Raw genomic sequence first — 115,343 nt, 5'->3', positions numbered from 1 at the left:
TTCATCTGCCGGCCACAAGCTGCCAATCCAGATGAGCGCGATAGCCAACACCGCCAGCAACCGCCAGAGTGTTCTCCAGTGCGTCCTCGTCATCAGGCGGCATCCCCGCGCAGAGCCTGAACCCGCCGACGCAGATCTGCCGCGCTGACTTGATCAGCAGGCACCGGAGCACCGACCACCAGGGATACCCGCGACCAGAATCGTCGGGGCGGCTTGCTCAACGCCTTGCCATCCTTATGGCTGAATACGCTACCCCACAATCCCCGCAGTGCCATCGGGATTACCGGTACCGGGTTACTGGCAATGATTTTCTCAATACCGTTTTTGAACTCATCAATCTCTCCATCGCCGGTCAGTTTGCCCTCAGGAAAGATACAGACGATTTCTCCAGCATCAAGTTCCTCTTTCACCCGCTCGAAGGCACGCGCGTAGATCTCAGGATTCCTGCTTTTCGAATCAATCGGAATGGTCTTGCCAGTGCGAAAGATATAGTTCAGCACCGGCAGATCATAGATCGGCTTGAACATAACAAAGCGCACCGGCCGGCGGATGGCACCGGCCAGCAGCAAGGCATCGACATAACTAACATGGTTGCAAACCAGCACACTGGGGCCATCATCAGGGATCTGCTCAAGACCTTGCAACTTCACCCGGTACAAAGTTCGAGTCAGAAGCCAGATAATCAGGCGGATAACAAACTCCGGCACCAGCGTGTAGATAAAGCAGGCAACCACCACATTGGCCAGCGCCAGAATCAGGAAGAACTGGGGAATGGTCACATCGAGCACGCCAACCAACAGGATGGCGGTCGCGGCGGAGAGAACCATCAGCAGAGCATTAAGAATGTTGTTAGCGGCAATAATTCTCGACAGATGCTGAGGGTTGGAGCGGGACTGGACAATGGCAAACAGCGGCACGATATAAAAGCCACCAAACACGCCGATACCAAGCAGGTCGATCATTACCCGTATGCCGGCCGGCTCGGCTAGCAAGGCAGCAATGTCTACCTGGTCCATCCCCACCATTCCCTGATAGGAGAAGAACAGATCTATTCCGAAAAGTGACAACCCGATTGAACCGATCGGCACCAGCCCCAGCTCGACCCGGCGGCCAGAAAATTTTTCACACAGGAATGAGCCAAGACCAATGCCAATGGAAAAGGTCGCCAAGAGCAGGGCATAGAGGCCCTCTGTGCCATTCAGGTAGTCATCAACATAAACTTTGAGCTGGGTGGTATAGGCCGCGCCGAGAAACCAGAACCACGAAATACCAAGCACGCTCATCCATACCGAACGCACCTCCTTGGCGGAACGCAGAATATCCACAGTTTCCGAAAACAGATTCCAGTTCATTTTCAAGGACGGGTCGGCTGCCGGCGCTGATGGAATCCGTCGGGCCGCAAAGTAGCCCAACATGGCAAGTGCAATGACCGCCACTGGCGCCAGCCACTCTGGTGTGCCGTCCATTTTCAGGATAACCCCGGAAATCGAACCAAGCAGAATGGCCAGAAAGGTGCCCATTTCCACCAGCGCGTTGCCGGATACCAGCTCTTCCTGTTTCAGGTGTTGGGGAATGATCGAATACTTGATCGGCCCGAAAAATGTGGACTGCAACCCCATGCAGAACAGCACCGCAAGAAGAAAATACACGGCATCGAAAAAGAACCCCGCCGCACCAACGGCCATGATCAAAATCTCGGCAAGCTTGATCCGTCGCACCAGCATGGATTTTTCATACTTGTCGGCAAGTTGGCCGGCCACTGCCGAGAACAAAAAGAACGGTACGATAAACAGCGCTAGACCAATATTATTCAGCGTATTGACACTGGCGCCGGCCACCACTCCTGAAGCAATCAGAAGAATCAGTGCCTGACGGAAAACGTTGTCATTGAAGGCACCGAGAAACTGGGTGGCGAAGAAAGGGCCAAAACGACGGGAGGCCAGCAATTGCGACAGACTTCGTTTCATAACAGCATCCTCATGCGGCCAGCCAGCCAGTGAGATAATGGTTAACGAGAGACTCTACCAGAGCTTTTTCACGAACACTGCTGACCACATCGAGTTTGCCCGTGACCGCCAACAGGCAGACACCATGCACACCACTCCAGATAGCCCTTGCCGCCAGTTGCCGAGCAGACGGTGCCCGGGTTGGAGCAAGCAACAGCAGCTGCTGTTCAAGCAGGGAAAACAGTCGCTCACTGTAAGCCTGATACCAGGCCGGCACTTCTGCGCCATCTGCCATGACATGCTCGAATAGTAACTTCCAGCGTGGCGACTCACGCTGAGCCAGTTGCAGATAGGCCAGCGCCATAGCCAACAGAGCCTTTTCCGGGGCTTTCTTTGCCGAGGCGTTTTCCATCGCCGCCGCCAGCGTGTCCAGTGTGCAGGCATTGGCCCGCAGGATCAGGTCATCCCGGTTTTCGAAAAGGTGGTAGAGCATGCCCGGGGCATAGCCGATCTGCCTGGCAACACTGCGAGCGGAAACGGCGTGCACACCATCTCGCTCGGCTATTTTCAGAACCGCAGCCACGGCCAGATCCTGCAGCTCTTCCCGCGAATGCTGATTACGCCTTGCCATAAGCTGGATCCAACTTGCCTGGTCTGGGCCGACAGACGGAAAAGCCACCAGTGGCGGTTACATCATTCACAGGTTATGTGTCTCGTTATTGAACGACGTTCAAATATTGGCAATTTCCTAAACATCGTTCAATAACGAGGTTGTAACAGGTCATGTGTGGGTGGGACAAAGAGGGACAGAGAAGTCAGCCACGCGGCCGCAATACTCTGGCCGGGTTGCCGGCCACCACCATACCTGCCGGGACATCCCGGGTAACAACCGATCCCATGCCGATCACTGCGCCATCACCTATAGTCACGCCATCGACAATACCGACATTGGCACCGACCCAGACATCGCGACCAATACGAATACCTGTCGATGATACGGCCTGCTCACGAATCAGCCGGTCCACGGCTAGACCATGGTTAAAGGCATAAACGGTACAGCGTGCGGCGATACGGGTGTGATCACCGATCTCAATACCGGCGCGGCCACCGTCGAGAGTGACACCGTGGTTAATGCTGACGTGATCGCCTATCCGGATTGGCCCATGCAGAAAGCAGCCCGCCGCAATTTGGCTGCCATTCCCAATGATGATGTCACGGCCCGGCTCGGCAAACAGGTTTGCCTCCGGGGCAACAAAACAGCCCTCGCCAAAACGAATGGTCTCCATGGCCATCAAACTACGTTGCAGTTGCTGCTGCCAGGCTTCGGCCCACTCACGCTGGACCGGTTTCAGAGAATGATATAGCCACGGCATGTAGCTGAGGCGCTGCTTGTGTTGCTGGCGATATTGATCAGTCATCTTGGGCCGTGCGGTTTCATGGGGGAGTCGGATACCTTAGCATCCCCGTCACATTCACATAAAAAGAAACAGGAGGTCATATGACCCGGCTCGCTCTTCTCCCCTTTTTCGCTCTAATCGCCGTTTTAACCGGTTGCGCAACCGGCGGCGATAATCCTTGGTATGGCGCCGGCAAACAAATGGCTAAAGAATTCGGCCTTAGCGAATCAGCTCAGGCATCCGATGCCCTCAAGCAGGTTCTTAAACTTAGCAGCCAGCGCGCCGGCACCTCCCTGTCCGCCACTGACGGTTACCGTAACAGCGGCTACCCATTGACCTTGCCCGCATCCCTGAAGCCGGTGGCCGATACGCTTCGCAAGGTCGGTATGGGGGGCTATCTTGACAAGGTGGACGCCGCCATGAACCGCGGAGCTGAGCAGGCCGCAGCAGAAGCCTTACCCGTATTTCAGCAGGCCATCACCAATATGACCATTCAGGATGCGGTGGATGTAGCTACCGGAGGGGAGACCGCAGCGACGGATTATTTCCGTGGCCAAACCGAAGCTCAGCTGCGCCAACGCTTCCAGCCAATCATCCGCAGCAACCTTGAAAACACCGGCTTCTATAGCCAGTACAAATCCATGCTGGATACCTACAACGCGTTGCCGCTGACCAGTAAACCCAATTTGGATATTGAGTCAGAAGTGATGAACCAGAGCCTGAACGCCCTGTTTGGTCGCATGGCCGCTGAGGAGAAGATGATTCGTCAGGCACCACTGTCCCGTGGTTCCGCCATGATCAATGCCGTACTCGGCATACAGAACTGATCTACATGCCCAACCCATGCAGCGGCAAACCGCTGCATGGGCTCAGTTCAGGCAACAGCTCAAACAGCTGCCTTTTGCCGGGCGCGCATGAAATACCACAGGAACACCAACGCACAGGCACCATCCCAGATGCCGTACCCGGAATAAAACAATGCCACCATCAGATCCTGCTCATATAAGGCTGGTAGAGCTTCTTTATTGTGGATAATCCAGTGCACCCAGCGCAGATCAAACAGCAGCTTCTCAAGAGCAAACACCAGTAACAGCCACGGCACCTTGTCCCACACCGGTGCCACGGCAATATAGGCCAGGCCCCACAGGGCAATGATCACCACTCCAGGCCAACTAAAAAATAGCGGATCCTGGGCAGCCAGTAGATCGCCGTCTAACAGGGGCGTCAGAAAACCCAGCAAGGTCAAGTTGACCAAGCCAATAAGAATAATCACGTTTCGTTCAGTCATGACAGCTCCGCATGTCGTTGGCAGGTCAGCAGGTGGTCATTCACTATGCCGATAGCCTGCATCATCGCATAAACAATGGTCGGGCCAACAAAGCGAAATCCTCGCTTTTTCAGATCCTTGCTAATAGCCACTGCCATCGGGGTCTGCGCCGGCACGTCATTCATGCTGGCAAACCGGTTAACCACTGGTCTACCACCAACAAAGCCCCAGATATAGCGATCGAAACTACCAAACTCGTTTTGCACCGCCAGAAATGCCTGCGCATTGCTCACTGCCGAATTCACTTTAAGACGATTACGCACGATCCCCGGGTTGCGTAACAACTTCTCGATGCGGGCCGGGGTAAAGCGCGCCACCTTGGCCGGATCAAACCCGGCAAAGGCTTCCCGGTAATTGTCCCGCTTTTTCAAAATAGTGATCCAGCTAAGCCCGGCCTGCGCGCCTTCCAGAGTGAGAAACTCAAACAGGGTGTGCTCATCATGCACCGGCACACCCCACTCATGGTCATGATAATGCTGATAGAGCGGGTCTTCTCCGCACCAGGGACAACGGGCCATACAGAACTCCCAGAACACAATGCAGGAAGAATGCGCCGCAACCGCAGTTGGCACAATGCAGCAAAACCAAGCTATCCCCGCTATACTGCGCGACTGATTTTTCAGCCGTTTCCGGGACACCTCGCATGTCGGACACACCGAAGACTGATACCAGCACTTTCCAGGGCCTGATTCTGGCCCTGCAGCAATATTGGGCCGAGCAGGGCTGCGTCATTATTCAGCCACTGGATATGGAAGTGGGCGCTGGCACCTTCCATCCGGCGACCTTCCTGCGCGCCATCGGCCCGGAAATCTGGAACAGTGCCTATGTGCAGCCATCTCGCCGCCCCACTGATGGTCGCTATGGAGAAAACCCGAACCGGCTGCAGCACTACTACCAGTTTCAAGTGGTACTGAAACCGTCCCCGGACAACATTCAGGAGCTATACCTCGGCTCCCTGCGCCGCCTAGGCGTCGACACCAGCGTGCATGATATCCGCTTCGTCGAGGACAACTGGGAATCGCCAACCCTCGGCGCCTGGGGTCTGGGCTGGGAGGTCTGGCTGAATGGTATGGAGGTTACCCAGTTCACCTACTTCCAACAGGTGGGCGGCATCAACTGCTATCCGGTGACCGGCGAGATCACTTACGGTCTGGAGCGGATCGCCATGTACCTGCAGGGCGTTGATTCCGTTTATGACCTGATCTGGTCCGACGGTCCATTCGGCAAGGTCACCTATGGTGACGTGTTCCACCAGAACGAAGTGGAGATGTCGACCTTCAATTTTGAGCATGCCAACACGGCCATGCTGTTCGGTCATTTCGACGATTTCGAGCGCGAGAGCAAGGCGTTGATTGCCGCCGGCCTGCCGTTGCCAGCCTATGAGTATGTGCTGAAAGCATCGCACACCTTCAACCTGCTGGACGCTCGCAAGGCGATCTCGGTGACCGAGCGTCAACGCTTCATTTTGCGGGTACGCGAACTGGCCCGTGCCGTGGCCGAAGCCTATCTGGCCAGCCGTCGCGCCGCAGGCTTCCCGCTGGCTGATGCCACAATTCGTGATGAAGTGCTTGCCGACTTGGCAAAGCAAGATGCCAAGCAAGACAAGAAAGGAGCCAAGTGATGCAACGCGCAGATTTGTTGATTGAGCTTGGCACCGAAGAGCTGCCACCGAAGGCCCTGAAAGCACTGTCTGAAGCTTTCGCCACCGAAACGCTGAAACAAATGGATGACGCTGGCCTTGAGCATGGCGCCATGAAAGTTTTTGCGGCGCCGCGTCGTCTGGCGTTTCGCATTGAACAGGTTGCCGTGGGACAAGCAGATCGCGATATCGAGCGCCGTGGTCCGGCGGTAAAAGCTGCATTTGACGAAGAAGGACATGCAACCAAAGCCGCCCTCGGTTTTGCCCAGTCCGTTGGACTGACCATGGATCAGCTGGAAACTTTAGAGACTGACAAAGGCGCCTGGCTGGTGGCGAAGGTACGCGAACCGGGTAAGCCTCTGGCGGAGCTACTGCCGGCCATGCTGGAACAATCCCTACAGCGCCTGCCGATTCCAAAGCGAATGCGTTGGGGCAATCGAAAGGTGCAGTTTGTCCGTCCTAGTCAATGGCTGGTGGCACTGTTGGGTGATCAGGTCCTGGATATCACTTTGCTGGACCAGAATGCAGGTCGCGAATCCCGCGGCCACCGTTTCCATGCTCCTGCCTCTATTCGCCTGGCTTCGCCAGCCGAGTACGAAACTCGTCTGGAAAATGAAGGGTTTGTGATAGCCGACTTCGACCGTCGTCGGGAAATGATCCGTGAGAACGCCGTCGCTGCCGGTAAAAAGGAAGGCGGTGTTACTTCTATTGATGCCGACCTGCTTGACGAAGTAACCGCACTGGTGGAGTGGCCGGTGGCCATGGTCGGTCATTTCGAAGAGGACTTCCTGCGCGTACCCCAGGAGGCGCTGATTACCACCATGGAGTCGAACCAGAAATATTTCCCGGTACTGGACGGCCAGGGGAAGCTGAAGAACGCATTCGTGTTTATCAGCAACCTTGATTCGAAGGAACCTGCGGTTGTGATTTCTGGTAATGAGAAGGTAGTTCGTCCACGGTTGTCCGATGCTGCTTTCTTCTACGATCTCGATCGCAAAAAAACACTCAGGGAGCACGCTGAGCCGCTGGAGAAAGTAGTATTTCAACAGCAGCTGGGCAGTGTCGCAGACAAGTGCCGCCGAATTTCCAAACTGGCGGGCTTTATTGCAGAACAGATCGGCGGTAATAAAGCACTGGCGGAGCAGGCCGGCATTTTATGTAAAGCGGATTTGGCTTCTGCCATGGTGTATGAGTTTGACACCATGCAAGGGATAATGGGTTATTACCTGGCCCTGAATGACGGCCTGAATGCTGAGGTCGCCGAAGCTATGCGAGAGCAGTATCTGCCGCGTTTTTCTGGCGATGTGCTACCGCAGACCAGGACCGGAATGGCGGTGGCCATTGCTGACAAACTTGACACGTTGGTGGGTATTTTTGGCATTGGTCAGAAGCCTACCGGTGACAAAGACCCCTATGCGTTGCGCCGCGCCACACTTGGCATTCTACGCATCATCATTGCTAACAAACTCGACCTCGACATGCGTACTCTGATTGATCAGGCTGCGCAGGCATATTCAGGTTGTGAGCTCAAGGCAAAAGACAGCCTGCAAACTGATGTTCTTGAGTTTGTGCAGGGTCGTTACCGTGCCATGTATCAGGAGCAGGGCATCGATACACCGGTAATCCTGTCCGTATTGGCGATTAACCCGACCAAGCCACAGGATGTGGAGCAGCGCATTCAGGCCGTAGCAGCATTTCGTACACGCCCGGAAGCCGCTGCTCTGGCCGCGGCGAACAAAAGGGTTGGCAATATCCTCAGCAAGCTCAGTGGTCCGGCACCGGAGTTCATCAAACAGGATTTGCTGCAGCAAGATGAAGAGAAAGTATTGTTCGCTGCCTTGCAGAAGGCCATAACGGATAGCGCCAATGTCAGCGACTATGCGGCGGTACTGGCAAGCCTCGCGGCACTACGCCATCCGGTTGATGAGTTCTTCGAAAAAGTCATGGTCATGGCCGATGATGTAGCGCTGCGAGACAACCGTCTGGCGATGCTGGCCCAGTTGCGCGGGTTGTTTCTCAAGGTAGCCGATATTTCCGAATTGGGGTGATATTCAAGCTCCCAGCGCTCCTCGCCTCAGGGGAAGGGCGCTGCAAATGGGTACAGTAATGGACCAGAAACACCATCAAAATGCGTTGCCCGGCCGAAAGGTCGATGCCCAGATTGCTGTCCGCAGTATTACCTTTTTCTTGCTGTATAACCTGATGGGTATCATTCACAGCATGGTTTGTTTGCTGGTGGCGCCGTTTCAGACTTTTGAACAGCGCTACCGCTTCGTTAATCTCTGGACCTACGGCACCATGTGGCTGCTACGTCATCTCAGCGGCGTCAGGATTGAGGTTCAAGGCCTGGAGAATATTCCAAAGGATCGCGCTGTCGTGATCATGGCCAACCATCAAAGCCAATGGGAAACCTTTTACCTGCAAATACTCAGTTCACCACAAGCAACCATTCTAAAGAAGGAGCTGTTATGGGTTCCTTTTTTTGGCTGGGCGCTGGCACTTCTCAAACCTATTGCTATCGACCGCAAGAAAGCCTCGCAAGCATTGAAGACGATTTTACGCGTGGGCAAGCAACGTCTGGAAAGCGGCATTAGTGTAGTCATCTATCCGGAAGGTACGCGGCAACAGCCGGGCAGTCTGGGTCGCTTTAACGGCGGTGGCGCATCGCTGGCGGTGTCTGCGCAAACTCCGATTGTTCCGGTGGTACATAATTCCGGCGACTGCTGGCCGGCGCGATCTGTTTGGCGATTTCCTGGAACCATCACCGTGGTAATCGGAACGCCCATTTCGGTAACTGACAAGACCGTAGCTCAGGTCAAACAGGAATACGTCGACTGGATCAGCGCCAACTATCCGGGGGAGTTACGCATCAATAAGGCAGGGCAATAAAAAACCGGCTTATGCCGGTTTTTTATTGCTTCAATCTGATCAAATATCCAGATTCGACACGTACAGCGCATTGGTCTCGATAAAGTCCCGACGGGGTTCAACGTCGTCGCCCATCAGACAAGAGAAGATCTGGTCAGCGGCGATGGCATCTTCAATAGTGACCCTGAGCATCCGGCGTACTTCCGGATCCATGGTGGTCTCCCACAGCTGGGAAGGATTCATCTCGCCCAGACCTTTATAGCGCTGAATGCCAGTCCCCTTGCGTGCCTGTGCCATCAGCCATTCCAGTACATCGTCAAACGCACTGACAGGGCGCTTGGTCTCGTTACGCTGGACAGTGGCATCAGCAGCGAGCAGACCCTCAAGCTTTTCCCCAAGGGTCTTGATCTGCTGATAGTCACGGGAACTGATAAAGTCGGCGCTGATCACGTAGTCACGGTGTACGCCGTGAGCAAGTGCTCGCACACCCGGAAGATACCATTCTCTCTCGGGGTCCTTAACCGCTTCCACTTCATAGCGATGGATATCGTCAGCTGCTTCATTGGCCTTGGCGCCAAGCTTGGCACACCATTCCTGCATAAAGGTTTGGTCACCCAGTTTGTCCGAGCTGAGCGTAGGCAGGTAGATCAACTGCTCCAGAACGGTAGCCGGGAATACTCGAGACTGACGATCAACAATCTTCATCACGTTGCGGTATTCTTTAATCAGGGCCTCAAGGCGTTCGCCAGTAATCGGCGGAGCGCCATCCCCTGGGTTAAGAGCGCCGTTCTCCAGTGCGATAGAGGTCAAATACTCCTCCATGGCCTGATCATCCTTGATATAGGTCTCTTGTTTACCCTTCTTGACCTTGTATAGCGGCGGCTGGGCAATGTAGATATAGCCGCGCTCAATCAGCTCTGGTAGCTGACGGAAGAAGAAGGTCAGCAGCAGGGTGCGGATGTGAGAACCATCCACATCAGCGTCAGTCATGATAATAATGCGGTGGTAACGCAGCTTATCGACGTTGTATTCATCTCTGCCAATACCGCAGCCTAGCGCGGTAATCAGGGTGCCAACTTCGGCAGAGGAAAGCATCTTGTCAAAGCGAGCCTTCTCCACATTAAGGATTTTGCCCTTCAGGGGCAGGATTGCCTGGTTCTTGCGGTTGCGGCCCTGCTTGGCAGAACCACCCGCAGAATCACCCTCGACAATATAGAGTTCAGACAGGGCAGGGTCTTTTTCCTGACAATCAGCCAGCTTACCCGGCAGACCGGCGATATCCAGAGCACCTTTGCGACGGGTCATCTCCCGGGCGCGGCGAGCGGCGTCACGGGCTCGAGCGGCATCAATAATTTTCTGGACAATCTGCTTGGCTTCCGCCGGACTCTCCAGCAAATAGTCGCTAAACAAGTCTGCCATGGTGGATTCCACCGCGGACTTCACTTCCGAGGACACCAGCTTATCCTTGGTCTGGCTGGAGAACTTGGGATCCGGGACCTTCACCGAAATTACAGCAGTCAGACCTTCGCGGGCATCATCGCCTGTGGTCGACACCTTTTCCTTCTTCAGGAAGCCCTCATTTTCCATGTAGCTGTTCAATGTCCTGGTCAGGGCCGCGCGAAAGCCTGCCAAGTGGGTGCCACCATCTCGCTGGGGAATATTGTTGGTGAAGCAAAGGATGTTTTCGTTATAGGAATCATTCCACTGCAAGGCCACTTCCACACCAATGCCGTCTTCGCGATCAAACTGGAAGTGAAAGACCTTGTTGAGAGGGGTCTTTGTGCCATTCAGGTAGGTAACAAACGCCGACAGGCCACCTTCAAACTCAAACAGGTCCTCCTGGCCACTACGCTCATCCTTCAAATGAATGCGAACGCCAGAGTTCAGGAAGGACAGCTCGCGCAGGCGTTTGGCGAGAATATCGTAGTGAAACTCAATATTTGTAAAGGTTTCCGGAGAAGGGCGGAATCGTATTGCCGTTCCAGTTCCCTGAGTTTCACCAACCACTGCCAGCGGAGCATCTGGCACACCGTGGCGATAGATCTGCTCATGAACCTTACCTGCTCGTCGAATGGTAAGTTTCAACTCTTCTGACAGAGCATTAACCACAGACACGCCGACGCCATGAAGCCCGCCGGAAACCTTGTAGGTGTTGTCATCGAACTTACCGCCGGCATGAAGTACCGTCATAATTACCTGAGCAGCGGAAACACCTTCTTCGTCATGCATTCCAGTAGGAATGCCACGGCCATTGTCGGTAACAGTGACGCTTTCATCCGGGTGGATAATAACGTTGATCTCTGAGCAGAACCCCGCCAAAGCTTCATCAATAGAGTTATCCACCACTTCAAACACCATATGGTGTAAGCCAGTACCATCATCGGTATCACCGATATACATACCCGGGCGCTTGCGCACGGCATCCAGTCCCTTAAGGACCTTGATACTGGAGGAGTCGTAGCTAGTCTGCTCTGTCATGGAGTTTCCCTTGCCTGAGTATCAAATGGCTCCAGATCTTTTACTTGCCTGGAGTCTCTTATCCCTTCTGCACCTGTTTTAGGGTGCCGTGTTCCACGTGGAACACTGTGTAATCAATCTCATTCCCCAAGGGTGCCAAAGCAGGATCCAAAGAGGTCACAATGACCTGCTTGCTAACCCTGATAACCGCACCCATCACCCTGTCTGCATTATCCCGGTCCAACTCTGATGTCAGGTCATCAACCAGCATCAGACAGTCCCGGCCAGCCAATTCACGGATCAACCGGACTTGGGCCATCACTAACGCATAGGCGACTATCTTTTGCTGCCCCCTGCTAAATACCTCGCGAACAGGCCCCCCGTCAGCGCTCAACAGCAGGTCCGCCCGATGAGCCCCCTTGCCGGTAAAGCCGCGACGGACATCCTGCTCCAGCGACGATGCCAGAACCTGAGCAATATCATCTCCAGAGGCCCAACCTGAATTCAGGTTAAGGCCAACCGCTGGTACTGACGCAGAGAACGCCGCCAACTCATCCTCAAACAGAGCTGTGAGTTGGGGCAGATGGCGCCTTCGCATGGCGTCGATTCTAACAGAACTCTCAGCAACCTGCCGGTCCCAAACAGCCAGTTCCCGCAGCTTCAAACCGGGCTGCTTGAGAAGCCGATTACGCTGCTCAACAGCACTCCGTAGTCTACGCCACTCACTGATGAAATCCTGTTCCACGTGGAACATTACCCAATCAAGATAGCGGCGCCTGGCTGAGGATCCTCCTTCCACCAGCTCTACCGTGCCCGGGTGCAGCACCTGAACCGGAAACAACCTTGCTATGTCACTAAGCCCGGAGACCCGCTGGCCATCAAGTCTGGCGTCCATTAATGACTGACGATCCCTTTGGATGCCGATACGACGACTACCCTGATCCCCACTGATTTCAGCAAAAAGCGTGCAATCACTGGTATCAGCCATAATCAAACTAGCCATTCTTGATGTGCGGAAGCTGCGCCCTGCACCGAGAAGATAGATGGCTTCGAGAAGGCTTGTCTTCCCAGATCCATTCTCCCCGGTTACCACGCTGACAGCGCTGTCCGGCACGAATACTTGATCGCGATAATTACGGAACTGGTGGAGATGGAAGCGTTGCAGCATCAAGGGGAGGGGAGTCGTCGGGTATGAGATCCAGGATGGGCGGACCAATACTGGTCCGCCCGACAGGATCATAAACGCATCGGCATAACGACATAGGTCGCTTGGCGAGCAGCCGGGTCGGCCACCAGTGCTGAGCTATTGCTGTCTCCAAGCTGCAGCTCAACGGCATCGCCGTGCATTGCGTTCAAGACTTCGAGCAAATAGCTGACATTGAAACCTATCTCCAATGCAGCCCCGGTGTAATCCACAGAAACCTCTTCTTCCGCCTCTTCTTGCTCCGGGTTATTCGCCTGAATGCGCAGACTGCCCTCAGCTAGCTGTACTCGGATGCCGCGATACTTTTCGTTAGAAAGAATGGCCACTCGGCTAAGCGCCTGTTTCAAAGTCTCCCGATCCGCATTAACCAGACGATCACACTTCTTCGGGATGACCCGGTCATACTCCGGAAACTTGCCATCCACCAGCTTGGAGGTAAAGGTGATATCGCCCGCAACAACCCGAACATGGTTCTTGCCAACGATAACTTCCACCTCACCGCCGGCATCGCCCAGCAAACGGGAAAGCTCCATAACCCCTTTGCGCGGCAAAATAACCTGGGCCTGATCCTTGATGGCTTCCAACTCAGCATCGCACATAGCTAACCGATGACCATCGGTAGCCACAGTGCGCAAACGCCCGGGACGCAACTCAAACAGCATGCCGTTGAGATAATAACGAACATCCTGCTGAGCCATGGAGAAAGCAGTACGATCGATCAGCTGGCGCAAGGCTCCTGGGGCAATAGCAAATACGGAACCCTCAGTCTTCTCCTCGAGATTAGGGAATTCGCTTGCTGGCAGGGTGGCCAGGGTGAAACGACTACGCCCTGATCTTATAAGTAAGCGCTCACCATCAATCTCGAAGCGAATATCGGCCTCTGCCGGCAAGCTCTTGCAAATATCCACTAACTTTCGTGCGGGCACAGTGGTTTCGCCTTCGCGAACCTCCCCGCCAATTGCCAGATGAGCGACCAACTCCAATTCCAGATCTGTACCAGTCATAGACAACCGGTCACCGGAGACCTCGAGCAGGACGTTCGACAAAACTGGCAGAGTCTGCCTGCGTTCAACCACCGAGGCTACCTGCTGCAGCGGCTTGAGCAACTGTTCACGATTGATGCTGAATTTCATGATCCCTTCCCGACTCCGGTTTTTGTTGGTCTGACCTGACTTGTTACCACTAGGCATCAGGACGTCAGTGTGCGCAACAGATTCTGATAGTCACGCTCCATATCCGCATCTGATTCCCTCAGTTTGCCGATATTCTTGCAGCCATGCATGATTGTGGTGTGATCCCGACCACCGAAGGCGTCGGCAATCTCTGGGTAGCTATGGCTGGTCAACTCCTTGGCCAAAGCCATGGCAACCTGGCGTGGGCGGCTAATCGAACGACTACGTCGTGACGACAACATGTCATTAAGCTTGATGTTGTAGTACTCCGCCACCACTCGCTGAATATTATCAATACTGATCTGTCTGGCATGGCTTGCCAAAAGGTCCTTCAAGGCATCCCTTACCAGATTGATATCCACCACCGCGCCACTTAGCCGAACGTGCGCAATAACCCTTTTTAATGCCCCTTCCAATTCCCGAACATTGGAACGAATTCTCTGGGCAATAAAAAAAGCTGCCTCACTAGGTAAATCGATCTTCGCCTCTTCCGCCTTCTTTTTAAGAATCGCCACTCTGGTTTCCAGCTCCGGCGGCTCTAACGGCTGAGACAAGCCCCAACCAAAACGGGACTTTAGACGATCTTCCAGACCAACGATTTCTTTCGGATATTTATCGCAGGTCATAATCACCTGCTGGCCATTCTCGATCAGAGAATTAAAGGTATGAAAAAACTCTTCCTGGGACTGCTCTTTTCCGGCAAAAAACTGAATGTCATCAATCAGCAAAGCATCAAGGGAGCGATAAAAGCGTTTGAACTGGTCTATGGTCTTGTTACGCAGAGCACTGACCATATCCTGAACAAACCGCTCGCTATGAAGGTAGACCACTCTTGCCCCTGGCTTACGCTGCAAGATGGCATTACCAACAGCATGCATTAGGTGGGTTTTACCCAAACCGACTCCACCATAAAACAGCAATGGGTTATAGCCTTGGGTACCGGGGTTCTCGGCCGCTTGCTGAGCCGCAGCAAATGCCATTCGATTTGACTTGCCCTCAACGAAGGTATCGAAGTTATAACTGGTGATCAGATTGGACCGATGCTGGTGGGTCGGTGCTTCTGATGATACGGAGGAAGCAGAGACCTGCACCGGAACTGCCACTGTGGGCTCCCTGGCGGCCTCCTGAGGCCTGCCAAGCACGACCTCGGTAACGGTGCGCGATGAACCGACTTCGAGCTCAATACTGGGTGCCCCGTCGCTTCCCAGATCTCCCATTAATTCCCTTATTAACTCGAGATACTTATCTCGCACCCAATCGACTACGAACCGGTTCGGAGCGAACAGGGTCAGGCTGCGGCCATCCGACCCCGCAACAACTTGTAGGGGGCGAATCCACATATTGAATTGCTGGGATGGCAGCTCGTCTTCAAGACGCGACAAACAGCGATGCCAGAGTTCTTCAGACACGTCTCAGAAGCCTTACGGGGAAATCGAATGAAGAAAGCATTCTATACTCTGTTCAGACCCCCCGGCCAGCAAACAGAACAGGCTATTTCCCCCTGTGGATAAGATTGTGAATAAGGTCGCCTGAGCGCTGGGTAACAACAGGGGAGAAAACACCCTTGCGGGGAACATAGTGATTTGATCCCCGGTTCCACGACCCTTATCAGACCTTTCTCCCGCCTTCATCCGCAGGGTTCATTTGTCTTTAATTTATTGATTTATATAAACAAATAACGGTTATACACAGATATAAGCCTGCCTTATAAGTAATAAAAACAAGAAAAGAATTTAAATATCTTTTAATAATTAAGGACCCGGGAAAACACCTGAAACCCTTGCATTGACAATCCTCCGGGGTCTGCCTAGAATTGCCGCCCTTCGCACTACCCGAATCTGTGAGACTGACGATGAAACGTACTTTTCAACCCAGCAATATTCGCCGCAAGCGTACCCATGGCTTCCGTGCTCGCATGGCAACCGCCAATGGCCGTGCTGTGCTGAACCGTCGTCGTGCCAAAGGTCGCAAGCGCCTTGCTGTCTGACCTGTTTTGCTTCCGCCGCCCCTAACGGGGCGGTAGATATACTCGCAACACCAGCCTGCCGGCAGTATTTGCCATGAATTCTCCCGGTTCCAGGCAGTTCCCTCGCAGTCACCGACTGCTCAGTCCGTCTGAATTCAAGCCACTTTTTGATAATCCTCAATGGCGAGCCAGCAGCCAGCATTTTCTTTTACTGGTTTCAGAAAATGGCCTCGCCGCTGCGCGGCTCGGTATCGTGATTGGCAAACGTCGGGTCAAACGAGCCGTAGATCGTAATCTCCTTCGTCGTCTGATGCGGGAGTCATTCCGACATCTGGGGCCTGAACTGGCTGGTCTGGACATCGTCATACTGGTCCGTGCAAACATCGACCATCCCGAAAAAGCAGTGTTCACGGCCCAACTTGCCAAAGTCTGGAGCAAGCTGCTTGCCAAGCGTGCTGCGGACTGAGAAACTGCCCGCCGCTTTTCTCGCCGATATGTTGAACCCGCTATGGAAATCAAGCGCGCCCTTGTTTTGACCGCAATCGCCGTGGTCGCCTACATGATGATCCTCGCCTGGCAGCGTGATTATGGTCACGCTACTACGGTGGCTAATACTCCGTCGACGGAACAGGTATCTTCGCTACCTGAGCTTCCAGAAGGCGGTCAAGAGGCTGTTCCAGAGGCCTCTGACATCCCGGTAGCTACGACAACTGATATGGGCATGACGCCAGCCCAGATTCCCGCTACGGCACCGGTGGAGGACGACAGACTGATACGCGTCAGCACAGACGTGTTTCAGCTAGAGATCGACCGGCTGGGTGGTGACATCGTCCGTCTGGCATTACCTAAATATCCCCTGCATGCTGAAACACCAGATCAGCCTTTCTTGCTAATGCAGCGTGACAGCACGCATAAATACATAGCCCAAAGTGGCCTGATCGGGCCGAACGGCACTGACACCTCTGAGGGTAGGCCGGTATGGCAAGCTAACCAGTCGAGCTATCGTCTGGATGAACGTGATAATGAGCTCAATGTTGATCTGACCCTGCAGCAGGCCGGCGGTGTGACCCTGGTCAAGCGCTACACCCTCGAACGGGGCAGCTATCTGGTGCGCATATCACACATTGTTCGCAACAGTGGTGATGAAACCTGGCAGGGTGCTTTATATGGCCAGATTCGTCGTGATGGCGGCGCTGATCCAAGTGGTTCCAAAGCGGGCTTTGTACCGATGCCGACCTACTTGGGTGCTGCTTACTGGTCCAGCGAAAAGCCTTACAACAAATTGCCCTTCAAAGACATTAAAGAAGAATCTTTGAAAATAGCTGAGGACGCTGGCTGGATTGCCATGCTTCAGCACTACTTCCTCAGCGCCTGGGTGCCGGATCGCCTGCAAAAACACACCTACAGTGCCACCTGGCTATCAGCTACTGACGAATACCTGTTGCGCTTTGTATCACCTGTGGTGAACGTGGCTCCAGGTACCGAGCAGGTACTGTATTCAGAGTTTTATGCTGGACCGAAACAACAAGATGTACTGGAAAGCATCAGCCCCGGTTTAAATATGACGGTGGACTATGGCTGGTTGTGGTTTATTTCCCAGCCCATATTTGCCGTGCTGATCTTCCTGCAAAGTGGTCAGATCACCCTGTTTGGCAACAGCTTCGACCTTGGTGCCGGAGTAGGAAACTGGGGCGTGGCGATTATTCTGCTGACCATGTTGCTTAAAGGCCTTTTCTTCAAGCTATCTGCGTCGAGCTATCGTTCCATGGCGAAAATGCGAAAGGCGGCTCCGGAGATGACCCGCATTCGTGAGCAGTACAAGAACGATCGCCAGAAGCAGCAAATGGAAACCATGAAGCTGTTTCAGGAGCAGAAGATCAATCCACTGGGTGGCTGCTTGCCAGTTCTTGTGCAGATGCCTGTTTTTATCTCGCTGTACTACGTTCTTCTAGAGTCAGTGGAACTTCGTCAGGCTACCTTCCTTTATTTGAATGATCTGTCGATCATGGACCCCTGGTTTATTCTGCCTTTGTTGATGGGCGCATCGATGTGGTTCCAGATGCGTCTGAACCCGGCGCCGGCGGATCCCACTCAGGCTCAGGTGATGAAATGGATGCCAGTGATCTTCAGTGTCTTCATGCTGTGGATGCCCTCCGGTCTGGTACTTTACTGGTTGACCAATAACCTGCTGTCGATCGCTCAGCAATGGGTTATCACTCGAAAAATCGAAAACGAATAGAATGTGTCGACCCTCCCCGCCAGGGGAGGGGAAACCATTAACTCATGACTGATTCTCAGGACACCATTGTTGCTGTCGCCACCGCCCCCGGAAAGGGAGGCATCGGCATTGTCCGTCTATCCGGTAATAAGGCGTCAGTAATCGCCACTAAACTTCTTCCTTCCGGCACCAACCTACACCCCCGGCATGCACATTTTTCTGCCTTTATAGATTCCCATGGTGAGCAGATTGATGAAGGCATCGTATTATTTTTTCCTGGCCCGAACTCTTTTACCGGTGAAGATGTCGTTGAGTTTCAGGGCCACGGTGGTCCGGTTATCCTTGATCAGATTGTTCGTCATTGTGTTGCTTATGGAGCCAGACAAGCCCGCGCTGGAGAATTCTCCATGCGTGCATACCTTAACGACAGAATCGATTTGACTCAGGCGGAAGCCATCGCAGATTTAATCGATGCGGGTAGTGAAGCAGCCGCGAAAGCAGCCATGCATTCCTTACAGGGTGACTTTTCAAAGGAAGTAAACGGACTGATTGATGCCCTGATTCAACTGCGCATGTATGTCGAGGCAGCCATTGATTTCCCTGAGGAGGAAATCGACTTTCTCAGTGATGGCAAGGTCAGTGTTGATCTTGAAAACCTGGTTGTGAAAACCGAGAAGATCCTTGTTACAGCAAGACATGGCCGGCTACTAAGAGAAGGCATGACGGCGGTAATTGCCGGGCGCCCAAATGCCGGCAAGTCCTCATTGCTTAATGCCCTGGCTGGACATGATGCGGCTATCGTCACTGATATTGCCGGTACCACCCGCGATGTATTGCGAGAGACCATCCAAATTGATGGTCTGCAGATTAATATTATTGATACCGCTGGATTGCGGGAATCACCGGATGTGGTGGAGCGAGAAGGTATTCGCCGTGCATGGGCGGAAATTGAAAGAGCGGATATTCTACTGGTACTTGCTGACGTTAATCAGACCGGGCCTGTCATTACCTCCTTGGCTGATGTGCTCCCTGATGAAGACCAGCGCCTATCTGGTCTAACTATGCCGACGCTTCTGATACTTAATAAAACGGACCTTTTACAGGAACAAGGCTTACCGAAAACCGAGATGGAGAGTATCGCCATTTCAGCAAAGAGCGGCTTTGGGTTAAATGATCTCAGAGAAAACCTAAAGAGAAGAGTGGGCTATCAAGCTACAAGTGAAAGCAGATTTTCTGCGCGCCGCCGTCACCTTACTGCTCTTGAGTTAGCACTTGACTCCTTACGTCGCGGTGCCAGCCAGCTTACAGAGCATCAAGCTGGAGAGTTGCTTGCGGAAGATCTTCGTACAGCACAGCATGCCATGGAAGAAATAACCGGGGCATTCAGCGCTGACGATCTTCTGGGAAAAATATTTTCCAGCTTTTGTATAGGAAAATAGAATTTAAAAAGCCCGGTGCTGCGTGGGGGAGGAGGGTGCAGCACCGGGTAAGTCAAACAATAGACTCAACGCTTAGCCAACTCTCTACTATCACTACATTCCGCCCGAGCAGAATCCATTCGGCAGCGAACATTGCGTAGCAGAGACATCATGTCCTTGCTATATACACCTTGATCGGTTAACTCAATTCGCGCATCACGCATCATCTCGTCATAGCGAAGTCGATCATCATCAGAGATATCGATCCACCATTTTTCATCAACCTCGTTTTGCGCGGTCTCAATAACGCGCATGGCTTGTTCAAAAACCGTATTGGCGAAGTACTTGCGAGACCATATGGCAAAGTCATCGCTGAACTTGTTCTGTCGAGCAATAACTTGCATGGTCAGTTGCCCCAGGGTGTAGTCAATAATTCCACCATCAGGTTGCATGCCTTTGTAGAGCTCTAGAGCGCTATAGGCGAGCACTGGAGCAAAGCAGATATCAACACTATTATTGTTGAAACGCCCGGCAAAATTAGTGATATCAGACATCACTGGGGACATACCCACTCGAGATGCCATTTTACCCTGAGCTTCATCGTAGGACATGACAGCAATGGATTTTCCTGCCAGTGCATTGACATTATTGATGGTCTGGTCCTTAACAAAAAGATAAGCCGCCCCCATGGGGCCGACGCCAAGAACTTCGAAGGCGCCCTGCTTGAGATTGGCGGTGATCTTTTCGTTACCACTGGCAATAACCTGAATAACCGTACGCAGTGCCTCGTAATCAGGAACCGCGCCAATGGAGTCCAGGCTGCCGGTAAAACTATTAAATTGCCGGCCGCGAATGCCGGTGAGAACTGCAGCGTCACACTGCGACGCTTTCAGATCCTCCGCGGCGATGCTCTCGTCCGTGTATACCTTAAGGTCTAGTTTATAGCCTTGGCCCGAAGCGGCAGTGGCATAATCGCGCATGATATTGTACTGATCGCCAGCAGTTCCAATAATGTCAAAAACGCAAATAGTACGCTCTACTGAATTTGCGTGTAGAGCGGCGGAAACGGGCAACAGAAGTGCTGATAACAAAGGGAATATTTTTCTTGATAACATATGCTATCTCCTTACGTGAAAAACGTTTTAGTGCTCTATCAGAGCAGTTCATCTATATCGATTACCGGCGAGGTTTTTGCCGCGTCATCCCAGAAGGTTCCCAATGACTTGAAAGGAGTGCGTTTTCCCGTAGCGTCCGCCCACATGCGGTGAGACACACCTAGAATCAGCTCACCCGCAATAGCATCCAGCAAGGCGTACTCTTCGTTAAGATTTCTGTTGTTAGCAGAAAACTCTCGAATTCCTTTTCTAAGCTGAGGTTGATTGTCAACGCTGTAGGCGGAGATAACATACAATGCACTTGCCAATCGTATGCCGCTCTGGAATCCAATCTGAGTTGCTTTTTCCAGTTCCTGCCATGCATCAGCACCTTGTGGTGCAAGCATAGGCAGAATATTCCACAGAGCAGCACGTGTGCCCTGCGGTACGCCCCACCACTTCTCGTTATCCAGACAGGCCGCACCACGCTCCACTTTGGCGGCGACATCTCTGGGAACACCCACGGCAGTTTCTGCAGTGGCATCGTTGAGTAGAGATTGAACGCCGGCGATCAGCCCGACCATCCAGACTAGCTCATCAAAATCACTACGCAGGCGTGGGCAGCTAGCCTCAGCAGGCTCACCGTAGACCGATACGGTGCGGCGATAAGCCTCATACAGACGTCTTGCAGCTTGCTCGGCGTGGGCTTTCTGCTCTGAGCGAGCGTCTTGTGCTTCGATTACGTCGCCACGCTTCATGGCGCGCATATAACGTAACTCGGCATCAAGAGCTTTTGATTCAGAGCAGGTGGCGGCTGCCACGAATACTAAAGGGGCAATCTTGTCGGGCTTTGACCCAACCTCACTGAATGACATTAGCAATGGCGTGAGTGACTCACCGGTAGCACAAGCCATGCCGACATCCCGATAAGTCATCAAGTGGGGTACTAATTCGCTCTTGCCATAGCTAACCAAAACGTCGCCGGTACCTTTGTAAACAACCGTGCAGCCTGATATGAAAGTCGCGGACAAAAAAATCAGACTGGTCATTCTGATACGTTTAGAAAACTTCATTGTTGTTTCCCTTAATTGTTAAGAGTAGTGGTGAAATCAGCGTTTCACCGACCCGGAGAGTACGTTTAGCACTACCTCGCCCATGGGCAGCGTTAACTCTACGTCAGCGTTCAGAACACCAGCGGCGGATAAACTCACCAGAACGACGATGGGTGTCTCGTTAGCCAGTGCGATACTCATTCGCCCGTCATCAATAAATTCAACGTCGCCGCGAACATCGGTGGTAAACCCATAACTACGTTGGTTATGAGAGAGAGGTATCGGCACGCCAAGAACCCGCGCGATGGCATTAAGACGCGGACCATCGATATAGCCGTTTAGAGTTGCCAGAAACCGAGGCCCTTCTACGCCTTCTACAATCCACCCTTCACCAAACCCTGATTCACCCGGCTCGCAGCGACGAAGGGGCGTCGACTCTGCAGGCGATGGTGCCGCAGCGCCTGTTCGAGCGTCGCACTGATAACGAAGGCGCATAATCAACTCGCCACTATCGGTTGGGTCCGCTGTGGTAAGTGGCTCGAGGGTTGTCCTCGCATAGGCGACAAAGTTACTGGTAAGCAAGGCTGTAGGGTGGAGATAGACTAGAATCCCGCCCCCATTGGCAACCTCTGCCGGTAGCGGACTGCGGGCAATAGCGGCCGCTTCATCCGCGTTGAGAAAACCGACGACCTCAGCACCCAGAGTCCCGGTGGCGTACACATAGGAATCCTTCAGGCAGCTATCGCCGATGGGGCAGCCAATGTTTGCTTCGGCAACCTGACCGCCCACACCGGTTACTGTAATTCGGGCACTATTCTTCAGGTACTCAGGTTCATCGATCGCATTTTTCTCGCCCGGATCACGACGACTGTTGCTGTTTACATCCGCGGTAGGAAGATTGGATAGCTTTGTTAGTACAGAGGAGCTAGCAGGTGCGCCGCGGAAAAAGATCTCCAGATCCTGACCACCGCCATTCAGGGCGGGTGTATTGCCCAGGGAGGTAGACAGAACTCTGGTCTTAAGTGGCAAACCCGCAGCGGAGCAGATGGCTGTGCCTGGATTGCAGGCCGAGGATGACGGGCTACCATTGGAGCGTAACGTATACCGATATAACGCCCCATCGCTCCACGGCTGATGTGGAGTGAACACGATCTCTCTGTCGCGGACCTCAAGACGACCATCTACGGTTGCAATGCTTGTTTCAGTCGCATTGATCTCTTCAACCAGGAAAGTGCTACCGGCGACAATGCTTGTCGGATCCATAACCTGGGAAAAACTCACCTGAATGCTGCGATCTGCGGGCATTAAGGGTAATGGAAGACGGTCATCTGTGGTTTGGCCACCATTGCAACGCCCGGCATTGCTGTTGGCAAGGTCACGCGCCACGGTGGCGCAAGGAAAGCCGGGATAGGCTTGTAATGCAACCGGCGAGGCGGGCTGACTCGCCGCGTAGAATGGCATGCTAAACGACAACGTTTGTTGCGCTAGCGTGTTACCGCTTAGATCCGTAATGCCGTCAAGTAAATTGACATCGTAATCAGAACCGTATTCGAGCGGTAATGTGATGATAACGGAGACGCCGTCCTGACGAATCAGTTCCGGTGTAACTGGAACACCGTCCTGACTAATAGTGATCCGATCAGTCAGTGAAACCGGATCAACGGCCTCATTAAAATTAATGACAATCGGCTCACCGGGCCGATGGCTGGCAGCCAACTGATCCGGCATCCATGACTGAATGAATGGTGGAGCCATATCCTCCACTGGCTCCGGCGCAATTAATTGGTCGGCATAGGCTTCCATACGAAAGCTGAGTACACCGAATGCGGTTTCCAGGCCAAGTACTTCTGATTCCACTACCGTCAGTGCATCGGAAACCAGCACCCCATTCTCAACTATTGCCTGACCTACTAGCTCCAGATGCAATACATCCTGATTGAAAGATGAGTTTGCAACGGGATTGCCTGTGGTAATTGCCACGTCCATAAACACTCGTATCTGTCGAGGCGCGCGGGGGGAGGTGCTATACGGATTAGGCAACAGGTAACCAGTGGCGTCAGAGATAAACTGAACTACTACATCGCCAGAGTTGAATCCGGCCGGAATCTGTCCACCAATACGCACTACAAGCTCGTCACCGGTGAGCATGCTGCCGCGAGCAATGCGAAGTGGTGTGGTAACGGGGTAGTTCGGAACGAATGCCAGCTCAGCAAATACATCACCTTGTTGTTGTGACTGTGTTTCCTCGCCCAGCAATGTGGCAATAACTGGCACCAGGTTTACTGGTTGTCCAGTCAATTGAGATTGGATGCCGCTTGCCGGCGCTTTAAGTGCCATCACTTCAGTCGGGCCGCTGGGTAATGGGGAGAAGCTGAAAACGTTACTGCCACTAAATGGCAATTCAAGGGTTGCCCCATAAAGACTGGCCAGCTGGTCGGACAAGGTCAGGGTATAGCTGTCGCCTGGCTGAAGGTCCTGCACGGGATCAATAGTGAGATAGTGGCCCTTGGCGAGTACCACAGCAGGAACCAACTGATCCTCATCATCCTTCAGCGCCAGAGTGTCGCCATAGCGGACACTGGCTACATCAATGGGCTGACTAAACTGAAAACGAAGGGAAGTGAAGTCAAGAATTGGGAATTCATTGTCGTCCGGGAACATGCGGGTGACCGCGAAAAGATCTCCACTCACCTGGTGGGCGCGGGGGCCTTTAGAAGCTAGCGCAGTGGCAAATGAAAATCCGTCATTCGGAAGAGTTATTTGGCCTTTAGTGGTAGTCAGGTTGAGCAGCTCGACCGTGTAGGTGGTCCCCGTAGCCAACGGCTCAATAGGACGCATAACAATGCTACGATCGTCACTGCCTGGGGCAACACTTACGTCGGTTGGTATTGGAGTACCCTCCTGCATAAGTCGAATCACGGAGTCATCCAATTGCAGCGGGTCTGTTACTGGATCAGAAAGGCGCACAATGATTGGCGTCCGTGTCGATACACCACCCTGCCCGGCGTCAGGGTAGGTGTAGAACACATCGCCGCCTCTACCGGGGAATACAACGCTCTGCTTATCGCCGCCACAGCTAATCAAGGTCAGCGATGCTACCAAGATCCAGGCAAATTGGACTTTCATAAATTTATTATTCATGGCCGCTCTCCTCAGAATTTCACCGTGAAGGAACCACTGAAGACATGGGCGTCGCCGCCAGCAGTAACGTCTTCCTGGTAAGGTTGGTTGTCCGGTGTGGTGCCGGTGAGGCTGAAATCGCGATCTTTCAGATAGTGATACTGGTAACCGAAGTCGAGCTGTACTGGCCAGGCCAGTACGGGTGGATTCTTCACCAGTAACGAGCCGCCAAGACCAAGGATGTACTTGTCGTTGTCCAGATAGTTGACCTCATCAGAATTACTGCTCTCTAGCGGTGACTCTTCAAAGGCGATACCGGAAGTAAGCGCTAGAGATTCGTTCAGTTGGTAGTGAATGCCAATACGGGGAATGACAATGTCCTTGAAGCGCAGATTAGACTGGTCCTTGATGGTGTCTCTTTGTAGTTGATCTTCCAGACGTGACCAATGCTGGAGTTCGGCGGTAGCACCGATGCGCAATTTGCCAAACTGATATTGGGCGCCCGCGGTGATAATTTCAGGAGTAAAGCCGGAGATAGTGCTGATAACCAAATCCAGACCTGGATCCGGAATGGTACCTGGAATTACGGCGTTTGCTGAGACATTGGTTTCGCCTTTGGCGTAACTCTTATAAACGATGGCGGTTTCCAGCTTGTCCATCCAGCAAGGTGAGCGAGAGCATAGGGTCTCACCAGCATTCATATTGATGGCGATGATGGGAACCATGACGGGTTCAGCTGCCACTTCAATATTCTCCCGTTCCGTATTGCCGGCGAGATCGCTTTGCGTGGTCATGGTTGCATCAGCATGCAGAGTGATGCGCAACGATGCGCCCACATCAATACCTCGCCAGACATTTGTGCCAACACCCAGATTGAGGAAAAGCGGTTGTCGACCGTAGTTGAAGAACTGTCCTTCGTTAGCAGTCGCAGATTGAAACGCCATCATTTCTTTGCCGAACTTTTCAACTCCGGCCATAAATCCGAACATGATTGAGTGGTCGTACTTGGTCAGAAAGGACAGGTCCTTTTTCATGCCAATCAGGACCTGCTGTGACGGCGTGTCATCAAGCACCTCCCCGCTACGGGTTGGCGCGTTCACACCGCCAGAGCTGTCCACCTGCAAAGATGGCGCTGCGTGAAAAAGACCGCCTGTAAGCTCACCCCGGGTATCGCGGGCCAGATACGCCGGATTGTAATAGGTCGCTGATACCTGATTGCTGAAAAGAGATAGTGACTGGGCGGACGCGATATCGGATGGCAGGATGCCAAATGTTGTCGCGGTACTGCTCATTCCCGCGTGGGCAATGTTACTAACTGACGTTATGGTTGCGATAAGCGTGACAAGCGGAATCCGGGCTATTTTTTTCATCATGACTACTCCGTTTCTTTTGGTTGTTCTTATCTGCCCGAAACTCCTTGCTACCTCGGACAGCGATCACCGACCCCCGGTGAAGTTCTTCTAGCGCCAGACCAGTAGCCTGTGTGCGCTGAAAAAAAGGGCCGTACACAGGGCGTGCACGGCTCCAGAAAACAACGCAATAAACGCGCTGTGTGTGTGCTCTTATGACCGCCCGCCTGATGCGGCGGTGTGACTATGCGGTTTGCCCCTGCTCTTCAAAGTAATAGATACCTACACCAGCGCGAGCACGGCCATCACCAGACACCGATGGATTGAGGTGTCGGTCGTGTCGGCGTAGCCAGCAATCAAATTCAGCCAGGATTTCATGGCCGCGCTCGGAAACCAGTTGTTGCAGTGTTTGCAAGCAGTCATGTGGCAAGTTGTCGTAGCTGACCTTTAGCTGGAATCGACTTTGGTCGGTCGGCGCATACAGGTTGTGAGAAATGGTTTCAGCGAGATCGCCAACATCGGTACCCAGGATCTTCATAATCGCGGTCGCATCACGACTGGGTATGTATGCGGAGCGCATCAGGAAGATACGGCGTCCTGCATCCATTTTTACGATCCCGGCCTGACGTAGTTCATTGAGTATCAAGCGTGGCGCTAGATCACTGTTGATCTGCTTGACTAGAGAAGTGAACGAGCCTGGGCCGTCGAATTTCAGCGGCTTTGGTTCGTTCCTTTCAGTCAGGTAGTCGCTTTTGCTGCACCAGCTGGAGATCACCCGGGCAGCCCGATGGAAGGACTGACCAAGATCATGGTCCGCCAGGGGCGGGGCCTGCTTGATGCGGCGCACTTCTGTGCGGGGCAGGCCGGTAACCAGAGCTATGCGGCTGATGCTTTGCTTGCGGCCACGAATGGCGAAGTGGCGGTCTGCCTCCTCGGTAAAGACCTGCCGGGCGATGCCGTCGAAGGTCGCATAGGTGATCTTGTTGGCCAGCAGTACGCGAACGATGGGTCGCAGTATTCGAGCTAGCGCAAGAAGTATGGTTTGGTTGATGGCGTCATTCATAGATTGGGAAAATAATCCCATTATTTGAGGTGGTCAATCATGTACTAACGTCCAACTGACGAGCGGTATCAGAAAACAGGCTGAGTTCAAGTCTGAGAATTTTTTAACAGATGTGACATAAGATTATGTTTTTACAGGGATTATTATTCTTGCGCGGCAAAGTCCGGCCGTTCGGATAGGGAGTTTTTTTAGCGCGGGATTGAATACCGCACTCCTGAAGCGGAGTGCGGTTGGGGAGATGACAAGAAAGAAGGGCTTAGATATCGCCTAACAACTGCTCCAGCTCTTCCAGGGCCTCACCGGTGTAAACCGCCAGACGCTGCATGCTGGGTAGGGTTTCACGGCACCCTGTGTAGCCGAAGTTAAGCGAGTCTGCGTAGCTCAGACAGGTGATATTCAGAGCTCCACCATGGGCGATAAGCGACACCGGATACATAGCTTCCAGGCGTGCACCTTGAAAGTACAAGGGCTCGCGTGGCCCGGGCACGTTGGAAATGGTGACGTTGAACACCGGCTTGGTGCGACCGCCGAGACCGGTGGCCAACTGCAGCATGTAGGGCGCCATTAGCAGCATGGTGTACTGAGTCAGAGTGCTGCGCGGCAGGGTCTGCAGGTGTTCCTTGGCGCTACGGGTGGAGGCCTTGATTGCTGCCAGCCGGCGCAGGGGATCGGCCACGTCAGTAGCCAGGCTGGCAATCATAAAGCTGATTGAGGTGCCTGTGCCCTGGTCATCGGCGGCCCTGATATTTACCGGGATACCGGCGGTGAGCGGCTCCGTTGGCAGGGCATTTTGCTCTTTAAGAAAGCGGCGCAGGGCCGTGCTACACAAGTACAGGACAATGTCGTTAAGCGATGCATCGGCCTGAATGGCCAGCTCTCGCAGTGCTGACATACTGTACTGCTGGGTGGCGAAACGGCGTTGTGGCGTGACCCGCTTGTTAAGTACCGACGGTGGTCCGACAAAGGGACCAACCAGCGGGCTACCTTCCTGATGACGGACCAGCTTGCCGAGAGCGCCTATTAGTGCCGGGACAGTCTTAAGCTGGCCACGCAGTGCTTCCATGGCCGCTTCAAGGCCATGGGCTTCATGGGCCGGAGCCCCTCCAATCAGCTTGACGCGCTCTGGTCGTACCGTCCACGGTGGCGGCATGTGGAGGGCATTGGCGTCTGTTGATAGCACCCGCTGAAGCAGGCGCATACCGCTGATACCGTCAATCAGGGAGTGGTGCATCTTGGTGTAAAGAGCGAAGCGGTTGTTCTCCAGCCCTTCGATGATGTGGCTTTCCCACAGGGGCCGATTGAAATCCAGAGGGTGACTGTGCAGGCGGGAGATCAGTACGCCGAGCTCCCGCTCTCCGCCGGGCTTGGGTAGGGCGGAGTGCCGCACGTGGTAGTCCAGATCCAGATCGTTGTCGATCTTCCAGGCAGGGGTCAGGGTACGGCCAATCTTGCCCGGGTTTAGCAGTTTGTGGTTCCAAGGCGGGGCGAAATCCCGGCCCTCCTTCATGCGTATCACCAGGTCACGTAGGAAAGTGTCCGGCGCGCCTTCCGGCAGGGAGAAAATCTGCAGGTTGCCGACATGCATCGGGGTGTCATCGGATTCCACCGCCAGCCAGGCGGCGTCGAGGGTCTTCATGCGCTTCATGTGTGGTCCCGGTTGATTGGTCCTGCAGCGGGCATCCCTGATGCCGGCTCGACGTAAGCAGCTTAGCGGCTGAGCACCCAAATGAAAATTTTTCTACACAGGCAAACGGTAACAGATTCCGCTGGTATCCTTGTCGGCACATTGACCACGGATACCATTATGTTCAGACGTACCAAGATAGTCGCCACCATTGGTCCCGCCAGCGCCCCCGAGGCCATGCTTGGCCGCCTGATTGCTGCTGGAGTGAATGTATTCCGGCTTAACTTCTCCCACGGCAGCGCTGAGGACCATCGGGCCGTGGCGGAGCGTATTCGTTCTGCGGCAGATCAGCAGAAGCGGACAGTGGCTATTCTGGTTGACCTGCAGGGGCCGAAAATTCGTATTGGCAAGTTTCGTGATGGCCCCATTCAGCTACATGCCGGTGATCATTTCATCCTTGATGCTGCCATGGATGAAAACGCCGGTGACTCTGGCCGGGTTGGCATCACTTATAAGGCTCTGGTCAGCGATTGTCGCGAGGGTGACAGCCTGTTGCTTGACGATGGTCTGGTGGAAATGGCCATTAATGAAATCCGTGGCAATCAGCTGCACTGTATCGTCACTGTCGGTGGCAAGCTCTCCAATGGCAAAGGGGTTAATCGTAAGGGTGGTGGTCTGACAGCCCCGGCGCTTACGGAGAAGGATCTTGCGGACATCGTAACTGCGGCAGATATGGGCGTTGATTACCTGGCCCTGTCATTCCCACGTGATGCGGGAGATGTTGAGGAGACCCGCCGGCGCTACCGCGCCGCCGGAGGCCAAGGTGGAATTATCGCCAAAATTGAGCGTGCCGAGGCGGTCAGTACGGCGGAGATTCTGGACGGAATTATCTGTGCATCTGATGGTGTTATGGTTGCCCGCGGAGACCTTGCCGTGGAAATTGGCGACGCGGAACTGGTTGGCGTGCAAAAGCATATTATCCAGCGCGCTCGAGAGTTAGATCGCTTTGTTATCACCGCAACACAGATGATGGAGTCGATGATTCACAGCCCGCAGCCTACCCGTGCGGAAGTCTCCGATGTTGCCAATGCTGTGCTGGACGGCACAGACGCGGTGATGCTCTCCGCCGAAACCGCGGTGGGCGATCATCCGGAAGCTACGGTGCGTGCCATGGACCGGATTATTCTTGGGGCGGAACGTACTTTCCAGATTCGTATGCTGCAGGCACGGGCAATGGAAGGCCTGGAAAAAATTGATGAAGCCATTGCGGTGGCGGCCATGTCTGTAGCCAATCAACTTGAGCGAGTTAAAGCAATTATCAGTATGACGGAAACTGGCAACACGCCGCGCATGATGTCGCGGGTCAGATCCGGTTTGCCTATTTTCGCCTTCACGCCCCATGCCCAAACCCGAAGACGACTGGCTATTTACCGGGGGGTTGAAACAGTCCATTTTGACAGCGCGGCAATCGATCCGGATGAAATTAATGCTCGTGCTGTCGACCAGCTTATCAGTATGGGCGTTGTGGAAAATGGTGATCGGGTGATCCTTACCAAGGGCGACTATCTGGCGGTTCATGGTGGCACCAACACACTTAAAATTATCGAAATTAATAGGGAATCCTGATGTCTGATGCAGAGCTTCGTTATGACCAGTTTATTGAGCGTATTTCCGGCAAAGAAGAGCTATGGGTGCTCAGCGATGGGGAATCTTTTGCCCTGTTGAATAGTGATGGTGAGGACTGCCTGCCACTGTGGGCTGATGCCGAGTCTGCCCGGCTATGGAGCAATGATCCAGCTCTGGTGCCTCGCGAGGTTCCTTTGGCGGCATGGTTTGAGCGCTGGGTGCCAGGGTTGACCGCGGACAATATTATGGTGGCGGTTAACCCGGGAGAATCTGGCGATGCCGTAGTATTAAGCGCGGAGGAGCTGGTTGACGCAATGTTGCCCGCCAATGGGTGATGTTCTGCCTTTTCGCAAGCCCGCTGTAAAAAAGAAGGGCTTGTGTCAGCACGGCTTCCATAAGTGGCAGGTATGCAAGGAGCAGCGCTTTGACGTAAAGCAGGGCCGTCTGATGACGGTTTTGCGTTGCCAGCGTTGCGGTTTGGAGAAGGTCGAGGCGCGATAAACCGGAGCATAATTAATGAGCCATTACCGAACGGAAAAAGATTCACTCGGTGAGGTACAAGTTCCGACAGAGGCATTATGGGGGGCACAAACACAGCGAGCAGTGAATAACTTCACCGTTTCCAGGCCGTTACCGAACCCCTTTATCCGAGCTATTGCGTTGATTAAGGATTGTGCAGCAGAGGTGAATCTCGGTCTCGGTTTGCTTGCCGCCGAGAAAGCTTCGGCAATTAGTCGGGCAGCAACCAGAATTGTAGCAGGTGAGTTCGCAGACCAGTTTCCGGTAGATGTGTTTCAAACTGGTTCAGGTACGTCCAGTAATATGAACGTCAACGAAGTGATTGCGCATATCTGTCAGCGTGATGGCGTGGCAATTCATGCTAACGATGACGTTAATCTGGGACAGAGCAGTAACGATACCATTCCTACGGCAATTCACCTTTCTTCTATCCTGGCAGTCACAGAACGACTGCTGCCGGCACTGATTACCTTGCGTGACACTGTGCGCCATCGTGCCCTGAAACTTGAAAATGAAGTAAAACCCGGTCGCACCCATTTGATGGATGCCATGCCGATAACGTTTGCCCAACAACTGAATGGTTGGGCAGTGCAGCTCGATTATGTCGAAGAAAAGCTGCGTGGCGCGGTACATGGTTTGCTGAGTATTCCCCAGGGCGGTACAGCGGTAGGTACGGGGGTAAACTGCCACCGTGAATTTGCGCCGCGCTTTTGCCTGCTCCTGAGCCAAAGAACGGGCCAGCATTTTCAACCATTGGATTCTTTCTTTGCCGGTCAGGGCGCAATTGATCGACCACTGGCATTGTCGTCGGCGTTGCGTGGCCTTGCTGTGGTGCTGATGAAAATCTGTAATGACCTGCGCTGGATGAATTCCGGCCCGCAGCATGGTTTGGCGGAAATCGTCTTGCCAGTGGTGCAGCCCGGTTCGTCTATTATGCCGGGCAAGGTTAATCCGGTAATTTGTGAGTCGGTGTGCATGGTGGCCGCTCAGGTGATGGGACTGGATCAGGCCAATGCCATTGCTGCTCAGAGCGGCAATTTCGAGCTTAACGTGATGTTGCCGCTGGTAGCAGATAACCTGCTTGGTATGACGGCCATATTGGCGAACGCCATGGGCATGCTTGACCAATCAGTCATGTCCGGCTTTCAGATAAACAGTGACCATCTGGCCGAATCCATCAAAAAAAACCCGATACTGGTGACGGCGCTGAATCCGTTGGTCGGTTACAACCTGGCGGCGGAGATCGCCAAAGAAGCCTATAGCAGTGGCCGGCCGGTGATCGATGTGGCCTGTGAGAAGACCGATCTGTCCCGTGAGCAACTTGAAAAGCTGCTTGATCCGGTCAAACTCACTCGCGGTGGCACCGACTTCTAGCTAACTAACAATTCAAACAGAGGACGCGATCATGGACCTGAGCATCACCCGTACCCCGTCAGCCTATTCTTCCCCGTTGCTGGTCAATAGCATCCTTGAAGCTGGGGTGAAAAATGCGCCGGATCAGGAGATCGTTTACGCCGACAAACTGCGCATGACCTACCGTGACTTGGGTGAGCGGGTTAGCCGTCTGGCCTCTATGTTGACCGATCTCGGAGTCAAGCCGGGTGACACCGTGGCGGTAATGGATTGGGATAGTCACCGATACCTGGAGTGCTTTTTCGCCATTCCGATGATGGGGGCGGTGCTGCATACAGTGAATGTGCGGTTGTCCCCGGAACAGGTCCTTTACACCATCAACCACGCTAAAGATGACGTAATTCTGGTGAATCGTGAATTCTTGCCCATCCTTGATGCCATCAAGGATCGTATTGAGCCGGTAAAGAAATATGTGCTGCTGGATGATGATGACGGTCCGCAGGACAGCCAGATTGACTTGGCTGGTGAATACGAAGCTCTGCTGAAGGCGGCGAGCAGTGAGTTCACCTTCCCGGATCTAGATGAAAACACCCGCGCTACGACTTTCTATACTACCGGCACCACCGGACTGCCTAAGGGTGTCTACTTTAGCCATCGTCAACTGGTACTGCATACCTATGCTGGCCGTGCAGCGCTGGGCGGCAGCGGCCATGGCAGGTTCAACGCCAATGACATCTATATGCCGATCACGCCTATGTTCCACGTGCACGCCTGGGGTATCCCGTATATGGCAACCATGATGGGTGTGAAGCAGGTTTATCCGGGCCGCTATGAGCCGGCCTCATTGTTAAAGCTGTTGGTTACTGAAAAGGTTACCTTCTCCCATTGTGTGCCAACTATTATCCAGATGTTGCTTGGCGCCGAAGCAGCCAAGAGCGTCGATCTGAATGGCTGGAAGGTAATCATTGGCGGCTCCGCATTGCCCCCCGCCTTGGCCCGCGGAGCGCTTGAGCGCGGCATCGACATCTACACCGGTTACGGCATGAGTGAGACTTGCCCGCTGATGACCCTGGCGCTGTTGCCGCCGGAGCTGGAGAAGGCGGATATCGATACCCAGGTGACTTACCGCACCATGACAGGCCGCCCGGTACCAATGGTGCAGATCCGCATTGTTGATGAGAACATGAACGACGTACCTCATGATGGAAAAGCCCAAGGCGAAGTGGTGGCTCGGGCACCCTGGCTCACTCAGGGTTATCTGAATGACAAGGAAAACTCCGAACATCTGTGGCACGGCGGTTGGTTGCATACGGGTGACATTGCCACCATGAGCGCCGACGGTTGGTTGAAAATCGCTGATCGCATCAAGGACGTGATCAAAACCGGTGGTGAGTGGGTGTCTTCGATTGATCTGGAAGGTCTGGTATTGCATCACCCGGCGGTGGCTGAATGTGCGGTGATTGGTGTACCGGATGAAAAGTGGGGTGAGCGTCCTCTGGCTTTGGTGGTGAAGAAGCCGGGGGCCGAGGTGGAAGCCCAGGGCATTAAGGATCTGGTCATGGATTACGCCAATAAGGGCGTCATTTCAAAGTATGGCGTACCGGATCGAATCAAGTTTGTTGACGCCCTGCCGCGCACCAGCGTGGGCAAGCTGGACAAGAAGCTGATGCGTGCCGAAATGGCAGACTGATACCTTGCCAGACCGCCACACCGATCTGGTGTGGCGGGCCTTCTCTCCCTCCTCACATTTTTTGCACAAACCGCGGTGCATAATAAAGCGGCGTCATTTAGCAAGATTGTTAATTTGGCCATAGCATTTCTGGAGATCAAGCTATGAGACAGGGCGCCTTTGTTGCCGTGGTTGCGTTGATTTCACTGGCGCTTCTTGCGGTTTGGCAGTTCGGTGGCGAGAAAGCTGGTCAGCGTCAGCGACCGCCACAGGCGGTCAATGTTGAGGCCCCACGCCTGACCACCTTGCAGCGCCGGGTGGAAGCGGTAGGCACAGCGCGTGCGCTGCAGTCTGTTAGCGTAACCAGCGAAGTAGATGGGCGGGTTGTGCGGGTAGCCATGAAAGAAGGCTCACGCGTGATGACCGGTGAACTTCTGGTGTCACTGGATGATAGAACCGCTCAGGCGGAATTGGCCCAGGCCGAGGCCAGCTTGGCTGACGCCCGTGCTGCCTCGCAGCGCGCCGAGCGTTTGCAAAATACTCGAGCCATCTCGGAAGCAGAGGTCGATCAGCTTAAGGCGGCCTTGCAGGGAGCCCAGGCACAGCAGCAAGCAGCGGAGGCCAGATTATCCTATCACCAGATTCGGGCGCCTTTCCCTGGTGTTATCGGTCTCGGCAATATTGATCCGGGCAGCTATCTGCGCGCCGGGGATCTGATAACCACTCTGGATAATACTGAACAGCTTGAAGTGCAGTTCACAGTGCCCGAGCGCTATCTGGCAACACTGGCCCCCGGCCAGTCATTAACCGTAACCAGTGATGCCTGGCCGGAGAAGGTATTCTCCGGTCAGCTTACCTATCTTGATAGTCGGATTGATCCAACCAATCGAGCTATTACGGTTAAAGCTCTGTTGGATAACAACGAGCAGCTAATGCTCCCAGGGCAGTTCTTACAAGTCTCTCTGGCGGTGGATGAGCATCAAGCACTAATGATCCCGGAGCAGGCCATATTGACTCAGGGCGTGGTCAGCTTTGCATTTGTTGTAAAGGATGGTCAGGCAGAGCGACGGCAGCTGTCGCTTGGCACCCGGCAGCAAGGCTGGGTTGAAGTGACTAGCGGCATTGCCGAAAACGATCAGGTGATTATTACCGGCCACACCCGCCTGGGTAGTGGCTCCCCTGTAACAGTCGTTGATGATCCCGGGGCTTTATTGCCCGAGTCTGCCGGTGCCTTCATCGATCAGGAGGGCTGAGTCGTGGTGATTTCCGACGTCTCAATAAAACGTCCGGTATTTGCCACGGTTATTTCTCTATTGATCGTGGTTTTTGGCCTTAGTGGTCTGTTGAAGCTACCGGTACGAGAATATCCGGACATCGATCCTCCGGAGGTATCCGTGTCGGTAGAGTATCGCGGTGCCGCCCCGGAGGTTATCGATACCCAGATCGTTCAGATTATTGAGGCTGCGATCAGCGGCGTAGAGGGGGTTGAGCGAATTGAGTCGCGCAGCCGTATCGGTTCAGCACGTACCTCCATTGAGTTTAATCTTGACCGTGACGTGGATGCGGCGGCCAACGATGTTCGTGATGCCATTTCCAGAGTTCTAGGGCGCCTGCCAGAAGACGCGGAATCCCCGGTAATTGCCAAAACGGATGCTGATGCGCGTCCCATTATCTGGGTTACCTTGACTAGCACCACATTAGCGCCGGAGGAGCTCAGCGACTTCGCCGAACGTAATCTGGTTGATCGTTTTTCGGTGCTTGATGGTGTCGCAGACGTATTCATTGGTGGGCAACGTCGTTACGCCATGCGTGTCTGGCTGGACCGACGCCGGATGGCGGCTCACGGAGTGGTGGTAACAGATATTCAGCAAACTCTGCAGGCCAATAATGTGGAGCTGCCTGCAGGCAAGGTGGAGTCTGCCAGTCGGGATTTTACCGTCCGTGCGGATAGCCGCTTATCTGACGTGGATGAGTTCAAGCGACTGGTAGTGCGTCGTGATGGTGACCACCTTATTCGCCTGGGTGATGTTGCCAAGGTGGAGTTGGGGGTAGAGAACCGTGACACGGTGCTTCGTGCAAATGGCGACGTGGCGATTGGCCTCGGAATCATTCGGCAATCGAAAGCCAATACGGTTGCGGTGTCCGATTTGGTTCAGGAAGAGATTGCCCGAGTTCAGGAAACACTGCCCTCGGATATTAGTCTTGGCATAAATTATGATGAGTCGATTTTTATTCGTGCCTCAATCAAGGAAGTATTAATTACCCTGGCCATTTCCGTGGTCCTGGTAATTCTGGTGATATGGGTTTTCCTTGGCAGTCTGCGTGCAACGCTAATTCCGGCGGTAACCATTCCGGTATCTATTATTGGCGCCTTTGCCGGGCTGGCTTTGTTGGGCTTCTCTTTGAATGTGCTTACTCTGCTTGCTCTGATTTTGGCTATCGGCCTGGTGGTCGATGATGCGATTGTAATGCTGGAGAATATTCAGCGGCGCATGGATGAGGGCGAGAAGCCGTTAGTTGCGGCATTTCTTGGGGCCCGACAGGTGGCTTTCGCCATTGTCGCTACCACCCTGACCTTGATTGCAGTGTTTGTACCAATCTCATTTATGGGTGGTGATGTTGGTCGCCTGTTTGCCGAATTTGGATTCACTCTGGCGGCCGCCGTAGTGGTGTCCAGTGTGGTGGCACTATCATTAGCGCCTATGCTGTGTTCCCGTTGGCTCAGGCCACACAGAAATCAAAATGAAGCAAACTGGTTGGATCGTCGACTGGCAAATATGGCCGGTCTATACCAGCGCTCGTTGAATTACACCTTGAGCCACCCAGCGCCGGTGCTCTCCATAGCTCTGGCCGGCTGTCTGTTGGCGATATTCGCCTGGGCACAGATACCCCGTGAACTGGCACCGACAGAAGACCGGGGTGTGTTTATTGTCCCCGCCACGGCGCCGCAAGGTGCGACGGCGAATTACACCCAGCACCATGCCGCAAAAATTGAAAAAATTATTCTGCCGTTGGTTGATGAAGGTGAAGTGCTTAGAGTGCTATCGATTGTTGGTTTTCGTGGCCAGGTGACCAATGCCTTTACCATTGTCCGTTTGAAGCATTGGGACGAGCGACAGCGCAAACAGCAGGATATCGTTAGAGAAGTTCTGCAGAAATTACCTCAGGTTCCCGGACTACGGGCCGTGGCAATCAATCCCCCGGGCCTGGGACAGAGCGCGTTCAGCCAAGCCCTGGAGGTAGTGGTATCCGGTCCGGACTATGCCTCTGCCGTTGCCTGGAGTGAATCCATGCTGGCCAGAATGGAAGACAACCCCGGCTTGTTTGGCGCCACCACGGACTATGATGAAACCCAGCCACAATTGGATGTCAGGCTGTTGCGCGATCGTGCCGCTGATTTGGGTATCAGCGCCGAAGACGTGGGCCAGACCTTACAAGCCATGCTGGCCTCGTCGGTGGCAACAACCTATCTGGACCGTGGCCGGGAATACGATGTGATGCTGGAAGCGATTCCCGCTGATCGGGCTTCGCCAGAAGATCTGAACAATATCTATTTGCGCGCTGACGGCGGAGGGTTGGTGGCTTTGTCCAGTATCATTGATCTTCACCAGCAGGGCGCTTCACCTGAACTGCGCCGAGTAGGGCGACTGCCGTCGGTTACCCTGTCCGCATCAATGATGCCTGGCTATGATTTGGGCTCAGCAATTCGTTTTATCGAAGATACTGCTCGGCAGACTCTGCCAGCAGAAGCGAGGGTCAGTTACAAAGGTATGGCGGAGGAATTTCAATCTGCCTCGGCGGCCATCTATATTACTTTCCTGTTGGCAGTCGTTATTGTATTTCTGGTTCTCGCCGCACAGTTTGAAAGCTGGATTCATCCTTTGATTATCATGCTCACCGTACCCCTCGCCATTGCTGGCGCCGTAATCGCTATCCGGCTTAGTGGCAACTCAATAAACGTGTACAGTCAAATTGGCATGATTATGCTGGTGGGCCTTATGGCGAAGAACGGTATTCTCATTGTCGAGTTCGCCAATCAGTTGCGCGATCAGGGCCGTACCGTCAGCCAGGCAATTGTTGAAGGGGCCACGGTGCGCTTCCGGCCAGTTTTAATGACCGGCATATCGACCATTTTTGGCGCCTTGCCACTGGTTATGGCCGTGGGAGCTGGTGCAGAAAGCCGTATATCCATCGGCATTGTGATTATAGGCGGCTTGCTGTTTGCCACTGTGCTGACTTTGTTCATCATCCCGCTGCTGTACAACTGGCTAGCTGGTTATGCATCATCGGCCAATGCCATTGCCGAGCGACTGCATCGGGAGCTGCCCACAGGTGAAGACCACTGATTACACAGTAATACGCAGCCGACGTCGCTCGCTTGAGCTGCGCTTGTATCCCGATAGCCGCATAGAAGTTCGAGTGCCGCTACGGGCCAGTGCACGCGAGGTTGAGGATTTTATCGCCAGTAAGTCCGCTTGGCTGCAAGCCCGTCTGAGGGGGCAGCAGCTACGTCCGCCGCGAATCCCTTTGCAGTACCGTCATGGTGAGGAGCATCTGTTTCTCGGCCAACACTATCCGCTGTCTCTGGCCCGCGCGGCCCGGCCGGCGACTGCGCTGCAGCAGGGCAGCCTCTGCCTGCTGGCGCCAGAGCCGGATAACCCGGAGCGGATTGCCAGGCAGCTGGAACGCTGGTATCGCCAGCAGGCCGATGGCGTCTTCAATCGGTTAATTGATCACCACTTCCCTTTCTTTGCGGTTCGCGGCCATATCCGGCCACAGTTGAGGATCCGCTCAATGAAGAGCCGCTGGGGTAGCCTCTCCAGCCTTGGCTATATCAACCTTAATCTGGAACTGATAAAGACGCCGCTGCACAGTATTGAGTACGTGGTCATCCATGAACTGTGTCATCTTGAGCACATGAACCATGGGCCCGCGTTCCAGGCCCTGATGTCGCAATGTCTGCCCGACTGGCGGCGCAGAAAGCGGGAGCTGAACGAGATGCCATTACGCTGAGGCGGTCAGTGCTTTCAGGTATGGATTCAAGTTAATGTAAGGGCACTATGACCGAGAACCTGATCGAAATTCGTAATGTGAGCCTGCGCCGCGGCGAGCGCACGTTGTTTAGCGATATTAACCTGGATATTCCGCGCGGCAGTGTTACCGCCATTATGGGCCCTAGCGGTTGCGGCAAGACCACCTTGCTACGTCTGATCGGCGGCCAGTTGAAAGCCACCTCGGGCCAAGTGCTGGTGGATGGCAAGGAAGTTAGCGAGTTAGGGCGTGGCGACTTGTTTCGCCTGCGTCGCCGTATGGGCATGCTGTTTCAAGCGGGTGCTCTGTTTACCGATCTATCCGTCTACGACAACGTCGCCTTCCCATTACGCATGCATACCCGGTTGCCGGAAAGCATGATTCGCGATCTGGTGTTAATGAAACTTGATGCTGTAGGCCTGCGTGGAGCCAGAGACCTGATGCCCGCGGAATTGTCTGGCGGCATGGCCCGTCGCGCAGCTTTGGCACGGGCCATCATTCTTGATCCCGACCTGATTATCTATGACGAACCATTCGCCGGTCAGGACCCGATCTCTATGGGCATGCTGGCTACATTAATTGCCCGATTGAATAGGGCTCTGGGAGTCACCACGATTATTGTCTCCCATGATGTTACGGAAACCGCCGCCATCGCTGATTACATGCACGTGATTGCGGACGGCAAGATCCGCGGTCAGGGGCCAACAGAAGCGGTAATGAACAGTGATGACGAAAGGGTTCGGCAGTTTATTCAGGGCCTGCCGGATGGTCCGGTACCTTTTCAGTATCCGGCCGTGGATTATTATCAGGATCTCGGTTTGGAGCCTCGCCAATGATGACCTGGCTGCAGCGTCTTGGTGCCACCGGGCTTGAATTGCTGCGAGTGCTTGGCAGGGCAACCTTGCTCTGGTGGCAGGCCCTTTCAGGGGTGCCGGACTGGCGTCATGGCCCTGGCCTGTTGATGCGTCAGATCTATTTTGTTGGTGTTTATTCCCTGGTAATCATTGTTGTATCCGGTGCGTTCATTGGCATGGTGCTGGCCTTACAGGGCTACACCGTACTGGTGAAATTCGGTGCCTCCCAGGCACTGGGACAACTGGTGGCACTATCCCTGCTGCGTGAGCTGGGCCCGGTGGTAGCGGCGTTACTATTTGCTGGCAGGGCGGGATCAGCAATGACTGCCGAGATTGGCCTGATGAAAGCCACCGAGCAACTTGCCGCCATGGAAATGATCGGCGTTGATCCGCTACGAAGAGTAGTTCGGCCGCGTTTGTTGGCCGGTATGTTGGCGATGCCCGTGCTGGCGCAGATTTTTAATGTGGTAGCCATCTGGGGTGCAGTCATGGTTGGCGTGCACTGGCTTGGAGTGGATGCCGGGTCGTTCTGGTCGAATATGCAAAATGTGGTGGAATTTCGCGAAGATGTACTCAATGGTGTAATCAAGTCAGCTGTTTTTGGTGCAGTGATTAGCTGGATCGCGGTCTACCAGGGTTATGAAGTAACGCCAACCTCGGCCGGCATTGCCACCGCAACAACCCGTACCGTGGTGTATTCATCTTTGGCGGTGCTGGCGCTGGATTTTCTGCTGACTGCCGTCATGTTTGGAGTGGACTGATGCAAAACCGCAACATCGAAATCATGGTTGGCGCATTTATGCTTGCGGGCATTCTTGCCCTGATTTACCTGTCCTTCCAGGTTAGTGGGCTTTCTTTGCGTGGTAATAGCGCAGAGAGCTATCAGCTGGTGGCCCACTTCAACAATGTGTCCGGGCTCACGGAGCGCGGCAAGGTGACTATTGGTGGTGTATTGGTGGGCCGCGTTACCAGCATCGAGCTGGACCCAGTCAGCGTTCGTGCTCGCGTTGAAATGGAGATAGATAAAGGGGTCAATTACATTACTGACGATAGCATCGCGTCGATTAAAACCGCGGGGGTGTTGGGGGAAAAATATATAAGCATTGCCGTGGGAGGAAGTGAAGAAATACTTGCTGATGGTGGGGAGATCTTTGATACCCAGTCTGCCTTTGTCCTAGAGGATATTATCGGCACGGTGTTAAGCAATTTATTTGATAAAAAGGCAGAAGGGAAATGAGTACGGCGAGCTGCAATTATTTCTACGCTATTTTATTTTCCATAATGGCACTTCTACTGCCCTCCCTGACTCGGGCAGATAGCAGCATTGCCCTGAAGACCGCGGAGTCAGCCACCAATCGTATTCTCGAGCTATCTACACAGGCGCGCAGCTATATTGATAAAGAACCGGATCGCTATTACAGCCAAGTCAGTGATGTACTAAATGAAGTGATGGACTTTGAAGGCTTCGCCCGAGGTGTGATGGCAACTTATGCCAGTGCTCGGCAATATAATGCCTTGAAAACTGATGCTGAGCGCAACCAGTTTAATCAGCGCATTGAACGCTTTGGAGACAAGCTTGAACGTATTTTGATTATCACCTATTCGGATGCGGTGCTGTCATTTAAAGGAGAGAAGATCACCCTGTCCATAGCGCCGGGCAGTGATGCCGCCCCACATCGCGCCATCATTAATCAAGAAATCTACAGCAATACCGGTAAGGTCTACCTGGTTCAGTACACCATGCGAGAAATGCGGCCGGATCTTTGGAAGGTCACCAATCTTACTGTTGATGGCGCCAACCTTGGCCAGATATATCGCACTCAGTTCGCCAGCGAAGTAGAAAAGGCTGGCGGTGATCTGGATAAGACCATTGATGACTGGGGCCAATAATAATGTCGGCAAACGCATCTATAGAGTCATTGCCGTCAGCAGCGGCGCGCTACCAGGACGATACGATTTATCTTTCTGGTTCGTTGAACTTTGATTCGGTAATTGCCCTGAATAATCAGGTATCCGACTGGCTTAATAGCAATATGCCGGTGGACTGCATGGTCGATCTTGCAGAGGTTGAGTACAGTAGCAGCGTTGGCATTGCTTTAATGCTGGGGTGGATGCGAATTGCCAATCATGCGGGTGGCACACTCAGTTTATGCAATGTTCCGGCTGACATGTTGGCAATGGCTGAAGTGGGTGGGCTGTCGGGATTGTTTAGTCAGCAGGATCAGAAGTAGCCGGTTTCAAAGCGTTGCCTGCAAAGCGTATCCCTTTCCAGCCATCACGCATAAAACGGCGGATGTTGCCGTGGTCGGTGCCGTCAGGAAAGCGCAGCACATCATCACGATAGTAGCTACCGAAGCAAGCCAGCGTGCTGTCCTCATCCAGCTGATGTAGCTGAGCGAACGCAAAGATCCTGCAGGACCCAGCGTTGGTGCCGGCCTCATTCCATAGCGCATCGTCACCAAGGCCATTATGAAAACCCGTAGGGGTGTAATCGTAATGCTCGCTGATCGCCGCAATGACCTCGTCAAAAGCGATGGTCGCCGGTGACTGTTGGATGCGTTGCAGCAGGGTTTCCAGTGAGTTCACAAGTGCCTCCGGATGGCGGGTTCGGTGGGAAAGTAGAGGCCATAAGGCCGGCACCGTCAACCAGTCTGGTAGCATTGACCGGGCCTGACGGGCTAGCAATATGGTCTTGCCCTAATCCACCGGGAGGAAAGTGAATGTCGAGCCTGTTTGACCCTAGAGTGTTCTTTGCTGCGGAGCGTACTCTGCTGGCGTGGAATCGTACCGGCCTGGCATTGATCGCCTTCGGTTTTGTTATCGAACGGGCCGGTATGCTGGTGGCGCTTTTGTTGCCGAACAGTCCCGGCGGTCTGAGTCCAGCCTTCACGCTATGGCTCGGGGTGCTGTTTATCCTGCTCGGATCACTGGTATCGGTGTTATCGACGTTGCAGCACCGGGTGGTGTTGCGCACCCTGAATGCTGAAGAGATTCCGCGGGGCTATCGAACTGACTGGGCCATGCTGGTGAATCTGGTAGTAGCACTGCTCGGCACCCTGTTAGCTGGCTGGCTGCTGCTTACCGCTCTCTAAACTCACTCAGGCAGGGCAATGGATTCTGTATCACAGATGGCGCTTGGTGCCGCCGTATCGGTGGCGGTGGTTGGCCGACGGATGCCGGTGTGGAAGGCTGCTGTGATTGGTGCTGCCTTCGGCACTTTGCCGGATCTCGACGTGGTCATTGATTATGGTGACCCGATTCGCAACATGACTTTTCATCGCGCCGAAAGCCACGCCCTGTTCTGGTTGACCCTGTTTTCGCCGCTGGCTGCCTGGTTCTGTACCAAATGGAGCGGCATGGCCGACAGCTTCCGGATTTGGTGGCTGAACATCTGGCTGATCCTGATCAGCCACACTTTGCTCGATGCCATGACCGTTTATGGTACCCAGCTGCTGTTACCGTTTAGTGATACTCCGCTGGGTGTGGCTAGCATCTTTATCATCGACCCGCTGTACACCGTGCCATTGCTGTGCGGCCTGTTCTGGGCAATCAGGTGGCGTGGCCGGCGCGGTCTGAATGCGAACAGGAATGGCCTGATTATCAGCACCCTCTACCTGTGCTGGACCGTGCTAGCTCAACAGCATGTGACCGCGATGGCCGAGAAGTCCATCGCAGCCAGTGATGTTGAAGTGCGGCAGAAGCTCGTTACACCGACACCGTTCAATACTTTGATATGGCGAGTACTAGTGATTACCCCGGAGGGTTATGGGGAAGGTTTCTACTCGCTGCTGGATGGCGACAGGCCAATACAGTTTGAGTACTTCTCCCGCCGCATATATTGGTTTGAGGCGTTGCAAGGAAGCTGGGAGACCGCCCGAATAGGCTGGTTTAGCAAAGGGTTCTTTGCCATGAGTGAGCATGACGGCGAAGTGCGTATTACTGATCTGCGCATGGGCCAGCAACCGGACTATGTATTTAGTTTTGCCGTGGCCAGGCATGACTCAACAGGCGTGCAGCCAATGGCGCCCGTTTCCCGTCCTTCGCGGGTGGATATCGGCGAGGGCTTTCGGTGGTTGGGCTTGCGGCTATTTGATGCCAATACACCGCCACTGCATCGCGCGATGATGCCTGCTACCGAACCATTCGACTGAGCCCTGACTCAGGAATTTCAGCAAAAAAAGCCCCGCCGAGGCGGGGCCTTTTTGTCAGCCAAAGTTGATCAGACCTTGTTGACGTTTGCGGCTTGCGGGCCTTTCGGGCCCTGCTGGATGTCGTATGACACCTGCTGCCCTTCTGCCAGAGTCTTGAAGCCGTTGCCCTGAATGGCGCTGAAATGTACGAATACGTCCGCACCGCCCTCGTCCTGGGTGATGAAGCCAAACCCTTTGGATTCGTTAAACCATTTCACAGTACCAGTTGCCATTGTTACTTACCTCGAGTGTTCCGATATCGATATCGATGACGTTTAGTGCTGACAGGACGGGAGGACTGCGCGGGGGGAAACTACCTGAACCACCGCTGCTCAAGCCGCAGCATCTTTGACTCTACGGCAGTTTTTTTTCCTGCGCCACTTTTTTTGCCGGCTCCGTGAAGGTCCCGTCAACCCCGGCAAAGTCAGTGGCAGTCAGCGTATCCCGGCAGCGACCTCGAGCTCATGAATGCCATTCTCCAGATAATCCAGCAGTCGCTGCATGGATGGCAATGTGCGGCGGCAGCCAATCAATCCGAACTCAAGCTGGTCCACATAACTGGTCAGGGTAATATTCAGCGCAATCCGATCCAGCGCGATGGAGACCGGGTACATGCCTTCAAGTTTTGCACCATTCCAGTACAGTGGTTCTTTCGGCCCGGGCACGTTGGAAATAATCACGTTAAATGCTTGCAGCTTTGGCGCCATACCCGTCAGCAGGTTGATGCCCGTCGGAGCCAGCATCAGGGCGGTAAAGTTGAGGATTTCTGCCGGGCTCATTTGCCGATAGCGACACTTTGCCTCTTCCACGGACGCCTTGATGACTCGCAGACGATTGGCCGGGTCAGCGATATGGGTGCCCAGATTGGCGAGAATAGTGGCAATCTGATTTCCTTCGGCGCTGTCATCCTGACGCAGTGATACGGGCACCATGGCAATCAAGGGTTGGTTCGGCAGGGCATTTTGTGAAATCAGATAGTCGCGCAGGGCGCTACCGCAGATTGCCAGTACGATGTCATTAAGTGTGCAGCCAAATGCGTTGCCGATTTTCTTGATCCGAGCCATGGAGTAGGACTGGGCAGCAAAACGGCGGCTGCCGGTAATCCGCTCATTGAGCATGCACTGGGGCGCCTGAAAGATAGATACATAGTCGGGATCGTTCTTGGCCTTCTGGCTTACCTTGTACACCTCCCGAGCCAGCGCCGGAACGGTGGCCACCTGCTTGGATAATCCGGCGGTCAGTTGGGCCAGGCCGCTGACCGCTTCGACCGGATTGCTGGGCATGCCTGGCCGACGCTTGCGCGGCGGCGTAGCCCAGACCGGCGCCAGATCACGAACCTCCGGGTCTGGCGACAGCGCGCGCATACCAAGACGCATGGCCGAGATGCCATCCACCAGCGAGTGATGAATCTTGGTATACATGGCAAACCGGCGACCGCGGATACCCTCGATCAGATGCGCCTCCCATAGCGGCCGCTCGCGATCGAGCAGGTTGGAATGCTCGGCTGATACCAGTGCAAGCAGCTCGCGAATACGACCTGGCTTGGGTAGTGCTTCGTGACGGAAGTGAGCGTCGATATCGAACTGTTTGTCCTCGGTCCACATGGGCTGGCCAAAGCGGCTTGCCAGACGCTGGTTAAATGGCGCCACCGGACAGCAATAATCGCGCATCTGTGCGGCCAGCTCACTGACGTATTTGGGGCCTGCATCCTCCGGGTAGGAGAACAATTGCAGGCCGGCCACATGCATAGGCTGTTGGCGCCGTTCGAGAAAAAGGAATAACTGATCAACCGGGCCAAGAGCCTTCACTACACTTTCTCCTGTTATATCTGTCTTCCGTAGCCAACCGCTGCTGGAGTGGGAAACTTAATGTTTACCGCGCCACTTTTTCATTGATGTGGACATGCCGGTAGCCTTGGCAAGGAAATCCCAAACCGGCATCGGCAGAGTGCCCTTCATCAGGTCAATATGCTTGACGATCATGGGTGCCTGCACCAGAGGCTCCCGTTGGCGCATGCCATCAAGAATGGCACGGACGACCTTTTCTGGCGATAGCATCGGCGATAGCAGCGGTGACTTCACGCCGTCAAACATGCCGGTATCAATATAGCTCGGGCACACCGTGGTGACGCTGACATTGTCTAGTCCGCGCTCTTTCAGCTCCAGTCTGAGGGACTCGGAGAAGCCCAGCACCGCCCACTTGCTCGCCGCGTAGGTGCTGCCATAGGGCAGGCCAACATAGGAGCTGGCACTGGCGATATTGACCAGATGGCCGCGTGGACTCTGGATAAGGTCATCGAAAAAGGCGTGGGTCAGGGCCATCAGGCCGGTGGCATTGATCTGGAAGGTGTTCAGGTGGTCCTTCAGGTCGACCTTCTCGAACTCACCGCCGAACACGACCCCGGCATTGTTGATCAGCACATCTACCGGCCCGTGGGCCTTGTGCAGGCGCTCGCGGAAGGCATTGAAGGTGCCGAGCTTGCTGACATCCAGCACCATGGGGTGTGCTGTACCACCGTGACGGCGGATTCTTTCACAAACCTCGCTGGCGGCTTCTTTACGGCGTGCGGTGACGATCACTTCGGCGCCTTCGTGGGCAAGCTTTTCAGCCATCAGTGCGCCGATGCCAGAGCCGGCGCCAGTGATAAGTATTCTCAGTCCGGAAAAATAGGGCATGCTGGGGCTCAGTATTTGTTTGTGGGAAAAATGGAGCTTAGCCGGAATGGCGCGTGATGGCGACGTCCTGCATGGGCCAATTGGCGTCTGCCCATGCTAGGGGTATTCTGCCAGCAGGGGATACTGCTGAGAACAACAAGAGATCATGATGGAATCAGGGATGAAGTATCGACCCATGTCTGTATACCGCTACTGGCTATTGCTGCTGTGTGGTTGGTCGTTGTTCGCTTCTGCGGCCATAGAGGTAGGTCCATCGCTGGACCGTGAGATATTGGCCCCTCATGTGCTGTATTGGTGCGACAAGACTGGCGACAGCACCCTGGCCGATGCGCAAGTTGCACAGTTCCTCCCTTTGCATAAAGCCCAGATTACTTTTGGCTACCGCAGCGATGCGTGCTGGTTCCGCTTTCAATTGCGTAACAGCTCGGCCATCGTTCAGGAAGCACTGCTGCTTATTGATTACGCACTACTCGACTATCTTGATCTTTACGGACCGGATATGGGTGAGGCGCGCCACTGGGTACTGGGTGATTTGTCACCGGACCGTCAACTGCCGCTCAACTTGCGTAATCCCGCTGTATCTATACGTCTGCTACCGGGCAGTGATAACGAATACTGGATTCGGGTAAAGACCACCAGCTCCATGTCGTTACCTATGACTGTGTCCAGTCACTATGCTTTCCTTGAACACCACGTCAACAATGATTGGCTGGTTGGTGTGTTTTACGGCATCGGCTTTGGCTTGTTTTGTTACCATCTGGTGCTATGGATTTTTGCCCGAGAGCGTATCTATCGATTTTACGTGGTACACGTTGGTGCAAGCCTTGCCTATGTTTCTACGTTGCAAGGCATTAGTCAGAAGTATTGGCCCTTTGCCGAGCGTCAGCCAGACAGCTTTCCTTATGTAATTGGTTATATATCGCTGATTTCGGGCATTCTATTTGCCCGGGATTTTCTGGAAACAGCAAAGTGGACCGGGCTTGATCGACTACTGAAAATCACTGTTGTGGCTTCATCAGCATTGCTCGCGTTACAAATCTTGCTGCCCCCAGGCACCGTTACCCGCTACATGGGGGTGATGGCTCTCTCTGTCGTGCTGATTTTAATTAGCACGGGCATATACAGTTGGTACCAAGGCCGAGGACAGGCGCGCATCTTCGTGCTTGCCTGGGGCACATTTCTGGCCATGATGGCGCTATTGGCGTTTAACGTATACGGGCTGGTAGCGGATCTGCCGATTGTGTTGACTTTGCATGGTTTGCATATCGGTATCGTATTGCAGCAGGTGATGCTGTCGTTCGGCTTGGCCGCACGACTTAACGAGCTCAAGCGCGAGTCGTTAGAGCATGAACAGCAGATTGTTCGCGCCAAAACGGAAAGTGCTGCAAAGGGTGAATTTCTTGCTCGTATGAGCCATGAAATACGCACACCAATGAATGCGGTGCTGGCTTTGACAGAGCTGCTTGCCGACACTGACCTGGATAGTCGCCAGAAAAATTACGTCAGCACCATTAGCAGTGCTGGTGAAAGCCTGCTGGGCATAATTAACGACGTACTTGATTACTCGAAAATTGCCGCCGGAAAGCTTCAACTGGAACGGCGTAGCATGAGCCTGTCGCGGGTACTGCAGGACTGTATGACCATTATGTCCGCCAGCGCAGAGCAGAAGGGCCTGCAAATGAGTAAGGAGTTCGATCCTGAACTGCCGGAAAGTGTTAATGGTGACCCGGTGCGCCTCAAGCAGGTGCTGCTGAATTTGCTTAGCAATGCGATAAAATTTACCCATCAGGGCAGCGTCACACTTGCGGTAAACTGTGAGCTTAAAAGTGAGCGGCAGGTGCGTATCCGCGTTGAGGTTATTGATACGGGCATAGGCATGACGGCGGAGCAGGTAAGCGAGCTGTTCAGCTCTTTCCAGCAGGCCGATAGTTCAACTTCACGACGTTACGGTGGTACCGGGCTTGGACTGGCGATTTCCAAGCAGCTGGTGGAGCTTATGGGGGGAGTGATTGAAGTAAATAGCAAGCCGGGCGCGGGCACGCGGTTCAGCTTTGCTATCTGGTTGCCGTTAAGTGACGTAGCCGCAGACGCACATCAGCAACAGCAGGTTGACCTGAGTGGCTTACGTGTTCTGGTGGTGGAGGACAATACGGTTAACCAGATGGTGGTGGGGGCCATGCTTGCCAAGCTGGAGGTATCGTCTCACATTGTCGGCTCTGGGGAAGAGGCGTTGTCTGCTTTACAGAAAAATCCTGATTGTTGTGATTTGATTTTGATGGATTGCGAAATGCCCGGCATGGATGGTTACCAGACAACGGCACATATCCGGCGCATGAAAAATGGCGCACAGTCATTACCGATTATTGCTATGACTGCCCATGCGCTGGCGGAGCACCGGGAGAAATGTCTGGCGTCAGGGATGGACGATCATCTGGCCAAGCCATTGACCATGGCGCTGATGGGGGAGACGCTCAGCCGCTGGCGGAGCGCCTCCAGAATAAACTGATCAGCCGGACAGGCCGACGTACACATTCTGCACGTCATCGTCGGCATCAATGGCCTCAAGAAATGCCTCCACTTCTGCCAACGCTTCACCTTCCAGTGGCACCGGGTTTTTCGGTAGGTAGCCTAGCTTGGCAGACTGTACGCTGAAGCCAAGATCCGGTAATGCCCGGCTAACAGAGTCGAGATCGGTTGGCTCGGTGTAAAACGTCACCCCTTCGTCACCGACCTCGAGGTCCTGAGCGCCTGCTTCAATAGCCGCTTCATCCGGGTCAACGCCCTCAGTAGTGGCGCTGGCTTCAATAATACCGAGATACTGGAAGTCCCAGGCTACCGAGCCGGAGGTGCCAAGCTGGCCTTTGCGAAACAGTACGCGGATGCTTTGGGCGGTGCGGTTCTTATTATCCGTCAAGCATTCGACGATTACCGGTACTTGATGCGGGGCAAAGCCCTCATAGGTCACCAATTCGTATTGGCTAGCATCATCCAGCAGGCCGGCACCTTTCTTGATAGCGCGCTCCAGCGTGTCGCGGGGCATGGAGGCCTTCTTTGCCTGCTCCACGGCCATTCGCAAGCGGGCGTTCATCTCAGGGTCAGCGCCACTTCGGGCCGCCACCATGATCTCCTTCGCCAGCTTGGTGAACAGTCTGCCTTTGGCTGCGGCGGCCTCGGTTTTGCCTTTGACTTTCCATTGGGCGCCCATCGGTGCCTCCTGAGCTTGAATCGGGTGATAGAGATAATTCCGGCCCGGGAGTATAGCGCGATGGGCTGCCGGCAAGAATATCTGCGCGGTAAGCGGTGGGCACAACGAAAAAGCGGCCCGAAGGCCGCTTTGCATTACTGGTCGAAAAGGAACAGGTCCTTGTCCAGCTGCATGGTCGATTTGGCTGGCTTGAGACAGCCCTCGGCATGCCCCTTGGCTCGTGGCAGCAGGCGTTCGAAGTAGAACTCCGCAGTGGCCAGTTTGCTCTGGTAGAACTCCTTCGGTTCCGCGCCGCCATTATCCAGCTTGTCCTGCGCAGTAGCTGCCTGCAGGGCCCAGAAGTACGCCATCATGGCGTAGCCGGAGTACATCAGGAAATCGTTGCTGGAGGTGCTGACGATGTCGCGATCCTTGGCGGCCATCAGCATGATGCGGGTGGTCAGGTAGTTCCATTGAGCGGCGATCTTCAACAGTTTCCAGGCATAGGGACGCATTGCACTGTTCGACATATTGCTGGTACCAAAGGCCACCAGTTTCTGGGTGAACTCGCGTACGCACTTGCCACGGCTAGACAGCAACACTTTACGGCCGAGAAGATCCAGCGCCTGAATGCCGGTGGTGCCTTCGTACAGTGTGGCGATGCGCGCATCACGGGCAATCTGTTCCATGCCGTGCTCGCGAATATAACCATGACCGCCAAATACCTGCATACCCAGGTTGGATGCTTCCAGACCCATCTCGGTAAGGAAGCCTTTCAGGATTGGTGTCAGGAAGCCGAGCTTGTCATCCCATTGCTCGTACTTCTTCATATCGTTTTCGAGAATGCCACTGATCATGTTGTCGGCGTACTGGGCGGTGTAATACAGCATGGCCCGGCCACCTTCAGCGATGGCTTTCTGGGTCAGCAGCATGCGCCGCACGTCACCATGATGGACGATCGCATCAGCGACGTAGTCCGGATCTTTCTTGCCGGACAGGGCGCGCATGGAACGACGATCCAGGGCGTAAGGGACGGCCCCCTGGAAGGAAAGCTCGGCGTGACATACGCCCTGCATGGCGGTGCCGATACGAGCGGAGTTCATAAAGGTAAACATGGCCTCCAGGCCCTTATTCGGTTCGGCGATCATAAAGCCAGTGGCGCCATCGAAGTTCATCACGCAAGTGGCCGAGGATTTGATCCCCATCTTGTGCTCAATGGAGCCACAGGCAACGCCATTATCCTCGCCGATCTTGCCCGGCAGGAATTTAGGCACGATAAACAGGGAGATACCGCGAGTGCCAGCGGGAGCGTCCGGCAGGCGTGCCAGTACGATATGGACAATGTTTTCGGTCAGATCATGTTCACCGGAAGAAATGAAAATCTTGGTGCCCGTGATCTTGTAGCTACCGTCAGCCTGGGGCTCAGCTTTTGATTTCATCTGGCCCAGATCGGTGCCGCAGTGTGGCTCGGTCAGACACATGGTGCCGCCCCAGCGACCTTCGGTCAGCGGAGTCAGGTATTCCTGCTTTTGCTCTTCGGTACCGTGCATCATGATGGTGTTCATGGCGCCCAGAGACAGGCCCGGATACATGGCGAATGGCCAGTTGGCGGTGCCCATCAGTTCCTGCTTGATCAGGCCCAGCGACATCGGCAGCCCCTGACCACCGTATTCCACCGGATGGGAAAGCCCCTGCCAGCCACCGGCAACGTAATCGTTGTAGGCCTCTTTGAATCCTTTTGGCGTGGTGACCTTGCCATTATCAAACTTACAGCCCTCTTCATCGCCGGACTGATACAGCGGGCCGATGGTGTTTTCGCACAGTTTGGCCATTTCCGTAATGATGGCTTCAACCATGTCCGGGGTGGCTTCGCCACCGTTCGGCAGGGTCTTGTAGTGACTTTCAAAGTCGAATACTTCGTTCATCAGGAAGCGCATATCGCGCAGGGGGGCCTTGTACTGTGGCATAGGTCACCTCAAAAAGTGTGTGTCTGGGCAAACTGGCGAACGCCTGTCTCCCGATGGCGGCGATTTATAACGGAACGGCTGCGGCGAAGCTTTGACCGGAAAAACCGATTGCTCCGGCGCTAGTGGGAATGCCGCTAAGATAAGATGGCCCCATATGTGAACAGGAATTATTCCCATTTGCATTGGTTGGGCGTAGAGTGGCCGCCCCCAATGGCCAATTTCTCCTCTGGCGAGAGCGATATGATTCTGAAACGTTGTTTGATCATGCTGATCATGTTGGCCGGCGCAGGTCCTGCCGCCGCCACGGAAGGCCGTTTATTGCTCCAGCTTGTTGATTACGTCGGTGTGGATTATGCCGGCGCGGTACAGGCAGGCGAGGCCATTAATCCCAGCGAGTATCAGGAGATGCTGGACTTCAGCCATCGCATCGAGGACGAGGTCCGGGCTTTGAAAGCACCGCCAGGTGTGCAGCCGGTGCTGGACCAGCTGGCCGCTGAACTGAGTGAGGGCGTCCGTGATTACGCCGACCCCGCTTTTGTCGCGGATGTCAGTCAGCGTCTCGGGCAGCAGCTGATGACACACCTGCAGCTGGATCTGCTGCCACGCAAGGTGCCATCACTGCAGCAAGGCGCCGCCATCTATCAGCAACAATGCGCCGGCTGCCATGGCGTGCAGGGGCAGGGCGATGGTGTGCTGGCGGCGGGCATATCGCCGGCGCCAACGGATTTCCATGACCCGGAGCGGGCCCGGGTGCGTAGCCTTTATGCGCTCTACAACACCATTACCCTCGGTGTCGCTGGAACTGCCATGCAGGGCTTTGTCGATTTGCCAGATGAAGATCGCTGGGCGCTGGCGTTCTATGTTGGTGGTTTCTATGCCTCCCCGCAGCCACTTGATTGGGCAGCGCAGTCCATTTCCCTGCATCAGGCGGTAACCGAAACACCGGCAGAGCTGGCCGCACATTTAGACAATGGCGAGGCGCTGGCGCTGCATGCTCGCCACCAGCCGGAGGACCTGTTCGCCAGTCGACAGAGCCCATGGGCAGTGGCAAAGCAGGAGTTGCGAAGCAGTGTGCAGAGCTATCAGCAAGGTGACTTTCTGGCTGCGCGCCGCCACGCAATCACCGCATACCTTGAGGGGTTCGAGTTAACCGAGGCATCTCTTGGCAATGTTGCGCCGGACGCGGTGCGTACCATTGAAGGTGAGATGATGGCTTACCGAGCGCTGCTTGATAACAAGCCGGACTCCGCCGAAGTACAAAGCCATGCAGAAAACATTATTGCCCAACTTGAACAAGCCCAGCTGCGAGCCGAGTCGAATTCATTGTCACCGGGGGTGGCATTCCTGAGCGCCTTCATCATTTTACTTCGGGAGGGGCTTGAGGCCATTCTGGTGCTGGCCGCCATGGCGGCCTTTTTGATAAAGACTGGCCAGCGTGAGGGCCTTCGCTGGCTCTACGGTGGGGCGTTGCTGGCAACGGTTGCCGGGGTATCTACCTGGGCCGTGTCCACATGGATGTTCGCTATCAGCGGTGCTACTCGGGAAGTCACCGAAGGGGTTACTGCGCTGGTGGCCGCCGCCATTCTTTTCTACGTCGGCTTCTGGATGCATTCGCGAGCCAACGCCCGTAAGTGGAGTGAGTACATCGCCAGCCAGATGAACACCGCACTCAGCCGCGGCGCGCTTTGGTCATTTGCTCTGGTCTCTTTTCTGGCAGTTTATCGAGAGATATTCGAAACCATCCTGTTCTATCAGGCGCTATGGGTGCAGACCAACGCGGGCGCACAGCATTCCGTGGTCACCGGTGGGTTGATGGCGCTGGCGGTATTGGCCGGGATCACACTGATGATTCAGCGAGTAGGCCTGCGTATCCCGCTAACAAAGTTCTTTATGGTCAGCGCCTGGATGATGATTGCGTTGGCGTTTGTGTTTGTTGGCAAAGGTGTTGCTGCGCTGCAGGAGGCGGGCAGGCTGCCGCTGGATCATGTGGCGATTCCACGGATCGAATGGCTGGGCATCTACCCGAGTATGGAGGGGTTGGGATTACAGCTGCTGGTACTGGTTGTTGCAGTGTGGATGTTTTGGCGCCAACGACAGGCAGCCGGCTGATTAATCCCGTGGCAGGCGAATGCCTACCTGGTCGACTCGCTCCCCGTCCATGCTGCGCACCCGCAGGCGCAGGCCGCCGATGCGCAGAGCGTCACCGACCACAGGCTGGCCGATGCGCCGGCGGAACAGGGCATCCAGAGTGAGTCTGCCGATGCCGTTATCGTCGAATTGAATGCCATAGGCGCTGGCAAGGTCAGCAACATGAACGTCGCCGCGCATGGTGAAGTCGCCGTAGAAGCGTTTGATCGACGGTGTCACGGTCTGGCATAGCGCTGCCAGTGAGGGTTCTTCATCCAGTGGTGCCAGCCAGGCGACGTGATCGCCAGCGTTGACCAGGCTGGCGCTATCCTGCAGCTGCTCCTCGCCGCGCAAAATCAATAAAGGCCGGGCCTCCCCTACGGCCAGTGACGCCAGTGTCTTGCCATCCGCCCGGGCGCCCGGCTCGACCACAAACTGGACCAGATGCAGATGACCGCCGCCCTGCCATGCCGATACCTGTAACGGTTTCGGTAGCAGCGGTAACGACACTCGCAAGGTTCTTGCCAGCAGTCCCATGGTGCTACCTTGCAACAGCAGCGATGCCAGCACCACGATCAGGGTAACGTCGAACAGCAGTCTGGTCTCGCTGATCCCGGCCAGCAGTGGAAACATGGCCAGCACGATGGGCACCGCACCACGCAGGCCGGTCCAGGAGACGAACAGTTTCTCCCGCCAGTCGAAATGGAATGGCAACAGGCACAGCCACACTGCCAATGGCCGGGCGATAAACATCAGGAACAGGGCAATGATGATCGCTTCCTGACCATGCACTCCGAGGGTGGACGGAGTCACCAGCAAACCGAGCAACAGGAACATGCCGGACTGTGCCAGCCAAGCCATCGAGTCCATGGACTGCAGCAGATCATCACCGGCGCCGCCACGACGATTGCCGGCAATCAGTCCGGCCAGATAGACCGCCAGAAAGCCTGATCCGCCCAAGGTATTGGTGACCGCAAACACGCAAGCACCGCCGGCGCATAGCAGCAGTGCATGCAGGCCCTCCTTGCTGCGCACGCGGAGCAGTAGCTCCGCCAGCAGGGTGCCCAGACCGGCGCCAAGCAGGGCGCCAACGCCAAACTGCTGAACCAGTGCCAGCAGGCTTTCCCGGCCTAGCCCGAACGCCGGAGTGGTAATTACCTCGATCAGCAGCACGGTGATAAAAATTGCCATTGGATCGTTCAGGCCGGATTCCACTTCCAGCGTGCTGGCCACCCGCTCGTTCAGGGTGACACCGGTGCCCTTGATAAGATTAAACACCGCCGCCGCATCGGTGGAGCCGATGATGCCGCCAAGCAGCAGGCCGATACGCCAGTCCAGATCCATCAACCAGGTGGCAAAGGCGCCAACCAGTCCGGCGCTCAGTGCCACCCCAAGCGTCGCCAGCGTCAGCGCCGGTTTCAGGCCAACGCGAAAGGTGGATAGTCGGGTGCGTAAGCCACCATCAAGCAGGATGATGGCCAGAGCGATATTTGATACCAGATAGGCGAGCTCAAAATCGTCAAACTGAATGCCGCCGATGCCATCCTCTCCGGCCGCCATGCCGACCAGCAAAAATACCAGCAGCGATGGCACCCCAAAGCGCAGGCTCAGGGAGCCAAGTAACAAGCCCACGAACAGCAGGCTGGCTCCGATCAACAGTGTCAGATTGAGAGCGTCCAAAAGTTGGCTTCCCGGTTAAAGTCGCAGTATACGCGGAAACCTCTGGATAGAGGTCGGGGTGGATAGCCGTGCTAGCCAAAATTGTCAGGTGGGTACGACACGCGCTGATTGTTTGATATCAAAAGGCCATGTTTGGCTGGCCATCCTGAAATGGCTATGATGCCGGCCCTCTTAAATGGATGCCATGGATCGGGAATTACGATGCACTCAGGAACCGGCTTTCTCGCCTTCTGCTTTACCGTTATGTTGAGCCTCGCCTCGGCGGCGCAAGCTGCCACCTATAACGTCACCCTCACAGATGGGCCGGACCAACCGGGCACCGGTGACTACACACTTGCAGGTGCTATCGCAGCGGCCAACCTGGACGATGAGCCGGCTGAAGTGCTTATTCATATTCCCATCAGTGTTTTGTACGCACCGTTAGAGTTGACTAACACTGTCACCATAGCCGCTGCCAGTGCAGACGTAACGGCTGTGGTCTATGCGCTAGAGGGTGTGGAGACCGCCATTGTTGTCGGTGCTGAGGCTAGCGGTAGCAGACTGGAAGATGTTTATCTGGTCTACGACGGGCCTGTCGCCGAGGGTGCGGGCATTGAGTTATGCGACACCGAGCTCACCATTGAGGGCGGCTTGATCCAAGGATTCGGCAAGGCGCTGGACTTGCAATGCGGAGCCGTGGATTTAACCGTCGAGGGCGCCTTGTTTCTTATCAATGAGATAGTTCTCTCGGGCCAGCTTGGCTCCACCGCCATCCTGAATTTCACTAATATCGATGTGCGTGGCGCGTTTGCCGAGCTGCAGGCTGCAGAGTGTGGTGGCCGGCTGGAGCTGGATGGCATCCGGTCCAATTTGTATGGGCAAGTAAATGATATCCCGGCGAATAGTGTGATCACCTTGGCTGGATGTATCGACATGCAAGTCCGTAATGGCGTGTTCCGCATGGCTTCGGCATTCCTGCAGGCCAACCCGCTGCCCTCGGTAGACGACTCTTTGGCGCCCGTGGTGCTGCTTGAGCAGGTAATGGTGTATGACTACGCAGCCGGCGATCAGCCTCTGATTCAATTTGATGGCGACCTGCTTGCGCTTCGCCACAGTACTGTCACGCGCAACGAAAGCAGTGCCGGTAACTGTGCGACGGTGGCTGGCGAAATCCGTTTGTACCATTCGGTGATCGCAGACAACAGTTGCCAATCCATTGCACTCACCGGTAGCGCTGACCTGCAGTACTCGCTTGTCGATATTGAGTGGCTTGGTGGCAGTGTTGGACGTGATGTAACCAGTCTGGCATTACTGGGTGAGGCAGCTCGCCTTGAAGGCCAGCCTCCCGCCCCCGCGCCTGACAGCCCTCTGCGTGATGCGGGCGATCTGGCGCTGGTGCCGGGAGTGGGTGATACACCGCTGACCGACCTGCGCGGCAGCGCTCGCCTGACTGGTAACGCGCTGGATATCGGCGCCATCGAGTTTAACCGGCTGCCAGCGTTTGACGATAAGGCGTTTCTGGCCCATCGGCGGCAGACGCTGCGAGGCCTGGATGATGATGAATTCGTAGCCCTAAACCTTCGCGATTACATTATTGATCCGGACGGACATACGTTCGAAATGGGTTTGGCTTCGGCTTGCGGCTATGCCAAATTTGCTGGTGAGTTGGCCTGCTTCGAGCTCAGGGGTTCCCTTTTCTACAACTCCGATACCGGCCAGATCTTGTCCACCGCAGGCATATTGCGCCGCCGCATTGAGCTGGGTGTCCTGGTGGAGGACGAGCTTGGTTTGTATGGGGGAATATTTGTTGAGATACCCCGGGAAGGAGGTGGTGACGGTGGCGGGAGCGCTGCAGGGTTGCTGACATTACTTCTCTTGCTTGGCCGCCGTCGCCACGCCCTTTAATTTCCCCTCCGGGCGCGTATACTACGCGCCCTTTGCTCAAAATCTGAGCAGAATTAGTGTCGTTGGGCGTCTCTGCCCACTATATATAGTGTCCTTTCAGGTCGAGAGCCGATGGATTTCGCGCAACGTTTCGATGTCATTGTTATTGGTGGTGGCCACGCCGGTACCGAAGCGGCGCTGGCGGCTGCGCGTATGGGTGCGGCCACCTTGTTGTTGACCCACAACATCGAAACCCTCGGCCAGATGAGCTGCAACCCGGCCATCGGCGGCATTGGCAAGAGTCACCTGGTTAAAGAGATTGATGCACTGGGTGGCGTCATGGCCCGCGCCACGGATCGTGCCGGCATCCAGTTTCGCGTGCTAAATGCCCGCAAGGGGCCTGCGGTTCGTGCTACCCGTGCCCAGGCAGACCGCATTCTTTACAAGGCGGCGATTCGTTCCATGCTGGAAGATCAGCCGAACCTGACTATCTTTCAGCAGGCGGTGGACGACCTGATTATGCAGGGCGAGCGCTGCGTCGGCGCTGTCACCAATATGGGCCTGCGTTTCCATGCGCGCGCAGTGGTGCTGACCGCAGGTACTTTTCTTGGCGGTCGCATCCATGTTGGCCTCGACAACCATAGTGGTGGTCGCGCTGGTGATCCGCCGTCTATTGCTCTGGCCTCGCGTCTGCGCGAACTGCCGCTGCGCGTTGAGCGTTTAAAAACAGGCACGCCGCCGCGCATTGATGGCAAGACCGTCGACTTCTCTGTTATGCAACAGCAGTGGGGCGATACACCGATTCCGGTGATGAGTTACGTGGGCAGTGCGCAAGAGCACCCGCAGCAAATCTGTTGCTATATCACCCACACCAACGAGCGTACCCACGAGATCATCCGTTCCGGGTTTGATCGCTCGCCCATGTTTACCGGCGTTATCGAAGGTACCGGGCCGCGCTATTGCCCGAGCATCGAGGACAAAGTCAATCGCTACGCTGACAAGACCAGCCACCAGATTTTTGTCGAACCGGAAGGTCTGACCACCCACGAGCTATATCCGAACGGCATTTCTACCTCACTGCCGTTTGATATCCAGTTGGCCGCCGTGCGTTCCATTCGCGGTTTTGAAAACGCCCATATCACGCGGCCCGGCTACGCTATTGAATACGACTACTTCAATCCGCAGGATCTCAAACACTCGCTGGAAACCAAACATGTGCCGGGTCTGTTTTTCGCCGGCCAGATTAACGGCACCACCGGTTATGAGGAAGCTGCCGCGCAGGGTTTGCTGGCGGGCATTAATGCGGCGCTGTTGGCGAGTGATCGCCAACCCTGGAGTCCTCGCCGGGAAGAGGCCTACATCGGTGTGCTGGTGGATGATTTGATTACGTTGGGCACCCGCGAACCCTACCGCATGTTCACCAGTCGTGCTGAATACCGTTTGCTGCTGCGCGAGGATAACGCCGACCTGCGGCTGACAGAAAAAGGCCGCGAGCTGGGCCTGGTTGATGATCAGCGCTGGGATGTTTTCTGCGCCAAGCGCGAAGGTATGGAGCGCGAACAGACGCGCCTTAAAACCAATTGGATTCAGCCAGGTACTGACAAGGCGGAAAAGGTCAACGCCCTGCTCGACAAACCGATCAGCCACGAATACAGCTTGCTTGATCTGCTGCGTCGCCCAGAGGTGGAATATCTGCCGTTGATGCAGGCCGCCGGGTTTGAAGCGGAAGCTCCGGCAGTGGCGGAGCAGGTGGAAATTCTGGCCAAGTATGCCGGCTACATTGATCGCCAGGCGGATGAAGTGGAAAAACTTCGTGCCAGCGAAAATACTGCATTGCCGGAAGACTTTGATTACGCCGTGGTCAGCGGTCTGTCCAACGAGCTGCGCCAGAAGTTGGAGCAAGTGCGACCGACCACCCTGGGCCAAGCCAGCCGTATTCAGGGCATGACCCCGGCAGCTATTTCTCTACTGCGTATCTATCTGAAAAAAAGCAGCGCCGGGCGTAAGGTTCAGGCATGAATCTGGATACCACTCTTGCCGACGGCATTACCGCCCTCGGTATCGATTTGTCGCCGCTCCAGCAGCAGCAACTACTCGACTACGTGGGCCTGCTGAGTAAGTGGAACAAGGCCTACAATTTGACCGCTGTGCGTGACCCGGTCGATATGGTGGTACGCCATTTGCTAGATTCGCTCAGTGTGCTGCCCCATGTGCAAGCCACTGAAATAATTGATGTTGGTACTGGGGCCGGTATTCCGGGTATTCCTTTGGCCATTGCTTTGCCTTCCTTGAGGGTGACGTTGCTGGACAGCAACGGCAAGAAAACCCGTTTCGCCAGACAGGCGGCCCTGGAGCTGGGCCTGACCAATGTCGAGGTTGTGCAGGCCCGGGCAGAGCAGTACCGTAATGCCTCACCGCAGGTTATTAGCAGGGCCTTTGCCTCGCTGCCAGACATGCTTGATGTGGCCGGCCATCTGCTTGCCCCCGGTGGTCGCATGCTGGCAATGAAAGCTGCGCTCAGCGATGTGGAAATGGCAGGCGTGCAGGCACCCTGGCAAGCGGAACGCATTACTTTGAAAGTGCCGGGGCTGGATGAGCGTCGGCAGCTGATGATTCTTACCAGCGACGTTGCATGACATTGCATAAGGAGACGAGTTCGTGACCACGGTGTTTGCAGTCGCCAATCAGAAAGGGGGTGTGGGTAAAACCACATCCAGCGTCAATCTGGCTGCCTCTTTGGCAGCTACCCGTAAGCGGGTGTTGCTGATTGACAGTGACCCACAGGGTAACGCCACCTCTGGCTCCGGTGTTGACAAGCATGGTGTCGAGCACACTATTTACGACGTCCTGATAGACGAGGTGGAAATCGAGGATGCCATTGTCAAAACTCCAGAAGCCAGTGGTTTTGACCTGATTGCTGCCAACGAAGACCTGACTGCAGCTGAAGTTCAGATGCTCGATATGAAGCTGAAGGAATTTCGCTTGCGTAATGCGTTGGCACGGGTCAAAAACCGTTACGACTACATTCTGATTGATTGTCCGCCGTCGCTAAACATGTTGACGGTGAATGCGCTTACCGCAGCAGACTCGGTGATCGTGCCTCTGCAGTGCGAGTACTACGCCTTGGAAGGTCTGACAGCGCTGATCAATACCATTGAAAAAATTCGTGCCGTTTTGAACCCGAAACTGCACATCGGTGGCATCCTGCGCACCATGTATGACCCGCGCGTTAGTCTGTCCAATGATGTGTCCAATCAGTTGATTCAGCATTTTGGTGACAAGGTTTACCGCACCATTATTCCGCGCAATGTGCGATTGGCGGAGGCGCCCAGTCACGGCGCTCCGGTAATTACTTATGATGCCAAGTCCCGCGGAGCGATCAGCTATCTTGCGCTTGCCGGTGAAATTCTGCGTCGTGAACAAACTTTGACAAAGCAGGAAGTTAAAGCCGAATCGTAGCAGCAGCGGCTTGATGAATTATTGTAGGTGCGGCTTATGGCCGCGAAAAGCGTCCGAGGAATACAAAACATGGCAGTAAAAAAGAAGCGGGGATTGAGCAAGGGACTAGATGCATTGCTAGGTAGTGCGATGCCGCCCCGTGAAGAAGTCAGTCTGCATGATAACGACGGCGAAGTGACCATTCCAGCAAGCGCAAGCCACCCGGCCCGTGATGGTGAGCTGCGCCGCTTGCCGGTGGAGCTGCTGCAGCGAGGCCGCTATCAGCCACGCCGCGACATGTCGCCGGAAGCGCTTGAAGAGCTGGCCGAGTCTATTAAGGCCCAGGGCGTCATGCAGCCTATTGTGGTGCGCCCGATCAGCGACACCCGTTTTGAAATCATCGCCGGTGAGCGTCGCTGGCGTGCCGCCCAGATGGCCGGCCTGCCGACCATCCCGGCGGTCATTCGAGAAGTCACGGACGAAGCTGCCATCGCCATGGCGCTGATTGAAAACATTCAGCGTGAAGACCTGAATCCAATGGAAGAGGCGTTTGCACTGGCGCGACTGAAAGATGAGTTCGAACTAACCCACCAGCAGGTAGCCGATGCGGTTGGTAAGTCCCGCGCTATGGTGACCAACCTGCTGCGCCTGATCTCTCTGGAAGAAGAAGTTAAAAAGTTGCTTGAGCACGGTGATCTGGAAATGGGTCATGCCCGCGCTCTGCTCGCTTTGGCCACAGATAACCAGATTGCTGCGGCACGAACTGTTGTCGCCAAAGGCCTGTCGGTCCGCCAAACGGAAGCGCTGGTGCGCGACTACGAGAAAGAAAAGCCGGTGAAGGAAATCGTCCGGGAAGACCCGAACGTGCGCCAGTTGGTCAGTGATCTGTCCGACCGCCTTGGCGCTCCGGTTCAGCTGCGTCAGGAGAAAGGCGGCAAGGGTAAGCTGGTTATTGCCTACGGAAGCCTTGACGAACTTGACGGCATTCTTGCCCATATCAAATAGAAGCGCAGTATTAAATTCATAACAAAAAGGCCCATACTTCTCGGTCGATTGCCGGTCTGGCTGAGCCGAGAGTCTCAGGAGAATATACCGTGTTGTTTTGCGATAGAGCCTTTGGCGTAAATGGTTTTCTGGGGCGAGCGTCCATGCTCTTCTTTATATGTCTTATTGTGGGGTGTGCGTCTAATCCATACACAGCATTCTATACCCAGATTGCCGATGCCGCTGATATAGATGATGTTTTTGTTCCAGCGCAAGAAGTTGAGCCGAAGGTAATCAAAACTAGCGACATAGACTCCAATCTAAGAACGGCAAGATCAATGCAATATGATCTAATCGGATATTCTTCATTTAATGGCGAATATCAAAAAAACTGGGAAAGAAAGGTTGCTGAGCATGCGAAAAAGATAGGCGCCATTATGGCGCTTGTGCAAATCTCCTATTCTGATACGGGCATTGCTACAGATGATAGCGGAAAGACATATTCTTATCGTCGCTATAACCAAAAGGCGTACTTCTTTGTTAAAACGATTAAGAAGTATAGAGTTGGTGTGCTCTGGAAGGGCCTGTCAGCAGATGACCGTATTCGCTACAAGAGAAATACTGGCGCTCTGATTGACGTTGTGTATCACGGTAGCCCAGCTTTTAAGGCGAATATTGTTGAGAATGATATTGTTATTCAGATAGACCTGAATCCTATTGCATCGGTAGCGGATGCACAAAAGGCCCTTCGTAGTGTTCCTGATGATCAAGCGTCAGTTATTTTCAAAATTGTGAGGGATGGCAAGATTCGGGATATCGAAGTGCATCTTGATTGATCGTAGCGGCGCATGGCTGCGTGCTGGATCGGCGACATTTGGACGAAAAACGTCTTCCGTTGATGCCTGCTTGAGGAATGGAGTGTTCTTTAGAGTCTAAGGGAGGGGCTTAAATGGGGGGGGTCTGTGGATCTTTCGGCACTTGTTCCCGAGCTTGAAAAGAGGCTTGGCTTAGATAGCGGATTTTTCGATAAGCTGATCGAAGGAGAAAGTGATTGGGCGTTAATCATAAAAACACATGCCCTTATTGAGGCGGCAGTCTCGGATTTGCTGGCAACTTCATTAGATCGTAAAGATTTGAATGCTATTTTCTCGTCTTTGGAGCTTAGTAACAAGCGAACCGGAAAAATGGCATTTGTTTCCGCCCTGGGTCTTTTGGATGAGGATTGCCGGCGATTTATTAGCGCCTTATCTGAGCTGCGAAATCGGTTGGTCCATAATGTTAAAAATGTACATTTTGATTTTCATGAGTACGTGAAGCAACTAGATGCTCAGCAGTTCAGGCAGTTCGTGAAGAATTTCAACACACTTTCTTATGAAGTGGATGAGGGATTGTTGAATCTATTTCGCCATGATCCTATTCAGGGCGTTTGGTATGGCGCAATGTCTGTTCTTGGAAGAATATACTTGCGGTTAGAAGAGTGTTCCTGAGGGTCCGCCATCTCGCGCATAATGTAGTTCCGATCTGGGGTTTTAGCGAAGTTGAAGAGAAGGTCTTCTTGAGGTCGTCACCAGATGGGTTGTATTGATTGTAGAATCGGGAAAGCCAGGAGGCTCCAGTGGTAACCAACAATAAATCCAGCGCCCTGATCCTCGGCTTGCTGATATTCCTCGGTCTGACCTCACTGGGCTATCTGCTGGGTAGCTCGGCCCTCAAGTTCAAGGAATACGAAAGAACAGTAACGGTTAAGGGCCTGTCAGAAAGAGAGTTCGATGCCGATATCGTCATCTGGCCGATACAGTTCAGTGCTGCGCAGAACGATCTCGAAGCCCTTTATGTGTTGATTGACGACAGCACCAGCAAAATAATCGACTTCCTTTCCGCCAAAGGCATAGGCCGAGAAGATATCTCCTTTGGTGCGCCAGCTATTACGGATAAGTCTGCCCAGCAGTACGGTGATGGCAATCGGGCCCAGTTTCGCTATACGGCCACCCAGACGGTCACCGTATATTCCAAAGATATTGATGCGGTAAGAGCGGTGATGCGCGAGCTGTCGAGCCTTGGCAAGCAGGGCATCGTATTCATTGGCGAGGGCTACCAGTCTCAGACTGAGTATATATTTACCCGAATCAACGATATCAAACCGGAGATGATTGAAGAGTCCACCCGCAAGGCGCGGGAGGTTGCCGAGAAGTTTGCTTCAGACTCAAAAAGCTCTCTTGGGAAAATACGCCGGGCCAGTCAGGGGCAGTTCAGCATTGAGCCGCGTGACAGAAACAACCCTCATATCAAGAAGGTTCGAGTGGTTTCTACGGTGGAATACTACCTTTCCGACTAATTGCCCTGCCAGCCGGGTGGCAGCCAATGTGCCGCCAACGACAGGCTGACCGACCGGTCTGCCTCGGCTGAGAGTGAAGGCAGCGTCGCCGGTCTGACAATTGTGTGAAATTCGCCCGGTTTCGGTTGCGACCCAAAACCCATATCCCTATACTCTGCGGCCCAAAGCACAGGGTCCTCCCAAGACCCCCGCCGGCCCGGTTTTTCAGCGGTTGGCCGGAGGCAAAAACGTGGCGGAATCAGAGATTCATGGCCCCGGTTTATTCCGGGGTCTTTTATGCGCGCAGGGCTTGGCAACGTTAGTGGTTGCGGCTTTGGCGGCATGGCCGGGCGGGCGCGACGTTGCTCTGGCGGCATTGATAGGCGGTGGCATAGCCACCGTGGCGAGTGGCTGGGCAGGGTTCCAGCTGTGGCTTCATCCGGGGAACCGGCAGGCGGATCGCGCTGCAACTGCAGCTATCCGCGCCGAGATCGGACGGGTGGCCATCGTGCTTTTATTGCTTTGGCTAACGCTTAAGCACTGGCCGGAGGCGCGACAGGGCGCAACGGCAATGATGTTGTTTGCAGGGTTCTTCGTAGTGCAGTTGGCCGGTTGGATATGGCTGGCGCGGGCTACGGGCGAAACAAACGTTGATTCCAACCGGAACGGTTAACACGGGCAGGCAAGAATGGCAGCGGATACCCCGACTGGATACATCAAGCACCACCTGACCAACCTCACCTACGGCAAAGTGCCTGAAGGTACCCCTGTCTGTGACGCCCATGGCGACCTGACTGGCGAGACCATTCAGCAGGCTTCCTGGATCCTGGCGCGTTGCGATGAGCAGGTGGATGCCATGGGCTTTATGGCGTTTCATGTCGACTCTCTGGCCTGGTCTGGCCTGATGGGCACTATTTTTGTTCTGGTCGCTGCCATGGTTGCCCGTCGTGCCCACGCGGGTGTGCCGGCAGGCATGCTGAACTCTGTTGAGATGGTTGTTGAGTTTGTTGATACCTCGGTGCGTGATAGCTTCCACGGCAAGAGCAAGCTGATTGCCCCGCTGGCCATGACCATCTTCTGCTGGATCTTCATCATGAGCAGCATCAAATTGCTGCCGGTGGATACCGCTTCGGCTATCGCCGCTGCACTGGGTCTGGGCTACATGAAGATCGTTCCCACCGTTGATCCGAACATCACTTTGGCCATGTCGTTCTCCGTACTCGGCCTGGTGATTGCCTTCTCCATCATGAGCAAGGGTGTTGGCGGATTTTTTGGTGAGCTGGCCTTCCATCCGTTTGAAGCGCAAGGCATTACCAAGTTTTTGCTGGTGCCAGTGAACCTGATTCTTGAAGTGGTAGCGCTGCTGGCCAAACCGGTATCGCTCGGACTTCGACTGTTCGGCAACATGTTTGCCGGCGAGTTTGTCTTCATCCTGTTGGCCGCCATGATGGGTTACTGGCAGTTTGTCGGCTCGGTGCCGTGGGCGATTTTCCACTTGCTGGTGATCCCGCTGCAGTCGTTTATTTTTATGATCCTGACCATCGTCTATCTGAGCATGGCCAGCGAGCAACACTGAGTAACATGCAGTACTGAGTAATACGGTAAGTCCTGAAGGTTTTAGCTTTAGTCATTCAACGAAACGGGAGTTAGAAATGGAACTGAACCTGCTTGCAGCTGCTATCGTTGCTGGTCTCGCAGCAATTGGCGCCGGCCTCGGCTTCGGTCTGATGGGTGGTCGTTTTCTGGAGAGCGTTGCTCGCCAGCCGGAACTGGCTCCGATGCTTCAGACCCGTATGTTCATCATCGCTGGTCTGCTCGACGCTGTGCCGATCATGTGTATCGCTATCGCGTTCCTGATGATTTTCCAATAATCGATTTGCCCCGATCCGGGCAGTCGTTGTTCGGGAAATTGAAGCAACAACGCGGTTGTGAGGTGTTCGTATGAACATGAATGCAACATTTATCGGCCAGATTATCTGGTTTGCGATTTTTGTCTGGTTCTGCATGAAGTTTGTCTGGCCGCCGATTTCGGCTGCGCTGGACGAGCGCAAGCAGAAGATCTCCGATGGCCTGAGCGCAGCTGATCGTGCTAATCGGGATCTTGAGCTGGCTCAAGAGAAGGCAGGCGAAGATCTTCGCGAAGCGAAGGCCAAGGCTGCCGAGATTATCGAGCAGGCTAATCGTCGCGCAAACCAGGTTATTGAAGATGCCAAAGGTCAGGCGCGCACCGAGGGTGAGCGACTGATTGCACAGGCCCAGTCTGAAATCGAGCGTGAAATAAATAGCGCCCGTGAACAGCTGCGCAGTGAAGTGGCAGCGCTGGCCCTGGCCGGTGCCGAGAAAGTCCTGGCCACTGAAGTGAACCCGGCGGCCCACAAGCAAATGCTGGACCAGCTGGCCGCTGAACTTTGACAGACGGATAAACCATGGCTGAACTGACCACCATTGCACGACCCTACGCGAAGGCGGCGTTTCTGTTTGCAAAAGAGCAGAACGCATTGGCCCAGTGGGAATCGATGCTCGCAACGGCTGCTGCCGTGATGGCTGACCCAAGGGTGGGCCAGGCGCTGGACAATCCGGCATTGAGTGCTTCTAGTAAAGCAGCAATGTTGGCGGAAATTTGCGGAGACACCATTGATAGCTCGTTCCGCAATTACCTTGACCAGTTGGCGCAGAACAAGCGCCTGAGCCTGCTTTCAATCATTGGTGGTCTTTTCCATCAGTTTCTCTCCGTAGAGAGCAGTTTTGCGGATGTTGAACTGGTGTCCGCATTTCCCATGGAAGATGCCGATGTGTCAGGTCTGGTGGCAGCGCTGAAGAAGCGTCTGGGAGTGGAAGTCCGTGTCAGCAAACAGGTTGATCCGTCCTTGATTGGCGGCGTCCTGATTCGCGCTGGCGATACCGTGATCGATGGCAGTGTGCGTGGCCGGCTGAATAAGCTGGTGGAGCAACTGAACTCTAGAGTTTGAGGGATTGGAGCATGCAGCAACTCAACCCGTCCGAAATTAGCGAGATTATCAAGCAGCGCATTAGCAAGCTTGATACCGCAACCGAAGCCCGCACCGAAGGTACTGTCGTATCCGTTTCCGATGGTATTGTTCGCATCCACGGTCTTGCCGACGTGATGTACGGTGAGATGATCGAGTTTGAAGGCGGCATCTACGGGATGGCCCTCAACCTTGAGCAGGACTCTGTCGGTGCGGTAGTTCTCGGTGACTACCTGAATATTGTCGAAGGCGCCAAGGCCAAGTGTACTGGTCGCATTCTTGAGGTTCCGGTTGGACCGGAGCTGCTTGGCCGCGTTGTAGACGCGCTGGGTAATGCGATCGATGGCAAGGGCCCGATCAATACCAAGCTGACCGATGCCGTGGAGAAAGTTGCTCCCGGCGTTATCTGGCGTCAGTCCGTTGACCAGCCGGTACAGACCGGTCTGAAGTCGATTGATGCCATGACTCCGGTTGGCCGCGGCCAGCGTGAGCTGATCATTGGTGACCGCCAGATCGGTAAAACCGCCATCGCCATCGATACCATCATCAACCAGAAGAAATCTGGCATTAAGTGTATCTACGTGGCCATCGGCCAGAAGCAGTCCTCGATTGCTAACGTAGTGCGCAAGCTGGAAGAGCATGGCGCGATGGATAACACCATCGTGGTAGCGGCTTCTGCCTCTGAGCCGGCATCCATGCAGTTCCTTGCCCCGTTTGTTGGCTGCACCATGGGCGAGTACTTCCGTGACCGTGGTGAAGACGCGCTAATCGTATATGACGATCTGTCCAAGCAGGCTGTGGCTTATCGCCAGATCTCCCTGCTGCTGCGTCGTCCGCCGGGCCGTGAAGCTTACCCGGGTGATGTGTTCTATCTGCACTCCCGTCTGCTGGAGCGCGCCGCACGAGTTTCTGCCGATTACGTTGAAAAGTTCACCAACGGTGAAGTTAAAGGCAAAACTGGTTCGCTAACTGCTTTGCCGATCATTGAAACGCAAGCTGGTGACGTATCTGCATTCGTACCCACCAACGTGATCTCGATCACCGACGGTCAGATCTTCGTTGAAACGAGCCTGTTCAACTCCGGTATCCGTCCAGCTATGAACGCTGGTATTTCGGTATCGCGGGTAGGTGGTGCAGCGCAGACCAAGATCGTCAAGAAGCTTGGCGGTGGTATTCGTCTGGCACTGGCCCAGTACCGCGAGCTGGCTGCTTTTGCCCAGTTTGCTTCGGACCTGGATGAAGCGACTCGTTCGCAGCTTGAGCATGGTCAGCGTGTAACCGAACTGATGAAGCAGAACCAGTACGCTCCGCAGTCTGTCGCACAGATGGGCGTGGTGCTGTATGCCGCTAATGAAGGTCACCTGAAAGATGTGGCGCTGGACAAGATCGGTAGCTTCGAAGCGGCGCTGCTGTCTTATATGGACAGCGAAGAGAAAGCGTTGATGGACAAGATCAACGAGAAGGGTGACTACAACGGCGACATCGAAGCCGGTATCAAGGCTGCCATTGAGAAGTTCAAGGCAACCCAGACCTGGTAATCGACACGTTCGCTTAAGGGAGTTCCCTGATGGCTGTTGGTAAAGAGATCAAAACCAAGATCGCCAGTGTCCAAAGCACGAAGAAAATTACTCGTGCGATGGAGATGGTGGCGGCCAGCAAAATGCGCAAGGCGCAGGAGCGTATGGCAGCATCAAAGCCATACGCTACTCGCATGCGTCAGGTAGTTGCGCATTTGGCCAATGCCAATCCGGAATATCGGCATGTTTACATGCAGGATCGCCCGGTCAAAAAAGTCGGCTACATCGTAGTCAGCTCGGACCGCGGTCTGTGTGGCGGCCTGAACGTCAACCTGCTTAAGCAGGTGGTGCGCGAGTCACGCGAGTGGAGCGAGCAGGACGTTAGAGTGGAGTACTGCCTGGTCGGTACCAAGGCGTTGAGCTTCTTCCGTTCTGTTGGCGGTGAGGTTCGGGCTTCGGTAAATAATCAGGGCGATAATCCGCATCTGGCTGGCATGATCGGATCCATCCGGGTGATGCTGGATGCTTTCGAAAAGGGTGAGATCGATCGCCTGTTCGTGGTGTACAACGAATTCGTCAACACCATGACGCAGAAGCCGACCAGCCTGCAGTTATTGCCACTGAAGCCTGATGAAGAGATGAACACCAAGTACGCTTGGGATTATCTCTACGAGCCTAACGCTCAGGCCTTGATTGATGTCCTGTTGGTTCGCTTTATCGAGTCGCAGGTATATCAGGGCGTGGTTGAAAATTTTGCCTGTGAACAGGCGGCACGGATGGTAGCCATGAAGGCTGCTACTGATAATGCCGGCAACCTGATCAAGGACCTGCAGTTGATTTACAACAAGGCCCGTCAGGCAGCTATTACCCAGGAAATTTCCGAAATCGTTGGTGGCGCTGCAGCGGTCTAACCGCGGCGCTCGGGAAACAAAGAGGAAGCAAGCATGAGTAGCGGTCGTATTGTTCAGATCATCGGCGCCGTCATCGACGTGGCTTTTGAGCGTGACAGCGTTCCCAAGGTTTATGACGCCCTGAACGTGGACGGCACCGAGACCGTTCTCGAAGTGCAGCAGCAGCTGGGCGACGGCATTGTTCGTACCATCGCCATGGGTTCCACCGAAGGCCTCAAGCGTGGCCTGGCGGTGGACAACACCAGCAACCCGATCATGGTGCCGGTAGGTGTTGAAACCCTCGGTCGTATCATGGACGTACTTGGTCGCCCAATTGATGAGTGCGGTCCTATCGGCGAAAAAGAGCGTGCCTCCATTCACCGTAAGGCACCTAGCTATGCTGATCAGGCATCCGCCACCGAGCTGCTGGAAACTGGCATCAAGGTTATCGATCTGATCTGTCCGTTCGCCAAGGGTGGTAAGGTTGGTCTGTTCGGTGGTGCCGGTGTGGGCAAAACCGTAAACATGATGGAATTGATCAACAACATCGCTACCGAGCACTCCGGTCTGTCCGTATTCGCTGGTGTTGGTGAGCGTACTCGTGAAGGTAACGACTTCTATCATGAGATGCAGGAAGCTGGCGTTGTAAACGTCAAGGAATTCCAGAAATCCAAAGTGGCGATGGTCTACGGCCAGATGAACGAGCCGCCGGGCAACCGTCTGCGTGTTGCGCTGACTGGCCTGACCATGGCTGAGAAGTTCCGTGACGAAGGCCGTGACGTTCTGTTGTTCGTCGACAACATCTACCGTTACACCCTGGCGGGTACGGAAGTATCTGCACTTCTGGGTCGTATGCCTTCTGCGGTAGGTTATCAGCCGACTCTGGCGGAGGAGATGGGCGTTCTGCAGGAGCGTATTACCTCCACCAAGACCGGCTCTATTACTTCCATCCAGGCTGTATACGTACCAGCGGATGACTTGACTGACCCGTCGCCGGCAACCACCTTTGCTCACCTTGATGCGACTGTAGTATTGAGCCGTGACATCGCTGCCAAGGGTATTTACCCGGCTGTTGATCCGCTGGACTCCACCAGCCGTCAGCTGGACCCGCTGGTTATTGGTGTGGAGCACTACGAAGCCGCCCGTGGCGTGCAAACCGTACTGCAGCGCTACAAGGAATTGAAAGACATCATCGCCATCCTCGGTATGGATGAACTGTCTGAAGAAGATAAGCAGGTGGTGTCGCGCGCTCGTAAAATTGAGCGTTTCCTGTCGCAGCCGTTCCACGTTGCAGAAGTATTTACCGGCTCACCGGGTAAGTATGTATCGCTGAAAGAAACCATTCGTGGCTTCCAGGGCATCCTCAGCGGCGACTACGATCATATCCCGGAGCAGGACTTCTACATGAAGGGCTCCATCGACGAAGTGCTTGAGTCTTACAACAAGCGCTCGGCCAAGTAATACGACTCCGGGAGCAGCGGAATGGCTATGACCATGCATTGTGACATCGTGAGTGCCGAGCAGCAGATCTACTCTGGACGCGTCGAGATGATCGTCGCGGCTGGCGTGGAAGGCGACCTCGGCATCCTGCCGGGGCATGCGCCGCTGCTGACGCGGCTCAAGCCGGGTCCGGTGCGGATCATCAAGAAGCAGCAGGAAGACGAAGAGCTTTATTACGTCACCGGCGGTTTTCTTGAAGTGCAGCCGGATATCATCACCATTCTGGCCGATACCGCCATGCGGGCGGAGGATATGGATGCAGTTGCGGCAGAAAGCGCCAAGCAGCAGGCTAAGGAAGCACTGGAAGGCCAGCATTCAGAGATGGATTACTCGCGGGCTGCGGCTCAGTTGGTGGAAGCGTTGGGCCAGCTACGTACCATTGAGCAGCTCAAGAAGAAATATGGCGGCACAGGTAGCCGCGGCTGATTTGGCCCGGATTGCGTGTCGGCAAACAAGGGGTAGCTGCGAAGCTGCCCCTTTTTGCTTTACGCTCAGGGTTCATTGTCAGGGATTGAAAACATGACTCTCGCAACTGTCATTCTCGCCGCCGGTAAGGGCACTCGAATGAAATCAGCCCTGCCCAAGGTGCTGCATCCCATTGCCGGTAAGGCAATGGTGTCTCACGTGTTGGATGCCGCCCGTTCATTGGCGCCCCAGTCGATCACACTGGTGTATGGCCATGGTGGCGAGCACGTCCGTGAAGTACTGGGGGGCGAGTCGCTCAATTGGGCACTGCAAGCCGAGCAGCTCGGCACCGGACACGCGGTCGCTCAGGCCATGCCGTTTGTTAGCGAAGACATTGTCCTGATTCTGTACGGTGATGTGCCGTTGATCCAGCCCGCTACCTTGCGTGATTTCGTTGCACGTGCCGATACCAACACCATAGCGCTAATGACGCTGACCATGGAAAACCCGACAGGTTACGGCCGTATCATCCGTGATGCGAATGGCCGGGTATCGCGTATTGTGGAGCAGAAGGATGCCAATGATGCCGAGCTGGCGGTGGAAGAAGTCAACACGGGCATCCTTGCCTGCCCGCGAGCATTTCTTGCGGATGTTTTGCCAGAACTAAAGAGCAACAATGCACAGGGCGAGTATTACCTTACCGATGTGATCAGCATGGCGGTACAGGCCGGTTTGCTCATCGACACCATGCAGCCGGCCCATGGCTGGGAAGTAGACGGGGTCAACGATCGCGTGCAACTGGCCAGACTGGAAAGAATCTATCAAGGCGTGCAGGCAGAAAATTTGATGCGTGCCGGTGTAACCGTGGTTGACCCGGCACGTCTGGATGTTCGCGGTGCAGTGCAGTGCGGCACGGACATTACTCTGGATATCAATACGGTGCTGATCGGCCAGGTTCATCTTGGTGATCGTGTCAGCATTGCCCCTAACTGTGTGATTCGTAACGCCAGCATTGCCGCGGACTCGGTGATTGAAGCGAACTCGGTAATCGATGGCGCGACGATTGGAGCTGGTTGTCATGTGGGGCCCTTCGCCCGGCTGCGTCCTGGCACCCAGCTGGCAGATCACGCCCGGGTGGGCAACTTCGTAGAAACCAAGAATGCACACATAGGGGAGGGCAGTAAGGCTAATCACCTGACGTACCTTGGCGACGCTGAGATTGGAGCGCATAGTAATATCGGTGCCGGCACCATTACCTGTAATTATGATGGTGTAAATAAGTCCAAGACGCTGATCGGCGATCATGCCTTTATTGGTTCCAACTCTTCCCTGGTTGCCCCCGTTAGCGTCGGCAGCGGTGCCACCGTGGGAGCCGGCAGTGTGGTCACAACGGATGTTCCCGATGACCAGCTGGCGGTATCACGTGCCAAGCAACGCAATATTGCCGGCTGGAAGCGGCCGCAGAAAAAGGATTGATTCATGTGTGGGATTGTTGGCGCGATTGCTGAGCGTAACGTTACCAATATTCTGATCGCAGGCCTTAAGCGGCTTGAGTACCGCGGTTACGACTCCGCCGGGCTGGCCTTGAATAGCAACGGCAAAATCGTCCGTTTGCGCCGTGAAGGCAAAGTTCAGGGGTTGGAGGACGCGGCCCACGCCGGTGCCATAAGTGGTCAGGCAGGTATTGCACACACTCGTTGGGCTACTCATGGCAAGCCGCTGGAGCGTAACGCTCACCCGCACATGTCGGGAGATGATATTGCTCTGGTTCACAACGGCATTATTGAGAACTTTCAGGAACTGCGGATCGAGCTCGAAGCTGACGGTTATGAGCTCTCTTCCGACACTGATACCGAAGTTATCGTCCATCTTATTCATCGTGCATTGCGTGGCGGTAATGATATGGCCGGCGCCCTACGAGCTGCAGTAGATCGACTGCAGGGTGCCTATGCTCTGGCGGTAATGACCCTGACTGAGCCAGATAGCCTGCTTGTTGTTCGTTCCGGTAGCCCGCTGGTTATAGGTCTTGGCATTGGTGAAAACTTTATCGCCTCTGACCAGTTGGCCCTTCTGCCCGTAACCACCCGTTTTATCTTTCTTGAAGAAGGCGATGTTGCCCAGGTTTCTCGAGAGTCGGTATCGATCACCGACCACGCCGGCTTGCCGGTTGAGCGTGCGGTCCACGAGTTTGATGGTAATCACGAGGATGCGGAGAAGGGCGAGTATCGTCATTACATGCTCAAGGAAATATTTGAGCAGCCGATCGCAGTACAAAAAACTCTGGAAGGCCGTATTGATAGTGAAGCAGAACTGCTGGCCAGTTTTGGCGCCAACGCTCGTGAGTTGCTCAGCAAGGTGGAGCAGGTGCAGATAGTTGCCTGTGGCACTTCTTCTCACGCCGGTATGGTGGCGCGTTACTGGATGGAAGCCATTGCCGGAGTGGCCTGTCAGGTTGAAGTGGCCAGTGAGTTCCGCTATCGCAAGCATGTTGTGCCGGCCAATACTCTGCTGCTGACTATTTCCCAGTCTGGTGAAACCGCCGATACCCTGGCTGCGTTACGTGCATCCCACCAAGAAGATTATCTTGCTCGTTTCGCCGTTTGTAATGTTGACTCATCATCATTGGTACGCGAGTCAGAACTATCCTTTTTGACGCGCGCCGGCCCGGAAATCGGGGTCGCCTCTACCAAGGCGTTCACTACCCAGCTGGTTGGCCTGCTTTTGCTCGTTTTGGCCACTGCCCGGGTAAAGGGTCGCCTGAGTGACCAGCAGATGGAAGCACATATAAGTTCGTTGCGTCAGTTACCCAGTTTGATTGAGCAAGTGTTGCAGCTTGATGGTCGCATCCATGAGCTGTCCAGCCACTTTGTTGAGAAACACCACACGCTGTTTCTAGGCCGTGGCCCGCAGTATCCGGTGGCTCTGGAAGGTGCTCTCAAGCTCAAGGAAGTTTCCTATATTCATGCTGAAGCGTATCCGGCTGGAGAGTTAAAGCATGGTCCGTTGGCGCTGGTGGATGCCGACATGCCGGTGGTGGCCGTGGCACCGAATGACGAGTTACTCGAAAAACTAAAGTCAAACCTGCAGGAAGTCAGAGCGCGTGGCGGTGAACTGTTTGTATTTGCCGACCGTCAGGCTGGAGTAAGTGACGAACCGGGAATGATTGTATTGGCTATGCCGCCGATGCCAGAAATCCTTATACCGATGGTATATACGGTGCCGCTGCAGTTGCTCAGTTACCATGTTGCAGTTATGCGCGGCACCGACGTAGATCAGCCGCGAAACCTCGCCAAGTCCGTGACAGTAGAGTAACGTCTATCCATCTAACGCTTGGCATACTGGAAAGGGGGCTCCATGGTCAGTGATGTACTGATGGCCGGTTTGCCGGTGGCCCTGCGCGAAGGCGATCAGGACTCCGTACAGCGCTTGATAGCTGAACTAAACCCGGCGGATATTGCTGACCTGATCGAAGCCCTTACTGAACAGGCGCTGGATATTCCCCTATTGATGTCGCTTGATCTTCAGCGACGTGCCGACACCTTCGGCTACCTGCCAATTACTGCTCAGACTGATATTGCTGCGCGTCTATCCACCGGTGCGCTCGCCGAGCTGGTCACAGAGATGCCTTCGGATGAGCGTGCTGATCTGGTCAAGCAGCTTGATGAGAGCGTGCGTCATACGCTGTTCAAACGCCTGGCTCGGGAAGAGCGGGAAGATTTGCGCCGTCTGGCCAGTTATCAGGAAGGCAGCGCCGGCGCGGTGATGACTTCCGACTATGCCAGCATTCCCTCCGGCACCCGCATCGCCGATGCGCTGGATATTCTGCGCAACACGGCACCTGATAAGGAAACTATCTATCAGTGTTATGTGGTCGATGCCAGCCACCGCCTGCTTGGCACTGTTTCACTAAAGCAGTTGATTCTTGCGCCGGCGCATCAGTTGATTGATGAGTTGATGTTGCGCGATATTGTTTGTGCGGATGTGGATTCAACCCAGGAAGAAGTTGCCCGGTTGATATCGCGCTACGATCTTATTGCCCTGCCCATTGTGAACCATGATGAAACCATGGTCGGCATTGTTACTTACGATGACGCCATGGATGTGGCCGAAGCCGAGGCCACGGAGGACATTCATAAAGGCGCCACGGTGGGCCGACTGGAAACCACTTTGCGTGAGGCCAGCATTAATGAGCTGTATCGCAAACGGGTGGGTTGGCTGGTGGTGTTGGTTTTCGCCAATATCTTTACCGGCGCTGGCATCGCCTTCTTTGAAGATGTGATTGCTGCCAATCTGGCGCTGCTGTTCTTTTTACCATTGCTGGTTGCCAGTGCAGGTAATGCTGGCGCCCAGTCCGCCACATTGTTGGTACGTGGTCTGGCCACTGGTGATGTGGCAGGTCGTGATGCGCTAAAGTTGCTGGGCCGGGAAGTTCTGATTGCTGGTGCGCTAGGCTTGACCATGTCCGCAGCAGTGATGGCTGTGGGCTATTTGCGCGCCGGGTTTGATGTGGCGTTGGTGGTCTCGCTAACCATGATGTTAGTGGTGATGGTTGGTAGTTTGATTGGCATGGTGTTGCCATTCGTGCTGGTGCGTTTCAAGTTTGACCCGGCCACCGCAAGCACTCCGCTGATTACTACTATTGCTGATGTTAGCGGTGTGCTGATTTATTTTGCCATCGCCAGTGCCATGCTGGCCCATCTCTAGTTGACCGCTTAAAGCACTTTATTGGTGGCGCTGGCGGGATGTTGCTGGCGCACTAGTTCGAGAAAGTCAGCCTCTGGTACCGGGCGGCTGATCAGGTAACCCTGAATTGAATCGCAACCCATATCCTGAAGGATTTTCAGCTGGGCCTCTTCTTCAACACCCTCTGCAACCACATGCATACTCAGGCTGTGGGCCATCTGAATAATTGCCTGAGTAATAGCAGCATCATCGGGGCTGATATGCAGCTCTTCGATAAATGATCTATCGATCTTGAGGGTGTCTACCGGGAAGCGCTTAAGATAGCTCAGCGATGAATAGCCAGTACCAAAGTCATCCAGTGACAGGCCAAGCCCACGTGTGCGCAAGCCGGCCAAAATCTCGATGTTCTTGTCGAGATCTTCCATGATCAGACTTTCGGTCAGCTCCAGTTCCAGTAAGCGAGCCGGCAGGCCGGTATTTTGCAATACCCGATCAACGATCTGACTGATGTCGCCTTTGCGGAACTGGTGAGCGGACAGGTTCACTGACATCTGGATCTCCAGACCGTTGTTGCACCACTGCGCCGCCTGACGGCAGGCACGTTCCAGCACCCACTCGCTGATCGCGGAAATCAGGCCAGTTTCTTCAGCCAACGGGATAAAGTCCTTTGGTGGCAGCAGGCCCATGGTGGGATGCTGCCAACGCACCAGCGCCTCGGCGCCTTGAATGCGGCGAGTCACGGCATCAATCTTAGGCTGGTAATAAACCACGAATTCATTTTTAAAAATTGCTTTGCGCAAACTGGTTTCCAGCGCCAGCTGTTCAACCGAGGCGGCCCGCATATCGCCACGGTAGAATTGGTAGTTGTTGCCGCCCATGCGTTTTGCCTGATGCACGGCCAGATCAGCCTGATTAATTAGCGTTTGAGCTTCCTTGGCATTGTCGGGGAATACGCTGATGCCGATGCTGACACCGAGTAGCAGTTCATGGCCGTTGATATTGAACGGCTTGCGCATGGCATTGATGATTTCCTGGCATAGCTCTTCCAGCTCGGAGCTGCTGCGATAATTGTCGATAACCAGATTGAATTCGTCACCGCCGACCCGTGCGAAGCTGCTCTGTTCAATGCCTATGGCCAGCAGCCTTTCGGCAGTGGCGCGCAAAAGGCGATCACCGATTTCATGGCCGAGCGAGTCGTTGATTGGGCGGAATCGATCCAAATCCAGACATACCAAAGCCACCCGTTCGCGGTTAAGCCGAGCCAAGGCCATGGATTTATGCAGCTTCTCACGGAACATGGTGCGGTTAGCCAGGCCCGTTAATCGATCATAGTTAGACAGGAACTGAACTTTTTCTTCTGCTTCTTTGCGTGCAGTCAGGTCAGTGAACATGCCGACATAATGGGTAATCTGGCCATTGTCGTCATATACCGCGCTAAGCTGCATCCAGACAGGGTAGCTCTCACCATTTTTGCGTCGTTCAGTGAGCTCGCCCTGCCAAAAACCTTCACGATGAACGGTGCGGGCGACTTCACTGTATAGCGAGGTATTGCTTTCGCCCGCCGGAGATACTTCTTTCATGGTGCGGCCCTGAACTTCATCTTCCGCATAGCCGGCGATACGAGTAAAGCAGTCGTTGACCGCCAGGAAGCGGAAGGCAGTGTCGAAAATCAAAATCGCTTCAGAAGCATTTTCGAACACCGTGGCCGCCAGACGCAGTTGGTCTTCCGCTTCCTTGCCATCAGTAATGTCTCGGCGAGTGCCGATCATACGTACCGCACGGCCCTCGTTATTCCATTCCACCACCCGGCCTTCGTCTTCAATCCAGCGCCAATCGCCGTTTGCGTGGCGCAGGCGATACACCACGTGATAACGCGGTGTGCGCCCTTTGAAGTGGGCTACCATGGCGCGCTTTACTCTTGGCCAGTCATCCGGATGGGCAAGCTGCTCAAGGTCATTGAGAAAGCCACTGAAGCGATTCTTCTCATAACCCAGCAGGCGATCGAAGTTGGAGTGATAGGTGTCGCTGCTTTGCAGGTTCCAGTCCCACAGGCCGATGTTCGATGCATCCAGGGCCAGCTGGAGCCGCTGGCTGGTGGCGGACATAGTGTGGTTGGCTTCTTCCAGTGCCCGGGTGCGCTCCATTACCGTGGTTTCAAGTCTGTCATTAGCCTCCTGAAGATGCTGACGAGCCTGTTTGCGCTCAAAGATTTCCCGGGTCAGCTTTTCATTCAGGGACTCGGCGTCGCCACGGGCTCGATCCAGATAGTCGATCAGCGCCAGATTCTTGAACTGTAGACGCAGAGCTTCCATCACCGAGCTATGCATGCCCGACGCCGCCAGTAGCAAGAACAGCACAAAGATCACCAGCAGCACCGCCAGCATTGTGGTGTTGCCTGTGTCACTGAGGGCGATATTCAAGGCGCCGGGCAGCACTGCGCAGAGCAGATAGGCCGCTACCGCTGGCAAGTAAATGGCATAGGTGGTCATGGCGACCACTAGCAGGCCAATGATCAGTGCGGCAAACACTGCCTGAGAGGGCAGCAACTCCGGACTCATCAGTGTTTCGGCGGGATTAAAGGTGACCGAGGCGTAGCCGAATACTCCACCACTGAGTGCAATCAGCAGCAAGGCCACCCACCGCCAACTATCCGGGCGAACCATGTCCTGAGAGAGATTATGGAATAGCTGACTGGCCACCAGGCGCAGGAACACCATGCCACCGACCATGGCGCCCCAACCAATCAGGGAAAGTTGTGAATAGGGTTTCCAATACAACCAGACAATAACCAACGCACAAACCGGCTCCAGAATGTTCATCACCGGGAAGGCATTGAATAGCAGTCGGGTCTGCTCTGAGAGCAGATTATTGCGATCCGCATTATTATTTTTATTGTTCTGATGCACCCGTTAAGGTCCTCTGGTCGCCCCGGTGGCCGATCATTTCAGGCCAAGCCTGACAGCTCAACGCCGTAATCAGTAACGCCGTAATCAGTAACGCCGCAATCAGTTTAGCCATGCAGCCGCTGTGGGGGAACCTGTTTCCCTGCAAGATTGGTTGTTTTCGCGGCAGTTAAACAGGATTTTGCAAAGCCGCTGCGTCCGCGGTGGATTCCGGTAGAATGCCTGCCCTATGAATGACATCAGCGAACTCCTCGATGGTCTGAATGCGGCTCAGCGCGATGCGGTGGCTGCAGATGACCGCGCATTGCTGGTTTTGGCTGGAGCTGGCTCCGGCAAAACCCGTGTACTGGTACACCGCATTGCCTTTCTGGTGGCCACCGAGCAGGTGACCCCATTTGGTTTGTTAGCGGTTACTTTCACTAACAAGGCCGCCCACGAGATGCGTGGCCGTATTGAGCAGCTGCTGGAGATGCCTGCCAGTGGCATGTGGGTCGGCACCTTCCATGGCATTGCCCATCGCCTGCTGCGGGCCCACTGGCAGGAGGCAAAACTACCTGAAGCCTTCGAGATCCTCGATAGTCAGGATCAGCTCAGCCTGATCAAACGGGTCATGAAGGAGCTGGGCCTGGATGAGCAGCGTTGGCCACCGCGTCAGTCCCAGTGGTTTATCAACGGGCAGAAGGACGAAGGTATCCGGGCAGCCCATATTGAGCATCACGGCGATTTATTCCTGAAAACCATGCAGAAGCTTTATTTCGCCTATGAGGAGGCCTGCGAGCGCGCCGGGCTGGTGGATTTCAACGAACTGCTTCTGCGCGCTTTGGAGCTGATCCGCGATAATGACGACTTGAGAGGCCATTATCAGCGACGTTTCCGGCATATTCTGGTTGATGAGTTTCAGGACACCAACGCCATCCAGTATGCCTGGCTACGCCTGCTGGCCGGTGGCGGCGCGGCCATTACCATTGTCGGTGACGATGACCAGTCGATCTATGGCTGGCGTGGAGCCAAGATCGAGAATATCCGCCGGCTGGGGCAGGACTTTCCTGCCTTGCGCACGGTGCGGCTGGAGCAAAACTACCGCTCCACCGGCACTATCCTGCAGGCCGCCAATGCGGTCATTGACCACAACAGCGATCGGCTGGGTAAGGAGCTGTGGACAGAAATTGGCGATGGTGACCCGATTCGTCTGTATGCCGGCTTCAATGAAGTGGATGAGGCGCGCTTTATTGCTGGCAAGATTCAGAGTCTTGTTGGCCAGGGCGTTAACCGTCAGGAGTGCGCCGTACTGTATCGCTCCAATGCCCAGTCCCGGGTACTTGAGGAGGCTTTTCTGCAAGCCGGCATTGCCTACCGAATCTACGGCGGGCAGCGCTTCTTCGAGCGCGCCGAAATCAAGAATGCCCTCGCATATCTGCGTCTGATCAGCAGCCGCGACGCCGACGCCGCCTTCGAGCGGGTGGTCAATACCCCAACCCGTGGTATCGGCGCCAAGACCATCGAGCTGGTGCGTGAGCAAGCGCGCGCCGCCGGCTCATCGTTGTGGCGTGCCGCCAGTGATCTGATCGCCTCCGGCCAGCTGCCCGGGCGCGCTGCCACATCCCTCGGTGTGTTTATGGATCTGGTCAACCGACTGGACGAACACAGTCAGACCCTGTCGCTGCGTGAGCAAACCGAATATGTCATTGATGCCAGCGGGCTAATCGAATTTCATCGAGCTGAGAAAGGGGAGAAGGGTCAGCAGCGCGAAGAAAACTTACGGGAATTGATCAGCGCCACCGGCGAGTTTGATGATGATGAAGTGCCGGAGGGCGTCAATGTGCTGACCGCTTTCCTTGATCATGCAGCGCTGGAGTCTGGAGAAGGTCAGGCCGCTGAGCATGAAGATGCGGTGCAGATGATGACCCTGCACTCAGCCAAGGGTCTGGAGTTCCCGGTGGTATTTATTGCCGGTATGGAGGAAGGCCTATTTCCTCATCAGATGTCTGCGGACGAGCCGGGGCGCATGGAAGAAGAGCGCCGGCTTTGCTACGTCGGCATTACCCGGGCGATGCGTGAGCTGTATATGACATGGGCAGAGTCCCGTCGTTTGTATGGCTCCGAGACGTTCAACTCACCGTCCCGTTTTATCCGGGAAATTCCTGCGGCGCTGGTGGAAGAAGTGCGTGCCCGTGGTAATTTCAGTCGGCCGGTGGCTGCTTCATCTACCAGCACGGGCAAGAGCTCTGCAGATGGCTATAGTCTTGGCATGCGGGTGTCCCATCCGAAATTCGGCGATGGCACTATTATTCACTTTGAAGGGCAAGGGCCGAATGCCCGGCTGCAAATTAATTTTGACCGGGTCGGCAGCAAGTGGCTGGTGAGCCAGTACGCCCGTCTGGACGTAATATAAAAAATCGCGCGGTAACCAGCGCTAACAGGAGTTCATGATGGATCGTCGCAAATTCCTTTCTACCCTGGGTCTTGGTGCGGCTGCGGCCGCTGTTGCTGGCTGTGGGCAAACTGATTGTGGTCCAGAGGCCGGCGGCGACACGCGTAAGTATCGCTGGAAGCTGGTGACCACCTGGCCAAAAAACTACCCCGGTCTTGGCACCAGCCCGGAGCGCTTTGCCGAAATGGTGAAAGCCATGTCGAATGGCCGTATGGAGATCAAGGTATTTGGTGCCAATGAACTGGTGCCACCGTTCGAAGTGTTTGATGCGGTTTCACAGGGCAGCGCCGAGATGGGCCACGGCGCCGCCTATTACTGGAAGGGCAAACATCCCGCGGCGCCGTTTTTTACCGCTGTTCCGTTTGGTTTTACTGCGCAGGAAATGAATGGCTGGTTACATCATGGCGGCGGTCAGCAGCTGTGGGATGAGCTATATGCGGGCTTCAATCTGAAGCCATTTGCAGCCGGCAATACCGGCACCCAGATGCCCGGCTGGTACAACAAGGAAATCAATTCCGTAGATGATCTAGCCGGCCTGAAGATTCGCATGCCCGGCCTCGGTGGTGAGGTTATCAAGCGCGCCGGTGCGGTGCCGGTACAGCTGCCCGGCGGCGAACTCTTCACCGCATTGGAAAGCGGTGTAATCGATGCTGCTGAGTGGGTCGGCCCGTATAACGATCTTACTTTCGGCTTTCACCGAATCGCCAAGTTCTATTATTACCCGGGTTGGCATGAGCCGGGCCCGACGCTGGAGCTGATCATCAATAAGGAAATGTGGGATGGGCTACCGGATGACCTGCAGGCCATCATTCGTGCCGCCGCCATGTGGTCAAATCAGGACATGCTTGATGAATACACCGCGCGCAATAATGCAGCGTTGATCGAGTTGCAGGAGAAACACAAAGTACAGCTGCGGCGCTTGCCAGATGATGTGCTGGCGCGCCTGAAAGTGGAAAGTGATGCAGTATTGAAGGATCTGGTAGCGGACAATGACTTTGCCAGTCGTGTTTATGATTCGTTCCGCGCTTTTGAGAAAGGCGTGCGCAACTATGCCAACGTGGCCGAGTTGTCGTATATGAATGCTCGTCAGTTGCTTGCCGGGGATTGACGGCTTTCAGCCAGTAAGCGGTTTTTCTATCGGGGGGTTGGGTTATGCGTTGGAGCTTTTTGCTGTTGTTGTCGGTGATCATGGCCGGCTGCGGAAATGATCCGGCGCCTCAGGCAAAGGATCGTTTGGCAGCCTGGCAGCCTGATCTGGATGGTCCGATTGCTGAAATGGAGGCACTACTGCAGACCTTGAGCCAGCAGAAGCATATTAATCGGGTGTCTGCCAATTTAGCCGTGCTTCATGATGCCAAGCTTTACCAGATTTACATTAACCAGCTTGCTGGCCTGTCCGGAGAGCAGCGGTCGGAGTTTAAGAAAGAGCAACGGCAGTGGCTGAAAAAACGTGAGCGAGTTACCCGTGAGGCTGCTGATCAGTTTCGCAGTGGGTCCATTGCCGCATTTATCGGTAATCAGGCGTTTATCGATGAAACCCGTTTGCGTGTTGAGTTGCTTGAGTTACATCGGCAGGAGTAATTATCTGCCGGTGCCGGGCCACCATAGCTTTTTCTCAGCGAAGGGCGTGTCTTCGGGCAGAAACGGGTTGTCCAGCCGGATCACTCGTCTACGTAGTATGTTGGCTTTGCCAAAGGCGTTGGCATTGACCGGGTGCTGACGAAAAAGTTTATCGAAGCTGCCATCTTCAATGGCAATACGTAGCCCTTTTTCCAGGCGCGTTGCTAGTTCCGTATTCTGTGAATTAACGAAGAAGTATTCGGCAGTCGGGTAATAAAGTAGTAGCCCCTCCTCCACGGCCAGACCCATATCTGTTCTGCTGGCCAGATCATCCCATGGCTCATTGATGGCGCGCGGCAAGTAATCGAAACGGCCTTTCTGTAACAGACGGAAAAGACTGTCGTAATCATGTTTCCCTTCAATCGATAATCCATTGGCTCTGAATACTTCCGTATCAGGCCAGTCATGGCCTTGCCCGGCGCGCAGTTCGAGCAGCTTGTCGATGGTCTGCATACGTCGGAACCAGGGCTGATCTTCGCCACGGATAATAAGCAGACGATAGCCCGTCAGTCCTTTCATCAGAGGAATACGGATGGCCCGATTTTGCTTTTCCCTTTCGATGCTGGTCGCGCTCCAGACAATATCGATGCCATCGTTATTGCTGAGCCGTTGCAGTGCCTCATTCCGGGGTATGGCTTGTGCCGCTGGCTCCAGGCGCCATGCACCTTGATCGGCGGTCTTTTCCAGTGCCAGAGCCAGTACTGCAAGGAAATAGTCGTTACCGGCGTCGTCGGCAGGCTCACCGCTGAAGTGACGTATGACCACCTCCGCAGATAGCGGTGTGGCAAGGAGCATCAGCAGAAAGAATGCCAGTCGAATCACGCGCAGTTGTCCTTGGGCACGGGGCGGGTGCGACCGGTCTCATCAATCGCAACAAAGGTGAACTGGCCTTCAGTTACTTTGGCGCGGTGGTCGTTATGGTCTGTTATCCACACTTCTACCAGAATTTTCATTGAGCTGCGCCCCACATCAAGCAATTGCGTGTGGCAGCTTATTACCGAGCCAATGGGAACCGGCCGTAAAAATGCCATGCTATCAATCGCCACCGTGGCCACTCGACCACGGGCAACCTTGCGCGCACTTACCGCACCTGCCAGATCCATCTGCGAAACCAGCCAGCCTCCAAAGATATCGCCGTTGAAATTGGCGTCCGCCGGCATGGCGATGGTTTGCAGGGCAAGCTCGCCAGCTGGCAGCGGTTCCTGATCGTCGTCAAACATGGTCACTCCTTTGTTATTGTCCGTAGACCTGAGTTGGCAGCCAAGTGGCCAGCGTTGGCCACAGTGCTAGTACCCCAAGCATCAGTAGCTGAATAACAATGAAAGGTACCACACCCTTGTAAATCTGCATCGTGGCAACTTCCTCCGGGGCAACGCCGCGCAGGTAAAACAGGGCAAAGCCGAATGGTGGTGTCAGGAACGAGGTCTGCAGATTCAGGGCAATCATCACGCCAAGCCAAATCGGGTCGACCCCCATTGCCAGCAGCACTGGCGCCACGATTGGCACCACCACAAAGGTGATTTCGATAAAGTCGAGGATAAAGCCCAGCAGAAAGATCAGTGCCATCACCAGCAAGGTGGCGCCAAATACGCCGCCGGGAATTTTTTCGAACAGCAGGTGAACCGCCTCTTCGCCACCGAAGCCTCGAAATACCAGAGAGAAAATCGACGCGCCGATAAGAATCATGAAAACCATGGCGGTGACTCGCACGGTGGCGCGCATCACTTCCTGTAAAGTGAGCAGACTGAGCTGGCGATTTACCAGTGCCAGCAACAAGGCGCCAAAGGCGCCAACTCCGGCAGCCTCAGTGGGGGTGGCCTTGCCGGTGAGAATCGAGCCGAGCACCAGAAAAATCAGTAGCAACGGCGGCACCAGTCCGGTGATCAATTGCTTGAGTAAGGGGCCCTGCTCCTGACCCAGCGCAGCGCGGTCCACCGCCGGGGCGTCCTGAGGCCGAACCAGCGCATGGCCAAACATATAGAGGATATACAGGCCTACCAGCACCAGCCCGGGAATCAACGCGCCAACGAACAGGTCGCCCACCGACACGGTAGTGGTAGACCACAGGCCCATTTTCAGCTGTGCCTGCTGGTAGGAGGTCGAGATCACATCGCCAAGCAGCACCAGTGCAATTGATGGCGGAATAATTTGTCCCAGAGTGCCGGTGGCGCAGATCAGGCCGCTGGCCAGTTCCGGTTTGTAGCCCAACTTGAGCATGCTGGGCAGGGCCAGCAGCCCCATGGTCACTACGGTGGCGCCGACGATGCCAGTGCTGGCGGCAAGCAGCGCACCGACTACGATAATGGCAATACCCAGTCCGCCAGGTAGCGGCCCCATCAGCCGGGCCATGCTGGTGAGCAGGTTTTCAGCTACCCGGGATTTCTCCAGCATCACCCCCATAAAGACAAATAGCGGCACTGCCATCAGGCTTTGATTGCCAACGATGCCGAACAGCCGATTGGGGATAAAGGTGAGGTCCTGCCCGTGGAATGTGCCCGTGGCCATGCCAATCAGAGCAAAGATCAGCGCCACGCCCCCCAGCGTAAAGGCCACCGGATAGCCGGCAATAAGGGTGGCGCACACCACCACAAACATCAGCAGCGGGATCAGTTCCACGCGGAGCCCTCCTCGGCCGGCTTATCGGCGTCCGGCTCAGCTGGACTGCCTAATTTGAGGGTGGCGCGCAGCGCTTCGGCCAGAGCCTGCACGATAAGCAGTGCCGGCATGATCAGCAGCAGAGTTTTCAGTACATATACGAAGGGCAGGCCGCCGGCGTCAGCAGAACCTTCCTGGCGCTGCCAGCTGACTACCACATAGTCGAAGCAGGTCACCAGAATCAGCACGCACAGGGGTAGCAGAAATAGCAGGGTGCCCAGCAGGTCCACCCAGGCGCGCTGTTTGTGGCCGAAGCGGCGATAGAAAATATCCACCCGTACATGCTCATCGCAGCGCAGAGTGTAGGCGATGCCCAGCATAAACAGGGCACCGTGCAGGTACAGCTGGGCCTCCTGCATGGCGATACTGCCGAAGCCAAAAGCATAGCGCAGTAAAACGATCAGGCTGGTAAGAATAACCAGTCCCAGTGCCAGCCAGGCCACGGCGTGGCCAAAGGCGAGGCTGAAGCGATCCAGCCGGTGCAGTATCCGGTGTGCAGTATCCACCTGCTTGTCCCTCGACGGCGCGGCCCGCAGGCCGCCAAAATCAGGGGGCAGTATAGAAGGGCGGTGCCACAAGGTCAGCCGCTTTTGCTGATCCGCCTGGCCGGGTGAGAATCTGAAAATAACGGCTTTATGTCACCGGGCTGTCATATTCACCTCCTAGACTCGTTTTTGCTCAACAAGCAGACGCCGTTTACCGGCACGATTTTTCCATTGGAGGCTAGATCCCATGAAACTGAAAGCCACTCTTGCCGGCCTGGCAACTGTACTGGCCATCACCAGTGCCCCGGCCATTGCAGCATCCCGCGACACCATTTCCATTGTTGGTTCCTCTACCGTGTACCCGTTCTCCACCACCGTAGCAGAGCGCTTCGGTAAGGGTGGCAAGTTTGCCACTCCTAAGGTTGAGTCCACCGGTACCGGCGGCGGCATGAAGCTGTTCTGCGCTGGTGTAGGCACCGAGCACGCTGATATGACCGGCGCGTCACGCCGCATCAAGAAGTCCGAGTTCGATACCTGCCAGACCAACGGGGTAAAGGAAATCGTTGAAATGAAGATCGGCTTCGACGGCATCGTTGTAGCTAACTCCAGCAAGGGCGAGGCTTACAAGCTGACCCTGAAGGACATCTTCCTGGCTCTGGCCAAGGATGTGCCGAATGCTGATGGCAGCGCGCTGATCCCGAACCCGAACAAGACCTGGAAAGACGTTAACCCGGCTCTGCCAGCGGACAAGATCGAAGTGCTCGGCCCACCGCCGACCTCCGGTACCCGTGATGCCTTTAACGAACTGGCGATGGAAGGCGGTTGTGCCACTATCCCGATGATCAAGGCTATGAAAGCGGTGGATAAGAAGAAGTTCGAAGCAGTTTGTCGTGGTATCCGTGAAGACGGCCACTACATCGAAGCTGGTGAGAATGACAACCTGATCGTGCAAAAGCTGGACGCCAACCCGAAAGCACTGGGTATCTTCGGCTACAGCTTCCTCGACCAGAACCGTGGCAAGGTGCAGGGCTCCATCATTGACGGCGTAGAGCCGACCTTTGAGAACATTGCTTCTGCTGACTATCCGGTATCCCGCTCCATGTACGTGTATGCCAAGAAGGCTCACATCGGTGTGATTCCGGGCATCGAAGAGTATCTGGCCGAGTTCTCCTCTGAGAAGGCCTGGGGTGACGAGGGTTACCTGACCGACAAGGGTCTGATCCCGATGCCGAAGGCGGACCGCAAGGCCATGGCCAAGTCCATCAAGATGCTGACTCCGCTGGATGGCAGCGTACTGTAAGACAGTCGCGGCAAGGGGCGGGCATCAGCCCGCCCATCTGGTTAGAATGCGGACCCGGCTAGCGCCGGGTTTGCTGCGCCACAGGTAGACAGATTTTTCAGCAGAAGGTGTCCGACGGCACCTTGCGCTGAGAGATTCGGAGAAAGGTTCATGCAGGCAGGTAATCTGGTACTGCTGTTGGTTGCCCTCGGGGCAGTCTTCTACTTTTTCGGTTGGCGCCGATCCTATGCGGTTTCAGCGCCGCTTGGCGGCGTCCGTCATCTGCACTCATTGCCGGGCTACTATGCCTCTTTGGCGGCGGTATGGTGCGTATTGCCCGCGCTGGCTCTGCTTGGCCTGTGGCTGATAATTGATGATGCGGTGATTCGCACCAACCTGATGGCCTCTCTGCCATCTTCGATTCAGCCTGCCAACGAAGTTGATTACAACCTGCTGCTTAATCAGATACGCAATGTGGCTGGCGGTGCCCTGAACCCGGCATTTGTGCCAGCGGAAGTGGTCGCTGCGGCCGAGCAGCTTGTTGCCATGCAAGCGCGCAACCAGCAGATGATGAGCATCGCTTTCGTAAGCATCGCCGTGCTTGGTGGTGTCTGGGGCTGGTCCCGAGTACAGCCTCGCCTGCGTGCTCGCCAGCAGGTTGAGTCAGTAATGAAGTGGATGCTGATGGGCAGTGCCACGGTGGCCATTCTGACTACACTGGGAATTGTTCTCTCGGTACTGTTTGAGTCCATCCGTTTCTTCCAGAAAGTTTCCCCTGTGGAGTTCCTGTTCGGCCTGCAGTGGAGCCCGCAGATCGCCCTGCGTGCCGACCAGGTCGGTGCCACCGGTGCATTTGGTGCGGTGCCACTATTTGCCGGTACCTTGCTTATTTCGTTTATCGCCATGTGCGTGGCGGTGCCGGTCGGACTGATGTCGGCAATTTATTTGGCCGAATACGCGCACAGAAATGTCCGCGCCTGGGCTAAGCCAATTCTGGAAATCCTCGCTGGTGTGCCCACTGTGGTGTACGGTTTTTTTGCTGCGCTAACCGTGGCGCCAGCGATTCGCGGCTTTGGCGAGAGCATGGGCCTTACCGTAGCGTCAGAGAGCGCCCTGGCCGCAGGCTTGGTAATGGGCATCATGATCATCCCGTTTATTTCTTCGCTGGCGGATGACGTGATCACTGCCGTGCCGCGCGCCATGCGCGATGGCTCGCTGGCGCTCGGCGCCACCCAGAGTGAAACCATCAAGCGTGTGGTTATTCCGGCAGCACTACCGGGCATCATGGGCGGCATCCTGCTGGCGGTATCCCGCGCCATTGGTGAAACCATGATTGTGGTGATGGCCGCCGGTTTGGCCGCCAACTTGACCGCTAACCCGCTGGAGGCGGTGACCACTATTACTGTGCAGATCGTTACTCTGCTGGTGGGTGATCAGGAATTCGACTCTGCCAAGACGCTAGCCGCATTCGCGCTTGGCCTGATGCTGTTTATTGTCACTCTGGGCCTGAACGTCATTGCCCTGAAGATCGTCAAAAAATATCGGGAACAATATGAGTAAGACGACCGAGCAAGTTCGTAAATCACTGAAAGCCCGCTACAGTTCGGAAAAGCGTTTCCGTGCCTTTGGCATCACTGCGGTGGCATTCGGGTTGCTGGCGGTGGTGGTGCTGTTTACTGACATTATCAGTAAGGGCACCTCCGCATTCGTTGAAACCTATATCCAGCTGGAAATTCACTGGGATCCGGAGGAGCTGGGCATAGATGATCCGACTGATCCAGATCAGATTAACGTTGCTGATTACGATGCACTGATCAAGGCTGCGCTGCGCGAACGTTTCCCGGAAGTGGAAGGACGCCTTGACCGTCGTGCGCTGTATCAGCTGGTTTCTTCCGGTGCGGGATTCAAATTACGCGACCAACTGGCAGCTAACCTGGATCTGCTCGGCACCACCCAGACCCAGTGGCTTCTCGCTGATGACGACGTAGATATATTTATCAAGGCAGATGTTGAAGATCGGCAAAGCAAGCGCTTGCCGGAAGTGGCCCGTCCCTGGGTGGAAGCTCTGGAGCGTGATGGCCAAACCGACATTCAGTGGAATGCATCTTTCTTTAGCCATGGCGACTCCCGGGAGCCTGAGCAGGCTGGCGTCTGGGCAGCGGTAACCGGCTCGTTTTTCACCATGTTGGTGACCTTGGCGCTGGCCTTCCCCATCGGTGTTGCCGCGGCGGTCTATCTGGAAGAGTTTGCTCCGAAGAATCGTTTTACCGACTTCATTGAAGTGAATATCAATAACCTCGCAGCGGTGCCATCGATTATTTTCGGTCTGCTTGGTCTGGCCATCTTTATCAATCTGTTCGGCTTGCCCCGTTCAGTGCCGCTGGTAGGCGGTTTGGTGCTCACCCTAATGACCCTGCCCACTATCATTATTTCCGCCCGCGCCTCGATTAAATCCGTGCCGCCCAGCATCCGCGAAGCGGCGCTGGGAATGGGTGCTTCACGCATGCAGATGGTGATGCACCATGTTCTGCCGCTGGCCATGCCGGGCATGCTCACCGGCGCCATTATCGGTATGGCTCAGGCGCTCGGGGAAACCGCGCCCCTGCTGATGATCGGCATGGTGGCCTTTATTGTTGATATCCCAGGTGGCCCGCTGGATGCATCCACGGTTCTGCCGGTACAGATTTATCTATGGGCAGACAGCCCGGAGGCCTCGTTCGTCGCCCTGACGTCGGCGGCCATCATGGTGCTGCTGGCTTTCCTGATCACCATGAACACCTTGGCAGTGCTGCTACGCAAGCGCCTTGAGCGCCGCTGGTAATCCGGACGGAGGAGTGACAGATGGAAACGGCACAGAAGTTGAATGATACTGCCCAGACTAATCCGGCAGCGCGCATGGCACAGGAACCCGAGACAATGAATCAGAGAATCCCGTATCCGGAACGCACCATCGGCAAGCCGCTGTGCGACGATCCGAAGATGAGCATGCGAAATGTGGATGTATTCTATGGCGATTCGCAGGCCATCTATGGCGTTGACCTGGATATTGGCAAGAACGAAGTGATTGCCCTGATCGGTCCGTCAGGCTGTGGCAAGTCCACCTTTCTGCGCTGCCTGAACCGGATGAACGACACCATCGATATCTGCAAGGTGAAAGGTTCGTTCATGCTTGAGCAGGACAATATCTATGATCCCAAGCTGGACGTGGTTGAATTGCGTGCTCGGGTTGGCATGGTGTTTCAGAAGCCCAATCCATTTCCCAAGTCTATCTATGAAAACGTTGCCTATGGCCCACGACTGCACGGCCTGGCGAACAAGAAGTTTGAGCTGGATGAGATTGTTGAGAGCAGCTTGCGCAAGGCTGGCCTATGGGACGAAGTAAAGGACCGTCTTGATCAGCCGGGTACTGGTTTGTCCGGTGGTCAGCAGCAGCGCCTGTGTATTGCGCGCTCCATTGCGGTGAGCCCGGAAGTGGTATTGATGGACGAGCCCTGTTCAGCGCTGGACCCCATTGCCACCGCCAAAATCGAAGAGCTGATTGACGAGCTTTCCGGCCAGTACACCATCGCCATTGTTACGCACTCCATGCAACAGGCCGCCCGGGTGTCGCAGCGTACTGCCTATTTCCACCTTGGTCGTCTGATTGAAGTGAATGACACTAATACAGTATTTACCGCGCCGGAGCATGCGCTCACGGAAGCCTACATCACCGGCCGGTTTGGCTGATCCTGACAGGAGAGTTTTATGGATCGCTCGCATTTTGGTCAGCATAGTTCCAGTCAGTTCAATGATGAAATGGAGTCCATCCGTTCACACCTGATGGAGATGGGTGGATTGGTGGAGAAGCAGGTTATTGATGCGCTGCAGTCTTTGCTGCAGGCAGACTCTGAGCTTGCTGAACGGGTGCTGGAAAACGAAGATAAGGTGGATTCGCTGGAGAAGTTGATCGATGGCGAATGTGCCCGGGTATTGGCGTTGCGTCAGCCTGCGGCATCGGATCTGCGCATGATTATTTCGGTAACCAAGTGCGTGTCTGACCTGGAGCGCATCGGTGACGAAGCCGCTAAAGTGGCAAAAATGTCACTGGAGTTGGCGGAGCAGGGCGAGTCACCGCGCGGTTATGTGGAAGTACGTCATATCGGTAACCATGTGCGCACCATGCTTGGTGATGCACTGGACGCCTTTGCCCGCTTTGATGTTCAAAAGGCGGTGGACGTTGCCGCAGAAGATAACGAAGTGGATCTGGAGTATCGCTCGGCCATGCGGGCTCTGGTGACTTTCATGATGGAAGATCCTCGCTCGATTTCCAGCGTGCTGAATATTATCTGGTCGCTACGGGCGCTGGAGCGTATTGGCGACCATGCCAAGAATATCGCTGAGCAGTTGATCTATATGGTTAAGGGCAAGGATGTGCGGCATATTTCTGTGGATGAAGTGGCGCGTCACGCCGACGTATCACGACCCAAGTAAGTCGAGTATCAAGCCGCGCTTCGGCGCGGTTTTTTACTTGCCTGTATATTCGGATATCCGAATGTAATGGAGAGGTTATGACGCCATTGCAGCTATGCAAATGTCTGGCGGACGAAACCAGGCTGAAGATTGTTATGCGGGTGCGCCAGCATGGCGAGCTGTGTGTCTGTGATCTGGTGGACACACTGGGCCAGCCGCAGCCCACCGTGTCGCGACATCTTGCGCAGCTGCGAGACTGCGGCTTGCTGGCAGTGCGCAAGGATGCCCAGTGGGTCTATTACCGCTTGCATGAAGGTTTGCCGCAATGGGCACAGGAGGTGTTGCAAAGCCTGCAGGCTCCAGCGGCTAAACAGTTTCCCGTCAAGCCGGAGCAGCGCTCCGGATGTTGTTGAGCCTCGGAGTGATCTGATGGAATTACCAATTCGTGTTGTCTTTCTTTGCACCGGAAATTCTTGCCGCTCGATCATAGCGGAGTCCCTCGCCAATCAGCTTGGAGGCGGCAAGCTGGTGGCATTTAGTGCCGGTAGCTTTCCCACCGGTAGTGTTAATCCCGGTGCTCTGGCAGTGCTCGCTCGGCACCAGGTGCCTGCGGGGAATCCGCGTTCGAAATCCTGGGATGAGCTGGCGGACGATAACATTCATCTTGCCATTACCGTGTGTGATGCCGCCGCTGGTGAAGCCTGCCCGGTTTGGATGGGCAGCTCGTTACGCGCCCATTGGGGGGTGGCGGACCCGGCCCACGTAGAGGGTGATGCGGACACCATTGCTCGCGCTTTTGAGCGTACGTTCGATGAAATGAAACAACGCATCGAAGCCATGCTGACTTTGCCATTAGAGAGCATGCAGCCGACGGACTTGGTTGCAGCGCTTGCTGATATCCAGCGCCGTCTGGAAACATCTGAATGAACTCGCAGGAGTGCAATGGCAATGGGTCTATTTGAGCGCTATCTGACTGTCTGGGTGGGCCTGTGTATCGCCGCTGGTGTGGGCCTTGGCCTGCTACTGCCAAACGTCTTTGCAGTGATTGCCGGCATTGAATACGCCCACGTCAATCTGGTGGTGGCGGTACTGATCTGGGCAATGATCTTCCCGATGATGGTGCAAGTCGATTTCGCCGCCATCAAGGAAATTCGCAAACAGCCACAGGGCATCTGGCTGACGCTGGTAATCAACTGGCTGATCAAGCCCTTTACCATGGCACTGCTCGGTTATGTGTTCTTCCGCGTGCTGTTTGCCGATCTGGTCGATCCGCAAAGCGCCGGCGAGTACATTGCCGGCATGATCCTGCTCGGCGTCGCGCCCTGTACCGCCATGGTGTTTGTCTGGTCGCAACTGACCAAGGGCGACCCTAACTACACTTTGGTGCAGGTGTCAGTAAACGACATCATTATGATCTTTGCCTTCGCGCCGATTGCGGCGCTGTTGCTCGGCATCAGTGACATTATTGTGCCGTGGCAAACCCTGCTGTTATCCGTAATCCTTTATGTGCTTCTGCCGCTTGTCGCTGGCGCTGTGGTGCGTCACCGGTTTCTGGCTAATGGTGGCGAACAGGCATTGGATAAATTCATTCACCGGATAAAGCCGGGCTCCATAATTGGTTTGCTGCTGACGGTGGTGCTGTTGTTCGGTTTTCAGGCCGGCACTATTGTCGCCAAGCCTTTTGTTATTCTGCTGATTGCCATCCCATTGATGATTCAGACCTACGGAATCTTTGCCATTGCCTATGCGGCGGCCAAGGTGATGAAGTTGCCGCACCGAATCGCCGCCCCAGCCTGCATGATCGGCACCTCCAATTTTTTTGAACTTGCGGTCGCCGTAGCAATATCGTTGTTCGGCTTGAACTCTGGCGCGGCGTTAGCCACGGTAGTGGGCGTGCTGGTAGAGGTGCCGGTAATGCTGTCGCTGGTTGCCATCGCTAACCGCACCCGCCACTGGTTCCCGGAATAACATCATGAATGAATTCCCCGCCCTCGAAGACGCCCACTTCCGCATGCTTGATCAACAGCGCCTTGAGCCCATACAGCGCGCCAGCCATGCACCGCGCATCGCACTGCTTTACGGATCGCTACGAGAGCGCTCATTCAGCCGACTGGTGGTGCAGGAGTCCGCACGCCTGCTGGAAAAGATGGGCTGTGAAACCCGCATCTTTGACCCGCATGGCCTGCCGTTACCGGATAGCGAAGACGCCAGCCACGCAAAAGTGCAGGAGCTGCGTGATCTGGTGAGCTGGAGCGAAGGTATGGTCTGGTGCTCGCCGGAGCGCCACGGCGCCATGACAGGCATAATGAAGGCGCAGATCGACTGGATCCCGCTATCGATCGGTGCCGTGCGGCCAACTCAGGGTAAAACTCTGGCAGTGATGCAGGTATGCGGTGGCTCGCAATCATTCAATGCGGTGAATCAGCTACGCGTGCTCGGCCGATGGATGCGCATGATCACCATCCCCAACCAATCCTCGGTAGCCAAGGCATTCCTTGAGTTCGATGAGAACGATCGTATGAAGCCGTCCGGCTACTACGATCGTATTGTTGATGTGATGGAGGAGCTGGTGAAGTTCACCTGGCTAACCCGCGACCGCAGCGACTACCTTGTCGATCGATACTCTGAACGCAAGGAAAGCGCCGAACAGCTAATCAAGCGCGTTAACCAGAAAGACCTGTAGGGCCGTCCCTGGAAGATCAGCCTAGAAGATCAGTGTTGCCACGCCCAGTGCGATAAACAGCACTGCACTGATTCGATGGGCCCATTGCTCGAGCGTTGGGTTGCGCACCCGGTTGCCCAGCCAAATAACAGGAACGTTCGCTGCCAGCATGCCCAGAGTAGTGCCGCTAAGCACGGCAACAAAGTACTCCGGGAAGCGTGCCGCAAGAGCCACCGTTGCCACCTGAGTCTTGTCGCCAATCTCGGCCAGAAAGAACAGCACCAGAGACGCCATAAACGGCCCCCAGCGTTGACCATCCAGCGAATCATCATCCTTGTCCGGGATCAGCATCCAGATCCCCAAAGCGATAAAGCTGCCGGCCAGAGTCCACTGCAGCCAGTTGTCCGGCAACCACTCGGCAAGCCACACGCCCAGCCACGCCGACAGCCCGTGATTGGCCAGCGTCGCCACGGTAATGCCCGCCAGAATCGGCCAATGCACCCGATAGCGACAGGCCAGCGCAAAGGCCAGCAGCTGAGTTTTGTCACCGATTTCGCCAAGCGTGACCAGCGACAGTGAGGCGAGGAAGGCTTCCATAAAACGATCTCCGGCGGGACAGGGACACGAGACGCCGCACCCGTCCCGCCTGGGAGGTGCAGTGTCTCGGGTCTCGTCGGTCTCCGCGGAGCGGAGATGCGGGCGCCATGCACGGATGCAAGTTTGTTGACGACCGCCAGCGTCGGGGCTGTAACTACTCCCCCAAGGACGCGGCAATGGTAGAGATTCGACCGAATCCGGGCAAGTGCTATGCTGGCCGCTTTATTGAGGAGCGCACCATGACCGACGAACGCCTGCTGGATATCGAAACCACCATCGCCTACCAGGATGACCTGCTCAACGCCCTGAACCGCACGGTGGCCGAGCAGGTGATACGCATCGACACCCTGGAGAAGCAGCTGCGCTTCGCCACCGAGCAACTGCAGCAGATCGCTGAGCTGTTGGTGTCGATGAATATTGTTGACGAGAAGCCGCCCCATTATTGAAGGGTGGGGCAGGCTTACAGGGGGCAAGCATTTCTACAGCATGAGAAATCGGTCGCGCGAGCATGCTGTGTTTGTCGGGGGAAGATCACGGCTTTTCCGTTGCGGCTTGGCCTCCACTACAATGCCGCGCGTGCTGGTGGCGTTAGCAAATGACTGCAACAAGACCGCTCCGGGGACCATTTCTGGACAGGAGTCAGGAAGGCGTGCCCATACTTCGCTGCCCATGTCAGTCTGACTGAGCCACTACGCCTACCATTCGTGCGAGCTGGATTTCCATGGCATACAATTTTCTTCTGAATTTCCGTTTAGCAGCAGCTCTCTTGGTTGTCAGTGCTTCGATGATGCTGGCTTCCTGCGGCGGAGGGGCGGCGGCGCAGCGCAAGCGGTATCTTCACGCGACATCTTTGTTCTAAATGACGAGGCCAGCAATACCGTCATTAATTTTTGTCACCTGCAAAAAATTTCCCCTCTTTCCTGGCTAATTACACCGAAACTGTTGTGGCGAATGCAGCCATCTCTCGTCCGGCAGAATAATAGGTTGCACAATGGGTCCAACGTAGATTATCTATGTTGCCATGGCTCAAATTACCTCACTATATGTTTACAAAGTCGTCGGTCAGGCAACACCCGGCGTAGAAACACGGGACCTGATGGGAGGGCTTGGACTGCCCGTGGACGGTCCCATTGATCCAACTCGGATGGTGTCCTCATCGGAGTTTTATGATTTTTTTGCAACTCTGGTTGATCGGGATCCTGACGGTCTTTTATTACCACTGAAGATCGGCTCCGCCATGCGAAGCGACGAGTACGGGGCTTTTGGCCTGGCCTGGAAGTCCGCACCAACCTTGTGGGACTCTTACACAAGGGCAGGGCGCTATGGCCACGTTCTGGGCAGCGCAGAAACCTATTCGCTTGAGGAAACAGCCAAGGGGTTCTTCTTCAACCTCGAAAAAGCAGGAGGGAATAGCTCAGGCATGTTGCTCTCCAATGAAGCCAGCATGGCTGCAGTGAATGCCATCAGCAAAGAGGTTAGCTCCTCAAGCTTCATGCCTCTCGCCATCTTTTTCAAGCACGCGCCGAGAGGCGATGTCGGAGTGTACGAATCTCATTTTGGTTGTCCTGTCTATTTCGAGTCGGGCCGAGATGCACTGCTGGTGAGTAAAGAAGCCATCGAAACCCCCAACAAACTGGGCGACGAATCCATCGCCCGGTTCTTTGACCAATATCTTGAGCAGCAGCTCAATTCCCGTGCTGCCCACAGCGTCTTGCAACAACAAGTCAGGCGTGCAGTCGCTAACGTGCTAAGCGAGGGCGTACCAAAGCTGTCACGGATAGCATCTGAACTGAATTTGGGCCCAAGGACATTGCAAAGGAGGCTGTCGGAGGAGGGGCATTCATTTCAAAACGTTGTTGACATGGCGCAAAAGGATCTCGCTCAACGGCTGCTTAGAGAGACAGATTACAGCCTCGCCGAGGTGGCCTTCCTGACGGGATTTGCGGAGCAGAGTACCTTTACCCGCGCCTTCAAGCGTTGGGCGGGCCAGACACCACGATCCTATCGACTCTCAACTCGCTGAAACGGAAGTTGTCGCCAGCTGCACAAACTCTGGCATGCTGAGGCAATAACCCGAGACATTGTTCCACAAAAATTGACTTGTGCCTGGATCAAAAGGAGCAAGTCAATGAAAACATCCAATCAGAAACATCAATCCATTTTTGTCGCCGGCGGCACCGGAAAGACCGGCAAGCGGGTTGTTGAGCAGCTAGAAGACCGCGGCTATGAAGTGCGAGTCGGTTCCCGCTCAGCTGTCCCCTCTTTTGACTGGAACAACGAGAAAAACTGGGAGTCCTGTCTCTCGGGTGTTACCTCAGCCTACATCACTTACTCGCCAGATCTTGCAATGCCCGGCGCCACTGACGCTATTCAAGCGTTTGCTTACCTGGCGAAGCGCCTCGGAGTGAAGCGACTCGTTCTGCTATCAGGCCGTGGTGAGGCGGAGGCGCAAGCCTGCGAGGAAATTATTAAGGACTCTGGTCTTGAATGGACCATCGTGAGGGCAAGCTGGTTTAACCAGAACTTCTCTGAAGGCGCATTCATCGACATGGTGTTGAATGGCACCATCACGTTGCCTGCAGGGAATCAGGTCGAACCGTTCGTTGATGTAGGCGACATTGCAGACGTGGCCGTTGCCGCTTTAACTGAGGATCACCACAAAGGCCGCATCTATGAGGTGACCGGGCCAAGACTCATGACATTCGCGGACGTGGCCAACGACCTTTCACTTGCGACCGGACGCGAGATTTCATTCATCAACGTACCCCACAAAAGCTTCATTGCTGAGATTGAGAACTCTGGAGCACCCAAAGATGTGGTCTGGATGCTGGATTATCTATTCGCAACGGTCCTCGATGGCCGTAACGCACATTTGACCAATGGTGTTGAACAGGCACTCGGTCGACCCGCCAAGGACTTCGCAGACTATGCGCGGGAAACGGCAGCCACGGGACTATGGGAAATCCACTAGTAACGATTCAATCATCCAAAGGGGACAAACGATGAACATTGCTTTGAACATGTTTCAGGGTGCTTTTGGCGCATACAGCTCAATTCTTCCACGTCAAGCGGCATCCAAAGCCGTTGAATGGATGACCAGCCCTCGAATCGCCCCGGAACGACGGTTGTCCTGTCAGGAACTGTTTTCCAAAAACGTTGACCTGCCGAGCGGAGCTCGACTCAGCTCATATGGAAGCGGCAGCAAGAAGATACTTTTTTTACACGGCTGGTCTGGGTGGGTCGGGCAGTTTGAGGGCCTGATCAGAGAGATCAATCCCTTTGAATACACGGTTTACGCCGTCCACCCCCTGGGACACGGCGAATCAAAAGCGGTTAGATCGCACCCAGGACGGTTCATCGAAGCATTACTCGAAACCATTGAATACCTCAATTGCAGGTTTGATGCTGCCGTAGGTCATTCACTTGGTGCAGCCGCTCTCGTCTCTGCTCAGGCACAGACCGGAAGCTTTGAAGGAATGATTCTTATCTCCAGCCCCGCAACGATTGAGGGAGTGCTGAACAGATTTGCTCGTTTTCTTAACCTCGGGAAGCGGAGCAAGAATCACTTCATCAGGGCCATGGAGAAAACCGTTGGCATGCCGGTCGAGAAGTTAAATCTGGCTTTAATCGCCGAGGCCGAGAAGATTCCGGTGCTTCTGATTCATGACAAGAATGATCAGGAAATACCTGCTTCAGAGTCCGAGAGCCTCCTGCTGGCATTCGAAAATAGCCAGATATTTCGAACCATCGGATGGGGCCACAGCCGGCTGCTTCAGAACCCCGCAGTCACTCAGAAAATCATGCAGTTTCTTGATAGTACGCCATACCGTTAAACTAAAGCTGGAGATTAGAAATGCTGGATAAATTTCTGTTAACGCTATCAATCGTGCTCTATGCCGTTGTCGTTCCTTATCTGGAAATCAACGATACCCATGTTTTTAACCCCGCGTGGGTTGCCCATGCAAAACTGCATGAGGTTTGGCAATTAATCACCAATTCGTCCCTTGGCGGGGTAGCGTTGTGGTTAACCTGGCTCACCAAGGGTGGCAGGGCACAAGCCAGCCTGATTGCATTACTTGTCACCGGAGGCTTTCTCGCGGCATATGGGATGCAGGAGCTATATGGCGGATCCATGGTGCATCCGGATGGAACGGAGAAGACGGCTTTTGGTATAAACGTCGGAGTTCTTGGATTTGGTTGGGTGTTTTTGACGAGCTTGTTCACTCTGGCCAGATCGGCTTCGAGCAAGGGGAGATCATGATCATGTTTGAAATTGTAATGATCGTGGCTGCTTTGCTTTGCACCTTAACCGCCGGGTTTGCTTTTGCTTTCGCATCGGTCGTTATGCCAGGAATTGGAAAATTGAAGGACAAGGAGTTCATCCGCGCATTTCAGGAGATCGACGGCATCATTCAAGGCGGTCAACCCGTCTTTGGGCTGGTCTGGATAGGGTCCGTCTTTGCTTTAGTGGTCGCGGCTATTCTGGCAGTCCTGCAACACGAGGGCACAATACCAACCGTGGTTAGCACCAGTGCGATCGCCTATATCCTTGGCGTACAACTGATAACTTTTCGAATAAATGTTCCACTCAATAACGCTTTGCAAACGTTGACTGTGGACGAAATGGATGAACTCTCGCTGGACTCAGCGAGGCAGTCTTTCGAACATGGATGGGTCAGATGGAATCTGGTCAGGACTGTATTTGCTTCCGTGGTTAGCGTCTTATTGGCGCTCGTTCTACTGTGGCTTTGACAGAACACGCCGACTGGGACAGACAACCCCCGATCGCGATAGAATCTGCTCGGCGGTCGGACATCAGGGCCTGCATCATGCAATGCTGGCACAAGCCTGAAAATGCCTGCGCAAGCAGGAGCAGATTACGCTCCGAATGCGGGCGTTCATTAAACGATCATCAATATAGGCGTATCCAGACGTGAGTGGCGAGCAGCCAAACAATCCATTGCACGGCGTCACTCTTGAAAAGATCGTCGTAATGCTTGTCGATCACTATGGCTGGGAAGGACTGGCGAATAGAATTAACATAAACTGCTTCAAGAACGACCCATCTGCGAAATCCAGCCTGAAGTTTTTGCGAAAAACACCATGGGCCAGAGACCGGGTAGAGAATCTTTATACCTCTACCTCTTTTCTATGAGGAAAGCGAAACAACGAATAATCAGGCGCTGCAGCGGACTCTGTAGTCCCGCCGCTTTAGTGGATACCTTCTCCAAACCGAGGAGGTGTGAAAACGCCGAAGTACAACAATCCGAGAAAGACCTGGCGGTACGCGGACGAGCTTAAGATCCGTGCTGTCGCGCTGGCGCAAAGAGTACCGGGACGGCAAGATCAGGTCTGACAGCCGCAAGCGTGTATCAGTGATGAAGAATCCCAAAACCCCCAGTACTGCAGAGCTCAACGAGATGGCTCGGGGTTTCCCGGAGCGGCTACTATGCGTGGCTAAAACGTCCCGAGAGTGCGAGAGCGCTAGAGGATCGCTGGCTGGCCCGGCGCATCGAGCAAACTCACCAAAAGAGCGAAGGCCGCTATGGTAGCCCGCGGGTGCATAAGGTATTGGCCCGGCAAGGCATCCGGGTCGGCGAGAAACGTGTGGAGCGTATTATGCGGGATGCAGGCCTGGTGGGTCGGGCGACAACGCTGTACCGGAGAATTCCCGGCCTGGAGAAGTTCTTTGCCCGCCATCAGAACCTGAGGGTGGATGCCGGTTCGCCGACGGCGGTGGATCAGCAGTGGGTTGCGGACCTGACCTATATCAGGGTCGCCAGAGAGTGGCGCTATCTGGCCACGGTAATGGATGTGTACTCGAGAAAGATCGTGGGCTGGTCTCTGGGCAAGAACAAGACAGCAGAGCTGACATTGCGTGCCCTGAAGCAGGCATTGAAGGTAAGGGTGCCGAAGTCGGGCACGATCTTCCATTCGGATCGCGGCTCTGAGTATGGCGCACACATACTGCAGAATGAGCTTGAGCGTCACGGCATTCGTTGTAGTATGAATCGACCCGGCCGTTGCACTGACAATGGACACATGGAGTCATTCTTCCACAGCCTGAAGGCGGAGCTGATCCACGGAGAGGAGTTTAGAAATGAAACGGAGCTACGACTGGCGCTATCCGGATACATCAACCAATTTTACAACCGAAGCAGGCTGCACTCCGCGTTGGGCTATCTGAGCCCGATGGAATTCGAGAGAATGGCTGCGTGAAATGAAGTGTGTCCATTTTATCGGGGGAAGATCATCCCTTCGGTCGCTGGATGCAGCCAACGCCCCTGTTGGCGACGTTAGGCGGCGAAGAGCTTGTGCTCCAAGTATGAATAATGCAACGAGAAAGCCCTCATGAACCCCTCATTCTCATCGCCCCTAAATATGGGGATTAAGCAGCTTCTGGTGGGCTTTCTCGTCTTCTGGTCAGGCTGCAGTCTAGCGGCAGGGTGGAATGATTTCGTAAGGGACATTGGGCACGGATTTAGTCTCTGGAAAACGGATAGTTTTCATGTCTGTATAGATCAGGTTGACACATACGCTCAAGTTTGCGGGGATATGAGCAACGGGAATTACGGACCTGTCTCGGGTTATTATTTTACCGATGAACATCTACTGGTCAGGACACACGGAGCCAAGCTTCGAGATAACTCAGAATATTTTAAGACTGACATTGATCGTGAACACTTTTTCCTTATCAAAAGGAAAGTGCCTAGTCACGGACAAAACACAGCCATCGGACCACTAGATCGCGATGAATTTTATGATCACCCCGCAGTGCCAGCTGAAATTCAATGGGAGCCTCCAACCCGTTTTGATTTACGCCCCCGCAATAAAGATGAAAGATCGGCACTCGAAAATGCTATTATTACCGCCATTGCATGGCCTCTCGCATTGCTAATCTTCTTTGGGCCAATCATCATCTGGCCGATTGGTATTCTTTTGGTGGTGCGGTGGATTCGTGGACGGCGGCGGATGAGAGGGCGACATAACAGCTAAAGATGTTGCCGACGTTCATACTCGCTTTGGAATCCCGAACTTGGGGATGCTTCCGCCTAACAAGCGCATGTTGTCGGGGGAAGATCAGAGACGCCCTGATTGCCGACCGGCTACTGAAGCTGACGCAGACTCATAAGGGCTGGGGCTTCGGCCTGTGCCTGAAAGTGCCCATTAAAGTGGTGGCAGATCATAGAAGTAGGTCAACACCCAGTCAGTCATCATTACTACCATTGCAGTCGGTACTATTGCGCCCAAAAGACTTCCCCACAGATGATCGCTGCCACGAACACGACTCAGGGCAAGTACAGTATTTAACCCCGGTGCTGTAAATAGAAACAATCGCAAAATAGCGATTGTTTGAACAGGTTTCTCATATAGTCGGTCGGTCATCTTTAGAATCAACGGATGTTTCACCTCATCCAATAACTGCCCCCCGACCAATCGAACCACCCAGAACGATGCGTTAACGGCGATGTTTGCCGCAATCCATACTGCAAAAAAGCCATATAGCTTCCCAAACAAAAGAGCACCTGCGACCGAGAACAAAGTCCCAGGTATATACAGCACTAAACCAATGACATAGAAGCCGATAAAGACAACAATTCCCAGCGCACCCCATTGCTTTACTGCCTCCCTAACTGCATAGGGATCTAGATTGCCAATAAGATCATTTTGTTGACCAACAAAATATGCTGCTATGAGAACCGATATAAGTGCAATGATTCGTAAATGCACAGAGGTGGGCTTAAACCCTATCGATTTGACTTGATTCACGCTCAATCTCCCTCTTCTACCATAACGATGACAATTTCTCAGAAAAACGGGTAAACATTTTTGCGATCGGGTAAATCTATACTAGACCGTTTAGTCGGCTTACATATTTAAAGTTAAATCAACTAAGTATTGTTATAAAAAACTTAGAAATACTTAACCACTATTTGTGGGCTGCCATAGCATTTAGGTAGAAGAACTATTTTCAAGCCAATAGAACAAATTTACGAGGCCAAAAGACTGCCTTTCTCTCGGCAAAGCGACGAGACGGGCATATTAAGCCTGGTTTCTATAATTTTTTCCGACAACTCCCAGCATCTGTCAGACAGATTTGAGTCCCGACTTCTGGCAGGTATGGAAACCTCTTTAAAGCGTTTATTTAGCAACACACCATTGAGATCCTTTGCTTCATCTGCTACTGCTAGCCACATCAAGCCTGCAGCCCCTCGTTCAACAGAGTGCATGAAGAAAGGTGTGTAAATTGGCGCGAGAAACTTTAGCGCGATCCCCATTTGATTGATATTGTCGGTGAGTGTGGGGCCAGGGTCAGCACTATTAAAGCGGATCTTTGGTGCTACTTCATCTTGCATATTTCGATTAAAGTACTCCATCATCAACATCATCATAACTTTGCTATTAGGGCTTGCTGTAAATCGCGCAACCGAACGCTGCAGATAACTTGCATTTTCTGGTGTCGCGAGCATTTCGAGGTTGGCCGAAGCAAAGGGGTACTGGTAACCACCTTCCGACATCGTAGCGATTACCTGTGAATCTGAGTTCAGTAAATCAGCATTTAAAAAGGCTCTAAGTAGTAAATAGTGGCCCAAGTAATTTGCTGTGTATGTATATTCCAAACCTTCTGGTGTGAGCTTGAATGGAACACTAAAAACGCCACCATTAAAAAATAAGCGATGAATAGGCACCGCTTGCTCAGTTAGACGTTGACAGAAACTGTAGACATTTTTCAAAGACGAAAGATCGCACTCTTCAAACACCAGGCGCTGTACTTGATCCTCGTCAAGCGAACTGGCTAACTCGTTGATTGTATGCCTGGTCTTTTGCTCGTTGCGGCAGGCCATAATCACTTCAGCACCGCGGATGACCAATACTCGACTGAGCTCTTTTCCAATACCGCTGCTCGCCCCGGTAACTACTACGCGCTTACCGGTTAAATCGACGTTTTCACTTACGCTCATTGCACTAGTTGCCATACAAAATTTCCTTTGTAGTGAGTGAGTTCGCTCAGGTAGTTAAACTTTTAACTCCTGCCACCATAAGTTATCGGCTTTAGGCGCCATTAAACTAATTGCCTGACCGATCATGGGGGTTACAAGCTTTACGTGATTTTCGTCAGCTAGCGTGGTGATCCTCCTGAAAGGGTCAAACCAGGCATGAAAGGCCAGGTCAAAAGTTGCATTATGAATTGGATAAAAATGACAGCCTTTTAGATCGAGGTGCGCTTGGATGGAGTCCTCTGGTAACATGTGAATATCTTGCCACGCCTTATTATAGGCTCCCGTTTCTATGAAGGTGATATCAAAGGGACCAAGGCGTTCGCCGATTTCTTTAAACCCGTCAAAGTAACCACTATCGCCACTGAAAAATAAATTCACATCAGGTGTTTCTACAGCCCAGGACGACCAGAGTCGTTTTTGGCTGTCAAATATTCCCCGACCTGAGTAATGCTGGGCGGGGGTACAGGTGAGCTTGATATTTCCAGCGTAAATAGACTCCCACCAATCCAGCTGTTCGATCTTGCTTTCTGGAACTCCCCAATGCATTAGTAAATCGCCCAGTTTCAGCGGGGTATAGAAGCGCGTTACTTTATTACTGAGCTTCAGAATTGCGGCTTTATCCAGGTGATCATAGTGATCGTGAGAAAGTAGAACGCCATCAATCGCAGGTAATTCGTCGATGTTTATCGGATTCGGGTGAAAACGTTTGGGACCAAATTTTTGAGAGGGTGATGCACGGTCACAAAAAACCGGGTCGGTCAAAAAGACTTGATTCGAGACTTTTAGCAGGAGAGTAGAATGGCAAAGTCGCCACATCGTATTGTTGGCAGCTTCTACAATATCTGCCGTCCCTATTTTTTTAATAGGCATCTCTATCTTTGGGAAAGAATGACGCGATTTTTCAGTCAAGAAACTCTCGGCCATTCTTCTTAATTTCTTGGCGCTAATAACCTGTGTTTTTTGTATATTCCTGAATTTGCCGTGACTGTATACCGCTCCGGCTGGTTTGCTTTTCTCTGTTTCTTGTGGCATCTCGTTTATCCGACTATGGCTATTCGCGTGAGCGGTTTTCCTGGGAAAGCCCCGAAGAGCCGCTTTCACAATAAGATATATATCGAAGTGTGAAACTATCCAATAATTAGATAGTTGTCAAACTATATAAATTAGATTGGTTTCCGGTATACTTACAGACGAAGACGATAGTCGACATTAGGAATCTGAGATGGATAGAGACTGCAACAAAATTAGTAAGATATTCAAAGCCTTATCTAGCCAACATCGATTGCAAATCTATCTGAAAATACTTGAGCGACAACGGGCTGAGCTTACAGAACTGACGGATAGCAGCTCAACAGCCAAGAAAGAAGGAAACTGTCAGGGTTGCTCCTTGGCGGACTTTATTAATCAGTTCAGTATCAGTGCACCGACGATTTCACACCATATCAAAGAGCTGGTTAATGCGGATCTAATTCGAGTTGAGCGTAATGGAAAATACGTGACGTGTTTTCTCAACGACGAAACTCGCGCGACGGTGGAGCAGCTTTTTAAAAGTGCCTGACAAATCCTTGATAGGTTAGGCATGGAGGGTAGGTTTTAAGGCTCCATACTAAAGAGCGCGTCGGTGTCTGTTAGATGTGGCGGGCCTGTTCGATAATCCATTTTGATTTTCAAGCCACTTTAATCCCCCATTTTAATCGCCCGTATGAGTAGAGGGTTAGCCCACCCTTGCCGCTGTAGTTCCCCCGATTTATTGAACACCTTCTCCTAACCTGAGAGGTGTAGAGATGCCCAGGTTCAACCGCCCCGAAACGCAACCAAATCTTCTGCTTGTAACATACAAAAAAGAGCCTTCCATAAAAAAGCCCCGGGCAAGGCGCCCGGGGCAGCAATGGCATGCGTTTTCGCTTCGCTACAGGGTCATGATGTATTTGACCAGGTCGCTAACCTCACTCTCGCTCTGTGCACACCAGGGGTGAGGACTAGCGGGCATGCCGATTGGTGCGGGTGTGCCCATTTCTCGCGGGCCGTACTCGGCGCGCATCTTCTGATAATCCCAGTAGTAGTGATCATCGTCCCAGTCTACGGTGACGAAGTACTTGTGGCGGGTGATGAACTTGTTGCGCTTGTAGCCGCGATCAAGCTTGGTCCAGTACTTCGATTTCGGCACCCGGAATACATCGCCGCGACGGTTCAGATCAGGCGTGGTAATCGGCTGATCTATGGTGCCGGGTTGCGGCCGTACCGGTGGATGCAAGGTGTAGTACTGCTTGTACAGATCCGAGTTCGCATCGCAGCGTGCCGGCGACACCAGATCTTCCATGTTGCGCACATGGCCATCGGACAGCAGGCCACGACTTTGCACCCAGTACATGTCGCGCAGGAAGGTCGCGCGGATTGCCTGCGTTTCCTGGTGATAAATGGTTGGCTCAAAGAAGCGGCCCACCTCATCCAGACGGATCATTTTTTCGTTGGTGTTCGAACCCAGGCCATCGCTATGGCAGCTGCTACAATCGCGGTCAAATGTTTGCTTTCCGCGGTTAACCGACGCCACCAATTGTGGATAGGAATCCCAGCCACGGGCCAGAAACTGCCCTTCTTCAAGCGCCGGCACCTGACGGGTATAGGTCACTTCCTTGTCAGGCTGGTTGATATAGATACCCCACCAGATTCTTTTCGGCGGTTGGGGCTCCATCACCGTATAGGTCTCGGTCTTCGTGCCGGTGCCGGTCTGCGACAACAACTGACCGTTCTGCTTCAGCCAGCGGTACATGCCGATATTGATCAGCAACGGGTCATCCTTATCCAGCTTGGTCATGTAGGCAGTAAGCGCTTGCAGTGGCGCCTTGCGCATGGAGCCCACCGCACCGTCCGGCTCTTCAGCATGGACGTAGGAGCCTTCAAATCCGACATAGGATTCGGTGTGGGAAAGCGAGCGACGAATCGCCATATAGTTAGTGACGTTAGGGAAGGCGACCGGCGAGAACTGATAGTCGTTGTCCACATGGCTGCCTTCGCCATTGAGTCGCACCATGTTGTGCTCACCAGTACCTGGCGGCATGTGGTACAGCAGCATGTCCTTTGCCACGCCTGCGCTACCCGGATCCCACGACGGGCCTTCTTCATTATCATAGATAGCGTCGAAGGTTTTAAATGGTGTCTGCAATACAGCCCATTTCACTGACCATTCCGGGTTGGGTAGGCCTCCGAATACTTTTGTTTTCTGCTGAAGATTGGTGTCCTGATAGGTAATTTGATAACCGTGGCACGATGCGCAGTTGAAACCGATAAATTCGCCCGGTCCGGTATAAGGGCTGTTGCCTTCCGCAGAACGATAGCCTACCCAGCCGCTGTTCCGGGTATTGCCTTTATGCTTGGCACTGCCGATACCGAAAAGCCCGGGCACCGGTGTTGGCTGTGGGTACTGCTCAAAATATACATCATCGATAGCGACATCCGGCACTTGGCCACGCACGGTTTTATAAGCACCAAATAACTGTCGTGGATCCGCTCGTTTTCCTGTAATGGGGTCAAAGGCCAGGTAATTGAAAATTGACCACCAGTCCAGATTGCGAATATTGTGATTCAGGCCAATGTTGTAATCGTAGGACCAGAATATTTTCTCACCCTGAGCATACATTGCGCCAAAGCCGGGGTTGTCCACATGGATGGCGATTGGCGCGCTGGCTACAGGGTCGCCCAATTGGGAAACTACATCGCAGTTATGCTGAAACGTATCACTGATGATGCGTGAGGTTTGCGCATCGATAACATTATGCGGCTCACCTGGATTAATCAGGGATTCATTTGCACCAATACGCTTTTGCACCTGCACCACCAGCGGGCCGCTGCTGGCATGATCCGGCACTCTGAAGCGAATGGTATTGTCATCCCAATAACGCACGTTCTTCTTCCAGAAGTCCTGCTGGTTATCGGTTTCATAATTGACCTGATCGAGAAGCGTCATTTCCTGCTCGAAAATGCGCAGGTCGGTTTCGAGAATACGGGTATTGCCCAGCATGATCTTGCTGAAATCCACATCTACACCGTTACCGAAGTTTGAGCCCTTCAGGGCAACAATGTCGCCCGGCCTCAACGTCGGCGGGGTAGCACTTGCCGGCGTCCAGACTTCTACGCCGTTAACCTTTATCCTGTCGATAATAGGTTGACTTACGCCCATTGCGGCGGAGTCATAGCGTTCAGCTTCGCGATTGAAGTCGGTAGTACAGATCTCTTCCTGATGCGGAAAATCACCGGGAAGAACTAGGTCCAGCGCCGCATTTGCGGCACCAGACACCCCAAACACACCAACCATAAGAATACTTTTGTATCGATACATACTTTCTTTCCCCACCCCTTAATTATTATTTTTTAAAAGAACCAGTTGAACCAGCGTGTGTTTGCTTCCTTGTCGAACTTCTTTGCAATCTTGCGGAAGAAGTACAAGTGGTCCTCTTCCATGTCATCGAAAAGGTATTCCGGATTCGCAGAGTTCTTGACGATGATGATGTTCTTGGCTGGGTCCACGTAAATGAACTGGTTGAAGATGCCGATCGCCATATAGTCCGGCTTGTTGTCTGGAATCCACCACTGGTAACCATAGCCCCAGCTGTCATTCGAAAGCGGGTTATCGCCAGGCACAAGCTGAGGTTCGGAAGTGCTCAGCGAGGCAGCCACCCAATCAGCAGGTACTATCTGGTTGCCCCGTAGCTTGCCGTTATGGAGGTACATCAAGCCAAACTTGGCGTAATCACGCAGTGTGGCGTTAACGCAGCAGTAGGTGGCTTCCACGCCATGGGGATCAGTAACCCAGGTTGCCGAGTTTTCTGCACCCATTGGCTGCCACAGATTAGTGGCCATAAATTGCGAGATGCCTTGGCCCGTCGCTCTGGAGAGCACCATGCCCAGAACCTGGGTATCACTGCTGGCATAGTAGTTATGTGTGCCAGCTGCATGACGCTTGTCCTTCAGGCTGTAGATGTATTCATCGTTCGAATCCAGATTGGCCGATAACAACTGGAAAGCATCTGAATTCAGGTCGGCGCCGGACTCCTCAAAATCTACACCAGAGGACATTTGCAGCACATTCTTGATCGTTACATCGTGGTAAGCGGTGTTCATCAACTCGGGCACATAGCTGGACACCAGATCATCCACGCTGGAAATGAATCCTTGCTCCACGGCAATGCCCACTAGCGCAGAGGTCAGCGACTTGGCCACAGACCAGGATGTGAATCGCGTGTTTTTATGTGAGCCCAGGTAGTAATTTTCATAGACAATCTGGCCGTTCTGGATCACCAGCAGACCGCCGGTGCCGGTGCGCCGCAGGAACCAGTCCGACAACACTGGAAGTCCGTTATAGTTCTCGAAGGACAGCGGCAGGGTCTTTTGTGAGCGTGCCTTAGGAAGCTGATAGGGATCCGTTGAGGCGGGAATTGTTTGGTGAATGTATGTCTGTGGGACTTCATTAAATAGGGTTAGCAGCCCCAGTGAGCCGCCACCGCAGCCGCTGAGTGCGAAGATACAGGTTAATACCAGAGTCCGCCTTTTCATGTTTTCCGCCCGATTGTTTGTCTTGTCATTGTTATTCGGGGAAGAACACTGAATTCGGCGTCGCCGCCGAGTATGTCTGGCCTTCCCTGCCTCGATGGTTGTTATAGCCACGCTACCCCAGCGGTCCAGGCAAACCGGCAGAACCGTTTGGGTCACGGCAACATAGCATTGCTATCTCGAGCCAGTGGCGCCGATTGCACACATAAACGGCCATTGTGTATTCTTTTACCGCCGCCTTCGGTAAAACAGGCTGGCGACATAGAAAAAATACGCCGATCGACCTAGCGGATATTTGGTTCCACCGATTTAGGCGACGTCCTCTTCTAACCGAGTAAAGCGCTTTGACTGGAATGGATGCTACTGAGCTGCGTGGCAACCTTTGTGGAATAAGGCAGCGACGGTAGTTGAAGAAGATTGGCGTCCCTTCGGGAGACGTCTTGTCAGCTTCCGCCCCCACCATGCGAGAGTCTATTCTTGAGGGGATGAATGCCCTTGCTTAGTAGTCAACTGTTACTCACCACCAATAAGGAAATAACACAATGAATAAATTGCTTCTGGTCATTATCGCTGTATTGCTTCCACCGCTTGCTGTATTTCTCAAGAATGGCGCTGGCAAAGATCTAATCATCAACATTATTCTTTGCCTGTTTTTCTATGTGCCAGGAATACTTCATGCGCTGTGGCTCATATTGAAATAGTAGTTGCCAGGACATGTTTACATACTAAGGCCGGGTCGCTCACTTTAGCAGGGTTGCCGTCTGGGTTGCCCGGTTGCTGTGTATTAGCCATGCAGAACAAGCAGGCTAGGGAGGTTGCAGGTGTTTAGAAAGATAATTGCGCTGTCCCTGTTTGTTTCATTTATAGCGATGGCTACATCAGGGATGATGATGTTCTTCATTGAAAAGCCTTCTTTCACCATTCAAATGCATCCCGTTCATAAGTTGTTCGGGCTTATCATGATCGTCTCCGTTATCGGGCACCTGAGCTTTAATTTCAGGGCTATCACTAGTTACGTAAAAAATAGATGGGTGGCGGCATTTGGCGCTGTAATGATTATGCTACTAGTCGGCCTTTACGGGGTTGCCATCAATAATGAAGTGCCGCCGGGGATCGCAGTGCCTATGGACAAGTTGGCGGCCGATGCCGAATCGCATAAGTAGCGTAGACACTCTGGCGAAATGGCGTTATTTAATGAGAGTTCGAGCGGGTAGTATCTATGAGCTATAAAGATGTGGTGTCGGCATGGAAGTCACGAGGGCAGCCACTTGCTGTGGATGGCGCCAACACCCGTATCTGGCGTGAAGGCAATGGGGAGCCAGTTGTTTGTTTGCATGGTGTGCCTGCGTCTGGCTTCCTTTATAGGAAGGTGATTCCTGAGCTGGCCAGTCGAGGCCTGGAGGGTGTCACCTTTGATTTGCCGGGGATGGGGTTCGCTGATCGGCCAGAGAGCTTCGACTATAGCTGGAGTGGCCTGGCCCGCTGGACGGTAAAGGCCATTGACGCCGCAGGAATCAAAGATTTCCACTTGGTAGTTCATGACATTGGCGGCCCGATAGGGTTTGACGTCATCCGGCAGATGCCGGGGCGTATACGCTCGCTCACCGTCCTGAACACCTTGGTCAGGGCGGCGAGCTTTCATCGGCCCTGGGTTATGGAACCCTTCGCACATCCTTTTATTGGGCCAATCTGGCTCGCGTCCACGCGAACGCCGATGATCATTCCTCTTATGCGTGCAATTGGTATGCATGACGGCCCCAGCTCCGATGAGCTACGTGCTTATGGGCATCTTTTAAGTCTTGAGGATGGCGGTAAGGCGTTCTTGAAAGTTATGCAGGGGTTTGAACGCACTCCGGAGTTTGAAGAAAGAATAGTTACAGCCCTGCGCGCCCGGCAGTTTCCTGCCCAGGTGATTTGGGGCGCTCAGGACCCTGCTCTTAAGATGGCCCGTTATGCGCCGGAAATATGTGAAGTGCTCGGACTGGACTCCTGGCATCAGGTTCGAGGCAAGCATTTCCTGCAGGAAGACTCACCCGCTGAAATCGCAGATTTGGTCGCGGCATTGGTGTGACTGAAGCATTGCTCAGACCGGACCTGGTTCCTTGCTCAGAACGTCGCGCGCTACTCAGGTTGGAGTTGCCGTCGAGATTGCCGATGCATGTAATTCGAGCAGTCTGGCGGGCGAGTCCTGAATTGACTCAAAAAAGGAGGTAAAGATGTATCGAAATAAGGAAGCACAAGCGCTGGGATTAATGGCTGCATTGGTGGTTGGTGGAATTGTGCTGGTTGTGCTGACTCTTGCAGTGTGGCCCAGATACAACCTGTACAGAATGGAAATGAGTGGCAGGGCTGCGCTGAAAGAGGCCGAGTGGTCCAAGCAAATCTATATTGAGGAGGCGCGAGCCAGAGAAGCAGCTGCTTTAATGCAGGCAAATGCTCGGGTCACCCTGGCCGAGGCGGAGGGTAAAGCCCAGATGGTCCGCGCCAGAGCCGAGGGCCAGGCCGATATTGAGCGAGCAAAGGCGGCGGCCGAGGCAAATCGGATAATCGGTGCTTCCCTTAAAGGTAATGACGAGTACCTTAGGTATGTCTGGATCAAGGGCCTTCAGGACGGCAACGGCGAAAGAATCTATATCCCAACTGAGGCCGGCCTGCCGATTCTGGAAGCGGGTAAGGGCCGATAGTAGCCAGTATGAAACTTGCGCACAGAGTCATGCGCGCGTCCCATAGAGGTGTGTAGATGAGCGAAAAACTTTTTAGACGGGCCCTTATTCTGGTGGCTATCGGTTTTACAGCGGTTTTTTGTGTCGTTGTCGTGCCTCCGCTAGTTGCTAATCCGGACGTCTTCGGAGCCTTTGCCGCAGGCTTTGTGAACCCTTATGCGGCCGGCTACTCCTCCGATGTTCTGTTTTGCTGGGCGGCGCTGGCGATATTCGTTGTGTACGAGGCCAGAGTGCTTTCGGTTAAGCATGGCTGGCTTTGCCTTGTGCTGGGTATCGTCCCCGGCGTGGCTGTAGGGCTTGCGCTATATTTCCTGATTCGCCATAGCCAGATCAACCAGACAGCAAAGAATGTCTAGGGAGAGGCTGCGCTATGGGTTTGGAGGTTTAACGTGAACTACGATGACGTGCTGTCCTTCTGGTTCGACGAAATAGAATCATCTAAATGGTGGGTAAAAGACGCTGATTTTGATCGTCTTATCGAGGATCGATTTCTGGAGCTTCACGGGCAAGCCAATCGCTGTGAGTTGTTTGAATGGCGAAGCTCCGCCAAGGGTCGACTGGCCGAGGTAATCGTACTGGATCAGTTCTCGCGGAATATCTTCAGGGATACGCCCGGAGCGTTTCTGTCTGATCCATTGGCGCTGGCTCTTTCCCAGGAAGCTATCAGGCTAGGCCAGCAGCATGAGCTGAACCAGATTGAGCGAAGCTTCCTGTATATGCCGTATATGCATAGTGAGTCCCTGAAAATTCATGACCTTGCCTTGCAGCTCTACAGGGACAACGGAATTCAGTCCAATTTCGATTTCGAAGTGAAGCACCGGAACATCATTGAGCGATTTGGCCGCTATCCACATAGAAATTCGATTCTCGGGCGAACCTCGACGGCGGAAGAAATCGAGTTCTTGAAGCAACCTGGTTCGTCATTCTGATTCCATGGCCATTGCAGGTCTTAGGCCTAATGTCTTCTGCGGGGGCGTTTATGGATGAGAGCTCATCAGTCAGTTCAGCCCCCGTTTCATCTGAAAATTCAGATCGAACAGGTCTGTATCTTTGGCCGCGCTGCTTTCTTCGCCAGGTTCGCCATCTGGAGGTCGATCGGCGCGGCGCTCCATATCGACGTCTCTCGGCTACGCTTCTCATTTCCACCAGAAATCCATTTATAGTGCGTGGCGCTGACGGTCAGGATGTTCCGTTGATGGGAGTTATTGCGGGGCCAGCGGCGCCGCGCTCTTTCATCCATGCTGTTGATGCGGATGTCACCACGCTCGATGCTTTCATAACCAGTGATACATACCCGGCGTTATTGCAGGCGATTGGTAATCCAGTCGGGCGCCTGCTTGCTGCGGATGAACTGGCCGCTATACAAAGTCTTTGTCAGCCCAGCTTTGGTCACCTTTCCGGCTTGCAGGAAGCGCGCGTTCTATTTGATGAGATCATACGGCTATTGTGCCCGGCGCCACAGCCTGTGCGGCGCGATGCACGGGTCATCCGGGCGATGAATTTGGTAGAGCAGTATGGTTTTGATGAGCTGTCGGTGGCGGGGCTGGCCGACGCGGTCAATGTTTCCGGGTCCCGCCTCAATGCGCTGTTTAAACGAGACCTGCTTTGCAGTCCACTGGAGTATATACGCAGTGTATGCATCTGGAAGGCTGTGCCAGTCCTTGCTAAAGGAGGAACATTGACGGATGCCGCTCATCAGGCGGGCTTCCATGATCTGGCACACTTCAGCAAGTCAGTTTTTGCAATCACTGGCTCAGCACCGAGCGAACTGGCCGCCGGTGTGCTGGCGATGGACTTCAGCTGACTGCCAGCTCCGCGTTAAAACGCGCACAATCCATACAAGCCCGGTATTGGCTTTGCTTCTATAGTGGTCCAGTCATCTTATCTAAGGGCAGGATCACACATGAATTTTCTATCCACCCGACACGGCTCCGTGGCTTATACCCAGTCTGGCAGCGCAAGCGATGCGACCTTACTGATGCTGCATAATGGCGGCACTGACCACACCATCTGGAAGCCTGTAATTCAGGCGCTTGGCGGGAGCTATCGGATAACCGCTATCGACTGGCTCGGATATGGTGACTCCGACGAGCTGACCGGTGGTGATGTGTTAGAAATTTACGCCGATGTAATCAAGGAGGTGATCGACCAGCTGGATTTACAGCAGGTGATCCTGGTGGGCAATTGTGTTGGCTCGGCGGCAGCGCTTCGCTTTGCACGTTCGGATTCCGCCCGCTCGCCCGGCGCCTCCAGGGTCAAGGCCCTGGTGCTGTTCAATGTCCTTACGGCGGAAACCCTGACATTTAGTAGCAGGTTGGCAGCCTGGATGTTGAAGCTGCCAGCGGGGAAGGGTTTGATGGGATTTATCGCAGGCGCAATGACCTCTATTGAGTTGGGCAGGGACGCGGTGGTCAAGTTTCAACTGCGTTCACCGGGTCAAGTGGCGGGCGGGTTGCGGGCTCACCTTGCCAATCTTTATGCCTTGCCAGCAAATGCCACAAATCTGATGGCGCTGGGACGTCAGGTCATCGCCAGTCCATCCTTCATGGGTCTTGAGCGGAGCGACGGGCTGCCGCCGACTATGGTGATTTGGGGCAAGCACAACCGGGTGCTTTCTGCC

At 54.3% G+C, this 115,343-nt stretch carries 107 protein-coding genes and 1 pseudogene (2 of these 108 only partly in view); 74 read left to right on the top strand and 34 right to left on the bottom strand.

Annotation, left to right across the window (positions count from 1 at the left end; genetic code table 11):
• The 4 genes from J1C54_RS05075 to J1C54_RS05060 form a co-directional block, all read right to left on the bottom strand.
• Positions 1-93 carry the 5' end (the start) of a hypothetical protein gene (locus J1C54_RS05075; protein WP_229145445.1) on the bottom strand. 294 nt of this gene lie to the left of the window's left edge, so only the first 93 of its 387 coding nucleotides appear in the window; its start codon is at positions 91-93; its stop codon lies off the left edge, out of view.
• On the bottom strand, positions 93-1,967 hold the full coding sequence (locus J1C54_RS05070) for an MFS transporter (RefSeq protein WP_229145444.1): 1,875 nt from the start codon (positions 1,965-1,967) through the stop codon (positions 93-95). The genes J1C54_RS05075 and J1C54_RS05070 overlap by 1 nt, the downstream gene beginning before the upstream one ends.
• Positions 1,968-1,977: 10 nt before the next feature.
• Positions 1,978-2,577 carry a TetR/AcrR family transcriptional regulator gene (locus tag J1C54_RS05065; protein ID WP_229145443.1) on the bottom strand — a complete coding sequence of 200 codons (600 nt, stop codon included), beginning with the start codon at positions 2,575-2,577 and terminating at the stop codon, positions 1,978-1,980.
• A 184-nt stretch (positions 2,578-2,761) separates the two neighbouring features.
• On the bottom strand, positions 2,762-3,364 hold the full coding sequence (locus J1C54_RS05060) for a DapH/DapD/GlmU-related protein (RefSeq protein WP_229145442.1): 603 nt from the start codon (positions 3,362-3,364) through the stop codon (positions 2,762-2,764).
• Between the two features lie 80 nt (positions 3,365-3,444).
• Between J1C54_RS05060 and J1C54_RS05055 the strand changes: the two genes are divergently transcribed.
• The gene (locus J1C54_RS05055; RefSeq protein ID WP_229145441.1) at positions 3,445-4,170 is read left to right on the top strand and encodes a DUF4197 domain-containing protein; all 726 of its coding nucleotides are present in this window, start codon (positions 3,445-3,447) and stop codon (positions 4,168-4,170) included.
• Between the two features lie 59 nt (positions 4,171-4,229).
• Here the strand turns inward: J1C54_RS05055 and J1C54_RS05050 are convergent, their stop codons facing one another.
• Both J1C54_RS05050 and J1C54_RS05045 read right to left on the bottom strand, forming a co-directional pair.
• Positions 4,230-4,631, bottom strand: a complete 402-nt coding sequence (locus J1C54_RS05050; protein ID WP_229145440.1) for a hypothetical protein — start codon at positions 4,629-4,631, stop codon at positions 4,230-4,232.
• Positions 4,628-5,188 carry a DNA-3-methyladenine glycosylase I gene (locus J1C54_RS05045; protein ID WP_229145439.1) on the bottom strand — a complete coding sequence of 187 codons (561 nt, stop codon included), beginning with the start codon at positions 5,186-5,188 and terminating at the stop codon, positions 4,628-4,630. Before J1C54_RS05045 ends, J1C54_RS05050 begins: the two co-directional genes overlap by 4 nt.
• A 125-nt stretch (positions 5,189-5,313) precedes the next feature.
• Between J1C54_RS05045 and glyQ the strand changes: the two genes are divergently transcribed.
• Genes glyQ through J1C54_RS05030 form a run of 3 tightly spaced genes read left to right on the top strand, consistent with a single transcriptional unit; the run spans position 5,314 to position 9,198 of the window.
• Positions 5,314-6,291: a glycine--tRNA ligase subunit alpha gene (gene glyQ / locus J1C54_RS05040; protein ID WP_229145438.1), complete on the top strand. Its 978-nt coding sequence runs from the start codon at positions 5,314-5,316 to the stop codon at positions 6,289-6,291.
• Positions 6,291-8,357 (top strand): glycine--tRNA ligase subunit beta, encoded by a 2,067-nt coding sequence (gene glyS / locus J1C54_RS05035; RefSeq protein WP_229145437.1) that lies wholly within the window; start codon positions 6,291-6,293, stop codon positions 8,355-8,357. Before glyQ ends, glyS begins: the two co-directional genes overlap by 1 nt.
• A 46-nt stretch (positions 8,358-8,403) precedes the next feature.
• A complete protein-coding gene (locus J1C54_RS05030) occupies positions 8,404-9,198 on the top strand; it encodes a 1-acyl-sn-glycerol-3-phosphate acyltransferase (RefSeq protein WP_229145436.1) in 795 nt (264 codons plus the stop codon).
• Positions 9,199-9,237: 39 nt separating this feature from the next.
• On the opposite strand, the gene gyrB is transcribed toward J1C54_RS05030, so the two are convergent.
• From gyrB to dnaA, 4 genes are all read right to left on the bottom strand, one after another.
• Positions 9,238-11,655, bottom strand: a complete 2,418-nt coding sequence (gene gyrB, locus J1C54_RS05025) for a DNA topoisomerase (ATP-hydrolyzing) subunit B (protein ID WP_229145435.1) — start codon at positions 11,653-11,655, stop codon at positions 9,238-9,240.
• 58 nt (positions 11,656-11,713) lie between these two features.
• The gene (recF, locus tag J1C54_RS05020) at positions 11,714-12,802 is read right to left on the bottom strand and encodes a DNA replication/repair protein RecF (protein ID WP_229145533.1); all 1,089 of its coding nucleotides are present in this window, start codon (positions 12,800-12,802) and stop codon (positions 11,714-11,716) included.
• Between the two features lie 68 nt (positions 12,803-12,870).
• The gene (gene dnaN, locus J1C54_RS05015) at positions 12,871-13,971 is read right to left on the bottom strand and encodes a DNA polymerase III subunit beta (RefSeq protein WP_229145434.1); all 1,101 of its coding nucleotides are present in this window, start codon (positions 13,969-13,971) and stop codon (positions 12,871-12,873) included.
• Positions 13,972-14,027: 56 nt separating this feature from the next.
• A complete protein-coding gene (gene dnaA / locus J1C54_RS05010; RefSeq protein ID WP_229145433.1) occupies positions 14,028-15,419 on the bottom strand; it encodes a chromosomal replication initiator protein DnaA in 1,392 nt (463 codons plus the stop codon).
• A 443-nt stretch (positions 15,420-15,862) separates the two neighbouring features.
• On the opposite strand from dnaA, the gene rpmH reads away from it, so the two are divergent.
• From rpmH to mnmE, 4 genes are all read left to right on the top strand, one after another.
• A complete protein-coding gene (gene rpmH, locus J1C54_RS05005; RefSeq protein WP_229145432.1) occupies positions 15,863-15,997 on the top strand; it encodes a 50S ribosomal protein L34 in 135 nt (44 codons plus the stop codon).
• A 73-nt stretch (positions 15,998-16,070) separates the two neighbouring features.
• Positions 16,071-16,442 (top strand): ribonuclease P protein component, encoded by a 372-nt coding sequence (rnpA, locus tag J1C54_RS05000; RefSeq protein WP_229145431.1) that lies wholly within the window; start codon positions 16,071-16,073, stop codon positions 16,440-16,442.
• Between the two features lie 42 nt (positions 16,443-16,484).
• On the top strand, positions 16,485-18,215 hold the full coding sequence (yidC, locus tag J1C54_RS04995; protein WP_229145430.1) for a membrane protein insertase YidC: 1,731 nt from the start codon (positions 16,485-16,487) through the stop codon (positions 18,213-18,215).
• Positions 18,216-18,259: 44 nt separating this feature from the next.
• The gene (gene mnmE / locus J1C54_RS04990) at positions 18,260-19,633 is read left to right on the top strand and encodes a tRNA uridine-5-carboxymethylaminomethyl(34) synthesis GTPase MnmE (RefSeq protein ID WP_229145429.1); all 1,374 of its coding nucleotides are present in this window, start codon (positions 18,260-18,262) and stop codon (positions 19,631-19,633) included.
• A gap of 65 nt (positions 19,634-19,698) precedes the next feature.
• Here mnmE and J1C54_RS04985 read toward each other — a convergent pair whose 3' ends face one another.
• The 6 genes from J1C54_RS04985 to J1C54_RS04960 form a co-directional block, all read right to left on the bottom strand.
• The gene (locus J1C54_RS04985) at positions 19,699-20,727 is read right to left on the bottom strand and encodes a putative solute-binding protein (protein WP_229145428.1); all 1,029 of its coding nucleotides are present in this window, start codon (positions 20,725-20,727) and stop codon (positions 19,699-19,701) included.
• Between the two features lie 38 nt (positions 20,728-20,765).
• The gene (locus tag J1C54_RS04980; RefSeq protein ID WP_229145427.1) at positions 20,766-21,779 is read right to left on the bottom strand and encodes a hypothetical protein; all 1,014 of its coding nucleotides are present in this window, start codon (positions 21,777-21,779) and stop codon (positions 20,766-20,768) included.
• A gap of 36 nt (positions 21,780-21,815) precedes the next feature.
• Positions 21,816-24,899: an Ig-like domain-containing protein gene (locus J1C54_RS04975; protein ID WP_229145426.1), complete on the bottom strand. Its 3,084-nt coding sequence runs from the start codon at positions 24,897-24,899 to the stop codon at positions 21,816-21,818.
• An 11-nt stretch (positions 24,900-24,910) separates the two neighbouring features.
• A complete protein-coding gene (locus J1C54_RS04970) occupies positions 24,911-26,251 on the bottom strand; it encodes an OmpP1/FadL family transporter (protein ID WP_229145425.1) in 1,341 nt (446 codons plus the stop codon).
• Positions 26,252-26,471: 220 nt separating this feature from the next.
• Complete coding sequence (locus J1C54_RS04965; protein WP_229145424.1) at positions 26,472-27,290, bottom strand: DUF6502 family protein; 819 nt, start codon at positions 27,288-27,290, stop codon at positions 26,472-26,474.
• A 256-nt stretch (positions 27,291-27,546) separates the two neighbouring features.
• Positions 27,547-28,935 carry a wax ester/triacylglycerol synthase family O-acyltransferase gene (locus J1C54_RS04960; RefSeq protein WP_229145423.1) on the bottom strand — a complete coding sequence of 463 codons (1,389 nt, stop codon included), beginning with the start codon at positions 28,933-28,935 and terminating at the stop codon, positions 27,547-27,549.
• Positions 28,936-29,094: 159 nt separating this feature from the next.
• Here J1C54_RS04960 and pyk point away from each other — a divergent pair, with 159 nt between their 5' ends.
• The 12 genes from pyk (at position 29,095) to J1C54_RS04900 (ending at position 42,197) form a co-directional block, all read left to right on the top strand.
• Positions 29,095-30,540, top strand: coding sequence for a pyruvate kinase (gene pyk, locus J1C54_RS04955; RefSeq protein ID WP_229145422.1), 1,446 nt, complete (start codon positions 29,095-29,097; stop codon positions 30,538-30,540).
• Positions 30,540-30,875: a DUF2750 domain-containing protein gene (locus tag J1C54_RS04950; protein WP_229145421.1), complete on the top strand. Its 336-nt coding sequence runs from the start codon at positions 30,540-30,542 to the stop codon at positions 30,873-30,875. The genes pyk and J1C54_RS04950 overlap by 1 nt, the downstream gene beginning before the upstream one ends.
• 181 nt (positions 30,876-31,056) lie before the next feature.
• Positions 31,057-32,433, top strand: a complete 1,377-nt coding sequence (locus tag J1C54_RS04945; RefSeq protein WP_229145420.1) for a lyase family protein — start codon at positions 31,057-31,059, stop codon at positions 32,431-32,433.
• A gap of 31 nt (positions 32,434-32,464) precedes the next feature.
• Positions 32,465-34,102: a fatty acid--CoA ligase gene (locus J1C54_RS04940; RefSeq protein WP_229145419.1), complete on the top strand. Its 1,638-nt coding sequence runs from the start codon at positions 32,465-32,467 to the stop codon at positions 34,100-34,102.
• Between the two features lie 143 nt (positions 34,103-34,245).
• Positions 34,246-35,334 carry an efflux RND transporter periplasmic adaptor subunit gene (locus J1C54_RS04935; RefSeq protein WP_229145418.1) on the top strand — a complete coding sequence of 363 codons (1,089 nt, stop codon included), beginning with the start codon at positions 34,246-34,248 and terminating at the stop codon, positions 35,332-35,334.
• A gap of 3 nt (positions 35,335-35,337) precedes the next feature.
• Entirely contained in the window at positions 35,338-38,427 is a 3,090-nt protein-coding gene (locus tag J1C54_RS04930; RefSeq protein ID WP_229145417.1) for an efflux RND transporter permease subunit, read from the top strand.
• Complete coding sequence (locus J1C54_RS04925) at positions 38,414-39,094, top strand: SprT family zinc-dependent metalloprotease (RefSeq protein WP_229145416.1); 681 nt, start codon at positions 38,414-38,416, stop codon at positions 39,092-39,094. Before J1C54_RS04930 ends, J1C54_RS04925 begins: the two co-directional genes overlap by 14 nt.
• A 47-nt stretch (positions 39,095-39,141) precedes the next feature.
• Positions 39,142-39,948, top strand: a complete 807-nt coding sequence (locus J1C54_RS04920) for an ATP-binding cassette domain-containing protein (protein ID WP_229145415.1) — start codon at positions 39,142-39,144, stop codon at positions 39,946-39,948.
• On the top strand, positions 39,945-40,727 hold the full coding sequence (mlaE, locus tag J1C54_RS04915) for a lipid asymmetry maintenance ABC transporter permease subunit MlaE (protein WP_229145414.1): 783 nt from the start codon (positions 39,945-39,947) through the stop codon (positions 40,725-40,727). Before J1C54_RS04920 ends, mlaE begins: the two co-directional genes overlap by 4 nt.
• Positions 40,727-41,203 (top strand): outer membrane lipid asymmetry maintenance protein MlaD, encoded by a 477-nt coding sequence (gene mlaD, locus J1C54_RS04910; protein ID WP_229145413.1) that lies wholly within the window; start codon positions 40,727-40,729, stop codon positions 41,201-41,203. The genes mlaE and mlaD overlap by 1 nt, the downstream gene beginning before the upstream one ends.
• A complete protein-coding gene (locus J1C54_RS04905) occupies positions 41,200-41,856 on the top strand; it encodes a phospholipid-binding protein MlaC (protein ID WP_229145412.1) in 657 nt (218 codons plus the stop codon). The genes mlaD and J1C54_RS04905 overlap by 4 nt, the downstream gene beginning before the upstream one ends.
• 2 nt (positions 41,857-41,858) lie before the next feature.
• Positions 41,859-42,197 carry a lipid asymmetry maintenance protein MlaB gene (locus J1C54_RS04900; RefSeq protein WP_229145411.1) on the top strand — a complete coding sequence of 113 codons (339 nt, stop codon included), beginning with the start codon at positions 41,859-41,861 and terminating at the stop codon, positions 42,195-42,197.
• On the opposite strand, the gene J1C54_RS04895 is transcribed toward J1C54_RS04900, so the two are convergent.
• Complete coding sequence (locus J1C54_RS04895; RefSeq protein WP_229145408.1) at positions 42,175-42,552, bottom strand: HopJ type III effector protein; 378 nt, start codon at positions 42,550-42,552, stop codon at positions 42,175-42,177. The two genes, J1C54_RS04900 and J1C54_RS04895, sit on opposite strands and share 23 nt — an antisense overlap.
• Before the next feature lie 134 nt (positions 42,553-42,686).
• On the opposite strand from J1C54_RS04895, the gene J1C54_RS04890 reads away from it, so the two are divergent.
• Positions 42,687-43,058, top strand: coding sequence for a YidH family protein (locus J1C54_RS04890; RefSeq protein WP_229145401.1), 372 nt, complete (start codon positions 42,687-42,689; stop codon positions 43,056-43,058).
• A gap of 18 nt (positions 43,059-43,076) precedes the next feature.
• Positions 43,077-44,117: a metal-dependent hydrolase gene (locus J1C54_RS04885; RefSeq protein WP_229145398.1), complete on the top strand. Its 1,041-nt coding sequence runs from the start codon at positions 43,077-43,079 to the stop codon at positions 44,115-44,117.
• A 68-nt stretch (positions 44,118-44,185) separates the two neighbouring features.
• On the opposite strand, the gene J1C54_RS04880 is transcribed toward J1C54_RS04885, so the two are convergent.
• The 3 genes from J1C54_RS04880 to J1C54_RS04870 form a co-directional block, all read right to left on the bottom strand.
• Complete coding sequence (locus J1C54_RS04880; RefSeq protein WP_229145393.1) at positions 44,186-44,389, bottom strand: cold-shock protein; 204 nt, start codon at positions 44,387-44,389, stop codon at positions 44,186-44,188.
• Positions 44,390-44,590: 201 nt separating this feature from the next.
• Positions 44,591-45,964: a wax ester/triacylglycerol synthase family O-acyltransferase gene (locus J1C54_RS04875; protein ID WP_229145385.1), complete on the bottom strand. Its 1,374-nt coding sequence runs from the start codon at positions 45,962-45,964 to the stop codon at positions 44,591-44,593.
• 57 nt (positions 45,965-46,021) lie between these two features.
• Positions 46,022-46,831, bottom strand: a complete 810-nt coding sequence (locus tag J1C54_RS04870; RefSeq protein WP_229145383.1) for an SDR family oxidoreductase — start codon at positions 46,829-46,831, stop codon at positions 46,022-46,024.
• Positions 46,832-46,991: 160 nt separating this feature from the next.
• Here J1C54_RS04870 and J1C54_RS04865 point away from each other — a divergent pair, with 160 nt between their 5' ends.
• Positions 46,992-49,337, top strand: a complete 2,346-nt coding sequence (locus J1C54_RS04865) for a hybrid sensor histidine kinase/response regulator (protein ID WP_229145375.1) — start codon at positions 46,992-46,994, stop codon at positions 49,335-49,337.
• On the opposite strand, the gene J1C54_RS04860 is transcribed toward J1C54_RS04865, so the two are convergent.
• Positions 49,338-50,036 (bottom strand): YebC/PmpR family DNA-binding transcriptional regulator, encoded by a 699-nt coding sequence (locus J1C54_RS04860; RefSeq protein ID WP_229145370.1) that lies wholly within the window; start codon positions 50,034-50,036, stop codon positions 49,338-49,340.
• Positions 50,037-50,170: 134 nt separating this feature from the next.
• Positions 50,171-51,982, bottom strand: a complete 1,812-nt coding sequence (locus J1C54_RS04855; protein WP_229145365.1) for an acyl-CoA dehydrogenase C-terminal domain-containing protein — start codon at positions 51,980-51,982, stop codon at positions 50,171-50,173.
• 240 nt (positions 51,983-52,222) lie between these two features.
• Here J1C54_RS04855 and J1C54_RS04850 point away from each other — a divergent pair, with 240 nt between their 5' ends.
• Complete coding sequence (locus J1C54_RS04850) at positions 52,223-54,091, top strand: cytochrome c/FTR1 family iron permease (protein WP_229145362.1); 1,869 nt, start codon at positions 52,223-52,225, stop codon at positions 54,089-54,091.
• On the opposite strand, the gene J1C54_RS04845 is transcribed toward J1C54_RS04850, so the two are convergent.
• Entirely contained in the window at positions 54,092-55,789 is a 1,698-nt protein-coding gene (locus J1C54_RS04845) for a potassium/proton antiporter (RefSeq protein WP_229145352.1), read from the bottom strand. It abuts the gene before it with no gap.
• 201 nt (positions 55,790-55,990) lie between these two features.
• Here J1C54_RS04845 and J1C54_RS04840 point away from each other — a divergent pair, with 201 nt between their 5' ends.
• The 20 genes from J1C54_RS04840 (at position 55,991) to mgtE (ending at position 76,391) form a co-directional block, all read left to right on the top strand.
• A complete protein-coding gene (locus tag J1C54_RS04840) occupies positions 55,991-57,673 on the top strand; it encodes a choice-of-anchor Q domain-containing protein (protein WP_229145344.1) in 1,683 nt (560 codons plus the stop codon).
• A 111-nt stretch (positions 57,674-57,784) separates the two neighbouring features.
• Complete coding sequence (gene mnmG, locus J1C54_RS04835; protein WP_229145339.1) at positions 57,785-59,671, top strand: tRNA uridine-5-carboxymethylaminomethyl(34) synthesis enzyme MnmG; 1,887 nt, start codon at positions 57,785-57,787, stop codon at positions 59,669-59,671.
• Positions 59,668-60,288, top strand: a complete 621-nt coding sequence (rsmG, locus tag J1C54_RS04830; RefSeq protein WP_229145328.1) for a 16S rRNA (guanine(527)-N(7))-methyltransferase RsmG — start codon at positions 59,668-59,670, stop codon at positions 60,286-60,288. Before mnmG ends, rsmG begins: the two co-directional genes overlap by 4 nt.
• 22 nt (positions 60,289-60,310) lie before the next feature.
• Positions 60,311-61,111 (top strand): ParA family protein, encoded by an 801-nt coding sequence (locus tag J1C54_RS04825; protein WP_229145314.1) that lies wholly within the window; start codon positions 60,311-60,313, stop codon positions 61,109-61,111.
• A 69-nt stretch (positions 61,112-61,180) separates the two neighbouring features.
• On the top strand, positions 61,181-62,095 hold the full coding sequence (locus J1C54_RS04820) for a ParB/RepB/Spo0J family partition protein (protein WP_229145308.1): 915 nt from the start codon (positions 61,181-61,183) through the stop codon (positions 62,093-62,095).
• 89 nt (positions 62,096-62,184) lie between these two features.
• Positions 62,185-62,910, top strand: coding sequence for a PDZ domain-containing protein (locus J1C54_RS04815; RefSeq protein ID WP_229145296.1), 726 nt, complete (start codon positions 62,185-62,187; stop codon positions 62,908-62,910).
• A gap of 126 nt (positions 62,911-63,036) precedes the next feature.
• The gene (locus tag J1C54_RS04810) at positions 63,037-63,561 is read left to right on the top strand and encodes a hypothetical protein (protein WP_229145294.1); all 525 of its coding nucleotides are present in this window, start codon (positions 63,037-63,039) and stop codon (positions 63,559-63,561) included.
• Between the two features lie 128 nt (positions 63,562-63,689).
• Positions 63,690-64,409 (top strand): SIMPL domain-containing protein, encoded by a 720-nt coding sequence (locus J1C54_RS04805; RefSeq protein ID WP_229145288.1) that lies wholly within the window; start codon positions 63,690-63,692, stop codon positions 64,407-64,409.
• A 229-nt stretch (positions 64,410-64,638) separates the two neighbouring features.
• Positions 64,639-65,061 carry an ATP synthase subunit I gene (locus J1C54_RS04800; protein ID WP_229145276.1) on the top strand — a complete coding sequence of 141 codons (423 nt, stop codon included), beginning with the start codon at positions 64,639-64,641 and terminating at the stop codon, positions 65,059-65,061.
• A gap of 15 nt (positions 65,062-65,076) precedes the next feature.
• Positions 65,077-65,964: a F0F1 ATP synthase subunit A gene (gene atpB / locus J1C54_RS04795; RefSeq protein WP_229145268.1), complete on the top strand. Its 888-nt coding sequence runs from the start codon at positions 65,077-65,079 to the stop codon at positions 65,962-65,964.
• Positions 65,965-66,040: 76 nt separating this feature from the next.
• Positions 66,041-66,259 carry a F0F1 ATP synthase subunit C gene (gene atpE, locus J1C54_RS04790; RefSeq protein WP_008734510.1) on the top strand — a complete coding sequence of 73 codons (219 nt, stop codon included), beginning with the start codon at positions 66,041-66,043 and terminating at the stop codon, positions 66,257-66,259.
• A gap of 70 nt (positions 66,260-66,329) precedes the next feature.
• Positions 66,330-66,800 carry a F0F1 ATP synthase subunit B gene (locus tag J1C54_RS04785; protein ID WP_229145265.1) on the top strand — a complete coding sequence of 157 codons (471 nt, stop codon included), beginning with the start codon at positions 66,330-66,332 and terminating at the stop codon, positions 66,798-66,800.
• A gap of 14 nt (positions 66,801-66,814) precedes the next feature.
• A complete protein-coding gene (locus J1C54_RS04780; RefSeq protein WP_229145260.1) occupies positions 66,815-67,357 on the top strand; it encodes a F0F1 ATP synthase subunit delta in 543 nt (180 codons plus the stop codon).
• Between the two features lie 11 nt (positions 67,358-67,368).
• A complete protein-coding gene (gene atpA, locus J1C54_RS04775; protein ID WP_229145255.1) occupies positions 67,369-68,913 on the top strand; it encodes a F0F1 ATP synthase subunit alpha in 1,545 nt (514 codons plus the stop codon).
• A gap of 29 nt (positions 68,914-68,942) precedes the next feature.
• On the top strand, positions 68,943-69,803 hold the full coding sequence (gene atpG / locus J1C54_RS04770; protein ID WP_229145252.1) for a F0F1 ATP synthase subunit gamma: 861 nt from the start codon (positions 68,943-68,945) through the stop codon (positions 69,801-69,803).
• Between the two features lie 33 nt (positions 69,804-69,836).
• Complete coding sequence (gene atpD, locus J1C54_RS04765; RefSeq protein WP_229145245.1) at positions 69,837-71,243, top strand: F0F1 ATP synthase subunit beta; 1,407 nt, start codon at positions 69,837-69,839, stop codon at positions 71,241-71,243.
• A gap of 21 nt (positions 71,244-71,264) precedes the next feature.
• Positions 71,265-71,708 (top strand): F0F1 ATP synthase subunit epsilon, encoded by a 444-nt coding sequence (locus tag J1C54_RS04760; protein WP_229145240.1) that lies wholly within the window; start codon positions 71,265-71,267, stop codon positions 71,706-71,708.
• Positions 71,709-71,801: 93 nt separating this feature from the next.
• Positions 71,802-73,163 (top strand): bifunctional UDP-N-acetylglucosamine diphosphorylase/glucosamine-1-phosphate N-acetyltransferase GlmU, encoded by a 1,362-nt coding sequence (gene glmU, locus J1C54_RS04755; protein WP_229145235.1) that lies wholly within the window; start codon positions 71,802-71,804, stop codon positions 73,161-73,163.
• Positions 73,164-73,166: 3 nt separating this feature from the next.
• Positions 73,167-74,999, top strand: coding sequence for a glutamine--fructose-6-phosphate transaminase (isomerizing) (gene glmS / locus J1C54_RS04750; protein WP_229145228.1), 1,833 nt, complete (start codon positions 73,167-73,169; stop codon positions 74,997-74,999).
• Positions 75,000-75,041: 42 nt separating this feature from the next.
• A complete protein-coding gene (gene mgtE / locus J1C54_RS04745; RefSeq protein WP_229145187.1) occupies positions 75,042-76,391 on the top strand; it encodes a magnesium transporter in 1,350 nt (449 codons plus the stop codon).
• Between the two features lie 8 nt (positions 76,392-76,399).
• On the opposite strand, the gene J1C54_RS04740 is transcribed toward mgtE, so the two are convergent.
• Positions 76,400-79,276, bottom strand: coding sequence for a GGDEF and EAL domain-containing protein (locus J1C54_RS04740; RefSeq protein ID WP_229145171.1), 2,877 nt, complete (start codon positions 79,274-79,276; stop codon positions 76,400-76,402).
• A 226-nt stretch (positions 79,277-79,502) separates the two neighbouring features.
• On the opposite strand from J1C54_RS04740, the gene uvrD reads away from it, so the two are divergent.
• The 3 genes from uvrD to J1C54_RS04725 are packed head-to-tail and all read left to right on the top strand — an operon-like array spanning position 79,503 to position 83,285.
• Entirely contained in the window at positions 79,503-81,665 is a 2,163-nt protein-coding gene (gene uvrD, locus J1C54_RS04735; protein WP_229145164.1) for a DNA helicase II, read from the top strand.
• A gap of 37 nt (positions 81,666-81,702) precedes the next feature.
• Positions 81,703-82,812: a TRAP transporter substrate-binding protein gene (locus tag J1C54_RS04730; RefSeq protein WP_229145162.1), complete on the top strand. Its 1,110-nt coding sequence runs from the start codon at positions 81,703-81,705 to the stop codon at positions 82,810-82,812.
• A gap of 44 nt (positions 82,813-82,856) precedes the next feature.
• Positions 82,857-83,285 carry a lysozyme inhibitor LprI family protein gene (locus J1C54_RS04725; RefSeq protein ID WP_229145155.1) on the top strand — a complete coding sequence of 143 codons (429 nt, stop codon included), beginning with the start codon at positions 82,857-82,859 and terminating at the stop codon, positions 83,283-83,285.
• On the opposite strand, the gene J1C54_RS04720 is transcribed toward J1C54_RS04725, so the two are convergent.
• Genes J1C54_RS04720 through J1C54_RS04705 form a run of 4 tightly spaced genes read right to left on the bottom strand, consistent with a single transcriptional unit; the run spans position 83,286 to position 86,485 of the window.
• Entirely contained in the window at positions 83,286-84,146 is an 861-nt protein-coding gene (locus J1C54_RS04720) for a transporter substrate-binding domain-containing protein (RefSeq protein WP_229145147.1), read from the bottom strand. It abuts the gene before it with no gap.
• A complete protein-coding gene (locus J1C54_RS04715) occupies positions 84,143-84,544 on the bottom strand; it encodes an acyl-CoA thioesterase (protein ID WP_229145141.1) in 402 nt (133 codons plus the stop codon). The genes J1C54_RS04720 and J1C54_RS04715 overlap by 4 nt, the downstream gene beginning before the upstream one ends.
• A gap of 13 nt (positions 84,545-84,557) precedes the next feature.
• Entirely contained in the window at positions 84,558-85,940 is a 1,383-nt protein-coding gene (locus tag J1C54_RS04710) for a TRAP transporter large permease subunit (protein WP_229145136.1), read from the bottom strand.
• A complete protein-coding gene (locus tag J1C54_RS04705) occupies positions 85,931-86,485 on the bottom strand; it encodes a TRAP transporter small permease subunit (protein ID WP_229145135.1) in 555 nt (184 codons plus the stop codon). The genes J1C54_RS04710 and J1C54_RS04705 overlap by 10 nt, the downstream gene beginning before the upstream one ends.
• A gap of 226 nt (positions 86,486-86,711) precedes the next feature.
• On the opposite strand from J1C54_RS04705, the gene J1C54_RS04700 reads away from it, so the two are divergent.
• The 9 genes from J1C54_RS04700 (at position 86,712) to arsH (ending at position 94,875) form a co-directional block, all read left to right on the top strand.
• The gene (locus J1C54_RS04700) at positions 86,712-87,764 is read left to right on the top strand and encodes a substrate-binding domain-containing protein (RefSeq protein WP_229145128.1); all 1,053 of its coding nucleotides are present in this window, start codon (positions 86,712-86,714) and stop codon (positions 87,762-87,764) included.
• A gap of 150 nt (positions 87,765-87,914) precedes the next feature.
• Entirely contained in the window at positions 87,915-89,303 is a 1,389-nt protein-coding gene (gene pstC, locus J1C54_RS04695) for a phosphate ABC transporter permease subunit PstC (RefSeq protein ID WP_229145127.1), read from the top strand.
• Complete coding sequence (gene pstA / locus J1C54_RS04690; RefSeq protein WP_229145100.1) at positions 89,296-90,564, top strand: phosphate ABC transporter permease PstA; 1,269 nt, start codon at positions 89,296-89,298, stop codon at positions 90,562-90,564. Before pstC ends, pstA begins: the two co-directional genes overlap by 8 nt.
• Before the next feature lie 20 nt (positions 90,565-90,584).
• Positions 90,585-91,469, top strand: a complete 885-nt coding sequence (pstB, locus tag J1C54_RS04685) for a phosphate ABC transporter ATP-binding protein PstB (RefSeq protein WP_229145091.1) — start codon at positions 90,585-90,587, stop codon at positions 91,467-91,469.
• 18 nt (positions 91,470-91,487) lie between these two features.
• Positions 91,488-92,213: a phosphate signaling complex protein PhoU gene (phoU, locus tag J1C54_RS04680; protein ID WP_229145081.1), complete on the top strand. Its 726-nt coding sequence runs from the start codon at positions 91,488-91,490 to the stop codon at positions 92,211-92,213.
• 77 nt (positions 92,214-92,290) lie between these two features.
• The gene (locus tag J1C54_RS04675; RefSeq protein WP_229145076.1) at positions 92,291-92,605 is read left to right on the top strand and encodes a metalloregulator ArsR/SmtB family transcription factor; all 315 of its coding nucleotides are present in this window, start codon (positions 92,291-92,293) and stop codon (positions 92,603-92,605) included.
• 16 nt (positions 92,606-92,621) lie between these two features.
• Positions 92,622-93,119, top strand: a complete 498-nt coding sequence (locus tag J1C54_RS04670) for an arsenate reductase ArsC (protein WP_229145066.1) — start codon at positions 92,622-92,624, stop codon at positions 93,117-93,119.
• A gap of 21 nt (positions 93,120-93,140) precedes the next feature.
• Complete coding sequence (gene arsB, locus J1C54_RS04665) at positions 93,141-94,160, top strand: ACR3 family arsenite efflux transporter (protein WP_229145532.1); 1,020 nt, start codon at positions 93,141-93,143, stop codon at positions 94,158-94,160.
• 4 nt (positions 94,161-94,164) lie between these two features.
• Positions 94,165-94,875 carry an arsenical resistance protein ArsH gene (gene arsH / locus J1C54_RS04660; protein WP_229145055.1) on the top strand — a complete coding sequence of 237 codons (711 nt, stop codon included), beginning with the start codon at positions 94,165-94,167 and terminating at the stop codon, positions 94,873-94,875.
• 21 nt (positions 94,876-94,896) lie between these two features.
• Here arsH and J1C54_RS04655 read toward each other — a convergent pair whose 3' ends face one another.
• Complete coding sequence (locus J1C54_RS04655; RefSeq protein WP_229145042.1) at positions 94,897-95,451, bottom strand: TMEM165/GDT1 family protein; 555 nt, start codon at positions 95,449-95,451, stop codon at positions 94,897-94,899.
• A gap of 107 nt (positions 95,452-95,558) precedes the next feature.
• On the opposite strand from J1C54_RS04655, the gene J1C54_RS04650 reads away from it, so the two are divergent.
• The 9 genes and pseudogenes from J1C54_RS04650 to J1C54_RS04610 all read left to right on the top strand — a co-directional run bounded on the left by J1C54_RS04650 (position 95,559) and on the right by J1C54_RS04610 (position 102,447).
• Positions 95,559-95,897, top strand: coding sequence for a SlyX family protein (locus J1C54_RS04650; RefSeq protein ID WP_229145036.1), 339 nt, complete (start codon positions 95,559-95,561; stop codon positions 95,895-95,897).
• A 575-nt stretch (positions 95,898-96,472) separates the two neighbouring features.
• Complete coding sequence (locus J1C54_RS04645; RefSeq protein ID WP_229145031.1) at positions 96,473-97,474, top strand: AraC family transcriptional regulator; 1,002 nt, start codon at positions 96,473-96,475, stop codon at positions 97,472-97,474.
• A 105-nt stretch (positions 97,475-97,579) separates the two neighbouring features.
• On the top strand, positions 97,580-98,422 hold the full coding sequence (locus J1C54_RS04640) for an NAD(P)H-binding protein (RefSeq protein WP_229145025.1): 843 nt from the start codon (positions 97,580-97,582) through the stop codon (positions 98,420-98,422).
• A gap of 31 nt (positions 98,423-98,453) precedes the next feature.
• Positions 98,454-99,284, top strand: a complete 831-nt coding sequence (locus J1C54_RS04635) for an alpha/beta fold hydrolase (RefSeq protein ID WP_229145021.1) — start codon at positions 98,454-98,456, stop codon at positions 99,282-99,284.
• 20 nt (positions 99,285-99,304) lie between these two features.
• Positions 99,305-99,712: a hypothetical protein gene (locus J1C54_RS04630; protein ID WP_229145015.1), complete on the top strand. Its 408-nt coding sequence runs from the start codon at positions 99,305-99,307 to the stop codon at positions 99,710-99,712.
• A 2-nt stretch (positions 99,713-99,714) separates the two neighbouring features.
• Positions 99,715-100,203, top strand: coding sequence for a DUF1772 domain-containing protein (locus J1C54_RS04625; RefSeq protein WP_229145011.1), 489 nt, complete (start codon positions 99,715-99,717; stop codon positions 100,201-100,203).
• A 181-nt stretch (positions 100,204-100,384) separates the two neighbouring features.
• Entirely contained in the window at positions 100,385-100,606 is a 222-nt protein-coding gene (locus J1C54_RS04620; protein ID WP_229145005.1) for a VF530 family protein, read from the top strand.
• 87 nt (positions 100,607-100,693) lie between these two features.
• A pseudogene (locus tag J1C54_RS04615) lies at positions 100,694-101,670 on the top strand (IS3 family transposase).
• A gap of 132 nt (positions 101,671-101,802) precedes the next feature.
• Complete coding sequence (locus J1C54_RS04610; protein WP_229145000.1) at positions 101,803-102,447, top strand: hypothetical protein; 645 nt, start codon at positions 101,803-101,805, stop codon at positions 102,445-102,447.
• Positions 102,448-102,618: 171 nt separating this feature from the next.
• Here the strand turns inward: J1C54_RS04610 and J1C54_RS16700 are convergent, their stop codons facing one another.
• From J1C54_RS16700 to J1C54_RS04595, 3 genes are all read right to left on the bottom strand, one after another.
• Positions 102,619-103,221, bottom strand: coding sequence for a TVP38/TMEM64 family protein (locus tag J1C54_RS16700; protein WP_370635609.1), 603 nt, complete (start codon positions 103,219-103,221; stop codon positions 102,619-102,621).
• A gap of 221 nt (positions 103,222-103,442) precedes the next feature.
• Positions 103,443-104,429: an SDR family NAD(P)-dependent oxidoreductase gene (locus J1C54_RS04600; protein WP_229144989.1), complete on the bottom strand. Its 987-nt coding sequence runs from the start codon at positions 104,427-104,429 to the stop codon at positions 103,443-103,445.
• Positions 104,430-104,468: 39 nt separating this feature from the next.
• Positions 104,469-105,485 (bottom strand): MBL fold metallo-hydrolase, encoded by a 1,017-nt coding sequence (locus tag J1C54_RS04595; RefSeq protein WP_229144969.1) that lies wholly within the window; start codon positions 105,483-105,485, stop codon positions 104,469-104,471.
• Positions 105,486-105,675: 190 nt separating this feature from the next.
• Between J1C54_RS04595 and J1C54_RS04590 the strand changes: the two genes are divergently transcribed.
• The gene (locus J1C54_RS04590) at positions 105,676-106,011 is read left to right on the top strand and encodes a helix-turn-helix transcriptional regulator (protein ID WP_229144961.1); all 336 of its coding nucleotides are present in this window, start codon (positions 105,676-105,678) and stop codon (positions 106,009-106,011) included.
• Positions 106,012-106,362: 351 nt separating this feature from the next.
• Here J1C54_RS04590 and J1C54_RS04585 read toward each other — a convergent pair whose 3' ends face one another.
• Both J1C54_RS04585 and J1C54_RS04580 read right to left on the bottom strand, forming a co-directional pair.
• A complete protein-coding gene (locus J1C54_RS04585; protein WP_229144957.1) occupies positions 106,363-108,789 on the bottom strand; it encodes a hypothetical protein in 2,427 nt (808 codons plus the stop codon).
• Positions 108,790-108,821: 32 nt separating this feature from the next.
• Positions 108,822-110,003, bottom strand: coding sequence for a serine hydrolase (locus J1C54_RS04580; protein ID WP_229144956.1), 1,182 nt, complete (start codon positions 110,001-110,003; stop codon positions 108,822-108,824).
• Between the two features lie 539 nt (positions 110,004-110,542).
• On the opposite strand from J1C54_RS04580, the gene J1C54_RS04575 reads away from it, so the two are divergent.
• The 8 genes from J1C54_RS04575 to J1C54_RS04540 all read left to right on the top strand — a co-directional run.
• Complete coding sequence (locus J1C54_RS04575; protein WP_229144955.1) at positions 110,543-110,701, top strand: YqaE/Pmp3 family membrane protein; 159 nt, start codon at positions 110,543-110,545, stop codon at positions 110,699-110,701.
• Between the two features lie 120 nt (positions 110,702-110,821).
• Positions 110,822-111,163 carry a DUF4405 domain-containing protein gene (locus J1C54_RS04570; RefSeq protein WP_229144954.1) on the top strand — a complete coding sequence of 114 codons (342 nt, stop codon included), beginning with the start codon at positions 110,822-110,824 and terminating at the stop codon, positions 111,161-111,163.
• Positions 111,164-111,219: 56 nt separating this feature from the next.
• The gene (locus tag J1C54_RS04565; protein ID WP_229144953.1) at positions 111,220-112,071 is read left to right on the top strand and encodes an alpha/beta fold hydrolase; all 852 of its coding nucleotides are present in this window, start codon (positions 111,220-111,222) and stop codon (positions 112,069-112,071) included.
• Positions 112,072-112,216: 145 nt separating this feature from the next.
• Complete coding sequence (locus tag J1C54_RS04560) at positions 112,217-112,684, top strand: hypothetical protein (protein ID WP_229144952.1); 468 nt, start codon at positions 112,217-112,219, stop codon at positions 112,682-112,684.
• A gap of 56 nt (positions 112,685-112,740) precedes the next feature.
• Entirely contained in the window at positions 112,741-113,079 is a 339-nt protein-coding gene (locus J1C54_RS04555) for a DUF2834 domain-containing protein (protein ID WP_229144951.1), read from the top strand.
• A 33-nt stretch (positions 113,080-113,112) separates the two neighbouring features.
• A complete protein-coding gene (locus tag J1C54_RS04550; protein ID WP_229144950.1) occupies positions 113,113-113,652 on the top strand; it encodes a DUF924 family protein in 540 nt (179 codons plus the stop codon).
• A 266-nt stretch (positions 113,653-113,918) separates the two neighbouring features.
• A complete protein-coding gene (locus J1C54_RS04545) occupies positions 113,919-114,527 on the top strand; it encodes a helix-turn-helix domain-containing protein (protein WP_229144949.1) in 609 nt (202 codons plus the stop codon).
• Positions 114,528-114,626: 99 nt separating this feature from the next.
• On the top strand, positions 114,627-115,343 hold the 5' portion of the coding sequence (locus J1C54_RS04540) for an alpha/beta fold hydrolase (RefSeq protein ID WP_229144948.1). 177 nt of this gene lie beyond the right edge of the window; 717 of the gene's 894 nt are visible here — the first part of the coding sequence; its start codon is at positions 114,627-114,629; its stop codon lies off the right edge, out of view.

It is taken from the genome of Alcanivorax sp. 1008, assembly GCF_020667895.1.
Classification (GTDB): Bacteria; Pseudomonadota; Gammaproteobacteria; order Pseudomonadales; family Alcanivoracaceae; genus PGZG01.
This window is presented reverse-complemented; position numbering and strand designations above follow the sequence as displayed.

Bases quoted from the DNA above. Each gene is read 5' to 3' on its own strand.
- J1C54_RS05050 (WP_229145440.1), bottom strand. From the start codon at position 4,631: ATGACTGAACGAAACGTGATTATTCTTATTGGCTTGGTCAACTTGACC.
- J1C54_RS04670 (WP_229145066.1), top strand. From the start codon at position 92,622: ATGGAATTACCAATTCGTGTTGTCTTTCTTTGCACCGGAAATTCTTGC.
- J1C54_RS04870 (WP_229145383.1), bottom strand. From the start codon at position 46,831: ATGCCCTATTTTTCCGGACTGAGAATACTTATCACTGGCGCCGGCTCT.
- J1C54_RS04610 (WP_229145000.1), top strand. From the start codon at position 101,803: ATGAACCCCTCATTCTCATCGCCCCTAAATATGGGGATTAAGCAGCTT.
- J1C54_RS05030 (WP_229145436.1), top strand. From the start codon at position 8,404: ATGGGTACAGTAATGGACCAGAAACACCATCAAAATGCGTTGCCCGGC.
- dnaN (WP_229145434.1), bottom strand. From the start codon at position 13,971: ATGAAATTCAGCATCAATCGTGAACAGTTGCTCAAGCCGCTGCAGCAG.
- J1C54_RS04820 (WP_229145308.1), top strand. From the start codon at position 61,181: ATGGCAGTAAAAAAGAAGCGGGGATTGAGCAAGGGACTAGATGCATTG.
- J1C54_RS04880 (WP_229145393.1), bottom strand. From the start codon at position 44,389: ATGGCAACTGGTACTGTGAAATGGTTTAACGAATCCAAAGGGTTTGGC.
- arsH (WP_229145055.1), top strand. From the start codon at position 94,165: ATGAATGAATTCCCCGCCCTCGAAGACGCCCACTTCCGCATGCTTGAT.
- J1C54_RS04560 (WP_229144952.1), top strand. From the start codon at position 112,217: ATGTATCGAAATAAGGAAGCACAAGCGCTGGGATTAATGGCTGCATTG.
- J1C54_RS04715 (WP_229145141.1), bottom strand. From the start codon at position 84,544: ATGTTTGACGACGATCAGGAACCGCTGCCAGCTGGCGAGCTTGCCCTG.
- J1C54_RS05055 (WP_229145441.1), top strand. From the start codon at position 3,445: ATGACCCGGCTCGCTCTTCTCCCCTTTTTCGCTCTAATCGCCGTTTTA.
- pstC (WP_229145127.1), top strand. From the start codon at position 87,915: ATGCAGGCAGGTAATCTGGTACTGCTGTTGGTTGCCCTCGGGGCAGTC.
- J1C54_RS04900 (WP_229145411.1), top strand. From the start codon at position 41,859: ATGTCGGCAAACGCATCTATAGAGTCATTGCCGTCAGCAGCGGCGCGC.
- J1C54_RS04730 (WP_229145162.1), top strand. From the start codon at position 81,703: ATGGATCGTCGCAAATTCCTTTCTACCCTGGGTCTTGGTGCGGCTGCG.
- glyQ (WP_229145438.1), top strand. From the start codon at position 5,314: ATGTCGGACACACCGAAGACTGATACCAGCACTTTCCAGGGCCTGATT.
- J1C54_RS04725 (WP_229145155.1), top strand. From the start codon at position 82,857: ATGCGTTGGAGCTTTTTGCTGTTGTTGTCGGTGATCATGGCCGGCTGC.
- J1C54_RS04860 (WP_229145370.1), bottom strand. From the start codon at position 50,036: ATGGGCGCCCAATGGAAAGTCAAAGGCAAAACCGAGGCCGCCGCAGCC.
- J1C54_RS04600 (WP_229144989.1), bottom strand. From the start codon at position 104,429: ATGGCAACTAGTGCAATGAGCGTAAGTGAAAACGTCGATTTAACCGGT.
- J1C54_RS04565 (WP_229144953.1), top strand. From the start codon at position 111,220: ATGAGCTATAAAGATGTGGTGTCGGCATGGAAGTCACGAGGGCAGCCA.
- J1C54_RS04590 (WP_229144961.1), top strand. From the start codon at position 105,676: ATGGATAGAGACTGCAACAAAATTAGTAAGATATTCAAAGCCTTATCT.
- J1C54_RS04635 (WP_229145021.1), top strand. From the start codon at position 98,454: ATGAACATTGCTTTGAACATGTTTCAGGGTGCTTTTGGCGCATACAGC.
- atpG (WP_229145252.1), top strand. From the start codon at position 68,943: ATGGCTGTTGGTAAAGAGATCAAAACCAAGATCGCCAGTGTCCAAAGC.
- J1C54_RS04780 (WP_229145260.1), top strand. From the start codon at position 66,815: ATGGCTGAACTGACCACCATTGCACGACCCTACGCGAAGGCGGCGTTT.
- J1C54_RS04865 (WP_229145375.1), top strand. From the start codon at position 46,992: ATGAAGTATCGACCCATGTCTGTATACCGCTACTGGCTATTGCTGCTG.
- uvrD (WP_229145164.1), top strand. From the start codon at position 79,503: ATGAATGACATCAGCGAACTCCTCGATGGTCTGAATGCGGCTCAGCGC.
- J1C54_RS04675 (WP_229145076.1), top strand. From the start codon at position 92,291: ATGACGCCATTGCAGCTATGCAAATGTCTGGCGGACGAAACCAGGCTG.
- J1C54_RS04840 (WP_229145344.1), top strand. From the start codon at position 55,991: ATGCACTCAGGAACCGGCTTTCTCGCCTTCTGCTTTACCGTTATGTTG.
- pstA (WP_229145100.1), top strand. From the start codon at position 89,296: ATGAGTAAGACGACCGAGCAAGTTCGTAAATCACTGAAAGCCCGCTAC.
- glyS (WP_229145437.1), top strand. From the start codon at position 6,291: ATGCAACGCGCAGATTTGTTGATTGAGCTTGGCACCGAAGAGCTGCCA.
- rsmG (WP_229145328.1), top strand. From the start codon at position 59,668: ATGAATCTGGATACCACTCTTGCCGACGGCATTACCGCCCTCGGTATC.
- rpmH (WP_229145432.1), top strand. From the start codon at position 15,863: ATGAAACGTACTTTTCAACCCAGCAATATTCGCCGCAAGCGTACCCAT.
- mlaE (WP_229145414.1), top strand. From the start codon at position 39,945: ATGATGACCTGGCTGCAGCGTCTTGGTGCCACCGGGCTTGAATTGCTG.
- pyk (WP_229145422.1), top strand. From the start codon at position 29,095: ATGTTCAGACGTACCAAGATAGTCGCCACCATTGGTCCCGCCAGCGCC.
- J1C54_RS04850 (WP_229145362.1), top strand. From the start codon at position 52,223: ATGATTCTGAAACGTTGTTTGATCATGCTGATCATGTTGGCCGGCGCA.
- J1C54_RS04640 (WP_229145025.1), top strand. From the start codon at position 97,580: ATGAAAACATCCAATCAGAAACATCAATCCATTTTTGTCGCCGGCGGC.
- J1C54_RS04935 (WP_229145418.1), top strand. From the start codon at position 34,246: ATGAGACAGGGCGCCTTTGTTGCCGTGGTTGCGTTGATTTCACTGGCG.
- J1C54_RS04655 (WP_229145042.1), bottom strand. From the start codon at position 95,451: ATGGAAGCCTTCCTCGCCTCACTGTCGCTGGTCACGCTTGGCGAAATC.
- J1C54_RS04905 (WP_229145412.1), top strand. From the start codon at position 41,200: ATGAGTACGGCGAGCTGCAATTATTTCTACGCTATTTTATTTTCCATA.
- atpA (WP_229145255.1), top strand. From the start codon at position 67,369: ATGCAGCAACTCAACCCGTCCGAAATTAGCGAGATTATCAAGCAGCGC.
- mnmG (WP_229145339.1), top strand. From the start codon at position 57,785: ATGGATTTCGCGCAACGTTTCGATGTCATTGTTATTGGTGGTGGCCAC.
- gyrB (WP_229145435.1), bottom strand. From the start codon at position 11,655: ATGACAGAGCAGACTAGCTACGACTCCTCCAGTATCAAGGTCCTTAAG.
- J1C54_RS04945 (WP_229145420.1), top strand. From the start codon at position 31,057: ATGAGCCATTACCGAACGGAAAAAGATTCACTCGGTGAGGTACAAGTT.
- J1C54_RS04855 (WP_229145365.1), bottom strand. From the start codon at position 51,982: ATGCCACAGTACAAGGCCCCCCTGCGCGATATGCGCTTCCTGATGAAC.
- J1C54_RS04580 (WP_229144956.1), bottom strand. From the start codon at position 110,003: ATGAAAAGGCGGACTCTGGTATTAACCTGTATCTTCGCACTCAGCGGC.
- J1C54_RS04980 (WP_229145427.1), bottom strand. From the start codon at position 21,779: ATGAAGTTTTCTAAACGTATCAGAATGACCAGTCTGATTTTTTTGTCC.
- J1C54_RS04625 (WP_229145011.1), top strand. From the start codon at position 99,715: ATGTTTGAAATTGTAATGATCGTGGCTGCTTTGCTTTGCACCTTAACC.
- phoU (WP_229145081.1), top strand. From the start codon at position 91,488: ATGGATCGCTCGCATTTTGGTCAGCATAGTTCCAGTCAGTTCAATGAT.
- J1C54_RS04940 (WP_229145419.1), top strand. From the start codon at position 32,465: ATGGACCTGAGCATCACCCGTACCCCGTCAGCCTATTCTTCCCCGTTG.
- J1C54_RS04555 (WP_229144951.1), top strand. From the start codon at position 112,741: ATGAGCGAAAAACTTTTTAGACGGGCCCTTATTCTGGTGGCTATCGGT.
- yidC (WP_229145430.1), top strand. From the start codon at position 16,485: ATGGAAATCAAGCGCGCCCTTGTTTTGACCGCAATCGCCGTGGTCGCC.
- J1C54_RS05065 (WP_229145443.1), bottom strand. From the start codon at position 2,577: ATGGCAAGGCGTAATCAGCATTCGCGGGAAGAGCTGCAGGATCTGGCC.
- atpD (WP_229145245.1), top strand. From the start codon at position 69,837: ATGAGTAGCGGTCGTATTGTTCAGATCATCGGCGCCGTCATCGACGTG.
- J1C54_RS04970 (WP_229145425.1), bottom strand. From the start codon at position 26,251: ATGATGAAAAAAATAGCCCGGATTCCGCTTGTCACGCTTATCGCAACC.
- J1C54_RS04885 (WP_229145398.1), top strand. From the start codon at position 43,077: ATGGATTCTGTATCACAGATGGCGCTTGGTGCCGCCGTATCGGTGGCG.
- atpE (WP_008734510.1), top strand. From the start codon at position 66,041: ATGGAACTGAACCTGCTTGCAGCTGCTATCGTTGCTGGTCTCGCAGCA.
- J1C54_RS04760 (WP_229145240.1), top strand. From the start codon at position 71,265: ATGGCTATGACCATGCATTGTGACATCGTGAGTGCCGAGCAGCAGATC.
- J1C54_RS04965 (WP_229145424.1), bottom strand. From the start codon at position 27,290: ATGAATGACGCCATCAACCAAACCATACTTCTTGCGCTAGCTCGAATA.
- J1C54_RS04975 (WP_229145426.1), bottom strand. From the start codon at position 24,899: ATGAATAATAAATTTATGAAAGTCCAATTTGCCTGGATCTTGGTAGCA.
- mlaD (WP_229145413.1), top strand. From the start codon at position 40,727: ATGCAAAACCGCAACATCGAAATCATGGTTGGCGCATTTATGCTTGCG.
- J1C54_RS04700 (WP_229145128.1), top strand. From the start codon at position 86,712: ATGAAACTGAAAGCCACTCTTGCCGGCCTGGCAACTGTACTGGCCATC.
- J1C54_RS05045 (WP_229145439.1), bottom strand. From the start codon at position 5,188: ATGGCCCGTTGTCCCTGGTGCGGAGAAGACCCGCTCTATCAGCATTAT.
- arsB (WP_229145532.1), top strand. From the start codon at position 93,141: ATGGGTCTATTTGAGCGCTATCTGACTGTCTGGGTGGGCCTGTGTATC.
- J1C54_RS04585 (WP_229144957.1), bottom strand. From the start codon at position 108,789: ATGTATCGATACAAAAGTATTCTTATGGTTGGTGTGTTTGGGGTGTCT.
- atpB (WP_229145268.1), top strand. From the start codon at position 65,077: ATGGCAGCGGATACCCCGACTGGATACATCAAGCACCACCTGACCAAC.
- J1C54_RS04785 (WP_229145265.1), top strand. From the start codon at position 66,330: ATGAACATGAATGCAACATTTATCGGCCAGATTATCTGGTTTGCGATT.
- pstB (WP_229145091.1), top strand. From the start codon at position 90,585: ATGGAAACGGCACAGAAGTTGAATGATACTGCCCAGACTAATCCGGCA.
- J1C54_RS05060 (WP_229145442.1), bottom strand. From the start codon at position 3,364: ATGACTGATCAATATCGCCAGCAACACAAGCAGCGCCTCAGCTACATG.
- glmU (WP_229145235.1), top strand. From the start codon at position 71,802: ATGACTCTCGCAACTGTCATTCTCGCCGCCGGTAAGGGCACTCGAATG.
- J1C54_RS05070 (WP_229145444.1), bottom strand. From the start codon at position 1,967: ATGAAACGAAGTCTGTCGCAATTGCTGGCCTCCCGTCGTTTTGGCCCT.
- J1C54_RS04890 (WP_229145401.1), top strand. From the start codon at position 42,687: ATGTCGAGCCTGTTTGACCCTAGAGTGTTCTTTGCTGCGGAGCGTACT.
- rnpA (WP_229145431.1), top strand. From the start codon at position 16,071: ATGAATTCTCCCGGTTCCAGGCAGTTCCCTCGCAGTCACCGACTGCTC.
- J1C54_RS04575 (WP_229144955.1), top strand. From the start codon at position 110,543: ATGAATAAATTGCTTCTGGTCATTATCGCTGTATTGCTTCCACCGCTT.
- J1C54_RS04985 (WP_229145428.1), bottom strand. From the start codon at position 20,727: ATGTTATCAAGAAAAATATTCCCTTTGTTATCAGCACTTCTGTTGCCC.
- recF (WP_229145533.1), bottom strand. From the start codon at position 12,802: ATGCTGCAACGCTTCCATCTCCACCAGTTCCGTAATTATCGCGATCAA.
- J1C54_RS04650 (WP_229145036.1), top strand. From the start codon at position 95,559: ATGCACGGATGCAAGTTTGTTGACGACCGCCAGCGTCGGGGCTGTAAC.
- mgtE (WP_229145187.1), top strand. From the start codon at position 75,042: ATGGTCAGTGATGTACTGATGGCCGGTTTGCCGGTGGCCCTGCGCGAA.
- J1C54_RS04920 (WP_229145415.1), top strand. From the start codon at position 39,142: ATGACCGAGAACCTGATCGAAATTCGTAATGTGAGCCTGCGCCGCGGC.
- J1C54_RS04630 (WP_229145015.1), top strand. From the start codon at position 99,305: ATGCTGGATAAATTTCTGTTAACGCTATCAATCGTGCTCTATGCCGTT.
- mnmE (WP_229145429.1), top strand. From the start codon at position 18,260: ATGACTGATTCTCAGGACACCATTGTTGCTGTCGCCACCGCCCCCGGA.
- J1C54_RS04950 (WP_229145421.1), top strand. From the start codon at position 30,540: ATGTCTGATGCAGAGCTTCGTTATGACCAGTTTATTGAGCGTATTTCC.
- J1C54_RS04545 (WP_229144949.1), top strand. From the start codon at position 113,919: ATGGGAGTTATTGCGGGGCCAGCGGCGCCGCGCTCTTTCATCCATGCT.
- J1C54_RS04595 (WP_229144969.1), bottom strand. From the start codon at position 105,485: ATGCCACAAGAAACAGAGAAAAGCAAACCAGCCGGAGCGGTATACAGT.
- glmS (WP_229145228.1), top strand. From the start codon at position 73,167: ATGTGTGGGATTGTTGGCGCGATTGCTGAGCGTAACGTTACCAATATT.
- J1C54_RS04960 (WP_229145423.1), bottom strand. From the start codon at position 28,935: ATGAAGCGCATGAAGACCCTCGACGCCGCCTGGCTGGCGGTGGAATCC.
- J1C54_RS04645 (WP_229145031.1), top strand. From the start codon at position 96,473: ATGGCTCAAATTACCTCACTATATGTTTACAAAGTCGTCGGTCAGGCA.